The organism is Kitasatospora sp. NPDC054795 (assembly GCF_053611565.1).
Genome location: NZ_JBSHAP010000014.1, coordinates 1 through 104,150, shown reverse-complemented (window position 1 = coordinate 104,150; position 104,150 = coordinate 1). Strand labels below are relative to the sequence as shown.

Here is a 104,150-nt window from a genome sequence, read left to right as displayed (position 1 = left end):
GCCCCCGTGCCGGTGGCGCGGGGGGGCGGGCCCCCCGGCGCCCCCCCCGCCCCCCGCCCCCCCCCCGCCCCCCCGCCCGCCCCCCCCCCCCCCCACGGCCGGGATCAGGCGTCGATGCGGGAGCGGTCCAGGGTGGCCGCCGAGTCCACGATGAACTCCTTGCGCGGGGCGACATCGTTGCCCATCAGCAGGTCGAAGATCCTCTCGGCCTGCTCGAGGTCGCCCAGGTTGATCCGGCGCAGCGTGCGGTGGCGCGGGTCCATGGTGGTCTCGGCCAGCTGGTCGGCGTCCATCTCGCCCAGGCCCTTGTAGCGCTGCACCGGCTCCTTCCAGCGCTGGTTCTTGCGCTGGAACTCCAGCAGCGTGGAGCGCAGTTCGGCGTCGGAGTAGGTGTAGTGGTACTTCTCCTGGCCGCGCTTGGGGTTGGTGAGCTCGATCCGGTGCAGCGGCGGCACGGCGGCGAAGACCCGGCCCTGCTCGACCATCGGCCGCATGTAGCGGTGGAAGAGGGTGAGCAGCAGGGTGCGGATGTGCGAACCGTCGACGTCGGCGTCGGCCATGAAGATGACCCGGCCGTAGCGGGCCTGGTCGATGTCGAAGGTGCGGCCCGAGCCGGCCCCTATCACCTGGATGATCGCGGCGCACTCGGCGTTCTTGAGCATGTCGCTCACCGAGGCCTTCTGCACGTTGAGGATCTTGCCGCGGATCGGCAGCAGCGCCTGGAACTCGGAGTTGCGGGCGAGCTTGGCGGTGCCGAGCGCGGAGTCCCCCTCGACGATGAACAGTTCGCTGCGGTCGACATCGTCGCTGCGGCAGTCGGCCAGCTTGGCGGGCAGCGAGCTGGTCTCCAGCGCCGTCTTGCGGCGCTGGGCCTCCTTGTGCTGCCGGGCGGCGACCCGGGTGCGGGCGGCCGCGACGACCTTGTCGAGCACGGCCCGGGCCTGGAGCTTCTGGTCCTTCTTGGCCGAGGTCAGGAAGGCCTTGAGCTCCTTGGCGACGACGGCCGCGACGATCCGGTTGGCCGCCGAGGTGCCGAGCACCTCCTTGGTCTGGCCCTCGAACTGCGGCTCGGCGAGCCGGACGGTGACCACCGCGGTGAGGCCCTCGGTGGCGTCGTCCTTGGTGATGTCGTCCTCGGCGACGCGCAGCAGCTTGCCCGCGCGCAGCGCCTCGTTGACCGTCTTGGCCAGCGAGCGCTCGAAACCGGTGACGTGGGTGCCGCCCTTGGGGGTGGCGATGATGTTGACGAAGGAGCGCAGCGTGGTGTCGTAGCCAGTCCCCCAGCGCAGCGCGATGTCCACGCCGAGGTGGCGGGTGACCTCGGTGGGGGTCATGTGCCCGAGGTCGTCCAGGACCGGCACGGTCTCCTTGAAGGTGCCCTCGCCGTGCAGCCGCACCACGTCGCAGACCGGCTTGTCGGGGGCCAGGAACTCGCAGAACTCGGCGATGCCGCCGTCGAAGCGGAAGGTGCTCTCCTCGACCTTGTCGCTCTCGGTGAGCCGCTCGTCACGCACCACGATGGTGAGGCCGGGGACCAGGAAGGCGGTCTGCCGGGCGCGGCTGTGCAGGTGCTCCAGGGAGAGCTTGGCGTCCTTGAGGAAGATCTGCCGGTCGGCCCAGTAGCGGATCCGGGTGCCGGTGCGGGTCTTCGGCACCTTGCGGGCCCTGGTCAGGCCGTTGCCGGGCTCGAAGGGCGCGTCCGGGCTGGTCTCGGTGAAGAGGCCGGGGGTGCCGCGGCGGAAGCTGATCGCGTGGGTGTGCCCGCCGCGGTCGACCTCGACGTCGAGGCGGGCGGAGAGCGCGTTGACGACCGAGGCGCCGACGCCGTGCAGACCGCCGGAGGCCGCGTAGGAGCCGCCGCCGAACTTGCCGCCGGCGTGCAGCTTGGTCATCACGACCTCGACGCCGGACAGCCCGGTCTTGGGTTCGACGTCGACCGGGATGCCGCGCCCGTTGTCCCGGACCTCGACCGAGGAGTCGGGGTGCAGCACGACGTCGATGCGGTCGCAGTAGCCGCCGAGCGCCTCGTCGACGGAGTTGTCGATGATCTCCCAGAGGCAGTGCATCAGACCGCGGCTGTCGGTCGAGCCGATGTACATGCCGGGGCGCTTGCGGACCGCCTCCAGGCCCTCCAGGACGAGCAGGTGCCGCGCGGTGTAGTTGGAACCGTCGTCGCCGGCCAGCAGCGCGGACGGCACGGTCGTTTCGGCACTCACGCGGCACTCTCCTCGGTGAAGTTCTGTCTCATCGGTCACATCCGGACGCATCCGGACCAAACGCCAGTGCAGCACGCCGCACCGACACCCGTCGCCCTGCGTGCCCGATCCCCTGCGCCGGGTGCACAGCACGACGGGCCGGCCCCGCGCAGCTTGTACGCGCTGCGCGAACAAGCACCGCACCCGGGTACGGACCCCGGGGGCGCCATCTCCTCCCGGTACCACCGGTCCTGGCGGATCGTGGGACCCGGCACAGGCTCCGGAACTGCCGTTATGCAGGCTACCGGGGCCCGGGGCGGGGCTTATGCTCCAACCCGGCAGAGGATTATGCTACGCGGACCTCGTACCCGATCCCGATCGGGCGTTCGAGCGACGGGCGGATCCCGGGAATCGGCACGCATGAACCACCGACGCCCGGGGCACGTCCTCATCAACACAGCAGAATCCTCAGAGAAGAAAAGCCACGAGCGGGAACGTTTTCGGCCTGGTTGGATGTTGACCCTGGTACGACAGCTCGTCGAGCTAGAGAAGAGGCGACGTGACTACTGTTCTGACCCCTGCGAGCCCGCTCACCGCGGCTGACCGCTGCGACCGCTGCGGCGCCCAGGCCTACCTGCGCGTCGTACTCGCCAGCGGCGGAGAGCTGCTCTTCTGCGGCCACCACGGCCGGAAGTTCGAGCCCGAGCTCAAGAAGATCGCCGTGGAGATACAGGACGAGAGCGGCCGTCTCACCACGACCACCGCTACGGCGACCGAAGACGAGCGCTGATCCCGGGCGCCAAAACCAGCAGCCGGCGTCGAGCTGTGTCCGGTCGTGCACCGCGCGCGACCGGTGGGCCGGGCGGCTGACCCCTTCGGGGGCCGGCCGTCCGGCTCTGCTGTACCCCCGGACGCCCTCCCGGGCCCGGTGACGCCCCGGTCGCGACTGCCGACACTGCGTCAGAACCCGGCGTCAGCACGTGACCGGGCGCACACCCACCGCGACGTCCGCGGCACCGGACACACCGCGTCCACGGACGTTCACAGGACCGAGCGCACCGCGTCGGCGACCGAGGACACCCTGGTGTAGACACCCGGGTGGGCCGCCTCGGCACAGCCCGTCCCCCAGGACACCAGGCCCACCAGCCGGCCCTCGACGATCATCGGGCCGCCGCTGTCGCCCTGGCAGGCGTCCTTGCCGCCCCGCTCCTCGCCCGCGCAGACCATGCCCCGGGCGTCGAACTTTCCGTCCTGCCCGCCCGGGTACGCCTGCGCACAGGCCCCGTCCGGCACGATCGGCACGGACACCCCGCGCAACGTGGGCGAGTAGTCGCCCCGCCCGGTGGTGTCGCCCCAGCCGTACACCTGCGTCGTGGTCCCGGCCAGGTACGGCGCCGTCTCGCCCTGGCCGACCAGCTCGACCACCGGCCGGGCGCCCTGGGACTCGGCCAGGGTGATCACCGCGACGTCGTTCATGTTCGCGTCGAAGGAGTAGTCGGGGTGGACCCAGACCGACCGCACCGCCACCTCGCGGCCGGTCGTGCCGCGCATGTCGTCCCGGCCGACGATCACCTTGAGCCCCGGCCTCTCCACCCGGCCCTTGCCCTCGTCGTAGAAGCAGTGCGCGGCCGTGACCACCTTCGTCGGCGTGACCAGCGCGCCCCCGCAGAACTGGCCGGAACGGCCGCTGCCGAACTGCTGGCGGCTGGACAGCGCCACGATCCACGGGTGGTCCCCGGTGCTCGCCGCCGTGCCGCCGACCACCCGGCGCTGGGCCTCGGCCGGCGCCGCGCCACCGAGGGCGACCAGCGGGACGGGCACGGCGGCCAGCAGCGCCAGCACGGCGGCCCTGCGGCGACGGCCCGCCCGGCCGACGGCCGGATCGGCCGGATCGGCGAGGTCTGCCGGAAACGGGATGGGCGTCGGCAGGTCAGTGCGGTCCGGCTCGGTCGGCACCGTGACTCCAGGAGGCTCGGAAGCAGGCAACCGGCACAGCGTAGGTGACCGGCTACACCGTGCGACCACTTCCCGCCGCGCCGCCACCCGGACGAGCGACAACCACCACCCGGACGCTGACACACCCGGGCCCGGACAGCCGCGAAGGCCCGGAGCCGTGCGGCTCCGGGCCTTCGCGTGGAACGACTGCCGTCGATCAGTCCAGGTAGTCGCGCAGCACCTGGGAGCGCGACGGGTGGCGCAGCTTCGACATGGTCTTCGACTCGATCTGGCGGATGCGCTCACGGGTGACCCCGTACACCTTGCCGATCTCGTCCAGCGTCTTCGGCTGGCCGTCGGTCAGGCCGAAGCGCATCGAGACCACGCCCGCCTCGCGCTCGGACAGGGTGTCCAGCACGGAGTGCAGCTGCTCCTGGAGCAGGGTGAAGGAGACCGCGTCGGCCGGGACGACCGCCTCGGAGTCCTCGATCAGGTCACCGAACTCGCTGTCGCCGTCCTCGCCCAGCGGGGTGTGCAGCGAGATCGGCTCGCGGCCGTACTTCTGGACCTCGATGACCTTCTCGGGGGTCATGTCGAGTTCCTTGGCCAGCTCCTCCGGGGTGGGCTCGCGGCCCAGGTCCTGGAGCATCTGGCGCTGGACGCGGGCCAGCTTGTTGATGACCTCGACCATGTGCACCGGGATGCGGATGGTGCGGGCCTGGTCGGCCATGGCGCGGGTGATCGCCTGGCGGATCCACCAGGTGGCGTAGGTCGAGAACTTGTAGCCCTTGGTGTAGTCGAACTTCTCGACCGCACGGATCAAACCGAGGTTGCCCTCCTGGATCAGGTCCAGGAAGAGCATGCCGCGGCCGGTGTAGCGCTTGGCCAGCGAGACCACCAGACGGAGGTTGGCCTCCAGCAGGTGGTTCTTGGCCCGGCGGCCGTCCTCGGCGATGATCTCCAGCTCGCGCTTGAGCTTCGGGGCGAGCTTGTCGGCGGCCGAGAGCTTGTCCTCGGCGAACAGACCGGCCTCGATGCGCTTGGCGAGCTCGACCTCCTGCTCGGCGTTGAGCAGCGGGACCTTGCCGATCTGCTTCAGGTAGTCCTTGACCGGGTCGGCGGTGGCGCCGGCGACGGCGACCTGCTGGGCCGGCGCGTCGTCCTCGTCGTCGTCGGAGAGGACGAAGCCCTCCGACTCCTCCTCCGGACCGGTGCCCTCGGCCTCGGTCTTGTCACCGGGCAGCGCGGCGTCCTCGAGCAGCTCCTCCTCGCCGAGCAGCTCCTCGTCGCCCTTGGCGGTCTTGCCGGCGGCGGTCTTCTTGGCGGCGGTCTTCTTGGCCGGCGCGGCGGTCTTCTTGGCGGCGGCCTTCTTGGCCGGCGCGGCCTTCTTGGCCGGCGCCTTCACCCCGGCGACGACGCCGGTCGTCTCCTCGGCGGTGATCTCGGCGGAGACGGTGGGAGCCGTGGCCGCGGCGGCGACGACGGCCGGAGCCGCGACGGGAGCGCCGGGGGCGATCCGCACGGGCGGCTTGGTCGGGGCCGACGGGGTCCGGGTGGTGACAGCCTTGGTGGCGGTGCGCTTGGTGGGGCTCTTGGCAGCAACGCTCTTGCGCTTGGCGCCGGCCGGTTCGGCCGCGCTGACCATGAGGTCCACGCCCTCCTCAATCAGCACCTGATTGAGGCTGCGCATGACGTTCTTCCACTTGGTGACCGGGATCTGGTCCGCCTCGAACGCCTGGCGCACGTCGTCACCGGCGATCTGCCCCTGGGCCTTGCCCCGCTCGATGAGAGCCAGCAGAGCCGCGGACTCGGCGATCTCGGGGGGAAGCGAACGGGATGTGCTGGCCGACACGAACAACCTCTCGGACGATGAGTGGATCTCGAACCCGTACCGGCCGCCCGAGCGGGCGGGGAAGGAAATCGCGCGTCGGACGCGCGGTGTCGATTCCGACCGACTCGGGCTTGAGGACTGGGTTTGCAGGACGGCAGCAGCGCCGCGGACCAACACAGCATTCTGACATGTTGGAGTATTCCGGAGCTGCTTCCGCTCAGGACACATCGCTGCTACTCGTCAAGTGTTACGCATGGCCTTCGTGTCGCGGGTCACACCATCCGGCGCCCGCAACCCGGAGCCGCTTCCATCATCGCGCACTCGCCGGTGAATCTATTGTCATGAACAAGCCCGACTTGGGCCCGCTTTCGCCGCCCGCTTTCGCCGCCCGCATTCGCCGGGCCGCTCCCGGCGGTTCGCCCCCTGGGGGCGCCGCCCCTTCGGGCCACGCGGCCTCCGCCGGCTCTGCCCGGTGGGACGGCGGCATGCGGAAGCCCCCCGGCTGCGCCGCGTGGTGCGGCCGGAGGGCCCGGGCGGAGCGGGCCGCCGCCGTCCGGCGCCTCCGCTCGTGGAAAACAGCCCGTTCAGTGCTCCCTGGGTGCGGGAACGGACGGCTCGATCTCGGGATGAACGGTGAGCAGCGCCCGCATCGCGACCTCGCCCGCGGCGCCGTCGCCGGCGCCCAGCGCCTCCACCAGCCGGGCGTGCAGGCTGACCGAGGACTCGGTGGGGCGCTCGCAGGAGATCGCCGGACCACCCGAGACCTGCAGCGCGCAGGCGACGATCCCGGACAGGTGCTCCAGCATCCGGTTGCCCGCCATCTGGAGGACCAGGCCGTGCAACTCGGCGTCGGCCCGGGTGTAGGTCGAGAGGTCGGCCTGGGAGGCGGCGTGGCCCATGATCTCGACCAGCTCGACCAGGCGCTGCTGGACGTCCTCCCGGCCGTGGCCGGAGGCGAGCCGGGCGGCCAGCGGCTCGATCGCCCAGCGGAGCTCGAACAGCTCCCGGCGCTGCTCGTCCCGCTGCGGCCCGAAGGCGCGCCACTCGATGATGTCCGGGTCCAGCAGGTTCCAGTCGCCGACCGGCCGGACCCGGGTGCCGACGTTCGGCCGGGCGCTGACCAGGCCCTTGGCCTCCAGCACGCGCAGCGACTCGCGGACGACGGTGCGGGAGACCTCGAACCGCTGGCCGATCTCCTCGGGCACCAGCGGGCGGTCGGCACCGAGGTCGCCGGAGACGATCATCTGGCCGAGCTGCTGGACCAGCTGGCCGTGCAGACCGCGGCCCCGACTGCTGGTGGTCTTGCGGCCGACCCGGGCGATGTCCGACTCGGCACCCTCCCAGCGGGGCACCGGCGGGGTCGGCCGGTCGGCGTACGAGAAGCGGTCCAGGTCGCCGGGACCGTGGATGGGCCCTTCGGCGGAACGGGCGGGGGTCATGGTGGGGTGCGCAAGGGTACTCACGCCTCCTTTGTCGGCGATCGGCAGGCGTGGCTTGAGAATTCTCGTGAAAAGCACACGAAAGGGTGATCGACCGTGACTGGATAATTGACTTCTTATCAGGAAGAACCGCGCATTACGGTCACTGCTGGTCGATCTTGGAAGTCCCGGGCGGAACCGCACCCGTGACGCGGCCTCGGGCCCGGGCGGGCGGCCCCGCACAGGCGGCTCAGCGCGGTTCATTGGGGCGCAGCGCGACGCGGGCGGTTCCGTGCGACGCGGCGCTACAGGGCGCGGCGGCGGGCCTGGGCCAGCAGAGCGGCCAGCAGCAGGAGCGCCGCAGGGGTCGCGACCGCGGCGAGCAGCGCCGGATCGGTCAGCGCCGCGCTCCCGGCCACCGCCTCGTGCGCACCGCCGTACACCCAGCCGTAGGCCCACTCGATCCCGGACTGGAACGGCAGCAGTTCGGTCGCCCGGGTCGGCCACGGCCTGCCGGTGCGGCGCAGCAGCAGGGCTACGCCGGACTCCAGCAGCGGCGGCAGCGCGCACAGCAGCAGCACCCCGGCCGCGGCGCTGCGGGTCAGCGAGGCGGCCAGCACCCCGGTCCAGCCCGCCACCACGGTGAGCAGGACGAAGGCCAGCAGTGCGGCGGGCACTCCGTGGCCGGCCACCAGCCCCAGCGGGGCGCCCATACCCGGCAGGTCGGACAGCCCGGACACCCCCGCACCGGTCAGCGCCTCGAAGACCTGGTCCGACAGTGCGGACGGGTCCGCCCAGGCCGCCACCGTGACGCCGTCCGGCAGCGCGAGGTGCACGGCCGCCGTGTCGAACAGCAGGGTGGCCAGCGCCAGCAACGCCGCCACCGGGCAGATCACCACCAGCTTGGCCAGCAGCAGCCGCACCCGGCGCGAGTACGACACCTGCGAGGCCACCAGCCCCGGGTGGCGCACCTCGTGCCCGTACGAGAGCGCGCCCAGCACCCCGGCGCCGAGCGCCGCGAAGGGCAGCGGGATCAGCGGGACGGCGGCGGTCAGCAGCCGCACCCCCGCCGGGGCCGTCAGCGGGCCGTCCGGGGCCTGGCTCGCCAGGACGGCGGCCACGCCGGCGTCGCTGAGCAGTACGGCTGCGAGCAGCAGCCAGGTGGAACGCAGGCCGCGCAGGCGGCGCAGCTCGTAGGCCAGGACACGCACGGTTCACTCGCTCCGGTGGTCGTCGGGGATGGCGGGGGCTGAAGAGGTGCCCGGGGTGGCCGGAGTGGCCGGGGTCGCCGGGGTCGCCGGGGCTGCTCGCCTGACGGGGCTCTGGGCGGCGGCACCCCGGACGGCGGAGGCTCGGACGGCGGTCGCGCCCGAGGCGGGGCGCCGGAGGCGCACGGTGTCGTCGGTGAGCAGGTCGTCGGCGCTGGCCCGGCGGCCGAGGGGCCGGACCCGGGCGGGCTCCAGCGGCGGGGCCGGGTCGTCGCGGAAGAGCCGGTCGACGGCCACCGTGGGCGCGGGTTCGTCCATGGCGTCGGCCCCCGTCCGCATGGACGGCCCGGGGCGACGGCCCGGCGGCTCGGGTCGGCGGCCGGCCGAGCCGAGGACGGGGAGCGCGGCGGCCGGGAGGGCTGCGGCGACGGCCACGGCGGGCAGGGCGCGGGCGGGCAGGGAACCGTCCTGCCGGGGGCGGCGGGGAGCGCCGCGCTTCGGGACGGCGGCGCCTCCGGGCGCGGCGGCGGTGGCCGGTTCGGCCGGGGGCAGGGACAGGGGCGGGCGTTGGGGCTGGACCGTCGTGGGCTCGGCCGGGGACGTCACGGCCTCGCCCGGAACGGGCTCGGCGGCCGGTTCGGGGACCCGCCGGGCGGCCGGCTTCGGGCCCGCCTCCCGGGTCGGCTCCGGTTTCGGCCGCCGGCCAGGCTCCTGGCTCGGACCGGTCTCGGGTTCCGGGTGGAGGCGGAGGTCGCCGGAGCGGCCCGAGCCGACCGGAAGGACGACCCGCGGCGCCGGCTGCTCGACCACCCGGTCGGCCAGCTCGTGCAGCAGGATTCCGTGGCGGTAGGCGAGTTCGCCGATCTCGGTGCGGTCGATCCCGGCCACCGCGAGACCGACGCTGCTGTCCCGGCGGACCTCCGCGCCCTGGCTGACCAGCAGATCCGCCAGTCGCGCCATCTGCGGCCCCCGGACGGCCACTTCGGGACTGAGCCTGGTCTGCCGGAACTCCGCGACGGGCTGGTCGGCCACCAGCCGGCCGCGGTCCAGGGTGACCACCCGGTCCGCGAGCTGCGAGGCCTCCTGCGGGCTGCGAGTGGTCACCAGGACCGTTCCACCGGCGGCGCCGAAGGAGCGCAGGAAGGAGTGGAACCACTCGACGTTGCGCGGTGACAGGCCGTCGGCGGGCCCGTCCAGCAGCAGCGCACCGGGGTCGCCGAGCAGGGCGGCGGCCAGCGCCAGGCGGCGGTGCATGCCGGGCGAGAAGGTGCGCAACCGCTGCCCGGCGACCGCGGCCAGCCGGGTCTGCTCCAGCAGTTCGTCGGCCCGGCGGGCCGGGACGCCGACGGCCGCGGCGAGCATCCGCAGGTGGCTGCGCGCCTTGCGGCCCGGGTGACCGGCCACTGCGGACTCCCCCGCGCCGGGCATCATCACCCCGACCACGCGCTCGGGGTGGCGCAACCGGCGGTACGGGCGGTCGCCGAAGAACGTGACGCCCTGGCCCCGTTCGAGTTCGAGCATCAGCCGCAGCGCGGTGGACTTGCCCGACCCCTCGGCGCCGAGCAGCGCGGTCACCGTGCCGGGCCGGGCGTCGAAGGTCAGATCGAGTACCGCGGGCGGAGCGCCCTTGCGATAGACCTTGGTCAGTCCGGTGATCTGGATCATCGCTGGCTGCTCCCATGCCCTCGGCCGACCTGCTCGACGCGGAGCGCCCCTGAGGGGCGGGCATGCACCCGCGCGGCTCCGCGCCAGCACATTAGGGGGCGACGACGGCTATTCCGGGCATTGCGGGAACGGCACGGGCCCGCCGACTGCCCACCTCACCCGATCAGGGGAAAATCCGATCCTGCGATTCACGGGGGACCGGTCCGTTCCGGCCGGCCCCGGGAGCTCGGGCCGGGCGCAGCGCCGTGCCCGAGGACGGGGCGCAGCCGCTAGCGGGGAGGCCAGGGCGGGGGCGGGAGCTGCTCGCCGCCGCACACCGCGTGGAACTCGTCGACGGCGGCCTGTCCCTCCACCGTGATCTCGCCCAGTCGCTCCCGCTCGGCGGCCAGCCGTTCCTGCACGGCGGCGATCGCCTCGGGCGCCGCCTGCTCGGCCTGCAGTGCGGCCAGTTCCTTCTCCGTGGCAGTGGTGGTCTCGTCGAGGCTCCGGTAGTCCGCCGCCAGCCCCTCGATGAGGGTTCGCTGGTTGGCGCAGTCCTCGATGGCCATCGCGGGGCTCCCTGGGCCGGAAGGCCTCCGACCCGGCGGCCGGAGCGTCCACCGACACTCTGCGCCGCCGGCCCCGCGTTCGCAGCCAGGTCAGGCCATTCGGCTGCCTCGGGGCCGCGGGCCGCGACGGAGCGGGCCGGGTGGGATCAGGACGGGACGGGACGGCGCGGGGCGGGCACGGGTCCGGCGGCGCTCAGGACTCCGGGCGGAGCATGGGCGGGTTGAGAACGGTCGCCCCGCCGGCGGTGAACAGCTGGGCCGGACGGCCACCCTGACGCGTCGTCGTGCCGCCCGAGGGCAGCAGGAAGCCGGGGGTGCCGGTGACCTTGCGGTGGAAGTTCCGCGGGTCCAGCACCACGCCCCAGACCGCCTCGTAGACCCGGCGCAGCTCGCCGACGGTGAACTCGGTCGGGCAGAAGGCGGTGGCGAGGGAGGAGTACTCGATCTTGGAGCGGGCGCGTTCCACACCGTCGGCGAGGATCAGGCCGTGGTCGAAGGCGAGCGGGACGCCGTCGGCCGGGTTCTCGCCGAGGAGTTCGCCGACCGGGGCCCAGCGGGCGCTGCTGGCGTCGCCGCCGGCCCGCGGCGTGGGCAGATCGGGGGCCAGCACCAGGTAGGCGACGCTGACCACGCGCATCCGGGGGTCGCGCTGCGGGTGGCCGTAGGTGGCGAGCTGCTCCAGGTGGGCACCGGCCGCGCCGGGGCCGACCGCGTCGTGGCCGGGGGCGGTGTGCGCGCGCAGGCCGGTCTCCTCGGCCAGCTCACGGGAGGCGGCCTCGGCCAGGCCCTCGTCCGGGCGGACGAAGCCACCGGGCAGCGCCCAGTACCCCTGGAACGGCGGCTCTCCTCGTCTGACCAGCAGGGCGCAGAGCGAGTGGTCGCGCACCGTCAGCACCACGAGGTCAACCGTGACAGCGAACGGGGGAAAGGCCGACGGATCGTAGCGCGACATGGCGACGATCATAGTCGTCTCTCTGACGATAAGCACAGGCCCGTGCGGGGAACGCGCAGGGCCGAGGCCCCGCACGGGCCCCGTGCGGTTCGCATCCGTCCAGTGCGGGACCGGGAACGGGCAGGCGCGGCGTCGGTGACCCGGTGTCACCGTCGCGGGGGCGCGAGCCCCCGCGACGGCTCAGCGGGCGACGAGTTGCAGGTCCGTGGACGCCTCCTCCACCATCGCCACGCCGATCCGGCTCACCCGGACGGAGAACGGCTCGCCCGCCACCCGCAGGCCGGTCAGCTCCAGCTCGCCGAGCGGTGCGGTGCTGGCCGGGCGGACCAGCACCCGGCCGCCCGGGACGTCGGGCCGGACCCCGGCGAGGGCGAACACCGCGTGCGCGGCGGCGGCCGCGGAGACCGCTGCCGGGCGACAGGCGGCCGGGTGCGGCACCGGCGGGCAGCCCGGGGTGCGCTGCTCCCCCGCGTACATCTCCGGCAGCCGCCCCTCGAAGTGGACGCTCGCGGCGAGCAGGCCCTCCAGCAGGGTGCCGGCCTCGTTCTCGTGACCGGCCTCGGCCAGTCCGGCGATCGCCAGGGCCGTCTCGTGGACCCGCACCGCACCGCCGCGGTGGCCCAGCGGGTTGAACCGGGGGGACTTGGCGCTCAGCGTGCGCAGGCCCCAGCCGCTGTCCAGCTCCGGCGCGACCAGGCGCTGGGCGAGCAGCCGGGTCTGCTCGCGGTCCAGCAGGCTCTCGTACCGGCCGCCGTCGACGGCGAGCCCGGTGTCCAGCAGGTGCACGAGGGAGGAGGCGACGGCGGGCAGCGGCTGGCCGCCCGGGGCCAGCCCGGCCGCGGGACGGCCGCCGGACAGGTCGTCGATCCAGAACCGCTCGCGGAAGCGCCCGCGCAGCGCGGCGGCCCAGCCGCGCCAGTCCTCGGCGCCCGGCCTGCCGAAGGCCTCCAGCAGCTCGGCCCCGTGCAGGGCGGCGCGGTGGGCCTGCGCCTGGACCTCGGCGCGGGCGGCGACCGGGTGGGCGGAGCGCTCCTCCAGCGGGCGGCTCAGGTCGGTGACGAAGCCGTCGACCAGGCCCTCGCGCAGGGCGGCCAGGGCCCGCTCGGCGGCCGGGAGCAGCTCGGCGACCTCCGCCGGGGGCAGGCCCCAGCGCCAGGCCTCGGTCAGCACGGTGACGAACAGCAGGGTGGCCTCGGTGGCGGTGCAGGTGGGCGGCAGCTCGGGACCACCGTGGCGCAGGGCGCCGGGCAGCAGGCCCTCGGTGCGGCCCGGGGCGGGGGCGAGCTGCTGACGGCGGGCCAGCGCCCGGAGGGTGCCGGCCGCCAGCCGGGTGCCGAGCGGCAGGGTCAGCCGGGCGGCCCAGAGCGCGTCGGCCGGGGCGAGGCCGAAGCGCCAGGGCGCGCCGGAGGCCGGGTAGAGGTCGGTCGGGCGGTCCGGGTCGGCGAACAGCAGCCCGCCGAGGGCGTCCAGCGAGCGGGAGACCAGCGGAGCCGCCCGGCCGTCGTCGCTGCGGACCTCCGGCTCGGACCAGGGCAGCGGGGCGCCGGTGCCGCGGCCGCCCGGCGGGCGCGGGCCGCCGACGGCGCTCTCCAGCTCGGTGTGCAGCTCGACCGACCAGCGGGCGCCGGGCTGGACCTCCAGGTCCCAACGCAGCACGCCGGCGCCGGCCAGGACGGCGTGCGGGGAGGGCTGGGCGCTGACCACGGCGCTGTGCACCGGCCCCGTCCAGCGCAGCCCGGCGGACTGCACCTGGCCCGGCAGGTCGGGCTGGCGGTGCCCGGCGGCGATCTCGGCGACCGGGCCGAGGTCGGTGCCGAGGGCTATCTCCAGGGGCAGCCGGGCGGGCCGCGGACCGGTGTTGCGCACGACCACCGTCTCCACGCCGTCCGCGTGCCGCAGCCGCTCGACAGTGAGCGCCGGGTCCGGGTCCAGGTCGCCGGGGACGCGGACCGCGCCGAGGAAACGGGCCTGGGCAGTGCTGGTCAGGGTGCCCTGGAGCGGCAGCGGCTCCATGCCGCCCAGCCGCAGCTCCATCCGGGCGAGCACCCGGACGCCGTTGCGGTAGAAGCCGTGCAGGCCGTGGCCGCGCAGCTGGCCGTCGGGGCCGGAGGCGGCCATCGCCGGGGCGTTGACGCAGATCACCGCGTGGTGGACGGCGGGTGGCTGCGGGCGCGGCGGGGCCGCGGGTCGGCCCGGGCCGACCGGTGCGCCCGCGGGCCCGGCCACCGGGGCCTGGTCGGGGCGGCCCATCGGCCTGGTCGGCGCGCCGACCACGCTCTCGGCCGGCATGGCCTGTGGTGGCCTCATGGCGGTCACCGGACTCTCCTCCCCTCGGCGGTCCGGTGGCCGGGTCAGGCCGGTGGGCCGCGGGCGTGCTCGATCGCGTGCTGGTGGTGCCGGGCCGGCGGGGCCGTCCCGTCGGCGGATGTGCCGTGTCTGGCCGTACCCGGCGGTGGGTCGTGCCATGCGGTGCGCGGTACCGGGTGGGTACCGGCGCGCCGCGCCTTCGTTCCGGGGCTCGCCGCCGTGCCCGGCACGCCGTCAGGTCCGGCGCCCCGGTCTGCCGGTGACGCCCTTCCCCCGCGGCCCGCGCCCTCCGGCCGTGCGGTCCCGTGGCGGCGGCCGGTCGTGGCGCCGCACGCGGTCACCCAGCGCTGCCGGTGCCCGGGCGGCCGGGTCCGCACCGCCCGGCGATCGGCCCGATCGGCCCGCCCGAACCGGGTGCAGGCCCCCGGGGGTGAACGCCGCGCACCGCCACCAGGTCACGCCCCGCCGCTGCACCGCTGGTCAGGGCGGCCCGGCTCGGCGGTCGTACCACTTCCGTCGGATCGTCACCGGGGCCTCGCTGCGGGCACGTCACCGTCCACCCTCCGGGGCCGGCGCCCACCGTCCGGGCCGGTGCCGGGGCCGGCTCGGGCCGTCCGCCGGTCGGGCTCGGTCGTCCGATCGGGCGGGCGGGGCGGTCGAACCGGTGGTCGACCGCCGCCAGGATACGGTGCGGGGGTCGCGGCCCCCGCACCCGGTGACCCCGTGAACCGCGACGCCATCGCTGTGACCAGCAGAGACCGAGGAGTTGCATGTCCACCATCAGCCGGCTGCCCGGGATTGTCACGACCGACCACGTGTTCCAGCTGCCGCTCGACCACGCCGCCCCGCAGGGCGAGCAGATCGAGGTGTACGCCCGCGAGGTGGTGGCCACAGGCCGCGAGCGGGACGACCTGCCCTGGCTGGTCTTCCTCCAAGGCGGCCCCGGCGGCAAGGCGGCCCGCCCGCTCGGCCGGGACTCCTGGCTGGAGCGCGCCCTGGACGACTACCGGGTGCTGCTGCTCGACCAGCGCGGCACCGGGCGCTCCACCCCCGCGACCCGGCAGACCCTCGCCCGGCGCGGCGGCCCTCAGGAGCAGGCGGACTACCTGGCCCACTTCCGGGCGGACTCGATCGTCCGGGACGCCGAGCTGATCCGCGAGCGGCTGCTCGGCGCCGACCGGCGCTGGAGCGTGCTCGGCCAGAGCTTCGGCGGCTTCTGCACCCTCACCTACCTCTCCATCGCCCCCGAGGGCCTGACCGAGGCCTTCATCACCGGTGGCCTCGCCGGCCTCGGCAGCTCGGCCGACGACGTCTACCGCGCCGCCTACCCGCGGGTGGTCCGCAAGAACGAGGACCACTACGCCCGGTTCCCGCAGGACGTCCAGGCGGTGCGCCGGATCGCGGCCCACCTCGCCGACTCCCCCGCGACCCTGCCGGACGGCGGGCTGCTCACCGTCGAGGCGTTCCAGCTGCTCGGCCTGCTGCTCGGCGGTGGCAACGGCTCCGGCACGCTCCACTACCTGCTGGAGGAGGCCTGGGTGGAGGGCGCGGCCGGGCCCGAGCTCTCCGACACCTTCCTGGCAGGCGCCCAGGCCCAGCTCTCCTTCGCGGGCGGTCCGCTGTACGCGGTGCTGCACGAGTCGATCTACGGCCAGCGGTCGGTGGACCAGGGCGGCACCGCCTGGGCGGCCGAGCGGGTCCGCAAGGAGTTCCCGCAGTTCGACGCCCGGGCCGCGCTGGAGTCCGACGCGCCGGTGCTGTTCACCGGGGAGATGATCTACCCCTGGATGTTCGACACCGACCCGGCGCTGCGCCCGCTGAAGGAGACCGCGGACCTGCTCGCCGCCCGCACCGACTGGCCCGACCTGTACGACCGGGCGCGGCTGGCCGCCAACACCGTGCCGGTCGTGGCGGCGGTGTACCACGACGACATGTACGTGGACACCGCCGACTCGCTGGAGACCGCGCGCGCGGTGCGCGGCCTGCGGGCCTGGATCACCAACGAGTGGGAGCACGACGGCATTCGGCTGAGCGGCGGCAAGGTGCTGGACCGCCTGATCAGGATGGCGCGCGGCGAGGCGTAGCCGCCCGCGGGCCGGCGCCGCCGTGTCGCGGGGCTCAGTGCGCACGATGGCTCCCCCTCCCCGCCCGCCGGACGCCCCGGCAGCGGTGGAGGCCGGTCCGGACCGCGGCGGGCGCGCACGCCGCGGCCCGGCCGAGCCGCAGGCCCCGGGCGGACCGCTCGCCGGCCGCCCGGGTGTGCCCGGGCTGCTCGACCCGTCCGGGCGCCGGCAGCAGGGCGACCGCCCCGGCGGCGCCACCGCCCGGCTCCGTGCCGTCGGGGCCGTCGAGGCCGTTGGGCGCGCCCGGCCCCGGATCGGCCGGTGCCGATGCCGTGGACGAGCCCTTCCGGCGACCGCCCCGCCGATGCCGTCGACCACCGGCGGACCGCCCGGGCCGTTCACCGGGAACCGCACCCGCCCCCGGGGCGGCGGGCCCGGGAGCCGCCGCGCCACCGGACGGCACCTCCTGAGCGGGCGGTGACCCCTCGGCGCTCGGCGCTCCGCCGGCCGGGGGCCGCGGTTCGTCGACCGGGGCCGCCGCGGCCTCGGGCTCCTCGCGCCGCCGCCGCTGGGCCTCGACGGCGGCCAACAGGCCCTGGGGCGTCATGCCGTCGTTGAGCGACTCGTAGAGCAGTTCGGCCAGCAGGTAGCCCGGGGCGAGCCGCAGGACGTGGCCGAGCACGACCCGGGCCGTCGCCGTGTCCCCCGCGACCCAGGACGTCCAGGCCAGCAGGGTGAGCGGGGCCACCGCGCAGCCCTCGTAGGGCGGCACCGCCCGCCGGGCGAGGAAGCGCCAGAGCCGCTCGGCCGGGGCCAGCTCGTCGGGCCGGGCGTACTCGACGCCGCGGTCCCGTACCAGGCGGTCCCGCAGGGCGAGCAGCAGTTGGGCCGTCCGGTCCGGATCGAGTTCCCCGGCCCCGGTCCGGAACTCGGCGACGGCCTGGTCGAGCAGGGCGATGCGCTGCTCCCTGGCGAGGGCGTCCACGGCCTCCGCCCGGGCGAGCGCCTCCCGCTGGGCTACGGCCTCCGGCGGGCCGACGGGCTCCAGCCCGCCGATGATCGCCTTCCGGCTGCCGCGCGGCACCAGGCCGGCGACCGTCGCGGCGGCGGCCGCCGGACCGGGGTCGGGGCTGCGCCGCACCGGATTGCCGGCCCCGTCGCAGCAGCCGTCGCCGCGGCAGAGGAAGGACCACCAGCGGCCGTCCGAGACGCACAGCGACTCCTTGACGGCCACGCCCCGGCGCCCGAAGGCCGCCCGGAGGGCCTGCGCCAGCGGCCGCAGCCCGTCCACCACCGGAGGGGCGTGGGCCGTGCCGGGATCCTGGCAGAGGTAGAGGAGCACCTGGAGCGGCCGGGCGCCGTGCCGCTCGGAGAGGGCGACCAGCAGGGCGGCCGTCTCCTCCGCCGCGGCCGGCCACTGCGCGGGCGACCGCGGCAGGTCCGCCCGGATCACCCCGCCCTGGTGGAGGCCGGGGCCGTGGAGCCCGACCGCGACGATGCTGTCGTCCGGGTAGAAGCCCAGGAAGTACGGAAGCAGCTCGGCCATGTCGGCCGGGCCGCGCATGACGACCGACCGGTGGTCGGAGGCCGGACCGAGGGACATAATGACGTGTTCGTTGTTCATCGCGTTCATGGCCGCAAGAGTGGACGCAATCCGCGGACGACGCCGGAACCGAGTTTTTTCTGTGGATAACTCCGCCCCCGAATTTTCCTTCGCTCATTCGGAGTAGGCAAGACTCACTCCCACGGGTGGATTTTGTCTGCCGTTCAGCGGATCAGCGGATGAAATACACCCCGCCTTCCCCCGCTGCCCCTCCCCCGCATTCGTCGCTTGTCAGCGGTACGGGGTTACATGGACGCCATGCAGCAGCCCGACACCCACACCACCAGCACCGCCGACCGCGCCGAGGTCCGGGCGCGGGCCGAGGCCGTCCTGCGCGAGCTCGCCGGCCCCGGAGCCACCCTGCGCGAGGACCAGTGGACGGCCATCGAGGCCCTCGTGGTCGACCGCCGCCGCGCCCTGGTCGTCCAGCGCACCGGCTGGGGAAAGTCCGCGGTCTACTTCATCGCCACCGCCCTGCTCCGGGCCCGCGGCTCCGGGCCGACGGTGATCGTCTCGCCGCTGCTCGCCCTGATGCGCAACCAGGTCGAGTCGGCCGGCCGGGCCGGCATCCACGCCCGCACCATCAACTCGGCCAACAGCGACGAGTGGGCCGCGATCCAGGAGGAGGTCGCCGCGGGGAAGGTCGACATCCTGCTGGTCAGCCCCGAGCGGCTGAACAACCCGGACTTCCGCGACCAGGTGCTGCCCGAGCTCGCCGCCTCCACCGGCCTGCTGGTGGTCGACGAGGCCCACTGCATCTCGGACTGGGGGCACGACTTCCGCCCCGACTACCGCCGGCTGCGCACCATGCTCGCCGACCTGCCGGCCGGCGTCCCGGTGCTGGCCACCACCGCCACCGCCAACGCCCGGGTCACCGCGGACGTCGCCGAACAGCTCGGCACCGGCGCCACCGACGAGCACGCCCTGGTGCTGCGCGGGCCGCTCGACCGGGAGAGCCTCACCCTGGGCGTGCTCTCCCTGCCCGACCCGGCCCACCGCCTCGCCTGGCTGGCCGACCACCTCGAACGGCTCCCCGGCTCGGGCATCGTCTACACCCTGACGGTGGCCGCCGCCGAGGAGGTGACGGCCTTCCTGCGCGAGCGCGGCTTCCCGGTGGCCTCCTACTCCGGCCGCACCGAGGACGCCGAGCGCCGCACCGCCGAGGCCGACCTGCTGGCCAACCGGGTCAAGGCGCTGGTCGCCACCTCCGCACTCGGCATGGGCTTCGACAAGCCCGATCTCGGCTTCGTGGTGCACCTCGGCTCGCCCAGCTCGCCGATCGCCTACTACCAGCAGGTCGGCCGCGCCGGGCGCGGGGTGGACCGGGCCGAGGTGCTGCTGCTGCCCGGGCGCGAGGACGAGGCGATCTGGCGCTACTTCGCCTCGCTGGCCTTCCCGCCGGAGGAGCAGGTGCGCCGCACCATCGACGCCCTCGCCGAGGCCGGCCGCCCGCTCTCCACCGCCGCCCTGGAGCCCCGGGTGGATCTGCGCCGGGCCCGGCTGGAGACCATGCTCAAGGTGCTCGACGTGGACGGCGCCGTCCGCCGGGTCAAGGGCGGCTGGACGGCCACCGGGCAGAGCTGGGCGTACGACGGCGCCCGCTACGCCAAGGTCGCCGCCTCCCGGGAGGCGGAGCAGCGGGCGATGCGCGACTATGCGGCGGGCACCGGCTGCCGGATGGAGTTCCTGCGCCGCCAGCTGGACGACGAGCAGGCCGTGCCGTGCGGGCGGTGCGACAACTGCGCGGGGCCGCTGCACACCCCGGACGTCTCCGCGGAGACGCTGGCGGCCGCCCGGGCCGCGCTCGGCCGCCCCGGCGTGAGCTTCGAGCCGCGCCGGCTGTGGCCGACCGGGATGGACTCGCTGGGGGTGCCGCTCAAGGGCCGGATCCCCGCGGGCGAGCAGGCGGAGACCGGCCGGGCGCTGGGCCGGCTGTCCGACATCGGCTGGGGCACCCGGCTGCGCACCCTGCTCGCCGATCAGGCACCGGACGTGCCGGTGCCCGGCGAGGCGGTGGACGCGCTGGTGGCGGTGCTCGCCGACTGGGCCCGGGGCCCGGGCGGCTGGGCCGGACCCGCGACGACGGAGGGCGCCCGGCTGGAGCGGCCGGTCGGCGTGGTGACGATGGCCTCCTCGACCAGGCCGCGGCTGGTCGGCAGCCTGGGCGCCCGGATCGCCGAGGTCGGGCGGCTGCCACTGCTCGGCGGGATCGACTACGCCGGCGGGCTGCCCCCGCACGGGGCCCGCAGCAACAGCGCCCAGCGGCTGCACTCGCTGGCCGGCGCGCTGGTCCTGCCCCCGGAGGTGGAGCAGGCGGTGGCGGCCGCCGGTGGGCCGGTGCTCCTGGTGGACGACCTCGTCGACTCGGGCTGGACGGTCACCGTGGCCGCCCGGCTGCTGCGCCGGGCGGGGGCGAGCGCGGTGCTGCCGCTGGTACTGGCCGTGCAGGGGTGACGGGACGGCGGAAGGCCGTCGACGAAGCCCACCCACTCACCCGAATGGCCTAACAGAAAGGATCAGGCGAAGCGATTTCGATCACACCGGCCGAACGATCCGGGAAAGGAGTGCTCACCATGCCGATGACGGTTCGCCCTGCCCTCAGGGCGCTGTGGATCAAGGCCTGGAGGCGCCTGCTCGGCACTCGGTCCGCTGTGGAACATATCCGGCAGACCATGGGCTATCGGGTGGCGTTCATCTTTTCATCATTGCCGCTCTGCCCCCGATGCCCTGAGAATTGGGAGGTACCCGAAACCCGGTCCGCTGGCCCCGCCCTTCGGCGTACCCAGGCACCCGCCTGCCCACGGGCCAGGAAGGAGGATCGTGATCAACGGTATCGACCGAGGTCAGAATCCCTTCTCCGGGAGTCCGGAACCCAGACGGGTGCTGGACCTGGAGACCTGGACCGCCTCGGGGATCCCGTTGCTGCGCGACCCCCGCGAGTTCGTCCTGGAACTGCACCAGCATCACCTTCCGCAGCCGGGCACCGTCGTGGTCGCCGTCGTGGACGCGCTCCACCGCCTCGTCGCCTCGGCCTCGTTCACCCCCTGGCCGCACGACACCGACGGCTGGCAGCACCGCAACGCGCTGCTGACCCACCTGCGCCGGATCATTCCGCACGACCTGCGACGGTCCGAGCCGGCCCGGACGGCCGTACTGCTGCGCTGCCGCGACGGCGCACCCGGCTGGACGGAGCAGGACGGCGCCTGGATGTGGGCACTGAGAGACGCGTCCGCGCTCCACGGACTGCGCTGCGGCGCGTACATCGGGCTCACCCCGGCGGGTTGGCAGGTCCTCGGGGACGGACGGGGCGGACGCAACCCGCACGCGGGCTCGTGGGCCGACGGGCCGGTGCACACCGTGACGGAACTGCCGCCGCGCTCGGCGCTGGAAGCCCCGCGCAACCACCGCACCCGCCAACGGACCGCCGACCAGGCCGAGCGCGGCGAGGACGCGGCACGCTCCCCGAAGTCCGAGCCCCTGTGGGCAGCGACGCGGGTCGCAGCGGCCGAACCGACGCGCCGCACCGGCACGGGCTGAGTCCGCACCGGCCACCGGCCCCACCGGGCCGTCGACCGTCGACCGCCGGCCGTCGACACCTGCCGACACCGTCGGCCCCGGGCGCCGTGGAACGGACCCCGGGCCCGGCACCGTACGACGGCACCGGGCCCGGGGTGGACGACTGTGGTCAGGCCTTGACCGGACGGCTCGGCGCGGCTCCGGCCGCGCCCACGGCAGCCGGGCCGGCGTCGCCGCAGACCACCAGCAGCGCGGTCGCGTGGCCGAGCGCCTTGGTGTACGCCTCGGCGGCCCGGGCGGACGGTCCGCCGTTGACCACCAGGACGACCACCTCGCGGGTGACCGGACGGGTCAGCGCGGCGTCCGCGTAGAACACGTCCCCGCCCTCGGCGAGCTGCGCCCAGTAGCGCTCCTCACCGAAGGAGAGCTCGTGCTGCTGCCACGGGTGGGCCTCGCCGACCGTCAGCACCAGGATGTCGCCCGGATCGCGGCCGGACTCCAACAACAGGTCGACCGCCTCGTCGGCGTGCTCCACGGCCCGCGCCGGGGTGGCGGCGATCCGTTGGACCTCCACCTGCGGTGCGGCGGGAGCCGGGCGGCGCGGTGCCGGCCCGGGCTTGGGGATCAGTCGCGGCGGGCCCGGACGGGCGGCGCGCGGCGGGACCGGGCGCGGAGGCGCCGGACGGGGGCCGGGCACCGGGGCCGGGGCGGCGACGGTGGTGGGTGCGGTGGCGGGGGCTTGTGCGTCCGACTCGCGGGGGAAGGGAACGCCGGGGCCCGGGATGCTCTCGTGAATCTCCGGCTCCTCGGGGAAGACAGGCATACCCGGATATCTATCAAATGCCGGTCGGACGCGCACGGGCACCCCACCCATTGGGCACCGGTCTCCTGCCGCCCCCTCCCGGGGCAATTCCAGACGGATCGTCAGAAACCGAGCGTCAACTGTTCGTCGGCGGACCCACGGCCGTCGCCCGCACCCTCCCGGACGCGCTTGAGATGGCGCCACTTCGGCAGTGCGTCCATGTACGCCCAGGAGAGCCGGTGGTGCCCGGTGGGGCCGAACTCCTCCAGAGCGGCGCGGTGCACCGGGGACGGGTAGCCGGCGTTGTCGGCGAAGCCGTACTCCGGGCACCCCTCACCCAGTTCGGCCATCAGGCCGTCGCGGTGGACCTTGGCGAGCACCGAGGCGGCGGACACGCAGATGCAGGACTGGTCACCCTTGATCACCGTGCGCACCCGCCAGGGGCCGCCGAGGTAGTCGTGCTTGCCGTCCAGGATCACCGCGTCGGGTTCGACCGGCAGCGCCTCCAGCGCGCGGACGGCGGCCAGCCGCAGCGCCGCCGTCATGCCGAGCTCGTCGCACTCCTGCGGGGAGGCCTGCCCGAGCGCGTACGCGGTGACCCAGTCGGCGAGCACGGGGGCGAGCGCGCGGCGGCGCAGCTCGGTGAGCAGCTTGGAGTCGGTCAGCCCCTCCGGCGCCTTGCGCAGGCCGGTGACGGCCGCGCCCACGGTGACCGGCCCGGCCCAGGCGCCGCGCCCGACCTCGTCGAGACCGACGACGATCTTGGCGCCGGCCCGGCGGAGCGAGCGTTCGACGGAGTGCGTCGGGGGGACGATGGGCATGGCGTCTTCCGTTCAGCGGGGGCAGCCTCCAGCCTAAGCCCGGCCCACGACCGCCGAGTCCGCCCTCCCGGACGGGCAGGTCCGTCGACGGGCGGGCGGGGCCCGCCCGCCCGGGCCACCGGGATCCGGCGCCGCCCGGCCGCCCCTCGAACCCGCCCCGACCTCCCCACGAACCCCCGGCTCCCCTCGGGCGCCGCCCGACCGCCGGGCGGCACGCTCCATGCGCCCGGCGCCGGCCGCCTCAGGCCCGGATCATCGGCTCCAGCACCTCGTCCACCAGCCGGCCGGCGAAGCCCGGCCCCATGTTCTCCAGCCCGCGGATCTTGACCTGGTAGAGCAGCACCGCCGGGATGACGTCCGCGACCAAGGGGGTGGCCGCGCCGGGCCGGACGTCGCCGCGCTCGGCGCCGCGGCGCAGGATCTCCAGGATGGTCCGCGCGGTCGGCTCGATGACCCGGTCGGTGACGAAGGCCTTGAAGACCTCGGCCCGCTCGTGGTCGATCTCGCCCATCAGCGCATTGAGCGCGGAACCCACCCGGGAGGTCATCGCCTTCGTGAACCCCTCGACGAGCTGGTGGAGTTCGTCCCGTGCGGACCCGAGATCGGGGGTGTCGTAAGGGCGTGGGAGAGTGGCGTCCAGGGCGTCGAGAACGAGTTCGTCCTTGGACGCCCAGCGCCGGTAGAGCGCGGCCTTCCCGGTCCGCGCCGCACTGGCGACCCCTTCCATGGTCAGCCGCGCGTATCCGCCGGAGGTGAGCTGGTCGAGCGCGGCCTCGAAGATCGCCGCCTCCAGTTCCTTCCCCCGGCGCCGCGTCGGCCGCCTCAGCGCCTGGTGAGCGGCCCGCACCGGGCAGAAGACCGGGTCCGCGCCCGGCCTGCCGCCCGGCTCCGCGCCGGCTCCGGCGTCCTGCCCCGCGACCGCCGCCCCGGCGTCCGCCTCCGCAGGCCGAACAGTCGCCTCCCCCGACGCCGGGTCCGCCCGGTCGGCCGAGCCCGCCGGACCTCCCGGAGAGCCCTCCGGAGAACCCCCCGGGGAGCCTCCCGGCGACCGACCGGACCGGTCCGCCATCAGGCGCCGCACCAACCGCTCCATCGCCACCATCCTTAAGGAACGCTTGCGTTCACAATCACGGCCAGGATATCGTCCCGATTAGTGAACGATCCCGTTCCTTCCCGGCCCGCGCAAGGGCGCGCGGCCGCACCCGGCCCGGCGACTCCGCCGAACCGCACCACCGAGCACACAGCCAGCAGGGGGCACATTCGTGGCCATCTCCGACACGCTCAGCAAGAACTCGCCACCGCGGACGAGCCAGGGGCGGGGCAAGGGCATCACCCTGACCGTCATCGCGGCCACCCAGCTCATGGTGGTCCTCGACGCGACCATCGTGAACATCGCGCTTCCGCACATCAAGGACGCCCTGGGCTTCTCCACCACCGACCTGTCGTGGGTCATCAACGCCTACACCCTGACCTTCGGCGGGCTGCTCCTGCTCGGCGGTCGCGCGGGCGACATCCTCGGCCGCCGCCGGGTGTTCATCTTCGGCACCCTGCTGTTCGGCCTGGCCTCGCTGCTCGGCGGTTTCGCGCAGGACAGCACTCTGCTGCTGGCCGCCCGCGCGCTCCAGGGCATCGGTGGCGCGATCTGTTCCCCGACCGCCTTCGCCCTGATCGCGACCAACTTCGACGAGGGGCCCGAACGCAACCGCGCGTTCGGCGTGTTCTCGGCGGTCGCCGGTTCGGGCGCCGCGATCGGCCTGCTGGCCGGTGGCCTGCTCACCGAGTACCTGAACTGGCGCTGGGTGTTCTTTGTCAACGTGCCGATCGCGATCCTGATCGCGATAGCCGCGCCGCGCTACATCGCCGAGTCCGAGCGCCACCCGGGCCGCTTCGACCTGCCCGGCGCGCTCACCTCGACACTCGGCCTGGTCGGCCTGGTCTACGGATTCATCCGGGCTGCCTCGGACGGCTGGTCGGACGGCATCACGATCGGCTCCTTCGCGGCCGGCGCGATCCTGCTCGCGGCCTTCCTCGTGGTGGAGAGCCGCACCGACCAGCCGATCACCCCGATGCACCTGTTCGCCGACCGGAACCGCACCGGCGGCCTGGTGATGATGCTCTGCCTGGCCGCGGCCATGTTCGGCATCTTCTTCTACGTCGTGCTGTTCGTGCAGGGTCCGCTCGGCTACAGCCCACTGAAGGCCGGCGTCTCCTTCCTCCCGATCAGCGTCGCGATCATCATCGCCGCGCAGATCGCCTCCAACCTCCAGGCCAAGTACGGCCCGAAGCCCTTCATGGCGGGCGGCGCACTGCTGGTCACCGTCGGGCTCGGCTGGCTGACCCAGATGAGCAAGGACAGCGGCTACCTGGACGGGGTGCTCGGCCCCACGGTGGTGTTCGGCTTCGGCATGGGTCTGATCTTCGTCCCGGTGATGCTGCTCTCCGTCGCCGGTGTCCCGGGCGAGGAGACCGGCGCCGCCTCCGGCCTCCTCAACTCGATGCAGCAGATCGGCGGTTCGCTCGGCCTGTCGATCCTGACCACGGTCTTCGCGCACTACGCCACGACGGAAGCCACCGCGCAGCTGCCGAAGTTCATGGAGAGCGCGACGCCGGAGCAGCTGGCCTACCTCCAGCAGCACCACGAGTTCCCGCCGGGCACGGACGCCGCCAACACCGTGCTCACCCAGGGCATTTCGCACGGCTTCATCGTGGGCGCCGCGCTCGCGGCGGTCGCCCTGCTCGTCGCGGTCTTCGCGATCAAGGCCAAGGCCGGCGACCTGCCGAGCGGCTCCTCCGCCGTCGCGATGCACTGACACCGTCACGGCAGTCCGACGCCGTCACGATGCGGCGACACCGCGGCCCGCGGCCCGCGACCCGCGACCCCGGCCGCGACACCGCGACACCGCGACACCGCGCGACAAGCCACAGCCAGGCCAACAAGCCGCCGCAGGACACAGGGCCGGCCGGGAGCAGCACGCTCCCGACCGGCCCTGCCGCCGTCCGCGGGCCCCCACCCCGGTCGTCCTACCTGTCCTCGTACGCCAGCCTCGCCCAGTCGCAGGCCGTGCGGCCGGGCGCCGTCGAGCCCATCAGCGGCCGCTCCGCCAGGATCTCCCGGGCCCGGGCGGCCGCCAGGTTGGTCGCGTACCAGGGCTTCGACGCTCCGCCCACGCCCTGACCGATCAGCTGCAGCGCACAGCTCCGCTGCGGCTCGGGGAGCCGGTCCAGGGCGGGCACCGCGTCCGCCGCGAGCCGGCGGACGTTGCGCAGGTCGATCGCCGCGGTGTGCGGGTCGGTCCGCAGCGCCCGCTCGTACCGGGTGACGTTCTGCTCGGCGACGATCGCGTCCGGACCCATCAGGCCGTAGACCGCGACGGTGAGCATCCCGCTGAGGACGACGACGCGCGGCAGCCAGCCGGTGCGGCGGGTCAGCCCTGCCGCGATCAGCAGCAGGAAGACGGCGCCCAGCCAGACCTCGACCACCAGCACCCAGAGCCGCAGCCGGGTGAGCCCGGAGGCGTCCACGTAGAACCACATCCGGCCGAGCGCCGAGGCGACCACGGCCAGCGCCAGCAGGCAGAGCAGCCCGAGCAGGATCCGCGCCATCCGGCGGTCGGCCGCGGTGCTGCGCGGCGCCCACCGCTTGGCGACCGCCACCACGACCAGCGTGAGCACGGTGATCACGCTCAGCTGCCAGAAGCCCTGCCGGGCGTACGCGGAGCGGCTCATCCCGGTGTTGCTCAGCACGGCATCCGCACCGCCCAGCACCACCACGGCCTGGATCACGGCGAAGACGCCGAACATCAGGTTGAGCGCGACCAGCGGCAGCGCCCACTCCAGCCGGCGCCGCTCCCGGCCCGGCCGGATCACCGTACGGTCCCAGCGGCGCGGGCCGGCGGCCATGTGCGCGAAGCCCAGCGCGGTCGCCGCCCCGAGCACGAACAAGGCACCGCGCCCCGGGAGTTGGTCGAGGTCGAGGTCCGGACTGAGGCTGCCCAGCAGGTCCGCCATGGCGGCGTCGGCGCTGGCGAACAGCAAGCCGAAGACGATCAGCAGGCCGGCGGCGACCGCAATCGCCTTGAGCACCGGGACGATCCGGCCGCGGCCGGGCAGGTTCCGCCGGTCCACGCTCTCCCAGACCCAGACCACCGAGGGCACCAGCTGCCACGGGATGCCGGGCAGCGCGAGCAGCACACCCGCCCAGCGACGGCCGCCGTGCAGGGCCAGCGAGGCCAGCGCGAGCGCGCCGACGGCGGCCAGCACGCCGGGCCAGGAGGCGTCCCAGCAGGCCGGAACGGCGAGCAGGGCGAGGGCGAGCAGGCTCCACGCCGCCGTCCAGGGCCGGATCCGGCGACCGGCCGCCCGGGCGGTGACCCCTGCCCCGACGGCGACGGCGGCGCCGAGCACCAGCAGGTTGGGCCCCAGGCCGTCGAAGAGCAGCCAGGCCGTCAGCAGGCCGGTGAGCAGGGCCGCCAGGGCGACCCCGGGCGTGGCCGCCGCCCGGCGTTCGGGGTCGCTGCGGCGCAGCCACGCACCGGTCGAGGGCGCGGGCGCACCGGGAACCCGGTCCGGGCCCGGCCGCCCTTGCCGACCCTGCGGTCCCTGCGGCCCCTGCGGCCCGGGGCCCGTCGCACGGTACGGGCCGTACGGGTCGTACGCGTCATAGGAGTTGTGCGGCTCAGTCGGGCCGGCCGCCCCGGCCTCCTCGGTCGCCCCGGACAGGCCCGGCACCCCGGTCGCCCCCGGCACCCCGGTCGCCCCCGGAACCTCGGACGTCCCCTGCGGCTCGGTCGAACCGGTGGAGCCGGGCAAGCCGGGCGAGCCGGGCAAGCCAGATGAACCGGGCGAATCGGACGTGGCAGGAACGGACGGACCAGACATGAGTCCCCCTCAGTGGTCGGCGGGCATGCGGCGGCCACCCGTCGGGCGGTCCACCGGCGGGCGCTCCCGGCGCCCCGGCCGCTGCCGACTGTAGACCATTCTGAACAGGTTCAAAAGTCAGCTCTGAACGCGTTCAGAACGCCCTCACCACCAAGGACTCCCCCGCTACCCCTTCACCGACCCGGCCAGCAGCCCGCGAACGAAGTACCGCTGGAGACTGAAGAAGACGATCAGCGGCACGACGATCGACAGGAACGCCCCGGCCGTCAGCAGCTCCCAGCGCCCGCCGAGCGAACCGGACAGCTGCGCCAGCCGCACCGTCATCGGCGCCACCTCCGGCGTGCCGCCCGCGAAGGTCAGCGCCACCAGCAGGTCGTTCCAGACCCACAGGAACTGAAAGATCGCGAACGAGGCCAGCGCCGGAGTGCACAGCGGCAGCACGATGGAGCGGAAGATCTTGAAGTGCGAGGCGCCGTCCACCACCGCGGCCTCCATCAGGTCGCGCGGCAGCTGGGCGATGAAGTTGTGCAGCAGGAACACCGCCAGCGGCATCGCGAACATGGTGTGCGCCAGCCAGACCGGCGCGTAGCTGCCCTTCAGGTCCACCGCCGGAATCAGCGTCAGCGCGCCCAGGTGCGCGCCGCCGGCGAACAGCCTCAGCAGCGGGATCAGCGCCATCTGGAGCGGCACCACCTGGAGCGCGAACACCGTGAAGAAGACCGCGTCGCTCCCCCGGAACCGCACCCAGGCCAGCGCGTACGCCGCCATCGCCGCCAGTGCCAGCGGGAAGACCGTCGCCGGGATGCTGATCGCCAGCGAGTTGACCAGGAAGGGCATCAGGCCGGTGGAGACCCCGGATCCGCCCTCGAACAGCACCGAGTGGTAGTTGCCGAGGCCGAGGTCGGGGTGGAGGAAGGCGTTCCACCAGCCGCTGGCGGTCACGTCCTGCTTGGGCCGCAGCGAGGTCACCAGCAGACCCAGCGTCGGGATCGTCCAGAGCACCGTCATCGCGATCACGAACACCGAGGCCAGCGGACTGCTGAAGGCCTTCCGCACCGGCCGCACCGCACCGGCCGGTCGCACCGCCCCCTCCGACCGCACCGCCTTCGCCGTCCCCTCCCGGCCGTCCGTCCCGGTCACCGGACCTCACGCTCCTTCCGCAGCTGCAGGATGTTGTAGGCCACCAGCGGCAGCACCGCGAGGAAGAGGAGCACCGCGAGGGCGCTGCCCCGCCCGGAGTTGAACTGCACGAAGGACTGCGAGTACATCTCGTTGGCCAGCACCTGGGTGCCGAAGTTGCCGCCGGTCATGGTGCGGACGATGTCGAAGGCCTTCAGGGTGATGATCATGACGGTGGTCAGGACGACCATCACCGTGGTGCGGATCATCGGCACGGTGACGTACCAGAACAGCCGCACCCCGCTCGCGCCGTCCAGCCGGGCCGCCTCCACGACCTCGTCCGGGATCGCCTTGATCGCCGCCGACAGCACCACCATCGCGAAGCCGGTCTGCACCCAGACCATCACTGCCATCAGCAGGAAGGTGTTCAGCGGCTGCGAGAGCAGCCAGTTCGGCGGATCGTCCCAGCCCACCGCGACGGCGAGCTGGCTGAGCAGGCCGATCTGCGGCTGGCCCGGACCGCGCGACTCGTAGACGAACTTGAAGATGATCGACGCGCCGACCAGCGAGATCGCCATCGGCATGAAGATCAGCGACTTGTACACCGACTGGCCGCGCATCCGGTCCACCAGCAGCGCCAGCACCAGCCCCAGCCCGGTCGCCGCCAACGGCGCGGCCACCAGCCAGAGCAGCGTGTTGACCAGCACCTTCTGCACCGAGTCGGAGGTGAAGGCCCAGCCGAAGTTCTCACCGCCGACGAACCGGGTGCCGTCGTCGTTCTGAAGGCTGAGGTAGACCGTGCGGACCAGCGGCACGACCAGGCCGACGGCCAGCAGCAGCACCGCCGGGCCGAGGAACACCGCGACCGCCAGCGGACGGGCCAGGCGGCCCCGGGCCCGGCCGGCGACCAGGAAGACCACCAGCAGGATGCCGAGGAAGCCGGCGACGGCGCCGAAGGTGTTGCCGAACTTGACCGCCGCGTCGTTCCAGGTGCCGGCCGCCAGTCTCTCGGCGACCAGCCCGTCGGCGGCCAACCGGTCCGCGGCCAGCTCGGCGGCGGGTGACGGGAATCCGGGTACGGACATGGCTGTGCGTCCCTTCGGGCGTGGTGGGAAGGGGGCGGGCGGTGCGGGTGGGTGGCCCCGCACCGCCCTCGACAGGTAGTCCCAGTGCGCCGGCAGCGGACCGGCGCCTCGGCTACTGCGGCCAGGCGGCGTCGATGTCGGCGGCGGTCTTCTGGATCGACTGCCCCTCGGCGAACCAGGCGGTCAGCGACTTCCACTCCTGCCCGGCGCCCACGGCGGCCGGCATCAGGTCGGAGCCGTCGAAGCGGAAGGTCGCCGACGGGTCGGTCAGCGCCTCGGCCGACAGCTTGTCGATCGGGTCGGTGTAGAGGCCCTTGTCCACGCCCTGGTTGGCCGAGACCCAGCCGCTCGCGGTCTTCACCCGGCTGCTCGCCCAGGCGGAGCTGGACAGGTAGTTCTGCACCGCCTGCACCTCGGGCCGACCGGAGAAGGCCGCCAGGAACTCGCCGCCGCCCTCGACCGGATTGGCGATCGACGGGTTCACCGCGGGCAGGTGGAAGGCGAAGACGTCCCCGTCCGGGCCGACCTTGGTGCCCTTGGGCCACTGCGCCTCGTAGAAGGAGGCCTGCTGGAGCAGCATGCACTTGCCGCTCAGGATCGGGGTGCCCGCGTCCTGGAAGGTGGTGGTGGCGATCGACTTCACGTCGCCGAAGCCCGCGTTGACCCAGGCCGGGTTCTGCATCCAGTCGGCGACCGTCTTCATCGCGGTGGTGATCTTCGGGTCGGAGAACTTCACCTGGTGGCCGACCCACTGGTCGTACACCTCGCCGCCGTACGAGCCGAGCACCACCTCCTCCAGCCAGTCGGTGGCCGGCCAGCCGGTGGCCGTTCCGGAGGCGATGCCGCCGCACCACGGCTTGGCGCCGCCCGCCTTGGCGATCCGGTCGCTGAGCGCCATCAGGTCGGCCCAGGTCTTGGGCGCCTCGTAGCCGGCCGCCTTGAAGGCCTTCGGCGAGTACCAGACCAGGGACTTCATGTTGGCGCTCATCGGGGCCGCGTAGAACGTGCCGTTGACCGATCCGTAGGTCTTCCAGATCGGGCTCCACTTGTCCTGGTTGGCGACGGTCTGGGCGGGCGGCTTCACCACCTTGCCGCTCTTCACCATCTGCGCCAGCAGACCCGGCTGCGGGATGATCGCGAAGTCCGGGGCGTTGCCCCCGGAGACCCGGACCGGCAGCTGGGACTCGAAGTCGTTCGAGCCCTCGTAACTGATCTTGATCCCGGTGCACTTGCCGAACTCGGCCCAGGACTTCTCCAGGTTGTCCGACTCCGGGCTCAGGATCGAGGCGAACATCGTCACCGTGGTACCCGCGTGTCCGGCGTACGGCTGGTACGCGGCGCAGTCGCCGGACAGCGACGCGGCCGATCCGCCACCGCCACCGCCCGAACCGCCGGAGCTGTTGGAACAGGCCGCGGTCAGCGCCAGCGCCGCCACCAGGGCGGCCGCGGCGACCGGACGACGGCGGTAATCCGGGTGCTGCGCGGTCGGATTGAGGGTCAATGCGGTTCTCCTCGCCAGGGCGTGCTGCCGACGGTGGGCTGAACGACATCGCGCTGTACCGGAGATGGGCCCGCAAGGGATCACGGACAAAGGATCAGGGGCGGGGATCAGGGACGGGGATCGCGGACGGGATCACGGGCGAGCCGCGTCCGGACTGATCGAAGACGTTAACGCAGCCGCCGCCCCTCGCCAAGGTCCACGTTCGACCTTCACGAGCCGGTGTCCCGACCGTGACCCGCGACCAGGCGTTTCCCGGGCCGCCGCCACCAGAAGTCGAAGGCCCCGACCGGAAATCCGGACGGGGCCGAGGACATGACGTTGCATCAGGTCAGAACAGGCGGACCGGCAGCTCCCGCAGGCTGTTCACCACCAGCGAGGGGCTCGGCCGCAGCTCGGCGTCCGGCACCGCGAGCGACAGCCCCGGGAAGCGCTCGAACAGTGCGGGCAGCGCGACCCCCGCCTCCAGCCGGGCCAGCGGGGAGCCCGGGCAGACGTGCGGGCCGTGCCCGAAGGACAGGTGACGGGCCGGGTCCCGGGTGAGGTCGAAGACCTCGGCCGTCACCCCGTGCTGGAGCGGGTCGCGACCGATCGCGTTGTACGAGACCAGCACCGGCTCACCCGCCGGGATCACCACCTCGCCCACCGGGATGTCCTGTGCGGCGAACCGGAACAGGAAGTTGCTGGTCGGCGGCGTCCAGCGGAGCGACTCCTCCACCACCGCGTCCCAGGACACCCGGCCCGAGCGCACCAGCTCCAACTGGTCCGGGTGGGTCAGCAGCGCCCGCACCGCGTTGCCGATCAGGTTCACCGTGGTCTCGTGGCCGGCCGCGATGATCACCCGCAGGGTGGCCGCGGCCTCCGCGTCGGTCAGCGCCCCGCCCTCGGTGTCGGCCGCCAGCAGCACACTCGCCAGGTCCTCGCCGGGAGCCGAACGGCGCTGCGCCACCAGGCCGTTGACGAAGGCGTTCAGCGCGGCGACGGTCGCCTGGATGCCCTCCGGGTTCGGCTTGATGCCGAAGAACCGCTCGTACAGGTCGCGCAGCAGGCCGTGGTCCGACTCGGGAACGCCCAGCAGCGAGCAGATCACCGTCATCGGCAGCGGGAAGGCGAAGGCCGTCTTCAGGTCCACCACCGGCTCGCCCGTCGCCAGGGCGTCCAGCAGCGCGTGGGTGATCTCCTCGACGCGCGGACGCATCAGCTCCACCCGGCGCGGGGTGAAGGCCTGCGCGACCAGCGCCCGCAGCCGGCGGTGCTCGGCGCCGTCCGTGGTCACCATGCTCGGGCCGGGCACCGCCAGACCGATCAGCGGCCAGGTCTTCGGCACCTCGCCACGCTGGTACGCCGCCCAGTGCGCGGCGTCCTTCACCAGCCGGGCGTCGGTCAGCAGGTCGCGCGCGGCGGCGTGCTGCGTGACCGCCCAGGCGGCGACCCCACCGGGCAGCTCGACCGGCACCACCGGGCCGGCGGCCCGCAGCAGCGCGCCCTCGGCCGCGTTGTCACGGGCCAGCGGGTCGAGGACGATTCGGGCCGGGGCAGCGGTCATCGACAACTCTCTTTCGAACAGCGGGTGTTGAATGATCAGGCCGGGTGGCCCGGGGTGAACGAGACCGGCAGCGCCACCAGCCCCCGCACCCAGGCCGACGGCCGCCACACCAGCGCGTGCTCGGCCACCGCCAGCCGAAGGTCCGGCAGCCGGTCGAGCAGCACCTCGATCGCGGTGGTGGCGATCACCTCGGCCGCCTCCTGCGCCGGGAACGGGCAGCCGTGCTCGCCGTACGAGTAGCTCATGTGCGCCCGGTTCCCCTCCGCCGGGCGGCCGTCCGGCTGCCGGACCGCCGGATCGGCGTTGGCCCCGGCGAAGCCCAGCAGGACCATGTCCCCCTCGGCGATCCGCTGGCCGCCCAGCTGGGTGTCACGGACCGCCCAGCGGCCGGCGAAGATCTGGGTCGGGGTGTCCTCCCAGAGCGCCTCGTTCAACGCCTGGCTGATGCTGCGCCGGCCGCCGGCCAGCGAGGCGGCGAACCGCTCGTCTGTGAGCATCAGCCGCAGCGCGTTGGAGATCCAGTACGAGCTCGGCTGGTGGCCGGCGATCAGCAGCACCCGCAGGTCGCGCGTCACCTCGTCGTGGGTCAGCCCGGCCGGGTGCGCCAGCATCCGCGAGGCGATGTCGGCGCCGGGGTACTCCGCCTTCTCCTCGACCAGCGCGAGCATCAGCTCCAGGAGCCGCTGGGCGCCGGCCGGCGCGTCCGGGCCGCCGTCCAGCATCGCCAGCAGCGCCGCGATCAGCTGCGGCGCCTGCTCCTCGTCCAGGCCGAGCACCCGGCACAGCACCAGCAGCGGCATCCGGTGCGCGTACTCGGCGACCAGATCGGCCTCGCCGCGCCCGGCGAACTCGTCGATCAGCCGGTCGGCGATCTCCTCGGCGTGCTTGCGCAGCTCGTACGGGTCGATCCCGGCCAGCGCGTCGGTGACCGCGCGCGAACGCCGGACGTGCTCCTCGCCCTCGGCGTAGAGGATCGACGGCACGGGCGCCATCATCGGCTTCAGCGACCAGTCGGCGGGCAGCGTCTCCCAGGCGTGCCAGCGGCTGGAGTCACGGCCGAACAGCTGCGGCCGGCCGGTCACCTGCTGGAGCTCGCGGTAGCCGATGACCAGCCAGGCTGGCACGCCGCCGGCCAGCTCGACCGGGGCGACCGGGCCGTGCGCGGCGCGCAGCTCGCGGTAGAGCTGGGACGGGTCGGTCTGGAAGCGCGGCCCGTACAGCGGCGTGGCGCCGGCGTGCGCCGGGCAGCCCGGGGGCGGGGTGGCGGCGGGCTCGGTCACGGGGTGCTCTCCTCGTAGATCACGGTGCGGGACCCTGCCCGGGCGGGCTCCTCGGCCCCGGCGGCAACGGCCCGAGCGGCCCCGCCGGTCAGGAACCCCTCGTCGGCCCCGGCCAGGGCGGCCAGGTGGTGGACCAGGGCGATCAGCACCTGCTTGCCGGACTCGCGGTCGCGCGCGTCGCAGTCCACCAGCGGTACCCCGGCCGGCAGGTCCAGCGCCTCACGGACCTGCTCCAGAGTGTGGCCGGGCTCGCCGAAGTTGTTGCGGGCCACGATGAACGGCGTGCCGTGGTGCTCCAGCCGGTCGATCGCGTACCAGGAGTCCTCCAGCCGCCGGGTGTCCACCAGGACGACCGCGCCCAGGGCGCCGCTGAACAGCCGGTCCCAGAGGAACCAGAAGCGCTCCTGGCCGGGCGCGCCGAACAGGTACAGCACCTGGCGCTCGGAGAGGGTGATCCGGCCGAAGTCGAAGGCGACCGTGGTGGAGCGCTTGCCCCAGGCGCCGGCCGGGTCGATGCCCTCGCCCGCCCTGGTCATCACCTCTTCGGTGTTCAGCGGGCGGATCTCACTGACCGAGCCGACCAGGGTGGTCTTGCCCACCCCGAAGCCGCCGACCACGACGATCTTCAGCGCGTTGTCGGCCGTCGCCCGCAGCGGGGTGCGCGCACCAGCGGGCCGGACGCCGGCGTCAGCAGCGGCAGCGGCAGCGGCAGCGGCAGCGGCAACGGCAACGGCAACGGCAACGGCAACGGCGTCGGCGTCGGCGTCGGTGTCGGTGTCGGTGTCGGTGTCGGTGTCGGCAGCGGCGTCCCACGCATCAGAGCCGTTGGAGGCCATGCAGCACCTGCTTCAGCGTGTCGAGGTCGGGCAGCCGGGCCTTGTTCGGCGCGAACCGGGGATGGCGGGCGGTGACCGCCCCGGACTCCAGCAGGTCGCCGAGCAGGATCTTCACCACCGAGACGGGCAGCGCCAACTCCGCCGCCACCTCCACGACGGCGGTCGGGGCCTCGCACATCCGCAGGATCCGGGCGTGCTCCGACTGCATCCCGGGCGCCGGCTGCCGCTCGGCGACGATCAGGGTGACGAGGTCGAAGGCGTTCTCCGGCGCCCGGCTTCGGCCCCGGGTGATGGTGTAGAGGCGGTCCGGGTCGTCGTCACGGCCCGGCAGCACCGGCCCGGCAGTCATATGCCGGCGCTCTCTTGCGCGGCGGCCTCGCCCTCCGCCTCCCGGGCGGGCGCGCTGAGGTGGACCCCGATCTGCTCGATCAGGCCGTGCATGTTGTGGCCGATCACGCCGACGTCCGCGTCGTCGTCCGTGACCACCGCGAGGTGCGCGCCCTCACCGGCTGCCACGATGCACAGGATGCCGCCGTGGAACTCGGTCATCGACTGCCGCACACCGCCGCTGCCGTCGCCGAACTCGATGGAGGCGCCATGTGCCAGGCTCTGCAGGCCGGAGGCGATGGCGGCCAGCTGGTCGGCCTGGTCGGTGCTCAGCCCGGCGGTGTGGCAGAGCTTGAGGCCGTCGGCGGAGAGGACCAGGGCGTGCCGGGTGCCGGGGGTCGCCGCCAGCAGGTTCTCCAACAGCCAGTCGAGGTCGCGGTCGGTGGCACTGCTCATCAGGTGTCCTTCTCGGTGACGGGGGAAGCGTCGGGCATGGTGTCGGGATCCGTGGTCGGCGCCCCGGCGGAGGGCTGCTCGGCCCCCGCGGGACGGGCGGCGGCCCGGCGGAACGCGCCGAACCGGGCGGCCGCGCCGACCGCGTCGGTGCTCACGGCCTTCGCGGTCCGGGCCGTCGCGGGGGCGCTGGTCGCCAGCGTCTGTCCGCGCCGGCGCTGCGGCAGGCCGCTGTCGGTCATCCGGGCGGGCGCGGCCGGCAGGGCGGGCGCGGTGGGCGTCTGCGTCCCGGTGGCGGTCGGTGTCCCGGCCGGGGTCCGCTGCGCGGAGGGCGCCGGAGGCAGGGAGACGGGTGCGGGGCGCGCCGAGGTGAGCGCGGGGCGCGCGGTCTCCACCGGCGGCTTCTGCGCCGGGGCGGACGCCTGGACGGGCGCCGGGGCGGCGGTCGGCACCGGGTGCGTGACGAGCCGCGGCGGGATCAGCATCACCACGCCGGTGCCGCCGCGCGCCGACGGCCGGAAGGAGATCTGCAGCCCGTGCTTGCGCGCCAGCACGCCGACCACCGCGAGCCCCAGCCGGGTACCGGCGGAGAGCGTGGTGAGGTCCAGCGGCTCGGCGCAGACGGCCCGCTCGGCCCGGCGCAGCCAGCTGTCGCTCAGCCCCAGCCCGCTGTCCTCGACGGTGACCACCAGCCCGGCCGGCACCTCCTCGACGTAGACGTGCACCTCGGCCGGCGGGGCGGAGAAGTTGGTGGCGTTGTCCAGCAGTTCGGCCAGCGCGTGCATCACGCCCTCGGCCGCGTACCCGGCGACCGCGGCGGTGCTGGCGTTGTGCAGCCGCACCCGCTGGTAGGCGCCGATCCGGCCGAGCGCGCCGCGCAGCACCGACTCCACCGCGATCGGCTTGGCCCAGCGGCGGCCCGAGCGAGCGCCGGTGAGCACCGCGATGCTGTCGGCCATCCGGCCCGCCTGGGCGGTCGAGTGGTCCAGGCTCAGCAGGTCGCCGAGGACCTCCTCGTCGTGCCGGTGCTGCATCTCGCGCAGCTCGGCGTGCATGCTCGTGGCCAGCGCCTGGACCCGCCCGGCGGCGGTCGCGCAGACGGCCAGGGCGGCTGCCCGCAGCCGCTCGCCGCGGCCGATCTCCTCGCTGACGGCGCGCAGCAGCGCGTACTGGGGGTGCTTGCGGTGGACGGCCAGCGCGCTGTCCACCGCGGCGCCGGCCCGCAGCTTCGCCACCACCTCGGGCAGCACGCCCTCGACGATCCGGGCCAGCTCGGCGCGTTCCGACTCGGCCCGGTCCCGCTCCGTCTGTGCCCCGGCCCGCTCGGCGTCCAGTTCGGCCCGCAGCCGGGCCAGTTCGGTGTGCGCGGCGGTGACGTCCGTCTCGGCGCGGGCCTGCTCGGCGCGGGCGGCGTCCCGCTCGGCGAGCGCGGCGGCGGTACGGTCGGCGGCGGCCGTCTCGGCCTGCCGGGCCGTGCCCGCGGCGACCAGCGCGGCCCGGGTCTCCTCGTGCTGAGTGGCCAGTTCCTCGGTCAGCCCGCGGGCGCGCTCCGCACCGGTCGAGGCGAGGCCGACGGCGATCAGCCAGAGCACCGTGACGGCAACCACCGCGAGGGCGGTGAGCGGCTGGTGCGCGCCGAACGCCCGGACAACGCCGACCGGCGCGGCGACCAGCGCCAGCAGCACGGCGGCCGCGGTCAGAGCGACGGTGCGCGGCGCGGGCCGTCGGCGCGATCGGCCGTCGGGGCTGGTGGCTTCTCTCATCGGTGCGGTCCTCGGCAACGTCGGCGGGCGGCGGCGCGGGCGGCGGGTCGGCGACGGTCGCGGCCGCCGACGGCTGGGTCGGGCGCATACCGGACCGCCCGGCGACGTCATGAAACGTCTCCGGGCGTCTGATCGGTTCACGCTTTCGGCCGATCATATCGATTCAGACATAGGCCTCAAGTGGCCAGTTGACGGCCAATCTCCTGCTTTCACACCGTCCACACCACACTGCGACACTGCCGACGCCCACTCGCGTGCCACGGTTCACACCCCGGTGGCCGGCCCTATCGGCCGCCGAACCGTCGTTCCAGCGCCTCCTCGAAGGTCCCCCGGCCCACCGCCCGGTCCGGCGTCAGGTTGCCGCCCGCCCGAAACCCGCGGCCGGCCGCACCCGGCACGCGCAGCGTCAGCAGCAGCCGGCGCCTGCCCGCCGCCCGCAGGTAGGCCTCGGCCAGCTCCCGGTACGACCGCACCTGCGGGCCGCCCACCTCCGGCGCGAAGCCGGCCGGTTCCTCCCCCACCAGGTCCGCGACGGCCGCCGCCACCTCCCGCACGTCCACCGGCTGGCACGCCGTCCCGCTCAGCACCGGGAAGACCGGCAGCTTGACGGAGGCGTCGAAGAACCTCAGCACCAGGTCGTGGAACTGCGTCGCCCGCAGCACCGTCCAGCCCAGCCCCGACTCCCGCACCACCCGCTCACAGGCGAGCTTCGTGGTGTAGTACGCGATCGGCACCCGGTCGATCCCGACGATCGACACGTACACCAGGTGCCGCACCCCGGCCTCCCGGGCCCGCGCCACCAGCGTCCGGACCCCGGCCAGGTCCTCCTTCTTCTGGGTGGTCGCGCAGTCCACCACCACCTCGACCCCGGCCGTCGCCTCCGCGATCCCGGCGCCGCTCACCAGATCGCCGACCACCCACTCGACCCCGTCGCCCCCGTCCCGCGCCCGCCGGCTCAGCCCCCGCACCACCACCCCGCGCGCCACCAGCAGCCGCACCACCTCCCGCCCGAGCGTCCCCGTCGCCCCGGTCACCAGCATCGTTCCCATCGCCGCACCACTCCTTCTCGGCAGAACCCGTCACCCCCTACGGACCGGACACCACCCCCGAACGTGACATCGGCAGTCCCGGGAACACGAAAAAGGCGGGGCGAGGACCGTGAAGTCCTCGCCCCGCCTCAGGTTTTCACCTCATCGGGTGAAACCGGGGTCGAGCGTGATCAGCTGCAGCCGCTGGTGGAGCCGCAGCCCTCGCAGAGGTAGCAGCTGCCGGCGCGGCGCATCTTGGTGCCGCAGGAGAAGCAGAGCGGGGCGTCGGCGTTGAGGCCGAGCTGGATCTCCATCAGCTCCGTGGAGTTGTGGGCCTGCTTCGGGGCCGCCTTGGGCGCCTCGACGGCCGGGGCCGGGATCGCGGCCGCAGCCGGCCTGGCGGCGACCGGGGCGGACTGGGCGAGCGACTCGGTGTCGAGCTCCTCGGCCTCCAGCGGCTCGTACGAGCCCGTCTCCAGGTGGCGCTGGCGCTCCTCGACGGAGTGGATGCCGAGCGCCGAGCGGGTCTCGAACGGCAGGAAGTCGAGCGCCAGGCGGCGGAAGATGTAGTCGACGATCGACTGCGCCATCCGCACGTCCGGGTCGTCGGTCAGGCCGGCCGGCTCGAAGCGCATGTTGGTGAACTTCGAGACGTAGGTCTCCAGCGGCACGCCGTACTGGAGGCCGACCGAGACGGCGATGGAGAAGGCGTCCATCATGCCCGCGAGGGTCGAGCCCTGCTTGGACATCTTCAGGAAGACCTCGCCCAGACCGTCGTCCGGGTAGGAGTTGGCGGTCATGTAGCCCTCGGCGCCACCGACCGTGAAGGAGGTGGTGATGCCCGGGCGGCCCTTGGGCAGACGCTTGCGGACCGGGCGGTACTCGACCACCTTCTCGACCGCGGCGGGGGCCTCGGCCTGCGCGGCCTTCTCCTCGGCGTCCTTCTTCTTGGCCGAGAGCGGCTGGCCGACCTTCGAGTTTTCGCGGTAGATGGCGAGCGCCTTGACGCCCGTCTTCCACGCCTCGAAGTAGATCTCCTCGACGTCCTCGACGGTCGCGGCGGCCGGCATGTTCACGGTCTTGGAGATGGCGCCGGAGATCCAGGGCTGGATCGCGGCCATCATCCGCACGTGGCCCATCGGCGAGATGGAGCGTTCGCCCATGGCGCAGTCGAACACCTCGTAGTGCTCGGCCTTCAGGCCCGGCGCGTCCACCACGTTGCCGTGCTCGGTGATGTGGGCGACGACCGCCTCGATCTGCTCGTCCTGGTAGCCGAGGCGCTTGAGGGCGCGCGGGACGGTGCCGTTGACGATCTGCATCGAGCCGCCGCCGACCAGCTTCTTGAACTTGACCAGGGCCAGGTCGGGCTCGACGCCGGTGGTGTCGCAGTCCATCATCAGGCCGATGGTGCCGGTCGGGGCGAGCACCGAGGCCTGGGCGTTGCGGAAGCCGTTCTGCGCACCGACGCGCAGCACGTCCTGCCAGGTCTTGTTGGCGGCCAGCCAGACCGGGGCGTCCAGGTCGTCGTGGGAGACGGCGTCCAGCGAGGCGTCGGCGTGCTGCTTCATGACCTGCTGGTGCGGGGCCGCGTTGCGGGCGTAGCCGTCGTACGGGCCGACCACACCGGCGAGTTCGGCGCCGCGGCGGTAGGCGGTGCCGGTCATCAGCGAGGTGATGGCGCCGGCCAGGGCGCGGCCGCCCTCGCTGTCGTAGGCGTGGCCGGTGGCCATCAGCAGGGCGCCGAGGTTGGCGTAGCCGATGCCGAGCTGGCGGTAGGCGCGGGTGGTCTCGCCGATCTTCTCGGTGGGGAAGTCCGCGAAGCAGATGGAGATGTCCATCGCGGTGATGACCAGCTCGACGACCTTGGCGAAGGTCGCCGCGTCGAACGAGTCGTCGTCGCGCAGGAACTTCATCAGGTTCAGCGAGGCGAGGTTGCAGCTGGAGTTGTCCAGGTGCATGTACTCGGAGCAGGGGTTGGACGCGTTGATGCGGCCGGACTCCGGGCAGGTGTGCCAGTGGTTGATGGTGGTGTCGTACTGGATTCCGGGGTCGGCGCAGGCCCAGGCGGCCTCGGCCATCCTGCGGAACAGCTTCTTCGCGTCGACGGTCTCGATGACCTCGCCGGTCATCCGGGCGCGCAGGCCGAATTCGGTGCCGTTCTCGACGGCGGTCATGAATTCGTCGTTGACGCGGACCGAGTTGTTGGCGTTCTGGTACTGGACGGAGGCGATGTCGTCCCCGCCGAGGTCCATGTCGAAGCCCGCGTCGCGCAGGGCGCGGATCTTCTCCTCCTCCTTCACCTTGGTCTCGATGAAGGCCTCGACGTCCGGGTGGTCCACGTCGAGGACGACCATCTTGGCCGCGCGGCGGGTGGCGCCGCCGGACTTGATGGTGCCGGCCGAGGCGTCGGCGCCGCGCATGAAGGAGACCGGGCCGGAGGCGTTGCCGCCGGAGGAGAGCAGTTCCTTGGAGGAGCGGATCCGGGAGAGGTTGAGGCCGGCGCCGGAGCCGCCCTTGAAGATCATGCCCTCTTCCTTGTACCAGTCGAGGATCGACTCCATGGAGTCGTCGACGGACAGGATGAAGCAGGCGCTGACCTGCTGGGGCTGCTTGGTGCCGACGTTGAACCAGACCGGCGAGTTGAAGCTGAACACCTGGTGGAGGAGGGCGTGCGTCAGCTCGTGTTCGAAGATCTCGGCGTCGTCCTTGGTGGCGAAGTAGCCGTGCTTCTCACCGGCGGCGCGGTAGGTGAGCACCACGCGGTCGATGATCTGCTTCAGGCTCCACTCGCGCTGCGGGGTGCCGACGGCGCCGCGGAAGTACTTGGACGTGACGATGTTGACGGCGTTGACCGACCAGAAGTCGGGGAACTCGACGCCGCGCTGCTCGAAGTTGATCGAGCCGTCGCGCCAGTTGGTCATGACGACGTCACGCCGCTCCCAGCGGACCTCGTCGTACGGGTGCACGCCAGGAGTGGTGTAGATGCGCTCCATCGGGAGGCCGCCCTTCGGCGCCTTGGCGCCCTTGACCGCGGCCTTCTCGGACTTCGACCCGCGCGCGGAACCGCTCGTGGTGTCTGTCACTTCTCGCTCCTCCTCCTGGGCAAACGCCCGAAGTGCCCTGAAAAGTCCGGGCACTGCTGGTTCGTTCTTCCGGTGTGCGGGCAGGCGGAGACCTTGCCTGCTTACGCACGGTTTGTAGTGTTCTGCGCCCCGTTTTCGGGCACGCGTGGGCCCTGCGGGGCCATGGTGGTGCGACGGGGCCCGCCCGGGACCCGGTGCCGGCGCCCGCTAGGGCGCGGCGGCGGAGACGGACACGGGGGTGTCGTCCGCCTCGGGGGCGCGGGGCCGTTCGACGCGGAGTTCCGCGATGGCGGCCTCGAAGTCCTCAAGTCCGTCGTACGCCTGGTACACGGAGGCGAAGCGCAGGTAGGCGACCACGTCGAGCTCCTTGAGCGGGCCGAGTATGGCCAGCCCCACGTCGTGGGTGGTCAGCTCGGCGTTGCCGCTGGCACGCACGCACTCCTCGACCCGCTGCCCGAGCTGGGCCAGCGCGTCCTCGGTGACCGGGCGGCCCTGGCAGGCCTTGCGGACGCCGGTGATGACCTTCTGCCGGGAGAACGGCTCGGTGACGCCGCTGCGCTTGATGACCATCAGTGCGGCCGTCTCCACCGTGGTGAAGCGGCGGCCGCAGTCCGGGCACTGCCGACGGCGGCGGATGCAGCTGCCGTCCTCGGTGGTCCGGCTGTCGACAACACGGCTGTCGGAGTGCCGGCAGAAGGGGCAGTGCACCTCGGGATCCCTCCCTGGCAGAACGTTCGGACCTCTTGAGTCTATGCGATGTGCCCCCGGCCTGGGCAAGCCGATCATGCGGGGCGACCACTAGTACTGGGCACGGATGATGACTGTAGCCACTACATCTAGGAGTCCGGGGGAGGTGAGCACCATGGCGTGTCGATGCCGCGACGGCGCCGATTAGACTGCCGGAGTCGAGTTCTGCTCGAACATTTACTCGATGTACAACAAAGCCTTGATCGAGTCAGTCAACTCCCGAATAATTCACTCGAACGTGTGTTTGGCGCAACCTTTCGATAGGAGGCGCGTTGGGCTGGAAAAGGGGAGAGGACAGCCGTCGAGAGGGGCCGCCGTGAACACGATCGAAAGCAACACCATCCCGGTGCAGGAACACTCCCAGTTCAAGGTGGGGCAGCGCACCACGAATCAACAGGGTCTGGACATCAGCATGGACCGTAGCGAAGACCACCGTCTCCCCGGCGCGGCCCTGTCCGGAACGGCCCGCGTTCCGGACCAGCCGATCGAACACTCCGCCGCCCTGGACGACGGCCATCCCTCCCCCGCCCGCGCGATGCCCGGCCGCCCCCCCGGGATCCGCACCGACGAGGCCGGTCTCACCGAGCGCCAGCGCCGGGTGATCGAGGTCATCCGGGATTCCGTCCAGCGCCGCGGCTACCCGCCGTCCATGCGCGAGATCGGCCAGGCCGTCGGCCTGTCCAGCACCTCCTCGGTGGCCCACCAGCTGATGGCCCTGGAACGCAAGGGCTTCCTGCGCCGGGACCCGCACCGCCCGCGCGCCTACGAGGTCCGCGGCGTCGAGGTGGCACGCCCGAACACCGCCGAGACGGCCGGCCGCCCGTCCACCTCCTACGTCCCGCTGGTCGGCAGGATCGCCGCCGGCGGGCCGATCCTGGCCGAGCAGACGGTCGAGGACGTCTTCCCGCTGCCCCGCCAGCTGGTCGGCGAGGGCGAGCTCTTCGCGCTCACCGTGCGCGGCGACTCGATGATCGAGGCCGCCATCTGCGACGGCGACTGGGTCACCGTACGCCGCCAGCCGGTCGCCGAGAACGGCGACATCGTGGCCGCGATGATCGACGGCGAGGCCACCGTCAAGCGGCTCAAGCGCGAGGACGGCCGGATCTGGCTGATGCCGCACAACTCGGCGTACGAGCCGATCAACGGCGACAACGCGACCATCCTGGGCAAGGTCGTCGCGGTCCTGCGACGCCTCTGACTCCTGTGCCGCGACCGACGGCACCGGGAAGGGGCTCCACCGCTCGTGCGGGGAGCCCCTCCGGCATTGCGGCCCGGAAGGCCCCGGCCCCGGGACGCGCGATCCCGGCAACCCGCAACCCCGGAGCTCGTGAGCCCCGGCCCCCCTCGGCCCCCTCGGCCCCCGGGCCCGGAACGCCGGGACCGAGGGCCGGCGCCCTCAGCCCCGCTTCACCACCGGCCGCACCGGCGCTGCCGAGGCGTCGATCGCCGCCAGCGAGCGGCGCACCTGGTTGCGGTCCGTGGTGTACCAGAACTCGGGCATCGAGGACCGGAAGAAGCTCCCGTACCGCTTGGTCTCAACCCGCGGGTCCAGCACCGCGACCACGCCCCGGTCGTCGGCCGCGCGCACCAGCCGGCCCGCGCCCTGCGCCATCAGCAGCGCCGCGTGCGTCGCCGCGACGGCCATGAAGCCGTTCCCGCCGCGCTGCTCGACGTCCTTCTGGCGGGCGCTCATCAGCGGGTCGTCCGGCCGGGGGAACGGGATCCGGTCCATCACGACCAACTGGCAGGCCGAGCCGGGCACGTCCACGCCCTGCCAGAGCGAGAGCGTGCCGAACAGGCAGGTGGTGGCGTCCGAGGCGAACTCCCGGATCAGCTCGCCCAGGGTGTCCTCGCCCTGCAGCAGGACGCGCTGGTCCAACCGCTCGCGCATCGCCTCGGCGGCCGTCTGGGCGCCCCGCATCGAGGAGAACAGCCCCAGCGTCCGCCCGCCAGCCGCACCGATCAGCTCGGCCAACTCGTCCAGCATGTCCGGCCGTTCGGGGTCGCGCCCAGGGTCGGCGAGGTGCTTGGCGACGTACAGGATGCCCTGCTTGGGGTACTTGAACGGCGAGCCGACGTCGATCCCTCGCCAGTGCGGCACCGCGTCCTCGCCGAAGGCCGGGCCGGACTCCGGGTTGTCCCCGGCGGTGCGGACGTCCGGCAGCCGCGTCTCGGAGGGCAGGCCGACGGAGGCGGCGACGCCGTTGAAGTCCCCGCCGAGCTTGAGCGTGGCCGAGGTGAGGACGACCGAGCGCTCCTTGTACAGCCCCTCGCGCAGCAGCCCGGAGACGCTCAGCGGGGCGACCCGCAGCGAGGCGGTGCCCAGCCCGTAACGGTCGCTGCGCTCGATCCAGACCACGTCGTACTCGGAGTCCTCCAGCAGCCGCTCGGCCGTCTCGTGCAGCGCCTCGGCCGAGGCCATCGCCTGCTTGCGGACGGCGTCCTCGTCGCTGAGCCCCTTGTCCCTGGTCTCGCCCAGCGAGGTGATCACCTGGCGGGAGGCGTCCCGGATCGCGGTGACCGCGTACGCCAGGTACTCGGGCAGTTCCTCGACCCGGCCGGGCTGGGCGGTCTCCATCAGGCCGTGGTAGTTCTCGGCGGCGGCCTGGAGCGCGTCGACCGCCTTCTCGTTGGCCAACCGCGCGGCCCGCTTGACCGCCCGGTTGACCGCGCCGACGGTCAGCTCGGCGGTGGCCGCGCCGGTGACCCGGTTGACCAGCTCGTGCGCCTCGTCCACGATCAGCAGCCCGTGCTCGGGCAGCACCGGCGCGCCCTCGATCGCGTCGATCGCGAGCATCGCGTGGTTGGTGACCACGACGTCCGCCAGCTTGGCCCGCTCCCGCGCCTTCTCCGCGAAGCACTCCTGCCCGTACGGGCAGCGGGTGGCGCCGAGGCACTCCTTGGAGGTGACCGACAGCTGGGCCCAGGCCTTGTCGGAGACGCCGGGGCTGAGGTCGTCGCGGTCCCCGGTGTCCGTCTCGTCGGCCCAGTCGCGCAGCCGCAGCACGTCCTTGCCGAGCTTCCCGGTGGGCCCGCCGAGCGCGTCCACCGGGTCGAACAGGCCCTCGCCCTCTTCGCTCGGGGTGCCCTCGTTGGCCCGGTGCAGGCACAGGTAGTTGGAGCGGCCCTTGAGCATCGCGAACAGCGGCCGGCGGCGCAGCACGGGGTGCATCGCCTCGACGGTGCGCGGCAAGTCCCGTTCCACCAGCTGGCGTTGCAGCGCCAGGGTGGCCGTGGCGACGACCACGCGGTCGCCGTGGGCGAGTGCGGGCACCAGGTAGGCCAGGGACTTCCCGGTGCCGGTGCCGGCCTGGACGAGCAGGTGCTCACCGTGGTCGACGGCGTCGGCGACGGCCTCGGCCATCCGGACCTGACCGGGGCGCTCCGCACCGCCGACGGCCGCCACCGCGGCGTGCAGCAGTTCGGGGATCCGCGAGCGCGGGACGGCGACGGCTTCCTCGGCCTCGTCGCCGAGGGCCGTCGCGGGCTGGGGTTCGGAGTCGTTCGTCATGACCCTCCCACCCTACGGGGCGGGGGTGACAATCCGGTCCCGCTGCCCGGGCAGTCGCACGTCCACCGCGACCAGCGCGTTCGGCACGGTCCCGTGCCGGGCGGCGTGCGGGCGGTGCGGGCGGTCCTGGTAGCCGTCCAGCAGCAGCCGGTTGCGGTTGAGGCAGAGCCGGTCGATCCGGGGGCGAAACAGGTCGAACAGCTCGAATCGCTCGCCCAGCTCGGGGAAGCGGTCCTGGTAGCGCAGCACCTCGGCGCGCAGCAGCGCCCAGAACTCGGTCTCGGGCAGTCCGGTCTGCGCCTCCAGCAGCGGGGCGAGGTAGCGGAAGACGCCGATGAAGAGCCCGGAGTGGATGAACTGGCAGAGTCCCTGCGGGCTCTCCCGCAGCAGCACCTCGGCGACCTCGGCGGGCAGTGCGTGCAGTTCGGGCAGGCTCTGCGCGCTGAGGTTGACGTCGTCCACGAAGTCCTTGACCGCGAGCCGGACCGGCACATCGGACGGGCCGAAGACCACGATGGCGTTCTCGCCGTGCGGGGAGAAGACCAGCCCGTAGCGGTAGAGGAAGTGCAGCAGCGGCGGCATCGTCGCGGCGAACAGCCGGGCGGTCCAGTCGCCGGGGAGCAGGCCGGAGCGGTCGATCAGCTCGGCGGCGAGCGCCCGCCCGTCGGAGCCGGTCTGCAGCAGCGCGGCCAGGGTGCGGGCCCGCTCGCCGCCGTCCAGGAAGGGGCCGAGCGGCTGGCGCCAGATCGCGCCGAGCAGCTCCTTGTACTGGTACGGCGCCTCGGGCAGCTCGCGGTAGAGCGGGTGGTCGACGGTGACGGAGGCGATCTCGCCGAGCAGGACCACCCGGCACTCGTCGCGCAGGTACGGGTCGGCGTCGCGCAGCCCGAGCAGCCAGGCGGTGACGGCGGGCGCGGCCAGCGTGCGCTCGACCGGCAGGCCGCGCCAGACCAGGGTGTTCAGGACGGACAGCGGCAGCTTGACGGTGCAGCGCTCGGGGTGGGCGGTGTTGAAGAAGGAGCGGATGGACTGCTGGGGCAGCCGTGGGTCGCCGTCCGAGGGCAGCGGGACGATCTCGCCGGAGGCGATCCAGGGGGCGAACAGCGGCAGGATCGTCTCGTCCCACTGCCAGGGGTGGACGGGCAGCAGCAGGTAGTCCCCGGCGTCCGGGCCGAGCGCGGCGCGCAGCGCGTCGACGTCGTCCAGCTCGCGGGCGTACAGCTGCTCGGGCCGTTCCAGGCCGGGCACCCCGCGGTACTCGGCGAGCCGGCGGTGGACGGCGATCCAGGGCAGCGGGCGGGGGCTGCGGGCCTCCGGGGCCCAGCGGGCGGCGTCGGTGCCGGAGAAGCCGATCCGGCCCTTGTTGGGCACGATCCAGGGGTGGCCGGTCTGCCAGCCCTCCAGGGCGGCGTGGTCGAGGTCGGCGAGTTCGGCTGCGGTCAGCGCGGTGGCGAGCTGGCGGGCGTCGGCGGTCAGGGTGGCGCAGAGCTCGCGGATCAGGTGGCCGGTGGTCTCGCCGCGCATGCCGAGGGTCTGCCGGGCGTACGGGAGGAAGCGCAGCGGGTCCAGGCCGTCCGGGCGGGTGCAGCGGACGGACTCGGGGTCGACCTGCCAGCTGTCGTAGGCGCCGCGCCGGGCGGTGAAGCGGTACTCGGCCTCGGGCAGCTCCAGCCGGTACTCGCCGGGCGCCTCGCCGGGGACGGGCCGGAGCAGGTCCTCGTAGGCGAACTCGCCCAGCATCTTGGCCAGCAGGGCGCGGCCGGCCTGCTGCCAGTGCCCGGCGGTGAGGTGCGGGGGCAGGTGGAGCGGCGGTTCAGCGGCCGACGGTTGCGGCACGGGTCAACTCCTGGGGGCGGGGGACGACGGGGGTCCGGTGGTGGGACGCGGGGTCGGGGGCGGGTACGGGCGGTGCGAAGCCGGTCCAGGCGGTGCGGTCGGGCAGCCGGTGGACGGTGCGCCCGGTGACGGCGTTGAGGATCACGGCGGCCCGGTGGGCGCCGAGTCCGAGGTCGGGGGTGCCGACGCCGTGGGTGTGCAGTTCGGCGTTCTGGACGTACAGCCCGCCGGTGAGTTCGGGGCGGGTGGCGACCCGGTGGTCCAGGTCGACCCGGTAGCGCCCGGCCTCGTCCCAGTCGATGAGCTCGGCGAGCGGTTCGAGGGCGGCCGGGCGGGCCGCCCGGTAGCCGGTGGCGAGCACGAGGGCGTCGGTGCGCAGCAGGTGATCGGCGCCGGAGTCGGTGTGCCGGCAGTGCAGTTCGAGGCCGCCGCAGGGGCCCGGTCGGGCGGCGGTGACGGCGATGCCGGGGGTGATCTCGACCGGGGCGGTGTCGATCGGGCGGCCGATGGTGCGCTCGTAGAGGTGGTCGTGGATCTCGGCGAGGGTCTCGGTGCTGGCGGCCTTGTGCAGCTGCCACTGGGCGGCGACCAGCGCGTCCCGGACGGGGGCGGGCAGGCCGTGGAAGTAGCGGGTGTAGTCGGGGGTGAAGTGCTCCAGGCCGAGCTTGGAGTACTCCATGGGGGCGAGCGCCCTGGTGCGGGTGAGCCAGCGCAGCCGGACGCCGTCGCCCTCGTGGCGCCGGAGCAGGTCGAGGAAGACCTCGGCGCCGGACTGTCCGCTGCCGATCACGGTGATGTCCCGGGCGCCGGCCAGGTCGGCACGGCGGTCCAGGTACTCGGCGGAGTGGAAGGCGCGCGGGTGGCCGGCCAGCGCGGCGAAGGCCTCGGGGAGGACCGGCCGGGTGCCGACGCCGAGGGCGAGGTTGCGGGCCCTGACCTCGGAGCGCCGTCCGGTCGCGGTGTCGGTCAGCTCGGCGCGGTACCAGGGCGCGTCCCAGTGCAGGGCGGTGACCTCGGTGCCGAAGCGGCAGCCGGCCAGCCGTTCGGCGGCCCAGCGGCAGTAGTGGTCGTACTCGCGGCGCGGCAGCTGGAAGCGCTCGGCGAAGTAGAACGGGAAGAGCCGGTCCTGGTCGCGCAGGTAGTTGAGGAAGGACCACGGGCTGGTCGGGTCGACCAGGGAGACCAGGTCGGCGAGGAACGGCACCTGCATCCGGGCCCCGTCCACCAGCATCCCGTGGTGCCAGCGGAACTCCGGGCGCTGGTCGCAGAAGAGGGTGCGCAGGCCGGGGACGGGCTCGGCGAGCGCGGCGAGCGAGAGGTTGAACGGGCCGATGCCGACGCCGAGCAGGTCGTACGCGGGGGGTGTCGAGGTGTCCACAGGGGTTTCCTAGGCGGGGAGTTGGGCCTGCGCGGCGGGCCCGCCGGCCCGGTCGCGGACCATCAGGGCGGCGCGCTTGCCGGGCAGGTCGAGTTCGGCGGCGGCTCGGAATCCGGCCCGTTCGAAGGCCCGGACGGACCGCCGGTTGCGGACGTCCGGCTCGGCCACCACCCGTTCGCAGCGCGGATTCCCAAGAAGAATCAATTCTGCGAGGGCGGCGAGGAGGACGGCGCCCAGCCCTCGGCCGCGGCTGGCGGCGGGGCCGAGCAGCAGGTGCACGCCGGTGTCGTACGGCCGGGCGGGGTAGTGCGCGGCGAGCGGGTCGAGGTCGGCGCGGTAGACCTCCCAGTAGCTCATCGGCTCGCCGTCGAGCAGGCCGAGGCAGGGCAGGCTCCGGCCGTCGCCGTCCTGCTGGGCCCGGACGTGCCGTTCGGTGACCTCCGGCGGCCCGGCGAGCTCCCAGAAGGCGTCGACCTCCGGGTCGTTCATCCAGCCGGTGAGCAGCGCCAGGTCGGCGGGCAGCCGGACCGGGCCGAGCCGGAACTCGCCCGCCGGGGTGGGCACCGGACCGAGCCGGAACTCGCCCGCCGGGGCGGGCACCGGTGTCCGCCCCAGCAGCTCGTGCGGCATCAGGCGCCCGCCACCGGGTTGGGGATGTCCACGTACACGGACTGGCTGGCGACCGGGCCGACCAGCTCGTCCATGCCGTTGATCCGGGTGAGCAGGTTGGCCTTGCAGGGCAGTGTGGGCGCGTCCAGCAGCAGGGCGGGCAGCGCCGAGCCGGTGGCGGCGGCCCGCGGACCGGCCAGGAACCGGCGCAGCGCCGCCAGCAGCACCGTTTCGTCGGCGAGCCGCTGGGAGCCGAAGGCGCCGATCAGGCCGAGCACGTGGTTGATGCCGAGGTAGTAGGCGAAGTGGTGGTCGATCACCTCGTCCGGCAGGAAGGTGTCGCTGTCCGTGCCGAGCCCGGGCAGCCGGGCGGCGAGCGTGCCGGCGGCGCTCTCCCGGTAGTAGTAGCCCTGGTTGTCGCGGTAGCGGCCGCCGCACGGCCAGCCCTCGGCGTCCAGCAGCACGAGGCTGTTCTGCTGGTGCGCCTCCAGGGCGATACCGCCCCGGCCGTCCAGCCAGAGGATGGGCAGCACGACCGCGTCCAGGTAGCGCAGGAACCATTCGGCCGCCACCGTCCGCAGCGGGCGGGCGCAGCGCAGGGCCAGCGCCCGCAGGAGGTCGCCGAGCCGGGAGGGCACGGTGTCGCCGCCGCCGAGCGGTTGTTCGGCGACCAGCCCGGCGACGCACAGCGCGCGGTCGGTGGGTGCGAAGGGCTGGGCGCGCAGCACGGTGTCCAGGCCGTTGGGGTCGCCGAGGTCGGGGTGGTCGACGCCGATCCAGGCGGGGTCGCGGACGATGTCGAAGCCGGGGTGGGCGGCCCGCCACTCGGCGGCCAGCCCGCTCTCCAGCAGCCGGTGCATCTCCAGGCCGCGGTGCAGTTCCTTGCGCAGGTTCTCCCGGCGGGAGTTGGTGATCCGCAGGCCGAGCGAGAGCTTGAGCATCCACGGGGTGCCGGGCCGGTAGACGGTGCGCACCGAGGAGGTGGGGTACCAGGGCTCGCCGGCCGGGCCGAGGTCGTGCAGCAGCCCGTCGGCGAGCAGTGCGGCGACGGCCGGGCGGTGGGCGAGTTCGCGGGCCTGCCAGGGGTGCAGCGGGACGGCGGCGGTGCCGGGCGGCAGCGGCGGGCCGCCGTCGAGCAGGCCGGCGGTGAGCTGCTCGGCGCTCTCGGCGACGGCGGAGCCGGCCGCGAGCAGTTCGCGGTCCACCGCGTACCAGTGCAGTTGGAAGGAGCCGTGCAGTTCGGGCGAGTAGGCGGCGCTCTGGGCGGGGCCGAGGCCGTCGCGGCTCTTGGGCGTGGGGTGCAGCGGGTGGCCGAGCAGCAGGGACTGTTCGGCGGCGAGGAAGTGCGAGCGCTCCGGCCCGCCGGGTACGGCGGCGGTGCGGCGGTGGGCGAGGATCTCGGCGGTGCGCACGACCGAGTCGGCGACCCGGCCGGCCAGGTCGGCGACCTGCCCGGGGTCGGGCCGTTCGGCGGCCGCCGCGGCGAGCAGCGCGGCAGCGGTGACGGCGTCCACCGGGGCCTCGGCGCCGCCCTCGCCGGCCGCGAGGGTGGCGGGGCCGAAGCGGTGCCAGCCGCCGGGCGACCAGTAGCGGACCGGGGCGGTGAGCCGGGCGGCCCCGCCGAGGACGGCGATCCGCAGTCGGCCGTCCGGGCCGGGCCGGGCTCCGGTCTCCCGCGTCCAGCAGCGCAGCAGGGCCTCCAGTCCGGCCTGTTCGGCGGCGACGGCCGGGTCGGGGTGCAGCAGCAGGTCGTGTCCGAAGGCCCGTGCCGCGGTGGGCGGCGGTACGGGCGGGGCTCCGGTGAGGGCGGTGCTCAAGGCTGCTCCTTGGGGCGCGTGGGGGTGCGGACGCGCACTGTGGTGGAGGGGATCGGCGGGCACTCGCACCGTCGCGTCAGGTAAGGGTTACCTATCCATGACGGGTGATCACAAGGAGCGCTCACTCGTCCGGGTGAGAATCGGCGATTGTGCACATTCGGGACCGGATGCCCTGCTGGGCCGGTGCACCGGCCGGGCCCGGATCACGGATCGGTGACCTCCGGCCGGCACCGCAACCCGGGGGGCGGGCACCGCCGTCCTCCTGTGCGATGGAAGACTCCACGACGGCGGACCGCCGCACCGCGAACCGGCCGGACACCCACCGCCCCGGTGTGCGGCCGCCCGCCGCGGCACCGTCCGGCGAGCCGGGACCACCCGGTGACCCGGCACCGCCCAGCACCCACCGCCCGAGCACAGGGGGAAGCGCACAGATGCCAACGATCCACCGGTCAGCCCTGGCCGCCGCCCTGGCCGCGGGCACCCTGCTCGCCGTGAGCGCCTGCGGGCCCGACGGCCCGGCGGGCGGCGGGACCAGCCCCGCACCGCCGCCCGCCTCCGCGGCGGCCCAGGCCGCGGGCGCGGGCGGGGCGATCGGCGGAATCACCCTCCCGTCCGGGCTGCCGACCAGCCTGCTGGAGGGACTGCCCAGGAGCTGGGACGACCTGAAGAAGTGGAAGTTCGAGGACTGGGACAAGTGGGCGTCCACGCACGTCTTCAACAACCCGGTGGTGAAGGACTTCTGGGACCCGGACAAGATGGGCGACTCCAAGCCCGCCGAACCGGCCCCGCCCGCCGCCAAGCCCGCCCCCGCCACCCCCGCGCCGTCCACCGACGACGGCGTGACCGACCCCGAGCCCCCGGTGGTCAAGGCCCTGGCGGTGCCCCGCCCGTACACGAAGCAGCCCTCCGGAAAGGTGTTCTTCTCCGCCCAGGGCGGCCGCGGCAACTGCTCGGCGACGGTGATCACCGACCCGCAGCACCCGGGGAAGAGCAACCTGGTCTGGACGGCCGGCCACTGCGTGCACGAGGGCAAGGGCGGCAACTTCTTCAAGGACCTGGTCTTCGTGCCCGCCTACAACAACTCGGGCGCCTCCAGCGGCGGCAAGCGGGCCCCGCTGTCCGAGCTGGCCCCGCTGGGCACCTGGTGGGCCGACCAGGTCACCGCCTCGCCGCAGTGGATGGTCGAGGGCGGCGGCAGCGGCGACGCCGCCAACCAGTACGACTTCGCGGTGATGCGCGTGCGCAACCAGAACGACACCGGCAAGTCCCTGGAGGAGACGGTCGGTTCGGCCGTTCCGGTCTGGTTCGACGCGCCGCGCGACCAGCTCAAGGTCTCGGCCGTCGGCTACCCGCTCGTCAAGCCGTTCGACGGCCAGGAGCTGTACAAGTGCGACGGCGGCAAGCCGACCCGGCTCTCCTTCGACGCCAAGCGCCCGACGATGCTGACCATCGGCTGCACCATGACCCAGGGCGCCAGTGGCGGCGGCTGGTTCGCCACCATGCCCGACGGCAGGACCGCCCTGGTCAGCAACACCTCGATCGGCACCCAGGAGCACACCTCGCTGAGCGGCCCCTACCTGGAGGCGGTCGCCCGGCAGGCACTGGACTGGATCTCGAAGAAGAAGTAGCAGCCGTACGAGGGAAGCAGCCGCCGGCGGGGGGCGGCACGGGACCACCAGCACAGCACGGGGGACGAGCCAGCATGCCGACAACCACCAGCCGGCGGCGCCGGGCCGCGACGGCCGGCGGCGCGCTGCTCGCCGCGCTCGCGCTGGGCGCCGCCGGGTGCGGCCCGGACGGCCCGGCCCGGCCCGCCACCGCGCCCCTCGCCCTGCCCCGCTCCGCGCCCACCAGCCTGGGCGACCTGACCGGCTGGAAGGTGGAGGACTGGGACCGCTACACCGCCGACAGCGCCTTCGCCGGCGACGCGGCGCCCGGCTTCTGGACGGCCGCCCGGATGGACACCGCCAAGCCCCGGCCCACCCCGGAGTACTCCCTGACCGCCCCCGCGGCGGCCGGTGTCGAACAGGACGCCCCGCCGGCCGCCGTCCCGGCCCAGCCGCTGCCGCACCCGTACGCCCAGGCCGGCGCGGTGGTCGGCCGGCTCTTCATGACCACGCCGCAGGGCGACGCGGCCTGCTCCGCCACCGTGGTCTCCGACCCGGTCAACCCCGGCCGCAGCAACCTCGTCTACACCGCCGCGCACTGCCTGCACGACGGCAAGGGCGGCAGCTGGCTGAAGAACCTGGTGTTCGTCCCCGCCTTCAACCGGGACGGCCGGGTGCTCCACGGCAAGCCGAACCCGGACCAGCAGGCCGCCCCGTACGGCCGGTGGACGGCGGTGCGCGCGCTGGTCTCGCCGACCTGGCGCCAGGAGAGCGGCGTCGGTGCCCGCAACCAGTACGACTACGGCGTGCTGCGGGTGCGCGGCGAGGACGGCTCCGGCAGGTCCCTGGAGGAGACGGTCGGCGGCTCGGTGCCGATCTGGTTCAACGCCCCGCGCGAGCAGATCACCGCGGCCGCCGCCTACGGCTACCCGGCCGAGCGGCCGTTCGACGGCCTGGAGCTCGAACACTGCGACTCCCCGGCCGCGCCCGGGCGGCTCTCCTTCGACCGGACCCGCCCGCCGATGTACGTAATCGGCTGCTCCATGACGGCCGGCGCCTCCGGCGGCGGCTGGTTCGTCATCAGGGACGGCAAGCCCAACCTGATCAGCGTCGGCGCGGTCGGCAACCGCAACCCGGCCGGCTACCAGGCCGGGCCCTCCCTGCACGACCAGGCGAAGCAGGCCTTCGACTACTTCGCCAAGAACGTCCGGTAGCCCCTGCGGAGGCACGGGAAGGGCCCCGGGACGGCGAACCGTCCCGGGGCCCTCCGTTGGCTCCGGCCTCAGCCCTGCAGGGCCACCGCGAAGTACTCCAGCTCGGCGGCCAGCTCGGCCTGCACCTTGGCGTGCAGCAGGGTGCCCTCGCCGGTGTGCTCGGCGGAGAGCAGCTCCCCCTCGGCGTGCACCCGGGAGACCAGCGCGCCCTGGGTGTAGGGCACCAGGGCCCGTACCTCGACCGCCGGACGCGGCAGCTCGTCGTCGATGAGCTGCAGCAGCTCCTCGATCCCCGCGCCGCTGCGGGCCGACACCACGATGGCGTGCGGCTCGCGGCGCAGCAGGCGCTGGAGCACGTGCGGATCGGCGGCGTCCGCCTTGTTGATCACCACGATCTCCGGCACGTTCTGCGCGTCGACCGAGACGATGACCTCGCGGACGGCGGCCAGCTGCGTCTCCGGCTCGGGGTGCGAGCCGTCCACCACGTGCAGGATGAGGTCGGCGTCGGCGACCTCCTCCATGGTCGAGCGGAAGGCCTCGACCAGGTGGTGCGGCAGGTGCCGGACGAAGCCGACGGTGTCCGCCAGGGTGTAGAGCCGCCCGCTCGGGGTCTCGGCCCGGCGCACGGTCGGGTCCAGGGTGGCGAACAGCGAGTTCTCCACCAGGACGCCCGCACCGGTGAGCCGGTTGAGCAGCGAGGACTTGCCGGCGTTGGTGTACCCGGCGATGGCCACGGACGGCACCTGGTGGCGCTTGCGCTCCTGGCGCTTGGTGTCGCGGCCCTTCTTCATGTCGGCGATCTCCTTGCGGAGCTTCGCCATCTTCTCGCGGATCCGGCGCCGGTCGGTCTCGATCTTGGTCTCACCGGGACCACGGGTGGCCATGCCGCCGCCCGACGTGCCGGAGCCACCGCCACCCATCTGCCGGGACAGCGACTGGCCCCAGCCGCGCAGGCGCGGCAGCATGTACTGCATCTGCGCGAGCGAGACCTGCGCCTTGCCCTCCCGGGACTTGGCGTGCTGGGCGAAGATGTCCAGGATCAGGGCCGTCCGGTCGACGACCTTGACCTTGACCACGTCCTCCAGGTGGATCAGCTGGCCGGGGGTGAGCTCACCGTCGCAGACGACGGTGTCGGCGCCGCTGGCGGCGACGATGTCGCGCAGTTCCTTCGCCTTGCCGGAGCCGATGTAGGTGGCCGCGTCGGGCTTGTCGCGGCGCTGGATGACGCCGTCCAGCACCTGGGAGCCGGCCGTCTCGGCGAGCGCGGCGAGCTCGGCCATCGAGTTCTCCGCCTCCTCCAGCGTGCCGTCCGTCCAGACGCCGACGAGCACCACGCGCTCCAGGCGGAGCTGGCGGTACTCGACCTCGGTGACGTCTTCGAGTTCGGTGGAGAGGCCGGCGACACGGCGCAGGGCGGCTCGCTCGCTGCGGTCGTACTGGTCGCCGTCGTAGTGGTGGCCGAGGTCCTCGTCGATGGCCGCGAGGTCCTCGTCCATGAGGGCTTCCGCCCGCCGACCGTCGAGGCGGCGCGGAGCGTCGGCGTGGTCGCGGGTGTCGAACGTGGAGGTCATTCTGTCCTTTGGCTCGCTGGTACGGGTGGCCTTCGGGGACCGCTGCCGCGGTCCCGTACGGAGTCTGCCCAGCTGCCGCCCCGGTTACCGTCCGGGCGGGGGTGAGCTGCCCCTCGGGTCCTCGGGCGAGACCCGGGCTCCTGTGCCCGGACAACGCCGTGGACCGGCCGTGAATTCCCCATGATGGTCGCACGCCCGGCGCGGGCCGGTCATCCCCATTTCCGCGCGCCGGTCATCCCCGTTTCCCGCGGGCCGCCGGGCCGAGCGGCCGCTCCCCCGGTTCCCGGCCGCCGTCCGGGGCCTGCGGGCGGCTCACGTCGTACACCCCGGAGACCTTGAGCATCGCCCGCATCAGCCGCGGCAGGGCGGCCGGCTCGGGCAGTTCGACGGTGTAGGTGTGCCGGACCCGGGACTCCTGCGGCGGCTCGACCTCGGCCGAGACGATGCCGACGCCGGCGCCGGCTCCGGAGATCGCGGCGGTGAGGTCGGCGAGCAGCCGGGGCCGGTTCAGCGCCTCGGCCCGCAGGGTGACCCGGTGCCCGGTCGCCGGGGCGTCCTCCGGCCGCCAGCGGACCTCCAGCTCGGCCCGCCCGTCCGCGCGCATCCGCTCCCCCGCCGGGCAGCCGGTGCGGTGCACCGCGACCGCGCCGCCGCGGATCGGGTAGCCGGCCACCTCGTCCGGCGGCACCGGGGTGCAGCAGCGCGCCAGCCGGACCGGCGCCCCGGGCCGTCCGGCCACCGCGACCGGGGCGGCCCGCCGCTCGGCGGTCGGGCGCCCGGGCGGGGCGGGCTGGCCGCCGGTCGGGCCGGTGCGGACCACCGGCTGCCGGGCCGGGTGGTCGGCCAGCCAGCGCTCGATGGCCAGCCGGGCGCCCGGGGTGCGGGCGTGCGCCAGCCACTCGGGGGCGGGGCCGGAGGGCTGGCCGCCGCCGGCCGGGAGGGATTCGGTGAGCACCGCGACCTGGTCGCCGTCCTCCAGCACGGTGGACAGAGCGGTGAGCCGCCCGTTGACCCGCACCCCGATACATCGGTGGCCGGTCTCCTCGCCGAGCAGGTAGGCCGCGTCCACGCAGGTGGCGCCGGCCCTCAGCTGAAGCGTTTCGCCGCTCTCCGTCACCACGGTGATCTCGCGGTCGCCGGCCAGGTCGGCGGTGAGCGCGGACCAGAAGGCGTCCGGATCGGGCGTCTCCTGCTGCCACTCCAGCAGCCGGCTGAGCCAGCCCGGGCGGGCCGGGTCGGTGCGGTCCAGCTCGTCGGCGTCCTGCACGGCGCCGGCCGGGGACGGGTCCCCGAGCGCGACCACCCCGGTCTCGGCCACCTCGTGCATCCGCCGGGTGCGGACCAGCACCTCGACCACCGCGCCGCCGCTGAGCGCCACGGCGGTGTGCAGCGACTGGTAGAGGTTGAACTTGGGCGCGGCCACGAAGTCCTTGAACTCCCCGGGAAGCGGCGTCCAGCAGGTGTGCAGCTCGCCGAGCACGGCGTAGCAGTCGGCGTTCTCCTCGACCACCACCAGCAGCCGCCCGAAGTCGGCCGGCCGCGGCCCCTGCGGCCGGCCGTCCGGCCCGGGCACGGCGGCCCGGCGGAGCAGCACCCGGTGCAGCGAGACGCAGTGCCGGGGGCGGACGGTCACCTCGGCGGTCACCCCGGCCTCGGCCAGTTGGCGGGCCAGCTGCCGGGCGAAGGGCTCCAGCAGGGTGTCCGGCTCGGCCTCGTGACCGGTCATCAGGGCGCGGGTGCGGGCATGTTCCTCGGGGTGCAGGGTGGCGAAGACGATGTCCTCCAGCTCCGCCTTGAGCACCTGGATGCCGAGCCGCTCGGCCAGCGGGATCAGCACGTCCCGGGTGACCTTGGCGATCCGCACCTGGCTGGCCGGCTTCATGTGCCGGATGGTGCGCATGTTGTGCAGCCGGTCGGCCAGCTTGATCACCATCACCCGGACGTCGTCCCCGGTGGCGACCAGCATCTTGCGGAAGGTCTCGGCCTCGGCGGCGGCGCCGAAGTCGACCTTCTCCAGCTTCGTCACCCCGTCGACCAGGTAGGCGACTTCGGGCCCGAACCCGGCGCCCACCTGGTCCAGCGTCAACTCGGTGTCCTCGACCGTGTCGTGGAGCAGCGAGGCGACCAGGGTCGTCGTCCCGGCGCCGAGTTGGGCCAGGATCATGGTCACGGCCAGCGGGTGGGTGATGTACGGCTCGCCGCTCTTGCGCTTCTGGCCGCGGTGGCTGGCCTCCGCGAGCCGGTACGCCCGGGCGAGCAGGCCGAGGTCGGCCTGCGGGTGGTGCCGGCGGTGGACCTGGACGAGCGGCTCCAGGGCGTCCGGCACCGGCGGCCGGCCGGTGGCCAGCAACGCGGCCCGCCCGGCCCGGCCGAGAGCGGCCCGGCCGAGCTCCCCGAGGGGCCGCCTGGCCCCGGCCTGCCGTACGGTCGTCGGCTGCCCCGTCAGGGACTGCCCGGCTTCGATGGTCATCGGCACCTCCGGCAACGGTCGCCGGGCGCCGCCCCGTCCGAGGGGGTGATCTCGACACCCCTCCCCATGGGGTGATCGACCCGGTGGTCCATGCTACCGAGCAGAGCACGTTCCGCGACGCCCTGATTCCCGTCCGCGACCGGTATCACCCGATCGGGGGGATTCGTCACCACACGAATTGGGGAAACCGGGCCGCAGGCCTCAGCGCACCGACTCCCACCAGCGCCCGTCCAGCCGCCCCTGGGCCACGATCACCGCCGGCCCGGTCATCTCCACCCGGCCGTCCGGGTGCTCGGTGATGACCAGTCGCCCGCCCAGCACGTCCACGGTGTACGCGACCGATTCGCCGGTGACCGCCGGGTCGGCACCGTCCCGGCGGATGGCCGCCACCGCCACCGCGCAGGCGCCGGTGCCGCAGGAGCGGGTCTCGCCCGAGCCGCGCTCGTGCACCCGCATCGCGACGTGCCGCGGCCCGCGGTCCATCACGAACTCGACGTTGACGCCCTCCGGGTAGGCGCTCGCGGGGCTGGTGAGCGGCGCGGTGAACAGGTCTCCGGCGTGGTCCAGGCTCTCCACGAAGGCCACCGCGTGCGGGTTGCCCATGTTGACGTTCAGGGCCGGCCAGCGCCGCTCGCCGACCGCGACCTCGATGCCGTCCGGCCCGGGCAGCCGGGCCCGGCCCATGTCGATGGTGACGTCGCCGGGCGTGCCGTCCTCGGCGGCCTCGGCGACCTTCGCGGTGAGCACCCCGGAGCGGGTGGCGACGGCCAGCTCGCCCGGCTCGGCCAGGCCGGCCTCGACCAGGAAGCGGGCGAAGACCCGCAGGCCGTTGCCGCACATCTCGGCGACGCTGCCGTCCGAGTTGCGGTAGTCCATGAACCACTCGGCCCGGTCGGCCATCGCCGCTGCCGCCGGGTCGGCGGCGGCGCGCACCACGCGCAGCAGCCCGTCCCCGCCGAGGCCGGCCCGCCGGTCGCACAGCGCGGCGACGGTCTCGGGACCGATCTCCAGCGCGCCGTCCGGGTCCGGGACGATGACGAAGTCGTTCTGGGTGCCGTGCCCCTTGAAGAAGGGGATGCCGCCCTGCTGGGGAGAGGATGCGCTCACCCCTCCGATGGTACTGAGCGGCGACCCGCCCGCTCGGGGCGGGAGGCTCCCGGAGCGGGAGGTGCCCGGGGCGGAGGTGCTCCGGGCGGGCGGCGCTCAGCGCAGGTAGGCGACCCGCCAGACCGCGAGCGCGCAGGCGGCCAGCGCGATCAGGGTGTACACCACGATCGCCTTCCAGCCGGCCCGCTGCCCGGAACCCCGCCGCGGCAGCCCCGGCCACTTGTAGCCGGCGTGCCGGGCGGCCATCGCGCCCCAGCCCATCGAGGCGGCGGTGAACAGCAGCCCGAGCATCCCGACCATGGTGGCGCGCGCCCCGGCCGAGCCGAAGGCGAGCGGGAAGGCGAACATCAGCGAGCCGAGGGTGCCCAGCAGGGCGATCGGCAGCGTCTGCCACCAGCGCAGCCGGCGCAGCGGACGGATCTCCCGTTCGTGCACCGCGGCGTCGGGCGGCGTGCGGGTGTCCAGGGCGGGCACCGCGGCCGCGTAGGAGGTCGGCGCCTCCAGCCCGGTCAGCACGGGGAGGTCACCCATCGTCGACTCGTCGAACTCCTCGGCCGGCGCGGTGACACTTCCGCCCTGGCCGGATTCGGGGCCGGTACCCGTCGACACGCGGCCTCCCCTGACAGTTCGACACGAGCGGACTCGCGGCCGGGCACGGTCGCCCCGTTTCGGCCGACCCCTACGGCATCGATGATGGCATGTCCAGAGAGGCGTTCCGGGCCTGACCGGGGTCGACGGGTGATCCGTGGCCATCACGTGATCGGGCCGTGACCGCCGGTTCGTCCTGCACGGTCGCCTGCGCGCGCAGGTGCACCGCCGGATTGGCCAAAAACCCGTCCTGTACGGCCGGAACCGCCTGACGGCCGATCAGTTCGAGGGATCGTTCCAGCAGCTCGACGGGGTCGGTTCCGGCCGGCCGGGAGAGCCATTCGATGCGGTCGTCGCGGCGGAACCAGGACTCCTGACGCCGGGCGAATCGCTTGGTCGCCCGGACGGTCTCGGCCCGGGCCTCGTCCTCGGTGCATTCCCCGGCGAAGTGGTCCAGCACCTGCTGGTAGCCGAGCGCCCGGGAGGCGGTCCTGCCCTCGCGCAGCCCGGCCCTCTCCAGCTCCCGCACCTCGTCCAGCAGTCCGTCCTCCCACATCCGGTCGACCCGCAGCGCGATCCGCTCGTCCAGCTCCGGGCGCGGCACGGCGACACCGATCTGCACCGCCTCGTACACGGCGGTGTTGCTCGGCAGGTTGGCGGTGAACGGCTGCCCGGTGATCTCGATGACCTCCAGGGCGCGGACGATCCGCCGGCCGTTGCTGGTGAGGATCGCCTCGGCGGCCGCCGGGTCCAGCTCGGCCAGCCGCCCGTGCAGCGCGGACGGGCCGACCAGCTCCAGCTCGGCCTCCAGCCGGGCCCGCACCTGCGGGTCGGTGCCCGGGAACTCCATCTCGTCGATCGCCGCCCGGACGTACAGCCCGGAGCCGCCGACCAGGACGGGCGTGCGGCCGGCGGCGAGCAGCCGGTCGATCTCGGCCCGGGCCAGCCGCTGGTACTCGGCGACGCTGGCGGCCTCGGTGACGTCCCAGACGTCCAGCAGGTGGTGCGGCACTCCCCCGCGCTCGGCCGTGGTGAGCTTGGCGGTGCCGATGTCCATGCCTCGGTACAGCTGCATCGAGTCGGTGTTGATCACCTCGCCGTCGAGGCTGCGGGCGATGGCGACGGCCAGGTCGGACTTGCCGGCGGCGGTCGCGCCGACGACGCAGACCACGCGGGGAGGGGCGACATGCGGGGTACGGGAGCTGCTCACCGTTCCAGTCTCCCAAAACCGCCGGGCCACCGGGGACCTGCCTGCCGCCCGCCCGCGACCGCGCGACGATATGACTGTTTCCCGGACATTTTCCGGCCGTTTCCCCGGTTGGGCCCGGTTTGCGAACGCTTTGCCCGGCCCGCTCGTTGTGCGGGGAACAGCGGATGAAGGAGATCGTCATGGGCCTGATGGACAACCTCAAGGGCAAGGCCGAGGAGCTCAAGGGCAAGGCCGGCGAGTTCGCGGGCAAGCACAGCGACCAGATCGAGAAGGCCGTGGACAAGGCGGGCGGGGCCATCGACAAGGCGACCAAGGGCAAGTACAGCGACAAGATCGAGCACGGCGCCGAGAAGGCCAAGGACGCGGTCGGCGACTTCGCCCAGAAGCCGAAGCCGGGCGACGAGGGGCAGCCCCCGCGGTCCTGACCCCACGGTCCCGGTCCTGGCCGGTCCGGCGGTCCCGACCGGGAGCCCCGACGGCCGGGAGCCCCGGTCCGGCGGTCCCGACCGGCTAGGACCAGGACGCCACGACGTACCCGACCCCGTAAGGCGCCTCCTGGTAGCCCAGCCGCCCGGTGAGGCCGGCGCCCTCCGCGGCGCCGGCCAGCACCTGCCAGGGCGCCCGGCCGTCGGCCTTGAGCTCGGCGGCCAGCCCCGGTTCCAGCGCGGCCAGCGCGGCCAGGTCGGCCGTGCCCAGGGCGGCGGCCAGGGCGGTGTCGAAGCCCTCGGCCCGCTCGTCCAGGTAGCCGGGCGCCTTCACCGAGCGGCAGGCGCTGCCGTCGCCGAGCACCAGCAGGGCGACCCGCTCGGCGAGGCCGGCCAGGCCCTGGCCGAGGCCGAGCATCCGGTCGGCGGGGGCATCGGCGGGCACCGCGCAGGCGTGCGTCGGCAGGGTCACCCCGGCGCGCTCCAGCAGCCAGGCGCCGACGGTCAGCGAGGGGGCCAGCTCCGGCCCCTCGACCCGGTCGCCGGGCAGCTTGGCGACCAGCGGCACCCCGTAGCGGCGGAAGGAGCCGGCTCCGCCCTCGGTCCAGACCTCGGCCGTCGGCCCGATGCCGACCACCACGACCAGCTGCGGCCCGGCCGCGACCAGCGCCGCCAGCGCCTCGTCGCAGGCCGTGCGCAGGGCGTCCAGCTCGGGCGCGGCCCCGGCGGCGACCTCGGGAACGAGCAGCGGCGGACAGGGGCACACGGCGGCGGCTACCAGCATGTGGATCACTCTAGCCAAGAAGCCGGGCGGCCCGGCCGGAGCCGAAGCTCCCGCCGGGCCGCCCGGAACACCCGCCGGTCAGTCGCCGCAGCAGGCCCCGCCCGCCGGCGCGGCCAGCGGCAGCTCGGCCGGGGCGCCGATCTTCGGCAGGCCGAGCATCACTCCGGCCGGCTTGGCGGCGGGCGCGGCCTGGCGCTTCTCCCAGGCGTCGCCGGCGCGGGTGCGGCGCACCGCGAGCGCCGGGCCCTCGGCGAGCAGGTGGTGCGGGGCGGCGTAGGTGATCTCGACGGTCACCACGTCGCCGGGGCGCACCGGCTCGTCCGGCTTCGTGAAGTGCACCAGCCGGTTGTCGGGGGCGCGTCCGGAGAGCCGCCGGGTCTGATCGTCCTTCTTGCCCTCGCCCTCGGCGACCAGGATGTCCAGGGTGCGGCCGACCTGCTTCTTGTTCTCCTCCCAGGAGATCTCCTCCTGGAGGGCGATCAGCCGGTCGTAGCGGGCCTGGACGACCTCCTTCGGCACCTGGTCCGCCATGTCCGCGGCGGGGGTGCCGGGGCGCTTGGAGTACTGGAAGGTGAAGGCGTTGGTGAAGCGGGCCTCGCGGACGGTGTGCATCGTCTCCTCGAAGTCCTCCTCCGTCTCGCCGGGGAAGCCCACGATGATGTCGGTGGAGATGGCCGCGTCCGGCATCGCCTCGCGGACCTTGCGGATGATCCCGAGGAAACGGTCCTGCCGGTACGAGCGGCGCATCGCCTTGAGGACCCGGTCCGAGCCGGACTGCAGCGGCATGTGCAGCTGGTGCATCACGCTCGGGGTCTCGGCCATCGCGGCGATCACGTCGTCGGTGAAGTCGCGGGGGTGCGGCGAGGTGAAGCGGATCCGCTCCAGGCCCTCGATCTGCCCGGCGGCGCGCAGCAGCTTGGAGAAGGCCTCGCGGTCGCCCAGGTCGGAGCCGTAGGCGTTGACGTTCTGGCCGAGCAGGGTCACCTCGATGACGCCCTCGTCCACCAGCGCCTCGATCTCGGCGAGGACGTCGCCGGGGCGGCGGTCCTCCTCCTTGCCGCGCAGCGCGGGGACGATGCAGAAGGTGCAGGTGTTGTTGCAGCCGACCGAGATGGCGACCCAGGCGGCGTACGCGGACTCGCGGCGGGTCGGCAGGGTGGAGGGGAAGGTCTCCAGCGACTCCAGGATCTCGACCTGGGCCCTGCGCTCGACCGCGGCTCGCTCCAGCAGCGCCGGCAGGTGGCCGATGTTGTGGGTGCCGAAGACCACGTCGACCCAGGGGGCGCGTTTGACGATGCTCTCGCGGTCCTTCTGGGCCAGGCAGCCGCCGACGGCGATCTGCATGCCCTTGTGGCGGGTCTTGACCGGCGCGAGCTGGCCGAGGTTGCCGTACAGCTTGTTGTCGGCGTTCTCGCGCACCGCGCAGGTGTTGAACACCACCAGGTCCGGGTCGCCCTCGGGCCCGGCCTTGATGTACCCCGCGTCCTCCAGCAGGCCGGACAGCCGCTCGGAGTCGTGGACGTTCATCTGACAGCCGTGCGTGACGACCTTGTAGCTCTTCAATCCGCTCTCACCGCTCACCAGACCAGGGTACGGGCAGCGGCGAAGGGCTTTTCCCTGAGCTTCCACCACTCGTTCCACTCCCGTTCGGCCGGAGCGCCTGGCAGTATCCCTGCATGACCCCGACCACTGCGTCCCGTCTCGGCGCCGCCGTCCGCACCGCGGCCCGGAGCCCGCTGTGGCGCACGGTGCTGGTGGTGGTACTGCTGGTGGCCGGGTTCGGCGGCTGGTGGCTGTCGGCGGGCCGCTCGCCCGGGTACCCGCGCGGCGAGGTCCGCTTCGCCACCGGCGTGCAGCGCGGCGTCTACGACCGGTACGGGCAGCTGCTCCAGGCCCACGTCTCCCGGACCATGCCCGGGGTGCGGCTGGCCCTGGACAACTCCGAGGGCTCGATCGACAACCTCACCCGGGTGATCAGGGGCCGGGACGCCTTCGCGATAGCCACCGCCGACGCGGTCGCCGACTATCAGGGCCAGGGCAAGGAGAAGCTGCGGGCCATCGCCCGGCTGTACGACGACTACCTGCAGCTGATCGTCCCGGCCTCCTCCCCGGTGCGCCGCACCGCCGACCTCAAGGGCCTGAAGGTCGGCGTCGGCCTGCCGCAGTCCGGCGTGAACCTGGTGACCAAGCGGCTGCTGGGCGCGGCCGGCCTGGACCCGGACCACGACATCGTCCCGGTGCCGAAGGGAATCGGCGAGGCCGCCGACGACCTGCGCGCGGGCAGGCTGGACGCCTTCTTCTGGTCCGGCGGCCTGCCCACCAGCGCGCTCACCGACCTCTCCGACCACTTCCCGATCCGGGTCGTGCCGCTGAGCGACCTCGCCGAGGCCCTGCACAAGGCCGAGGGCGGCGGCACCGACGCCTACCGGGCGGCCACCATGCCCAAGGGGACGTACCCGAACGCCGAGCCCAAGGACGCCGTCGCCACGGTGGCCGTGCCCAACCTGCTGATCACCCTGGACGACGCGGACCCGCGCCTGGTCGAGGGCATGACCCGCGCGGTGATCGACAGCCGGGACCAGATCGGCGCCCAGGTGCACGCGGCCCAGCTGGTCGACCTGCGCACCGCCGTGTACACCGACCCGCTCCCGCTGCACACCGGCGCGGCCCGCTACTACCGCTCGGTGAAGCCGTAGGGCGCGGCCGCCGCCCGGTGAAGCCGTAGGGCGTAGGGCGTGCCCGCGGCTACTTCTCCGGCTACTTCTCCGGCCGGGGCACCGCCAGCGTCACCGCGAGCCCGGTCGGTCTGACCGGCGCGAAGCCGAGCGTGCCGCCGCCGGCCGCCAGCAGGGTGCGGGCGATGGACAGCCCGAGCCCCGAACCGTCCACGTTCTGGTGCCGCGTGCTGCGCCAGAACCGGTCCCCGGCCCGGGACAGCTCGTCCTCGGTGAGACCGGGCCCGGCGTCGGTGACGGTCACCGCGACCTCGTCCCGGCGCACCGTCACCCGCAGCCGCACCTCGCTGCCGGCCGGGCTGAACTTGAGCGCGTTGTCCACCACGGCGTCCAGGGCCGAGCCGAACCCGATCGGGTCGGCCATCCCGATCGCCAGCGCCGGGCCGTCCCAGCGCAGCCCGATCCCGCGCTGCTCGGCCACCGGCCGCCAGGCGTCCACCCGGGACAGCGTGAGCTCGGCGAGGTCGGTGCGCTCCGGTTCGGGGCGGGCGTGCTCGGCGGTGGCCAGGCCGAGCAGGTCGTCCAGCACCCGGGCCAGCCGGGCGCCTTCCTCCCGTACGCCGCTGAGCTCCTCCTCGTGGCCCTCGGGCAGTTCCAGGCCGAGCAGCTCGACCCGCAGCAGCAGGGCCGACAGCGGGTTGCGCAGCTGGTGGGAGGCGTCCGCGACGAAGGCCTTCTGCTGGTCCATGGCGAGCACCACGTGGTCCGCCATCTCGTTGAACGAGCGGGCCAGCCGCTGGAGTTCGGGCGGTCCGCCGCCCGGGGCGACCCGGGCGGCCATCCGGCCGGTGGCGATGTCGTGGGTGGCCCGGTCCAGGGTGCGCACCGGGCGCAGCACCCACTCGGTGAGCCGGACGGCGAGCAGCACGGCGACGATCATCGCGGCGGCCTCGCCCGTGCCGATCACCAGCCACTTGTGCACCACCCGGGTGCGCAGCGCCTGGGCCGGGGATTCGCTGAGCACCACCGCGACCACGTCGCCGTCGCGCACCACCGGGGCGGCGACGGTGATCGTCCGGTCCGGCGTCCACGGCCAGACCTGCGGCGGGTTGTGGCTGCGCCGCCCGTCCAGTGCCTCCTGGAAGGCCTGGGCGCCCCAGCCCCCGGAGGGCACCCGCCAGTCGTCCGGGGCGACGGCGAGCGGAACGCCGTCGCGCTGGAAGATGCCCAGGCGCACGCCGTACAGGTCGTGGTAGCGGCGGACCTCGGCCTCGATCGCGCGCTGCCGGCTGCCGTCGCCCGGGGCGGGTTCCGGGTCGCCCTTGCGGGCGGAGTCGGCGGCGCCGGAGGTGGGCAGGTCCTGGGCGAGGCGGGCGGCGTCGTCGAGCCGGTCGACGACCACCTTGGTCTGTTCGGCCGCCGCGACCGCCGCCGCGAGCGGCAGCCCCAGGGCGGCCAGGACGCAGAGCATGAGGGCGATCAGGATGCCGAGCAGGCGGGTGCGCACGTGCGGTCAGTGCTCCGCGGGGGCGCTCGGGGCCGGTTCGGCCGCGGCGGGCGCCGGGCAGTCGGGGATCAGCCGGTAGCCGACCCCGCGCACGGCCTCGACCAGGCCGGGCAGCGCCAGCTTGTTGCGCAGCGAGCCGATGTGCACCTCCAGGGTGCGCCCGTTGCCCTCCCAGCCGCTGCGCCAGACCTCGCTGAAGATCTGCTCGCGCCGGTAGACGACGCCGGGGCTCTGCGCGAGCAGTGCGAGCAGGTCGAACTCCTTGCGGGTGAGCGGCACGTCGCGGCCGTCCACGCTGACCCGGCGGCGCTCCCGGTCGATCCGGATGCCGCGGGACTCCAGCGGGCCGCGCTGCTGCGGCACGGTGTCGGGCGCGGGCACCGCCACCGCGGCGGGGGCGGCGCCGCGGCGGGCCACGGCGTGGATGCGGGCGAGCAGCTCGCCCATGTCGTACGGCTTGGTGACGTAGTCGTCGGCGCCCAGGTTGAGGCCGTGGATCCGGGAGCGGACGTCGGCTCGGGCGGTGACCATGATCACCGGCACGCCGCTGCCGGCCCTGATCCGGCTGCACACCTCGAAGCCGTCGCGGTCGGGCAGTCCGAGGTCGAGCAGCACCACGCGGTACGGCTCGTTGCCGTCCGGCACCAGGGCGTCCAGCGCCTCGTGCCCGCTGCGGGCGTGCCGGACCTGGAAGCCGTGCCGGCCCAGCACCGCGACCAGCGCGGCGGCCACGCGTTCGTCGTCCTCGACGAGCAGCAGTCGCATCCTGTCCTCCTCCTTCCCCCACGTGATCACCGATGATCACCGGGCCGATCGTTCAGGTCCCGGTCCTGCGCAGTATGGGCCAGTGAACGGCCCGGCGCCAGGTTCGACCGCGCACCGGGCCCCGGGGGAACGGGGAGCACCGGAGCGGATTCCCGCTGTGACATGCCCCGTCGGCGCCCGCGCGAACAGCGTGCGAGCGCCGTGTGGCCGTTTCGTGATCCTCAAGTTCCGCTCAGATCGGCTGACGGCGCGCGGTCATGGCTCCTAAGGTCGGCCCACCGGGGGCCGCGGCTCCGCCGGCCTCGGCCCCCGGATCCGTACCACCATTGCCTGTCAAGGGAGTTGAGACTTCTCGGACAGGCGTGATTCGACGACAGAGGGAGCAGGCGCGATGACCGAGAGCCCGGTCGAGGACTCCACCCCCGCAGCCGCCCCACTGGTCGTGCTGAGCAACGTCAACAAGCACTACGGTGCGCTGCACGTCCTGCAGGACATCGACCTCCGGATCGCCCAGGGCGAGGTGGTCGTGCTGATCGGCCCGTCCGGCTCGGGCAAGTCGACGCTCTGCCGGACGATCAACCGGCTGGAGACGATCGACTCCGGCGCGATCACGATCGACGGCCGGCCGCTGCCCGACGAGGGCAAGGAACTGGCCCGGCTGCGCGCCGAGGTCGGCATGGTGTTCCAGAGCTTCAACCTGTTCGCGCACAAGACCGTGCTGGAGAACGTGGTCATCGGCCAGGTGAAGGTGCGCAAGGTGCCCCGCCCGCAGGCCGAGAAGACCGCCCGGGAGCTGCTGGAGCGGGTCGGCGTCGGCGCGCAGGCGGACAAGTTCCCGGCCCAGCTCTCCGGCGGCCAGCAGCAGCGCGTGGCGATCGCCCGCGCGCTGGCCATGAAGCCCAAGGTGATGCTCTTCGACGAGCCCACCTCGGCGCTGGACCCGGAGATGGTCAACGAGGTGCTGGAGGTCATGCGCCAGCTCGCCGCGGACGGCATGACGATGGTCGTGGTCACCCACGAGATGGGCTTCGCCCGCTCCGCCGCCAACCGGGTCCTGTTCATGGCCGACGGGAAGATCGTCGAGCAGAACACCCCGGACGCCTTCTTCACCGCGCCGCGCTCCGAGCGCGCCAAGGACTTCCTCTCGAAGATCCTCCACCACTGACGCTTCGAGACCGGCGGGACCGCCCCCGGCCGCAGTGCCGGCCCGCCCCGCCCGTGCACGCCTTCCAGACGCCAGAGCCCGGTTGACACCGCGGCCCAGCCCCAGGAGAACCCTCATGAGGACGTCCCGCACCCTCGCCGTCGCGCTCTGTGCCGTCGCGCTCACCGCCACCGCCGCCTGCGGCAAGGACGGCACCCCCGGCGCCACCGCCGCGAGCAGCGGCGCCGGCGCCCCGAAGCTGCCGAGCTACACGGTCAAGACCGACGTCAAGGTGGACTCCGCGGTCCTCGCCGAGGCCAAGAAGCGCGGCCAGCTGATCATCGGCGCCAAGGCCGACCAGCCGAACCTCGGCTGGGAGGACGTCGCCAGCGGCGACCGCAGCGGCTTCGACATCGAGATCGCCAAGATGATCGCCGCCGACCTCGGCTTCACCCCGCAGCAGATCAAGTGGCAGACCCTGGTCTCCTCGCAGCGCGAGCCGGCCATCGCCAAGGGCCAGATCGACTTCTACGTCGGCACCTACAGCATCAACGACGAGCGCAAGAAGAGCGTCTCCTTCGCCGGCCCGTACTACATCGCCGGCCAGGACCTGCTGGTGAAGGCCGACAACACCACGATCACCGGCCCGGAGAGCACCGGCGGCAAGAACGTCTGCACCGCCACCGGCTCGACCTCGATCAAGAACATCCAGCAGTACAACCCGAAGGTCACCCAGTTCGACACCTACTCGGCCTGCGTCGAGAAGCTGATGTCCGGCGAGGTCGACGCGGTCACCACCGACGACGCGATCCTCAAGGGCTACGCCTCCAAGTACAGCCCCAAGCTCAAGGTGGTCGGCAAGCCGTTCACCAAGGAGAACTACGGCGTCGGCCTCAACAAGGACGACAAGGCGCTGCGCGACGCGATCAGCGACGCCCTCAAGGCCCACGAGGACAACGGCGACTGGAAGAAGGCCTACGACGCGACCCTGGGCGCCTCCGGCTCCCCGGCGCCGGACGTCCCGGCCCTCGAGCGCTACTGATCCGCCCGCCGTACGTCGACTCCCGACCATGAACTGAGAGGAGGGCCGCCGGATGGGGTTCCTGTTCGAGGACGACAACTTCGCGTTGTTCCGCGACGGCTTCCTACAGACGATCGAGGTGAGCGCGCTCAGCGCTCTTCTCGCCCTGCTGCTGGGCACCCTGCTGGCGGCCTTCCGGGTCTCCCCGGTGCCGGTCCTGCGCGCCTTCGGCACCGCCTGGGTGACGCTCTTCCGCAACACCCCGCTGACCCTGCTGTTCTTCGCCGTCACCTTCGGCCTGCCGCCGCTGGGCGTGCACTTCAGCCACCTGGCGTTCGCGGTGCTGGCGCTCGGCGGGTACACCGCCTCGTTCGTCTGCGAGGTCATCCGCTCCGGCATCAACACCGTGCCGCTGGGCCAGGCGGAGGCCGCCCGCAGCCTGGGCATGACCTTCGGCCAGACCCTCACCCTGGTCGTCCTGCCGCAGGCCGCCCGGACCGTCCTGGGTCCGATGAGCAGCGTGTTCATCGCCCTGCCCAGGAACTCGGCGATCGCCGGCGCGTTCAGCGTCCCCGAGCTGTACAGCGCCCAGCAGACCTTCTCCGAGCGCGGCTACTCGATCTTCGCCATCTTCTTCTGGGTGGCCTGCGCCTACCTGCTGATCAGCGCCACGGTCGCCACGTTCTTCCGCTTCCTGGAATCCCGACTGGCGGTGGCCCGATGAGTGTTCTGAACCGTCAGGCGTCGGCGAGTGTCCTCTACGACACCCCCGGCCCGAAGGCCCGCACCCGGTACCGCATGTTCGGCGTCCTCTCGGTGCTCGGCATCGCCGGTCTCCTCTGGTACGTCTTCAACGCGCTGAACGACAACGGCCAGTTCGACGCCGGCCTCTGGGACGCCTTCCAGTACACCTTCGTCCAGCAGCGGATCGTGGACGGCCTGCTGTCCACCCTGGAGGCCTTCGGCCTGGCCGCGCTGTTCTCGCTCACCCTGGGCGCGCTGCTGGCGGCCGGTCAGCTCTCCGACCACCGGCCGGTCCGCTGGTTCTGTACGGCCTTCACCCAGTTCTTCCGGGCGATGCCGCTGCTGATCCTGATCGTCGGGCTCTACTACGCCTTCTTCGCCCAGCAGCCGATGTGGGCGCTGGTGCTCGGTCTCACCCTCTACAACGGGGCGGTCCAGGCCGAGATCATCCGCAGCGGCGTCAACGCCGTCCCGCGCGGCCAGGGCGAGGCGGCGTACGGGCTCGGCATGCGCAAGACCCAGGTGATGACGTCGATCCTGGTGCCGCAGGCCGTCCGCTCGATGCTGCCCACGATGATCGGCCAGCTGGTCGTCACCCTCAAGGACACCTCGCTCGGCTTCATCATCACGTACCACGAGCTGCTGTTCGTCGGTAAGGCGATCGCCAGCCAGCCGATCAACGCCGCGGGCTTCCCCTACATCCCCGTGGTGCTCGTGATCGGCCCGATCTACATCGTGATGTGCCTTCTGTTGACCGCGCTCGCACGCTGGATCGAAGCACGTGGCCGTCGCGGCGCGAACCGGCGCACTTCAGGTTCTGCTTGACGGACACGCAGGTGAACTGTTGCATTGCTCTTCGTGACACCTCCCGGGAGCATCCACGCGGCATATGCGGCAGCGGTAACTGACGCCGGCCGATCGGCCGGTTCGCGCCCGGAGGTTCCCTCATGGACCCGGTGATCGTGGTCGGGGCCGGACCGGTCGGTCTGGCCCTGGCCCTCGCCCTGGCCCGGCACGAGGTACCCACCATCGTCCTGGACGAGGGCTCCGGGCTCTGCCCCGAAGGTCCGCGCAGCCTCGTGCTCGGCGCCGACACCGCCGCCTTCCTGACCCGGATCGGCTACCCGCGGGCCGCCTCGGACTCCGCGCTGTGGGACTCCTTCGCCGTCTGGCGCCGCCGCCAGGAGGTGCTGCGGATCGACCTCACCGATTCGCCCACCTACCACCTGCCCCAGCACCGCCTCCAGCGCGGGCTGCGCGACGCCCTCACCGGCACCCCGCTGATCAGGCTGGTCCCGCTCAACCGGGTCGTCGAACTCGAACAGGACCGGGACGGCGTCAGCATCCGCACCATGGGCACCCAGGACGGCTCCACCACCTGGTGGCGCGGCAGCCACCTGGTCGGCTGCGACGGCGCCAGATCCACCGTCCGCAAGCTCCTGAAGATCCGTTTCCCCGGCCGCCCGGCGGTCGACCGCAACGCCATCGCCACCGTCCGGGTCGACCTGCCCTTCGACGGCGCCCGACTGCACCGCGAGCCCCCGTGGCGGGGCGACCGCGAGGCCTCCGCCCGTCCGCTGCCGGACGGCGTCTGGCGGCTCGACTGGCGACTGCCCCCCGGCCGGCCCGCCGCCACCGAGACGGTCGACCCGCACGCCACCTGGCCCGGCATCGTCACCGGCGACACCCTGCTCACCCGGGTCACCTCCACCCTCACCGGCTGGTGCGGCGAGCTGCCCCGCTTCGAACTGCTGGCCGCCGCCGACCACACCGCCCAGCAGCGGCTCGCCGCCCGCTTCCGGATCGGCCGCTGCTTCCTGGCCGGCGACGCCGCCCACCTGCACGGCGCCCTCGGCATGCAGAACCTCCCGGACGGGCTGCGCGACGCCGACAACCTCGCCTGGCGGCTGGCCCTCGCCTGGCACCTCCACTCCGGCGGCCCGCAGCCCGGCGGATCGCTGCTGGACGGCTACGAGGCCGAGCGGCGCGGGGCGGTCGGCGCCCGGCTGCGCGCGGTCGACCAGTCCATGCCGCTGCTGCGCCCGCTGCGCGGCTGGCAGCAGACCCGGCGCTCGCTGCTGGTCGGCGGCTTCCGCAAGCACGCCCCGCTGCTCGCCGACGGCCAGCTCGGCACCGGCCGGTTCGGCGGCGCGCCCGCCTACCCGGCGGCGCCCTCCGGCGTCCCCGGCCGGGTCCCGGTGCAGCGCGGCGCGCGCGGCACCACCTCGCTCAGCGAGCTGCTGCCCGCCACCGCCCCCGGGGTGCTCGTCCCGGACCTGCCGGTGCTCGCCGACGACGGCACCCCCGACCACCTGCACGCCCGACTCGGCACCACCTTCCTCCTGCTGCTGGTCGCCCCCGGCACCGCCGTCTGGTCCTCCGAGCACTGGCTCGGCGCCGGCCTGATGCCCCGCCTCGCCGAGGTCGCCGCCGCCCTGCCCGTCCCCGCCGAGGTGCTGGTCACCGAGGACTACCCGGGCGCCGGCCCGCACACCGTTCTGCTGATCCGCCCGGACGGCCACCTCGTCGGCGTCACCCAGGGTGCCGTCGCCGAGGACCTCCTCGCCCTCGCCGACCGCGCCCGCGGCGGCCCGGCCACACTCACCCCGACCCCCGACCCGGCCGAGCAGCCCGCGCCCCGTGAGGTGGACTCCCCGAGCCAGGGCGTGTCCTGACGGGTCCTGGCGGGACGGCCCGGCAGGTCTGGCAGGTCTGGCAGGGGCGTCCTAGCCGGCCACCGCCGTGGCCCGGCTCTCGCGGACCACCGTCACCCGGATCCGGCCCGGGTAGGTCAGCTCGGTGGAGAACTGGCGGGCGACCTCACGGGCGATCAGCTCCGCGCCCAGGTCGTCCACCGCGTCCGGGCGGACCATCACCCGGACCTCCCGGCCGGCCTGCATCGCGTACACCTCGGCCACGCCCTGGTGCGAGCGCGCGATCTCCTCCAGCCGCGCCAGCCGCCGCACGTACAGCTCCAGCGACTCCTTGCGCGCGCCCGGCCGGCCGCCCGAGCAGCCGTCCGCGGCCTGGGTCAGCACGGCCGTCACCGTCCGGGGATCGACCTCGTTGTGGTGGGCGGCGATCGCGTGCACCACCTCGGGGGACTCGCCGTACCGCCGGGCGAGCTCCGCGCCCACCGCCGCGTGGCTGCCCTCCGACTCATGGGTGAGCGCCTTGCCGATGTCGTGCAGCAGCGCCGCGCGCCGCACCGGCTCCGGGTCCACTCCGAGCTCGGCGGCCATCATCCCGGCCAGGTGCGCGGACTCCAGCAGGTGCCCGAGCACGTTCTGCCCGTACGACGCCCGGTAGCGCAACGAACCCAGGGTGCGGACGAGTTCGGGGTGCATCGCGCCGACCCGGGCGTCCAGCAGGGCGTCCTCGCCGGCCCGGACGCAGCGCTGCCCGACCTCCTCGCGGCTGCGCTCGTGCAGGTGCTCGATCCGGGTCGGGTGGATCCGGCCGTCCTCGACCAGCTGCTCCAGGGTGAGCCGGGCGGTCTCCCGGCGGACCGGGTCGAAGCAGGACAGCTGCACCGACTCGGGGGTGTCGTCGACGATCAGGTTCACGCCGGTGACCGCCTCGAAGGCCCGGATGTTGCGGCCCTCCCGACCGATGATCCGGCCCTTGATGTCCTCGTTCGGCAGCGGCAGGACGGTGACGGCGCTCTCCATCGTCTGCTCCGTCGCCAGCCGCTGGATCGCCCCGGCGACGATGTCCCGGGCCCGGCGCTCGCCCTCCTCCTTGGCCTCGCGCTCGATCTCCCGGACGGTGACCGCGGCCTCCCGCCGGACCGACTCCTCGGCCTCCCGCAGGAGTTCGGCACGGGCCTGCTCGGCGGAGAGCCCGGCGGCCCGCTCCAGCGCCGCCACCCGGCGGGCGACCAGCGCCTCGGACTCGCTCCGGGACCGCTCCAACTCGGTCGAGCGCTCCGCCAGTTCGTCCTCGCGGCGGCGCAGCCTGCGCAGCTCCTCGGCCATGTCCTGCTCGCGCCGGGCGAGTTCGGCCCGCTGCCCGGCGCTCTGCTCCTCGGCCCGCCGACGGGCCTGCTCGGCCTCGGCCAGCGCGCTGTGCCGGGCCGCCCGGAGCCGCCTGACCACCAGCCCGGCGGCCACCGCGAACACCAGCAGCAGGAACGCGGCCGATCCGGCGACCGCCACCAGCGAGCCGCCCGGGCCGGTGCCCGCCGAGATCCCCATGTGCCGCCCACTCCCCCGTCGCCGCGCGGGCCGCCGTACGGAGGCGCCCCGGGAACTGATGGCGAGGCTAGGTGGGGGTCATGAAAGGGTCAAGGGTTGACCTGGTTCACTCCAGGACGCCTACAGAACTGCCACTACTCCCGACCCGACAGTTCACTCCGCTCCTCCTCCAGCGCTCTGCGCACCACCCGGAACGCCAGTCCCTCGGAGTAGCCGCGCCGGGCCAGCATCCCGACCAGCCGCCGGGTGCGCACCTGTGCGTCCAGCCCTCGGGTGGAACGCAGCCTGCGCTCCACCAGCGCCCGGGCCGCGTCCGTCTCGTCGTCGTGGTCGACCTGGGCGACGGCCTGCTCGACCAGGTCGGCGGCGACACCCTTGGTGCGCAGCTCCTGGGTCAGCGCCCGCCGGGACAGGCCCCGGACGGCGTGCCGGGACTCCACCCAGGCCGCGGCGAAGGCCGCGTCGTCGATCAGCCCGACCTCTTCGAGCCGGATGAGCACCTCGTCGGCGACCTCGTCCGGGATCTCCCGCTTGCGCAGGGCGTCGGCGAGCTGCTTGCGGGTCTTGGCGGCGCCGGTCAGCAGCCGCAGGCAGATGTCCCGCGCGCGGGTCTCCGGATCGACCGACTCCTCGGCCTGCTTCCGGGAGGCGCGGCCGGTGCCCTCCTCCCCGGACGGCCCGGCCGCGGAACGGCCCCGACGGGTGCCGCGACGGGAGGCCGAGGCGGCCGCACCCCCGTGACCGGCCGCCTCGCCTCCGCCCCGGCCGCTCTCCACGGCCGCCGGTGCCGAAGCGGGCCCCGCCGCTTCGAGTTCCTCGGCCTCCAGGGCCGAGCGCCGCCGTCGGCGGCCGGTGGGCAGCTCGGAGGCGGAGACCAGGCCGAGCGCCTCGACCGATGCTTCCGCCGGCTCCGGCCCGGGCGCCGCGCCGCGCACCGCCCGGTCCGGAGCCAGGTCGAACTCCGGCTCGGGGCCGGATGCCCACTGCGTGGTGGAGCGGCGGTCGCGCCTGGAGGGCCGCCGCCCGGGCCTCTCGGCCGCCGGCTCCGGTTCCTCCGCGACCGCGGCGAACCAGTCCGGCGGGCCGTAGTCGTCGTCCTCCGGGCCCGCCGGGCCGCCGCCCACCGTGTCGTACTGCGTCAACGGATCAGGCCTTGGCCGCCGCCGTCTTCTTCGCCGCGGCCGTCTTGGTGGCGGTCGCGGTGATCGGCTTGGCGGCGCCGTCGGCGGCGGGAGCGGCAGCGGCAGCGGCGTCGGCCCCACCCTCGGCCGGCTCCTCCACCTTCGGGCCGATGCCGAGCTTGCCCTTGATCTTCCGCTCGATCTCGTCGGCGAGCTGCGGGTTGTCCCGCAGGAAGTTCCGGGCGTTCTCCTTGCCCTGGCCGAGCTGGTCGCCCTCGTAGGTGTACCAGGCGCCCGACTTGCGGATGAAGCCGTGCTCCACGCCCATGTCGATCAGGCCGCCCTCGCGGCTGATGCCCACGCCGTAGAGGATGTCGAACTCGGCCTGCTTGAACGGCGCGGCGACCTTGTTCTTGACCACCTTGACACGGGTGCGGTTGCCGACCGCCTCGGTGCCGTCCTTCAGGGTCTCGATCCGGCGGATGTCGAGGCGGACCGAGGCGTAGAACTTCAGCGCCCGGCCACCCGTCGTGGTCTCCGGCGAACCGAACATCACGCCGATCTTCTCGCGCAGCTGGTTGATGAAGATCGCGGTGGTGTTCGACTGGTTCAGCGCACCGGCGATCTTGCGCAGCGCCTGGCTCATCAGTCGGGCCTGCAGACCGACGTGCGAGTCGCCCATCTCGCCCTCGATCTCGGCGCGCGGCACGAGCGCCGCGACCGAGTCGATGATCACCAGGTCGATCGCGCCGGAGCGGATCAGCATGTCGGTGATCTCCAGCGCCTGCTCACCGGTGTCCGGCTGGCTGACCAGCAGGGCGTCGGTGTCCACGCCGAGCTTCTTGGCGTACTCCGGGTCGAGCGCGTGCTCCGCGTCGACGAACGCGACCGTGCCGCCGGCCTTCTGGGCGTTGGCGGCCAGGTGCAGGGTCAGGGTGGTCTTGCCGGAGGACTCGGGGCCGTAGATCTCGACCACCCGGCCGCGCGGGATGCCGCCGACCCCGAGGGCGACGTCCAGGGCGGTGGACCCGGTGGAGATCACCTCGACCGGCTCATTGGCCTTCTCGCCGAGGCGCATCACCGAGCCCTTGCCGAACTGCCGCTCGATCTGGGCGAGAGCGGTCTCCAGGGCCTTCTCGCGGTCCGTACCTGCCATGGCTTTTTCCCTCGGGTTCTGTGCTGTGCGCTTCATCGTCCTCGACGCTAGCGCGTCCCACTGACAAACGGGCTCGATCGGGCTCGGCCTGTGGAAAACTCCTCGCCGGAGAGTACAAAGAACATCTGTTCGATTCAAGCGTCGCACGTCCGGGCCGTGGCGCCCCCCGGGGCACCCCCCGGGGCGGCGCCCCCGGGCACTCCCCCCGCCGCGTCCCCTCCCCGCCCACCAAACCGCCCACCCCCCGGGGCCCCACCCCGCGCCGCGCCCGCCGCGCCCGCCGCTGCTCGCCCCGGTCGATCCGCGGATCGGTGGCCACCTCGTACCGCCGCACGTACGTCCCCACGAAGCCCTGGAGCGTGGCCGCCGCCGGGATCGCGATCACCGCGCCGACCGCGCCGAGCAGCGCCGCGCCCGCGATCACCGAGCCGAAGGCCACCGCCGGGTGCACGTCCACCGTCCGCGCGGTGATCCGCGGCTGCAGCAGGTAGTTCTCGACCTGCTGGTAGACCACCACGAAGACCAGCACCCAGAGCGCGTCCACCGGCTCCACCGTCAGCGCCACCAGCACCGGCAGCGTCCCGGCCAGGTACGTCCCGAGGGTCGGCACGAACTGCGACATGACGCCGGCCCAGACCGCCAGCGCGGCCGCGTACGGCAGGTCCAGCAGCTCGAACATCACCCAGTGCCCGGCGGCCGACACCACCGCGAGCAGCGCCCGGGAGTACAGGTAGCCGCCGGTCTTGGCGAGCGCGATCTCCCAGGCCCGCAGCACCTCGCCCTGCTTGGCGGGCGGCAGCATCGAACAGACCGTCCGGCGCACCCGCGGGCCCTCGGCGGTGAAGTAGAAGGTGAACAGCCCGACCGTGAAGGCCTGGAAGAGCCCGCCGATCACGGTGGACGAGACGCCCCAGACATTGTCGGCGGCCTGCTGGACGTAGTTCTCGATGGTGCCGGAGTCCTTGAGCAACCGATTCTGCAACTCGCCCAGCGAGAGGTCCTGGTGGAAGGTCTGGTTGATCCAGCCGATCAGATTGTCGACCAGGTGCGGAAGGTCCCCCGCGATCTTCGCCACCTGGTCGACCAGCAGCGTGCCGAGCGCGGCGAGGAAGCCCACCACCGCGGCCCCGACCGCCACGAAGACCAGGAAGGTCCCCACCCCCCGGCGCACCCCGCGCGCCGCCATCCGGTCCACGGCCGGCTCCAGCGCCAGCGACAGGAAGAACGACACCAGCAGCATCACGAACAGGTCGATCAGCTGCCGGAACGCCCAGTCGGCGAGCTGGAACACCCCCACCAGCACCAGGAACAGCACCATCGCCCGCGGCAGCCAGCGCGGCATCCCGCCGCCCCAGAGCCCCCCGCCCACCGGAGCGCCCTCGGCACTCCGGTCCGAATTCTTCTGCTCTGCGCTATTTGTCACCCGAACAGTCTGTCCCATGCCGCCCGGAGGCCGGCACTCAGCGCAGCACGCCGGAGACGCCCTGGGTGTCGCAGACCACGCGCCAGACGTCCTTGGCCTCCCAGCCCGACTCCAGCGCCTGGCGCACCGTCCGCCCGCCCAGCTCGCTCATCACATGGTCGGTCGCGAACGACTCCGCGTACGACTCCCCGAAGTGCGCGTACATCCGTCGCCAGAAATCCGTCAGCCTCATGCCTCGAGTATCCCGGACCGCGCCCGCCAGTCCCCGGCCGTCAGCGCGTACTCGACCTCACCGTGATCACTGCCCGGGATCGTCTCCGGGCAGTCCTCGCGGAACGTACGGACGTACGAGAGCCCGCTCTTCTCCATCACCCGCCGCGCGCCCGCGTTCACCGTCATGGTGTACGCCACCACCCGCTCCACCCCCAGCTCCGCGAACCCGCGCCGGACCAGCGCCCGCGCTCCCTCCGTCGCGTACCCGCGCCCCCACGCGGCCCGCCGCAGGCGGTACCCGAGCTCGACCTCCCCGCGCTCCCCCTCCCGCGTCGGCCGGAACTCGAACCACCCCAGGAACGCCCCGCCCGCCCGCTCCTCGGCAGCCCACCAGCCGAGGTCGCCGTACCGCCGGTAGTGCTCCAGGTACTGCGGCAACAACTCCCCCTCGACCCACTCCCGCGGGCTCGGCCTCCCCCCGGTGAGGAAGCGCATCACCGCGGGGTCCCCGTCCAACTCCACGAGCCGGTCCGCGTCCGCCGCCGTGAAGCGCCGCAGCACCAGCCGCTCGGTCGTCAGGAACACCGCCGCGTCCGATTCACCCATGCCCCGATCCTCACCCCCGTCCCGCCGCCCCGTCACCTGCTTTTCCCCGCCCCACCACCCGATGGGCGCGCGGGGCGCAGCCCGCGCGCCCGCAGCGGAAACCGCGCCCCCGTCACCGGGGCAGCGCCAGCAGCCCCGCACCGAAGTACTGCCGCTCCCCGCAGCCGAACACCCCCGCAGGACACCCCGGCGCCGCCGCCCCCGCCAGCACCCCCGCCAACCCGTCCGCCCCCAGGTCCGGACGCAGGGCCGCCACCACCGCCACCGCCCCGGTCACGTGCGCGGCCGCCATCGAGGTCCCCGCCAGCGCGGCGTACCGCCCGTCCGGCCAGTCGGAGACGATCGCGCCCTGCGGCCCGCCGTCCGGGTCGCCCCCCGGCGCGGCCAGCGAGACCCGTCCGCGGCCGTAGTTGGAGTAGCCCGCCGGGTGCCCGTCCCGGTTGACCGCGGTGACGGTGACCACCCCGGGCAGCTCGCCGGGCAGCCGCACGCACTCGGTGCCCAGGTGGCGGACGGGCGCCGGCCCCGAGACCCGGTCGTTGGGGCTCCGGTCGTCGGTCCGCCCGGCGCCGAGGTCCTGCCCGTCGTTGCCCGCCGAGGCGACCACCACCGCCCCCTTCCGCCGGGCGTACCCGACGGCCCGCCCGACGGCCGCGGTCAGTGCGGCCTGGTCCCGGTCCTCGGGGCAGTTGTACTTCCACGGGTCGGCGAAGTAGCTGTTGTTGATCGCCCTGGCCCCGTGGTCGGCGGCCCAGAGCATGCCGCAGACGACGTTCTCGGCGTAGTACTGCCCGAGCGGCCCGAGCAGCCGGACGGCGGCGATCCGTACGCCCGGCGCGACCCCGGTGACGCCGTGGCCGTCCCGGGTGGCGCCCACGATCCCGGCGACGTGCGTGCCGTGGCCGCTCTCGACCACCCCGGGGTCCGGCCGCCAGGCGCCGGTCCGGGCGTCGGGCCGGCCGTCCGCGCAGGAGGCGGAGGCCTTGGGGTCGACGGCGGCGCGCAGGTCCGGGTGGGTGTCGTCGACGCCGGAGTCCAGCACGGCGACCAGCACCTTGTGCAGCACGTCGGCGCCCGGCACCGCACCCCCGGCCGGCACCACGCCCCCGCCCCGCCCCGCGCCTGCGGCCGGCGGCGCGCCACCGGACACCGCCGAGGCATCGCCCGCCCGGACGCCGGCGCTCCCGACCATGGCGAGGTTCCAGGCGCCCGCCTCCCCCGGATCGGGCACCGTCACGGTCCCCGAGTCCGCCCGGTCACCACCGCGCGGAAGGACGTCCCCGCTCCGCCGCGTCCCGGCCACCGGCCCCGCGCCAGTGCCCGCCGAGAAGTCGCCCGCCCCCGCCACCGCCCGCGGCGGCGCGACCACCGGCGCGGTCCTGGTCGCGCCGACGGCGGCGATCCCGGGCCGGGCCCGCACCCGGTCGGCGAACGGGCCGGTCGCGTACACCAGCGCGGCCCCGATCTGCGGGTACTCCTGGACCACCTGCCCGCCCGCGGCCCGGCTCTCCGCACCGGCCCGGGCCGCGCCGGCGGCGTCCTCGCCCTCGGCCAGCACCAGGTAGCTGAGGTACGCCCGCCCCGATCCGGACACGTACGGGACGGCGCCACCCACCACGAGCGCCGTGAGCAGCATCGCGAGCAGCGCCCTGACGGGCCCGCCGACCCGGCGGCGCCGGACGGTCCTGCCCGACGGGTGCACCTGCGCCATCGCACGGTCTCCGCTCGTCGGTCCGGTGGGTCACGGCTGGATCAAGCATCCGATTCCTCACCATATGAGCGGATTGTTGTTTCTGCTCCCCGGCTTGCACCCCTCCCCCCGCGCCTTCCGCCCGCCCTCCCCGCACCTCAAGCCCGTCCCCTCCCGGACCCCCGTCCCGGCCCACCCCCACTTGTCGGTCCCACCCGGCACCATGGGGGCATGGCGCCCCAGCACCCGACCCCGCCCGCCGACGACCCCCTGGCCGGTTTCGCCCCGGCCACCCGGGCCTGGTTCACCGGCGCCTTCTCCGCCCCCACCGCCGCCCAGGCCGAGGCCTGGCGGGCCATCCAGCGGGAGACGGACGTCCTGGTGGTCGCCCCCACCGGCTCCGGCAAGACGCTGGCCGCCTTCCTCTCCGCCCTCGACCGCCTCAGCACCACCCCGCCCCCCGCCGAGCCCAGGCGCCGCTGCCGGGTCCTCTACGTCTCGCCGCTCAAGGCGCTCGCGGTGGACGTCGAACGGAACCTGCGCGCCCCGCTGGCCGGCCTGCGCCAGGCCGCGGTGCGGCTCGGCCTGCCCGAACCGGAGGTCCAGGTCGCCATCCGCTCCGGCGACACCCCGGCCGCCGACCGCCGCCGCTTCGCGACCCACCCGCCGGACATCCTGATCACCACCCCCGAGTCGCTGTTCCTGCTACTCACCTCCGCCTCCCGGGAGGCCCTGCGCGGCGTGGACACGGTGATCCTGGACGAGGTGCACGCGGTCGCCGGCACCAAGCGCGGCGCGCACCTCGCACTCAGCCTGGAGCGGCTGGACGAGCTGCTGGACCGCCCGGCCCGCCGGATCGGCCTGTCCGCGACGGTCCGCCCGGTCGAGGAGGTGGCCCGCTTCCTGAGCCCCCGGCGGGGCGCCGCCGTGGTCCAGCCCGCCTCCGAAAAGGACTTCGACCTCTCGGTGGTCGTCCCCGTCCCCGACCTGGACGACCTGCCCGCCGCCCCGGCCACCGGCGGCGCTGCCGGCACCGACCCGCAGCGGCAGGCGTCGATCTGGCCGCACGTCGAGGAGCGGATCGTCGACCTGGTCGAGGCGCACCGCTCGACCATCGTCTTCGCCAACTCCCGCCGGCTGGCCGAGCGGCTGTGCAACCGGCTGAACGAGATCGCCTACGAGCGCGCCACCGGCACCGCCGTCCCCGGGGCGCACGCCCCGGCCGAGCTGATGGGCGGCTCGGGCGCGGCCAAGGGCGCGCCCCCGGTGATCGCCCGGGCCCACCACGGCTCCGTCTCCAAGGAGCAGCGGTCGCTCGTCGAGGAGGAGTTGAAGGCCGGCCGGCTGCCCGCCGTGGTCGCCACCTCCAGCCTGGAGCTGGGCATCGACATGGGCGCCGTCGAGCTGGTCGTCCAGGTCGAGTCCCCGCCCTCGGTCGCCTCCGGCCTGCAACGGGTCGGCCGGGCCGGCCACCAGGTCGGCGCCGTCTCCACCGGTGTGTTCTTCCCCAAGTACCGGGGGGACCTCGTGCAGTCCGCCGTGGTCACCGAGCGGATGCGGGCCGGCCGGATCGAGTCGCTGCGCGTCCCGCGCAACCCGCTGGACGTGCTCGCCCAGCAGCTGGTCGCGATGACGGCCCTGGACGCCTGGCCGGTGGACGAGCTGCTCGCCGTGGTCCGCCGCGCCGCCCCCTTCGCCACCCTCCCGCAGTCCGCGTTCGACGCCGTGCTCGACATGCTGGCCGGCCGCTACCCCTCGGACGCATTCGCCGAGCTGCGCCCCCGCCTGGTGTGGGACCGGGTGGCCGGCACGGTGACCGGCCGCCCCGGCGCCCAGCGGCTGGCCGTCACCTCCGGCGGCACCATCCCCGACCGCGGCCTGTTCGGCGTCTTCATCGCCGGCACCACCGCGTCCGACTCGAAGACGGGGAAGAAGGGCGGTGGCGGGCGACGGGTGGGCGAGCTCGACGAGGAGATGGTCTACGAGTCCCGCGTCGGCGACGTGTTCACCCTCGGCACCACCTCCTGGCGGATCGAGGAGATCACCCACGACAAGGTGCTGGTCACCCCGGCTCCCGGCGTCCCCGGCCGGCTCCCGTTCTGGAAGGGCGACACCCTCGGCCGTCCGCTCGAACTCGGCCGCGCCCTCGGCGCCTTCACCCGCGAACTGGGCGCCCTCCGGCCCGAGGCCGCCACCGCGCGCCTCCAGCAGGCCGGCCTGGACGACTGGGCGGCCGCCAACCTGCTGGACTACCTGGCCGAGCAGCGCGCCGCCTGCGGCCACCTCCCGGACGACCGCACCATCGTGGTCGAGCGCTTCCGGGACGAGCTCGGCGACTGGCGGATCGTCATCCACTCCCCCTTCGGCGCCCAGGTGCACGCCCCCTGGGCGCTCGCCCTCGGCGCCCGGCTGCGCGAGAAGCACGGCCTGGACCCGCAGGTCATGCACGCCGACGACGGCATCGTGCTGCGCCTGCCCGACGCCGACCTGCTGGCCGCCGACTTCGACTTCGGCGGCCCCCCGGAGCAGGCGGTCCCGGACGAGGCACCGGTCGGCGCCGACGCCGCCCTGTTCGACCCCGGCGAGATCGAACAGCTGGTCACCGACCAGGTCGGTGGCTCCGCCCTGTTCGCCTCCCGCTTCCGGGAGTGCGCCGGCCGCGCCCTGCTGCTCCCCCGTCGCAGCCCCGGCCGCCGCACCCCGCTCTGGCAGCAGCGCCAGCGCGCCGCCCAGTTGCTCGAAGTCGCCTCCGAGTACGGCTCGTTCCCGATCGTCCTGGAGGCCGTCCGGGAGTGCCTGCAGGACGTGTTCGACGTCCCCGGCCTGGTCGAGCTGATGGGCGATCTGGAGTCCCGCGCCGTCCGCCTGGTCGAGGTCACCACCCCGGAGCCCTCACCCTTCGCCCGCTCGCTGCTGTTCGGCTACGTCGCCCAGTTCCTCTACGAGGGCGACACCCCGCTCGCCGAGCGCCGTGCCGCCGCCCTCTCGCTCGACTCCCGGCTGCTGTCCGAACTCCTCGGCCAGGCCGAACTGAGCGAACTGCTCGACCCGCAGGTGCTCACCGAGCTGGAGGCCGAGCTCCAGCGCCTCACCCCCGAACGCCGGATCAAGGACGCCGAGGGTGTCGCCGACGCCCTGCGCCTGCTCGGCCCGCTCACCGAGGCCGAGTTGACGCTCCGCGGCGCCGATCCGCTCTGGGCCCTGGAGCTGGAGGCGGCCCGCCGGGTGATCCAGGTCCGGATCGCCGGCGAGCAGCGCTGGACCGCGATCGAGGACGCCGGACGGCTGCGCGACGCGCTGGGCACGCCGCTGCCGGTGGGTGTCCCGGAGGCCTTCACCGAACCGGTCAAGGATCCGCTGGGCGATCTGATCGCCCGCCACGCCCGTACCCACGGCCCGTTCGCCGCCGCGGAGGCCGCCGCTCGCTACGGCCTGGGCGGCGCCGTGGTCGCCGGCACCCTGCACCGCCTGACCGCCGCCGGCCGTCTGGTCCAGGGCCGCTTCAGGCCCTCCGAGAGCCACACCGCCCCCGAGTGGTGCGACGCCGAGGTGCTGCGCCGGCTGCGCCGCCGCTCGCTGGCGGCCCTGCGCCAGGAGGTCGAGCCGGTCCCGCCGCGCGCCCTGGCCGCCTTCCTGCCGCAATGGCAGCACCTGTCCGGCCACCGGCTGCGCGGCCCGGACGGCCTGCTGCGGGTGGTCGAGCAGCTCCAGGGCACCGCCCTGCCCGCCTCCGCGCTGGAGAAGCTGATCCTCCCGGCCCGGCTCACCGACTACTCCCCCGGTCTGCTGGACGAGCTGATGGCGGCCGGCGAGGTCGGCTGGTGCGGGGCCGGCGCGCTGCCCGGCAAGGACGGCTGGCTCAGCCTGCACCTCGCCGAGAACGCCCACCTGCTGCGCCCCGAGCCCGTTCCGCCCGCGCTCACCCCGGTGCACAGCGCCCTGATGTCCGCACTGGCCGGCGGCTACGGCCTGTTCTTCCGCCAGCTCGTCCAGCAGTTGCCGGAGGAGACCGCCGAGGCGGAGATCGTCGCGGCGCTCTGGGACCTGGTCTGGGCCGGTCACGTCACCAACGACACCCTCGCCCCGCTGCGCGCCCTGCTCGGCTCCGGACGGACGGCGGGCGCCACCGCCCACCGCGCGCCGAGGTCCACCCCGCGCGGCCGCTACGGCGGCGCCGGCCGCGCCTTCGGCCGGGTCGGCGGCGCCCTGCGCAGCGGCCCGCCGACGGTGGCCGGCCGGTGGTCACTGCTGCCCGCCTTCGCCGCCGACCCGACGGTCCGGGCCACCGCCCGGGCGCAGAGCCTGCTGGACCGGCACGGCCTGCTCACCCGGGGCACGGTGGCGGCCGAACGGGTGCCCGGCGGCTTCGCCGGCGTCTACCGGGTGCTCGCCGCGATGGAGGAGCGCGGCCGGGCCCGCCGGGGCTACTTCGTCGAGGGCCTGGGCGGCGCCCAGTTCGCCATGGAGGGCGCGGCGGACCGGCTGCGCTCGGTGAACGGCCGGCTGGAGCGGGCCCGGGCCGCCGAGTGGCCGGTCTCCCCGGTGGGCGAGCCGCCGCAGACGCTGGTGCTGGCGGCCGCGGACCCGGCCAACGCGTACGGCGCCGCCCTGCCCTGGCCCGAGCCGCCCACCGCCCCCGGCGGCAAGGAGTCCACCGCCCACCGCCCGGGGCGCAAGGCGGGCGCCCTGATGGTCCTGGTGGACGGCGAGCCGGCGCTGTACGTCGAGCGCGGCGGCAAGTCCCTGCTGGCCTGGCCGCAGGACGGAGCCACCCTGGCGCTGGCGGCCGGGGCGCTCGCGGCCGCCGTCCGGGAGGGCGCGCTCGGCAGCGTGACGGTCGAGCGGGCCAACGGCGAGCCCGCCCTCGGCTCGGATCTCGGCCGGGCCCTGGAGGAGGCCGGCTTCCACGCCACCCCGCGCGGCCTGCGTCTGCGCCCCTGACCACGCGGTTCCGGCCCCGTCGAATCACCCGGTCGGCGGCGGCTGTACCTCCACCGGCTCCACCGGTGCCACCGGCTCCGCGCGCGGACGCCGGGCCGGTCCGGTCGCGTTCCAGTCGGCGTGGACCGGAATGAGACCGAGTCCCCAGCCGCCGGCCGCGAGCAACCCCAGCACCGCACCGTCGGTCAACTGCCCCCGGACCACCAGGAGCCACCAGGCGAGCCCGGCCGCCGAGAGCGCCAGCAGCCCGCGCACCGGACGCCGTACCCGGGTGGACAGCCGCGCCCGGGCCCGTATTCGGGCCATCGGGCGCGTCTGCGCGTCTGTTCGCACGACCGCCCTCCCTTCGCTCGCCCCGGGCAGGGGCGCCCGGGAGTCGAGGCCGGGATCAGGCGGCGACCACGTCCATCGCGGCGGCCTTGGGCGACAGGGTCGCCCGGTCGGTGCCGGGGGCGGGCAGCGGAACCGGTTCGAGTACCGGCCTCAGCAGATCACCTTCGGAGAGGGTGGCCATCGCCGCAAGTTCGGCGAGCGACAGTTCGTCGCTGACCTCGCGCATGACCTCGGACATCCGGACATCGAGTGCGTCGCAGATGGCGGAGAGCAGCTCCGAGGACGCCTCCTTCTGTCCCCGCTCGACCTCGGAGAGGTATCCGAGCGAAACCCTGGCGGCCGCCGACACCTCGCGGAGTGTGCGGCCCTGGCGCTGGCGCTGCCGACGCAGTACATCGCCCAGTAGGCGACGAAGCAGGATCATCGGTGCCTCCCTCCTCGGACTGCGGATCGAGATGTCACGACCCCACCGTACCGCCTTGCCCGCTTCGCGTGCGGGGACCCTGGTCGTGTTCACTCTGGGCTGCAAGGCCGTCCCCCTCCTCGTTCCGGTGTCGTACCGGGGTTCGCGGGCCCTTCGTGGTACCCGTCGCGACCCGCCCCGCCACCGTCACGCAACTCGTTCGCCACCTGGTTTCTGCCCAACCAGGGTGTTGGATGTAACACGATCCTCCAGCTGTCCCATACCCGCGCACCGGATCGCCGGATCCCGGTTCGGTGGAGATCCCCGCCCGACGGGGCCCCTACCGCGCGAACCGACCGACCAGCAGCTCCAGCGCCGCGGTCACCGCCCCGTGACGGATTGTGGCACGACCCCCCGACAGCAGGGGAGAACTGACCAGAGTTCCCCCCGGGCCGGCGACCGCCAGGTGCACCGTGCCCACCGGCCGCCCGTCCTGCGGGTCCGGCCCGGCCACCCCGGTCGTCGCGAGCCCGTACGTGGCCCCCAGCAATCCGCGCACGCCCTCGGCCATCTGCCGGGCCACCACCGGATGGACCGGCCCGTACACGTCCAGCAGGCCCTCGTCCACCCCGAGCACCGAGGCCTTCAGTTCGGTCGCGTACGCGGTGACCGAGCCCCGGAAGGTCGCGGACGCCCCGGGGACGTCCACCAGCGCGGCGGCCAGCAGACCCCCGGTCAGCGATTCGGCGACCGCGAGCGTGCCGCCCTCGGCCCGCAGCGCGGCGTGCGCCCGCTCGGCCAGCTCGTAGTCCCGCTGCGCCACGTCCCGCTCCGCCACGTCCCGCTCCGACACCCGGTCTCCCCCGTCGCTCAGCGGCCGGCCCGGGCCGCGGCCTGTCCCTCGCGGCGCAGTCGCAGCGCCTGTCCGATGTAGTCCAGCGCGGTGCCGACGGTCAGCAGTACCGCCAGGCCCATCAGCACGGCCCGCCCGGTGGCCAGCCAGCCGGTCAGCGGCAGCACGTACATGCCGACCGCGGTGCCCTGGGTGAGCGTCTTGAGCTTGCCGCCGCGGCTGGCCGGGATGACGCCGTAGCGGATCACCCAGAAGCGCATCAGCGTGATGCCGAGCTCGCGGGCCAGGATCACCACGGTGACCCACCAGGGCAGGTCGCCGAGCACCGAGAGGCCGATCAGCGCCGACCCCATGATCGCCTTGTCGGCGATCGGGTCGGCGATCTTGCCGAAGTCGGTGACCAGGCCCTTGCGCCGGGCGAGCTCGCCGTCGAACAGGTCGGTGATCATCGCGATCGCGAACGCCGCCCAGGCGACCGCGCGCCACTTGGGGTTGTGCCCGTCGTCGGCGAACAGCAGGGCCACGAAGACCGGCACCAGCAGCACCCGGACCATCGTGAGCACGTTGGCGATGTTCCAGATCCCCGGGGCGGACGCCGCCGCGGCCACCGGTCTGCCCGGGTGGGCCGCGGCCGGGGCGACGGGCCCCTTGGTCATTCCCCGACTCCCGAGACCTTGGCCCCCGCGACCTCGGCGCCCGGGGTCCTGGGCGGTCGCACCTGCTCCAGCGCCTCGGCGATCAGGTCGACGCCCTCGCTGGCGACCACCTTGGCCCGCCAGAACTGGCCGATCCCGGGCGCCTCGACGCCGGTGAGGGTGGTCAGGCCGTCGGTCTCCGGGGCCTGGTGGGCGGAGCGGCCCTCGACCACGCCGTCCTCGACCGACTCGATCAGCACCTCGACCTCGGTGCCGATCCGCTGCTCGGCCCGCTGGGCGGTCATCTCCTCGGCCAGCCGGCTCAGCCGGTCCAGGCGGTCGGCGATCACGTCCTCGGCGAGCTTGCCGTCGTAGGTCGCGGCCTCGGTGCCGTCCTCGTCCGAATAGCCGAAGACGCCGATCGCGTCCAGCCCGGCGTGGGTGACGAAGCGCTCGAGCTCGGCGAAGTCCTCCTCGGTCTCACCGGGGAAGCCGACGATGAAGTTGGACCGGGCACCGGCCTGCGGGGCCTTGCCGCGGATGGTCCCCAGCAGTTCCAGGAACTGGTCGGTGGAGCCGAACCGGCGCATCCGGCGCAGCACGGCGGGTGCCGAGTGCTGGAAGGACAGGTCGAAGTAGGGCACCACGTCGGCGGTCCCGGTCATCGAGTCGATCAGACCCGGGCGCATCTCGGCCGGCTGGAGGTAGGAGACCCGGACCCGCTCGACGCCCTCGATCGCGGCGATCTCGCCGAGCAGCGTCTCCAGCAGCCGGATGTCGCCGAGGTCCTTGCCGTACGAGGTGTTGTTCTCGCTCACCAGGACGATCTCGCGCACGCCCTGCCCGGCCAGCCACTGGGCCTCGTTCAGCACGTCGGAGGGGCGCCGGGAGATGAAGGAGCCGCGGAAGGCCGGGATGGCGCAGAAGGAGCAGCGGCGGTCGCAGCCGGAGGCGAGCTTGACCGAGGCCACCGGGTTGTCGTCCAGCCGCTTGCGCAGGGTGCGCGGGCCGGAGGCGGGGGCGAGGCCGTCGGGCAGGTCGGTGATCGGCTCGGCGGGGGCCTCGGCGCCGTGGCCGGGCAGCGCGACGGCCTCGGCGGCGGACTGCCGCTCGGCCGGGCTGACCGGCAGCAGCTTGCGGCGGTCGCGCGGCAGGTGCGGGGCGTGGTGGCCGCCGGAGAGGATCGTCTGCAGGCGGTCGGAGATGTTGGTGTAGTCGTCGAAGCCGAGCACGCCGTCGGCCTCGGGCAGCGCGTCGGCGAGCTCCTTGCCGTACCGCTCGGCCATGCAGCCGACCGCGACGACGGCCTGGGTGCGGCCGTGCCCCTTGAGGTCGTTGGCCTCCAGCAGGGCGTCCACGGAGTCCTTCTTGGCGGCCTCGACGAAGCCGCAGGTGTTGACCACGGCGACGTCCGCTTCGGCGGCGTCGTCGACGAGCAACCAGCCGTCGGCTTCCAGTCGCCCGGCGAGTTCCTCGGAGTCCACCTCGTTGCGGGCGCATCCGAGCGTGACAAGGGCGACAGTACGGCGTTCAGGCATAGGCCCAAGATTAACGCGCGGGCTCCGGTGCCGTTGGCCCCGGAGTCCGCGCGCCTCGGATCAGCTGATCATCAGAGGGCCGTCCGGCCCCTGTGGTCAGCCAGCCTGCGGGTCTCCGGGGGTGTACGTGACGTGCACCACCTGGCCGTCCTTGCCGAGGAGGCCGAGGTCCTTCCCGTTGACGTACGCGTGCACGGCCCCGCCGTTGCCGAGCACCAGCTTGATCTGCCGGGGGTCGGTGAAGGTCTGGTCCTGGCCGTTGCTGATGTTGTTCTGGAACAGCGATTTGCCGCTGCCGTCCATCGCCGAGACCCAGCTGGTGCCCTCGGCGACCAGCTTCACGGTGACCTTGTCGGCCGGGACGGCGGCGATCGCGGCGGCGCTGGGCACGGGAGCCGGCGGCTGGACGGCGGGCGTGGCGGCGGGGGCCACCGAGCCGGTCCCCGCGCCGCTGGGCAGCGGCGCGCTGGCCGAGCCGGTGGTGCCGTGCCCGCCCGTGCCACTGACCAGGTTGAAGCCGATCAGCACGACCACGGCGACGATCGCGGCGACCATGGCGGCCGCCCAGTTCGGCCGGCCGCGGCGGGGCACCTTGATCGGCCCGCTGTCGATCAGCTGGGTCGCCGGACGCCTGGCGGCGGGCGGGCCGCCGTGCGCGGCGTCGTACCGGGCGACCAGCGCCTCGCCGTCCAGGCCGACCACCCGGGCGATCAGGCGGATGTGCCCGCGTGCGTAGAAGTCGCCGCCGCAGCGGGCGAAGTCGTCCGCCTCGATGGCATGGACGATCGGCACCCGGACCCGGGTGGCGGTACTCACCTGGTCCACCGTGAGCCCCGCGTCGATCCGGGCGGTGGACAGCACCCGGCCGATGCTCGGGGCATCGGCCGCCTCCACCACGTCGTCGGCCGGTTCGACGGACGGCATGGTGTTCTCGCGGTCGGAGGACTTGCCGATGGTCACGGGGCACGCCTTTCGAGCGGATGGCCACCTGCTGGGGAACAGTCTAGGGGCGTGGGCGGATCGATTCTCAAGCGGACCGGGCCGAATGCGCACTCCCGGTCCGACCGGGGTCCGGAGCCGCGCCGACGGGCCGTCAGCGCGGCCGCGCGGGGAACCCGGGGTCCGCTTTCCGCGGTGTGACGCGGTGTACGCACGTTCGGTTCCCCACGCGGCGCCTACCCTCCTCCGAACGAGTGACACCTCGCCCAGGACACGGGCCGGGCCCCGACGGGGCCCGGCCGTCAGCCCCGAAGGGTGATCAGCACCCCGTCCAGCTCGTCCGGCTTCACCAGCACGTCGCGGGCCTTGGAGCCCTCGCTCGGACCGACGATCCCGCGCGACTCCATCAGGTCCATCAGCCGGCCCGCCTTCGCGAAGCCGACCCGGAGCTTGCGCTGGAGCATCGAGGTCGAGCCGAACTGGGTGGAGACCACCAGCTCGGCCGCCTGGATCAGCAGGTCCAGGTCGTCGCCGATCTCCTCGTCGATCTCCTTCTTCGGCCCGCCCCCGACCGTCACGTCGTCCCGGTAGACGGCGGTCAGCTGGTCCTTGCAGTGCTGCACCACCCTGGCGATCTCCGCCTCGGTGACGAACGCGCCCTGCATGCGGATCGGCTTGCTGGCGCCCATCGGCAGGAAGAGCGCGTCGCCCTTGCCGATCAGCTTCTCGGCGCCGGGCTGGTCCAGGATGACCCGGGAGTCGGCCATCGCGGAGGTCGCGAAGGCCAGCCGGGACGGCACGTTGGCCTTGATCAGGCCGGTGACCACGTCCACCGAGGGCCGCTGGGTGGCGAGCACCAGGTGGATGCCGGCCGCGCGGGCCAGCTGGGTGATCCGGACCACCGAGTCCTCGACGTCGCGCGGCGCGACCATCATCAGGTCGGCCAGCTCGTCGACGATCACCAGCAGGTACGGGTACGGCGTCAGCTCGCGCTCGCTGCCGAGCGGCGGGGTGACCCTGCCGGCCCGCACCGCCGCGTTGAAGTCGTCCACGTGCCGGAAACCGAACGCCGCGAGGTCGTCGTAGCGCATGTCCATCTCGCGCACCACCCACTGGAGGGCCTCGGCGGCCTTCTTGGGGTTGGTGATGATCGGCGTGATCAGGTGCGGGATGCCCTCGTACGCGGTCAGCTCGACCCGCTTGGGGTCGACCAGCACCATCCGCACCTCGTCCGGGGTGGCCCGGGCGAGGATCGAGGTGATCAGGCAGTTGATGCAGGAGGACTTGCCCGCGCCGGTCGCGCCGGCCACCAGGATGTGCGGCATCTTGGCGAGGTTGGCCATCACGGTGTGGCCCTCGACGTCCTTGCCCATGCCGACGACCATCGGGTGGGTGTCCTCGGCGGCCGTGCGCGAGCGCAGCAGGTCGCCGAGGTTGACCATCTCGCGGTCCCGGTTGGGGATCTCGATCCCGACGGCGGACTTTCCGGGGATCGGGCTGATGATCCGCACGTCCGGGCTGGCCACCGCGTACGCGATGTTCTTGGCGAGCGCGGTGATCCGCTCCACCTTGACGGCCGGGCCGAGCTCGACCTCGTAGCGGGTGACCGTTGGCCCCCGGGTGAAGCCGGTGACCTTGGCGTCCACCTTGAACTCGGCGAAGGTGCCGGTGAGCTGGGCGACCACCTCGTCGTTGAGGGCGCTGCGGGCCTTGGCCGGGCCGCCGCGCTCCAGCAGGTCGAGCGGGGGCAGGGCGTAGGTGGCGCCCTCGCCGAACTGCAGCTGCTCCATCCGCACCGGTGCCGCGCCGTGCTCCTCGGGCGCGCCCGGGCCGCCGCTGCGGGCGGCGGGGACCGCGGCCTCCTCCGGCGGGGCGGTGCGGTCCTGCACCTGGTGCATCATGTCCGCCACAGCGGAGGAGGCGGGCACGCCGTAGACCAGGGCGCCGTCCAGGTCCGCGGCCGCGCCGGCGGCGAGGTCGCGGGTGGCGTAGGGGTCCAGCGGCTCCTTGTCCAGGGAGATCCGCTCGGCGTCCTCCGGCTCCTCGGCGGGCTTGCGCCGACGGCGGCGCCGGCGGGCCGCCACCTCGTCCGAGGGATCGTCACTGTCGGTGTCCACGGTGAACGGCAGCGCGTCGGGGTCGGCGTCCTCCGGCGGGTCGGTGGACAGCTCGCGCTCCGGCGCGCGCCCCCACCGCCCGTCCTCCGGCCCGGGCTCGACCACGCCCAGCCGTATGCCGATCCCCCGCACCCGCTCGCCGATCCGGTTGATCGGGGTGGCGGTGACCACCAGCAGGCCGAAGAAGGCCAGCAGCAGGAGCAGCGGCACGGCGAGCGCCGGCCCGGCGGCGGCCATCATCGGGGTGGACGCGGCCCAGCCGATGATTCCGCCGGCCGCCCTTATCCGGGAGGCGCCGCTGCCCATCATGGGCGCGCCGCAGCCGATGTGGACCAGGCCGAGGACGCCGACCAGCAGCGCGCTCAGCCCGATCATGATCCGCCCGTTGGCCTCCGGCAGCTCCGGGTGGCGCCAGAGCCTGATCGCCATCGCGGCCAGCAGGAAGGGCACCAGCACGTCGAGCCGGCCGAACAGCCCGGACACCACGGCGGTGGCCCCCTCACCCAGCCAGCCTTGCGGGCTGAACCAGGTGCCGGCCGCGGTCACCAGCGCGAGCGCGAAGAGCAGCAGGCCCACGCCGTCCTTGCGGTGGTCCGGATGCAGGTTCTTGGCGCCGTCGCCGAAGCCCCGGAAGATCGCCGCGATCGGGCTGGCGAGGGCGTTGAGCGCGCCCATCAGCACCGATCTGGACGGCTTCGGCGCGGGTGCGGCCGGCTTGGCCGCCGCCTTCTTCGCGGGGGCCGCCTTCCCGGCCGCCGCCTTCTTCGCGGGCGGCTTGCCCGGGGCCTTCGCCGCGGCCTTCCCGGACGCTCCCGGACTCGACTTACGTGCTGCGTTCCCGGGCGTGCGAGTGGCCATGGGTCAGCAGCCTACCGGGGCCGGCGACCACTGCACATGTGCCCGAGTCCGGGCGCCGGGGCGTGTCGCAGACACACCGTCACCCTGACCGGGATTCACCCGGTCGCCGCACCGGACCACCCGGACGGGTGAACCCCGGCAGGGGATCAGGAACTGCCCGGGCGCATCGCGTCCAGGGCCCGGCGCAGCCCGGCGAGCTTGCGCTCCAGGTGCGCCGCGGTGGCGGCCACCCCGGCGTCCTCGCCCCCGTCCAGCTGCTTGCCGAGCGCCTCCGCCTGCTCCTCGACCGCCGCCAGCCGCGCGGACAGCTCACCCAGCAGCGCCCCGCCGAGGGCCCGCTCGTCGCCGCCCTCCTCCAGCTGCAGGCGCAGCAGCGCGGCCTGCTCCTTCAGCTGGCAGTTCTTCGCGTACAGGTCGACGAAGACGGAGACCTTGGCGCGCAGCACCCACGGGTCGAAGGGCTTGGAGATGTAATCCACCGCGCCGGCCGCGTAGCCGCGGAAGGTGTGGTGCGGGCCGTGGTTGATCGCGGTCAGGAAGATGATCGGGATGTCCCGGGTGCGCTCGCGGCGCTTGATATGGGCGGCGGTCTCGAAGCCGTCCATCCCCGGCATCTGGACGTCCAGCAGGATCACCGCGAAGTCGTCGGTGAGCAGCGCCTTCAGCGCCTCCTCACCCGAGGCCGCACGGACCAGTGTCTGGTCCAGGGCCGAGAGGATCGCCTCCAGCGCCAGCAGGTTCTCCGGTCGGTCGTCGACCAGGAGGATCTTGGCCTTCTGCATCAGGGCTCGCCCTCCTGTCGCCTGCCTGCCGCCCGGTGCAGGCACCCGCGTACTGCCCACCGCTACCCCGGTCATGCTAGCCGCACCCCCTCGCCCGGCACATCGCCCCGTCGTGACCCGATCCGGGGCGGCGCGCAGCCAGTGCTCCGGCGCACGCTCAGCAGCGTGTCGCCATCCGGTCACTGTTCGCAACGATCGGTGACCCTACCCGGTTCCCGGGCCCGACCGCCAGCAAACCGGCCGACCGGCCGACGTGAACCCCGGGGCCCGGTCCGGGGTTCACGCCTCCCCCGCGATCACGCGCGGTCCGCGTTCAGCCACTCGCGCATGACCGACAGCAGGTGGTCGGTCTCCACCGGCTTGGTGATGTGGTCGGTGGCACCCGCCTGCAGCGACTTCTCCCGGTCGCCCTTCATCGCCTTGGCGGTCAGCGCGATGATCGGCAGGCCCGCGAACTGGGGCATCCGGCGGATCGCCTCGGTGGTCGCGTAGCCGTCCATCTCCGGCATCATGATGTCCATCAGGACCAGCGCCACGTTCTCGTGCTGCTCCAGCATCTCGATGCCCTCGCGGCCGTTCTCGGCGTACAGGACGGTCAGGCCGTGCTGCTCCAGCACGCTGGTGAGCGCGAACACGTTGCGGACGTCGTCGTCCACGATCAGCACCTGCTGGCCGTCGAAGCGCCGGTCGCCGTTGACCGGGCGGGGCTGGAGGGGCTCCACCGTCCGCGGTCCGGCGGCGCTCTCCAGAGCGGCACTGCGCCGGCGCTCCACCGCGCCGCGGCGGCGCTCCTCGGCCAGCTCGCGGACCTCCTGGGCCCAGTGGTCGGCCGGGTTCTCGCCGACCGGCACCGGCAGGCCCACCGGGGTCACCCCGACCGAGGCGCGCGGCGCCAGGGCGGCCGGCACGGTCGAGCGGGGGTCGCCGACGGCCTCCGGGGCCTCGGTGCGCAGCGGCAGGTAGAGCGTGAAGGTCGAGCCCTTGCCCAGCTCGCTCTCGGCGTGGATCTCGCCGCCGAGCAGCCGGGCGATCTCGCGGCTGATGGACAGGCCGAGGCCGGTGCCGCCGTACTTGCGGCTGGTGGTGCCGTCGGCCTGCTTGAACGCCTCGAAGATCTCGCGCAGCTTGTTCCCGGGGATGCCGATGCCGGTGTCGGAGACCGCGAAGGCGATCAGCTCGTCGTCCGGGCCCTGGATCGAGCCGGACTCCAGCAGCCGCTCGCGCACGTCCTGCGGGACCTCCCGGCCGGCCGGGCGGATCGAGAAGTCGACGGCTCCGGCGTCGGTGAACTTCACCGCGTTGGAGATCAGGTTGCGCAGCACCTGCTGGAGCCGCTGCTCGTCGGTGTGCAGGGTGACCGGCAGGGCGGGCGAGACCCGGACGGCGAAGTCCAGGTTCTTGTCCAGCGCGACCGGCTGGAAGGTGGCCTCGACGTAGTCGACCAGCTGGACCAGCGCGATCCGGGCCGGGCGGACGTCCATCTTGCCGGCCTCGACCTTGGACAGGTCGAGGATGTCGTTGATCAGCTGGAGCAGGTCGGAGCCGGCGCCGTGGATGGTGTCGGCGAACTCGACCTGCTTCGGCGAGAGGTTGCCCTCGTTGTTGTCGGAGAGCAGCTTGGCCAGGATCAGCAGCGAGTTGAGCGGGGTGCGCAGCTCGTGCGACATGTTGGCGAGGAACTCGCTCTTGTACCGGGAGGCCAGGGCGAGCTGCTCGGCACGCTCCTCCAGGACCTGCCGGGCCTCCTCGATCTCGCCGTTCTTGATCTCGATGTCGCGGTTCTGCTGGGCGAGTTGCTCGGCCTTCTCCTGCAACTCCTCGTTGGTGCGCTCCAGTTCCTCCTGGCGGGCCTCCAACTCGGCTGACCGCATCGAGAGTTCGGCGGTGAGGCGCTGGGACTCCAGCAGCAGGCCCTCGGTCTTGGTGTTGACGCTGATGGTGTTGACCGTGACGCCGATGAGGTCCGCGATCTGGTTCAGGAAGTCCAGCGCGACGGTGGTGAAGGAGCTGAAGGTGGCCAGTTCGATCACGCCCAGCAGCCGTCCCTCGAACAGCACCGGCAGCACCACGATGTGGGCCGGGGAGGCCTCGCCGAGCCCGGAGGCGATCTTCAGGTACCCGGGCGGCGCCTCCTTGAGGATGATCGCCCGCTTCTCCACCGCGGCCTGGCCGATCAGCGACTCGCCGGGACGGAAGGTGGTCGGCATCGCCCGCCGCTGGTAGCCGTAGCTGCCGATCAGGCGCAGCACGGTGTCGTTCTCGTCGTCGTCCTCGGTGATCAGCTCGGCGGTGCGGCCGGCCGGCTGGGCGAGGAAGAAGGCTCCGTGCTGGGCGGAGACCACCGGGGTCAGCTCGGTCATGATCAGCGAGGCGACCGCCTCCAGGTCCCGGCGGCCCTGGAGCAGACCGGAGATCCGGGCCAGGTTGGTCTTGAGCCAGTCCTGCTCCTGGTTGGTGCGGGTGGTCTCGCGCAGGTTGGCGATCATCTGGTTGATGTTGTCCTTGAGCTCGTCGAGCTCGCCCGCGGCGTCCACGTCGATCCGCAGGCTCAGGTCGCCCCTGGTGACCGCGGTGGCGACCTGGGCGATCGCGCGCACCTGCCGGGTCAGGTTGTTGGCCAGCTCGTTCACCGACTCGGTGAGGTCCTGCCAGGTGCCGTCCACGCCGGGCACCCGGGCCTGGCCGCCGAGCCGCCCGTCGGTGCCCACCTCGCGGGCCACCCGGGTCACCTCGTCGGCGAAGGCCGACAGCTGGTCGACCATGGTGTTGATGTTGGTCTTGAGCTGGAGGATCTCGCCGCGCGCGTCGACGTCGATCTTCTGCGAGAGGTCGCCGCGGGCCACCGCGGTGATCACCAGCGCGATGTTCCGCACCTGGCCGGTGAGGTTGTTGGCCATCTGGTTGACGTTGTCGGTCAGGTCCTTCCAGATGCCGGCCACGCCGGGCACGCTGGCCTGGCCGCCCAGGGTGCCGTCGGTGCCGACCTCGCGGGCCACCCGGGTGACCTCCACCGCGAAGGAGGACAGCTGGTCGACCATGGTGTTGAGGGTCGCGGCGAGCGCCGCCACCTCGCCCTGGGCGTCGATGGCGATCTTCTTGGAGAGGTCGCCGCGGGCCACCGCACCGGCGACCTCGGCGATGTTGCGTACCTGCCCGGTCAGGTTCGACGCCATGAAGTTGACGTTGTCGGTCAGGTCCTTCCAGATGCCCGACACCCCGCGCACCCGGGCCTGGCCGCCCAGGATGCCCTCGGTGCCCACCTCCCGGGCCACCCGGGTCACCTCGTCGGCGAACGCCGACAGCTGGTCCACCATCGTGTTGACGGTCGTCACCAGCTCCAGGATCTCGCCCCGGGCGTCGACGGTGATCTTCTTGGAGACGTCGCCGCGCGCCACCGCCGTGGTCACCTCGGCGATGTTCCGGACCTGGCTGGTCAGGTTGTTGGCCATCAGGTTGACGGAGTTGGTCAGGTCCTTCCAGATCCCGGCCACGCCGGGCACGCTGGCCTGGCCGCCGAGGATGCCCTCGGTGCCCACGTCCCGGGCGACCCGGGTGACCTCGTCCGCGAAGGCGCCCAGCTGGTCCACCATCGTGTTGATGGTGTTCTTCAGCTCGAGGATCTCCCCGCGCGCGTCCACCTGGATCTTCTGCGACAGGTCGCCCTTGGCGACCGCGGTCGTCACCTGGGCGATGTTGCGCACCTGATCGGTGAGGTTGTTCGCCATGAAGTTGACGTTGTCGGTCAGGTCCCGCCAGACCCCGGCCGCCCAGGGCACCTGCGCCTGACCACCGAGCCGTCCCTCGGTGCCCACCTGACGGGCCACCCGGGTCACCTGCTCGGCGAAGCCGGAGAGCTGGTCGACCATCGTGTTGATGGTGTTCTTCAGCTCCAGCATCTCGCCGCGCGCGTCCACCTCGATCTTCTGCGACAGGTCGCCCTTGGCGACCGCGGTCGTCACCTGGGCGATGTTGCGCACCTGGCCGGTCAGGTTGTTCGCCATGAAGTTCACCGAGTCGGTCAGGTCGCGCCAGACCCCGGCCACACCCGGCACCTGGGCCTGACCGCCGAGCCGGCCCTCCGTCCCCACGTCCCGGGCCACCGTGGTGACCTGGGCGGCGAACCCGTTCAGCTGGTCGACCATCGTGTTGACGGTGTTCTTCAGCTCCAGCATCTCGCCGGCCACCTCGACGGTGACCTTGCGGGACAGATCGCCCTTGGCCACCGCCGTGGTCACCTGGGCGATGTTGCGCACCTGGGCGGTCAGCCGGCCCGCCATGGTGTTGACCGAGTCCGCCAGGTCCTTCCAACTGCCGGACACGCTGCGGACCTTGGCCTGGCCGCCGAGCTTGCCCTCGGTACCGACCTCACGGGCCACCCGGGTCACCTCGTCGGTGAACTCGGAGAGCTGGTCCACCAGCCCGTTGACGGTCCGCCCGATCTTCAGGTACTCGCCGCGCAGCGGGTGGCTCACCCCGTTGCTGTGCAGCGAGCGCAGCTCCATCTTCTGGTCCAGGTCGCCCTCGGCGATCGAGGTGAGCACCCGGCCCACCTCGGCCATCGGGCGGGCCAGGTCGTCGATCAGCGCGTTGCAGTTGTCGACCGCCGCCATCCAGGCGCCCTCGCCCGCGCCGGTCTCCAGCCGCTCGTTCAGCCGGCCCTCGCGGCCCACCGCGCGCCGGACCCTCGCCAGTTCACCGGTCAGGTGCTGGTTGCGCTCGGCGACCTCGTTGAACACCGCGGCGATCTCGGCCAGCGGCCCGTCCCCCGGGACGGTCAGCCGGCGGCGGAAGTTGCCGTCCCTCATCGCGGTCAGCGCCGACAGCAGCTTGCGCAGCTCGGCGGGCTCCGCGCCACGGTTGTGGCCCGGCGCCCGTCGGCCGGCCGCGTTCCGCGGCACGGCCCCGGGGCGTCCACCGCGCGCAGTGGGCGGCGTCGTTCCGGTTGCGTCCTTGGTGGCCGAACTCAACGGGCCCCTCCCACATCGTGAACTGTCCGGTGACCGACCGTGCCGGTGCGGCACGCACCCGGGCACCGGCCCGGCTGGGCTGCGTACCGACGGTCCGCGACGCGCCGGCACCCACACGACCGTACTGCTCCCACCGGCCGTCGCGGACCCCCCAGTCTGGCAGCACCGGCACCGGGTGCACGGCCGGTTGTGCTCGGTTCGTACCGCACCGTCCGAAACAGGTGGGCAGAATCACCCTCAGGTGCCTGTTTCGACTCCCCGTCCCCACGGGGAACCAAGCGGAAAGTAGGGTGGAGCGCTGCACCGGGCCACGACCCGACCCAGCGCCGCCGCTCACCCCGACGGCGCGCACGGGGATTCGGCGCCGCACCCCGGACAGCCAGGGCAAGAGCAGCAGAGGAGAAGTGGCAACGTGGTCACCGCGCGCGCAGCCGCCACCTTCGATCCCGACGGCCGGTCCGCGGCCGCCGCACGGGGGTTCGTCCGGGACGCGCTGCTCGGCTGGGGCCTGCCCGAGGTCGTCGACGACGCGGTCGTGCTGGTCAGCGAGCTCGTCACCAACGCCGTCGTGCACGCCGGCACCGCCGCGGAGGTCTGCTGCCTGCGCGAGGAGGAGAGCGTCCGGATCGAGGTCACCGACCACCACCCCGAGCGCGGCCTGCCCTCGCTCGGCGACGGTCCGGTCACCGGCTCCGACCGCTACGCCGACCCGGACGGCGAGGGCGGTCGCGGCCTGCTGATGTGCTCCGCCCTCTCGGAACGGTGGGGCGTCGAGTACGCGGCCGGCCGCAAGACCGTCTGGTTCCGCCTCGCGCTGCCCGCACACGTGTCCGGGACCCGCTACGCCGTTCCCGCGACCCCCGGCAGCGATCTGCCCAGCGGCCCCGGCCCGGTGCGCGTCGCCGTCGTCCAGCTCGACGAGGACGGCCGGGTGCTGGCCTGGAACCCGGACGCCGAGGCGCTCTTCCAGTACCCCGCCGCGGCCGTCCTCGGCCACCCCTGGGCCGACCTCGCGGTCTGGCCCAAGTCCCCCGCCCGCGGCCTCGGCCTGACCGACACCCTGCGGATGGCCCGTTGGGAGGGCGGCTACGGCATCCGCCGCCAGGACGGCCAGGAGGTCGAGGTGTACGGCGTCCAGGTCCGGCTGCGCGACACCGAGGGCGTCCCCTCCACCCTCTGCCTGCTGGTCCTCGAACCCGACCGCGCGGTGCTGCGCTCCCCCGCCCGGGCCCTGCCCGGCGAGCGCCCCGACCCGGCCGGCCCCCGGCTCGACCTGCTGGCCGGCCCGGTCGCCACCGACGACCTCGACACCCTGCTCCAGCGCACCGTCGAACGCGCCCGCGACCTGCTCGACGGCGATGCCGCGTACCTGCTGCTCACCACCGACGACGAGGCCGAGTTCGAGGTCCGCGCCGCCACCGGCCTCACCTCCGGACACCGCAGGCACACCCGCTTCCCGGTCGACACCGGCAACCGCTACGACTCCGCCCGGCTGCCCTCCGTCCACGAGGACCTCTCCGCCCGGCCCACCGGCCTGCCACTGCTCTCCGACAGCGGGATGCGCTCCCTGATCACCGTCCCGCTCAAGGTCGAGGGCCGGCTGATCGGTTCGCTGGGCATCGCCGCCGCCGTGCCCGGCCGCTACGACAACGAGGACGCGCTGCGCCTGCAGTTCGCCGCCGACCGGGTCGCCCTCGCTGTCGAGAGCACCCGGCTGACCGAGCTCGAACAGCTGCGCCGCGGCTCGCTCTCCTTCCTGGTCGAGGCCTCCGACCTGCTGGCCGGGACCCTCGAACACGAGCAGACCCTCGCGCTGATGGCCCAGATGGCCGTCCCCACCCTCGCCTCCTGGTGTGCCGTCTACACCACCGCCGACCGCTCCTCACCGGCCAGGCTCGCCTTCGTCCTGCACGAGGACGAGGACCGCATCGACCCGCTGCGCGACCTGCTCGACAAGACGCCCGTGCCGGAGGCCGGCCCCGCCCACGGCGTCCGGTTCTGGACGGCCCTCGCCGAGTCCGCCGAGGCGGGCGGCCTCGCCGACAGCCCGGAACTCGCCGGCCTGCTCGGCGAGACCGTCGTCCTCGCACTGACCGCCCGCAACCGCGTCATCGGCCTGCTGGTGCTCGGGGTCCCGGCCGGCGTCGGATTCCGCCAGGAGATCCTCGAACTCGCCGAGGACCTCTCCCGCCGGGCCGCCCTCGCCCTGGACAACTCCCGCCTCTACTCCGAGCGCACCGCCACCAGCCAGGCCCTCCAGCGCAGCCTGCTCCCGCCGGACCTGCCGGAGATCCCCGGCGTCGAGGTGGACGTCTACTACCAGGCGGCCGGCGAGGGCAACGAGGTCGGCGGCGACTTCTACGACCTGTTCACCATCCGCGAGGGCACCTACGGCTTCGCCATCGGCGACGTCTGCGGCACCGGCCCCGAGGCCGCCTCGGTCACCGGCCTGGCCCGGCACTCGCTGCGGCTCCTCGCCCGCGAGGGCCTGGACGCCCCGCAGGTGCTGCGCCGGCTCAACGCGGCCATCCTGGACGAGGGTTCGCGCAGCCGCTTCCTCACCCTGCTCTACGGCGAACTGACGCCCCGCCCGGACGGCAGCACCGAGCTCTCCCTGGTCTGTGCCGGCCACCCGCTGCCGCTGCGGCTGCGCACCGACGGCCAGGTCGACCGGGCCGCCACCCCGCAGCCGCTGCTCGGCGTCATGGACGACCTCGACCTCACCGCCGAGCACCTGGTGCTCTCCCCCGGCGAGGTCCTGCTCTGTGTCACCGACGGGGTCACCGAACGCCGCGAGGGCCGGCGGATGCTGGGCGACGACGGCCTCGCCGAGGTGCTCACCGGCTGTACCGGCCTGACCGCCGGGGCGGTCGCGGCGAGGGTGCAGCGTGCGGTCGAACGCTTCGCCCCGGAGCCGCCGTCCGACGACATGGCGATCCTGACCCTCCGGGTGCCCACCCAGCGCAGGACCTGAGCGTCCGGAGGCCGGCGTATGCCGACGAGTGTCGGCGCGGCGTCGGTGCCTTGCCGGCGCCGTGCCGGCGCCGTGCTGACGCAGTCACAAATTGTTATATTCACAAGGGTACAAGCGAAACGGGGTCGGGTAGACCGATCTCACCGGAGATTCCCTCCGGCGGGGGCACGACCAGCGGCTCTCCGCTGGCCCACCACTTCCGATGGCCCCTCACTTCCGACCGCAGCCCGCGCACACTCACAACCGTGCGCCTTCGGCGCGGTCGCGCGCATCCACTCATCGAGACGACACCACAGCGTCACTGCGCCCTGCGCGCGCCCAGAGTGAAAGGAGCCTCCGGTGAGCAACGACGCTTCCGGGGCAACGAACGCCCGCTCCACCGGAGCCGACGCGGGTAACCTCGGCTACCTCGCACTCGGTCTCACACTGCTCGCCTACGGCCTGCTCTCCACCGGCATCCTGCACGGCGCCGGAGCCGGGAACGCGGCCCACCTCGCCCATATCCTCGGCGGCGTCACCCTCTTCATCGCGGGCCTCTGGCAACTCCGCGGCGGCGAGGGCTTCACCGGAACCGCCTTCACCACCCTCGGCGCCTTCTGGGCGACCTGGTCAACGGCCGCAGGGGCGGGCAAGAACGCCGCCGGACTCTTCCTGCTGCTGTGGGCCCTGCTCGCCCTCACCCTCACCGCCGCGAGCTGGGGTTCGGGCCTGCTCGGCCGCGCCGTCTACGGCCTGCTGACGGTCTCCCTGCTGCTCTCCGCCATCGCCACCTTCGGCGGCTACGGCGGCCTGGCCAAGGTCGCCGGCTGGATCGCGGCCGTCTCCGGGCTGGCCGCCTGGTACTGGGCCACCTCCGCACTGAGCAACGGCTCCTGGGGAAAGATCGCCCTGCCGGTCAAGTAACCGGCCGGGAACGACCTCGGTCAGCCCACCTGCTCCAACTGCTCCTCGGCGGTGCCGCGGGGCCGGATCTCCGTCCCGGCGGAGGCCCGGCCCCGTCGGCGTGCCGCCAACGCCAGCACGGCGTAGGCGAGGAGCAGGATCACCACCGCCACGATGCCGTCCGACCAGAAGTGGTTCGCCGTCACCACCACCACGGCCACCGTCAGCACCGGATGCAGCACCATCACCCATCGCAGTGAACTGCGCGACACCCGGATCACCGCGACCGCCGCCAGCACGCACCAGGCGACGTGCACCGAGGGCATCGCCGACAGCTGATCGGCCACCACCACACCGCCGACCGCGCCGCCGTAGACCGACTGCCCGTACTGGGCGGCCACGTCGACGAAACCGCTCTCCGGCAGCATCCGCGGCGGCGCCACCGGGATGAACTGCACCAGCAGGCAGACCGCGGTCGTGATCACCACCGTGTTGCGCACCCACGCGTAGCGCTCGCGGTGCCGCACGAACACCCAGAGCAGCACACCCAGCATCACGGCGAAGTGCATGGCCGCGTAGTAGTAGTTCGCCAGCCTCACCAACACCGGGTACGGCGTGACCGCCCGCTGCCAGGACGCCTCGTCCGGCAGCCCGAACAGCTGCTCGGTGTGGTGGATCCAGCTCGCGCGGTCCAGCGCGTGGTCCGTACTCATCACCGAGAGGTGCCCGACCAGCTGCCAGAGCGCGAACAGCGCCAGCAGCGTGCCGGCCTCCCGCAGCAGCCCGGACAGCGCAGGCTTCCGGCCCTTCACCGCGGCGTACGCGCCCGCGTGGAGGCCGATGGCGGCGGCCCCGGCGGACTGCCAGGTCAGGGTCAGGTTCTGCATTGGCAGAGGGTAACGCAAAAAGCCCCTTCCCGGTGGGGAAGGGGCTTTTTGGAATAATTGTTCGGCGGCGTCCTACTCTCCCACAGGGTCCCCCCTGCAGTACCATCGGCGCTGTAAGGCTTAGCTTCCGGGTTCGGAATGTAACC

General features: G+C 73.7%; 74 protein-coding genes, 1 rRNA gene and 1 pseudogene. 18 read left to right on the top strand and 58 right to left on the bottom strand.

The window, feature by feature from the left end:
* Positions 1-104 precede the first annotated feature (104 nt).
* Positions 105-2,216 carry a DNA gyrase/topoisomerase IV subunit B gene (locus ACWGJO_RS07670; protein WP_452182615.1) on the bottom strand — a complete coding sequence of 704 codons (2,112 nt, stop codon included), beginning with the start codon at positions 2,214-2,216 and terminating at the stop codon, positions 105-107.
* A gap of 538 nt (positions 2,217-2,754) precedes the next feature.
* Between ACWGJO_RS07670 and ACWGJO_RS07665 the strand changes: the two genes are divergently transcribed.
* A complete protein-coding gene (locus ACWGJO_RS07665; RefSeq protein WP_452182614.1) occupies positions 2,755-2,985 on the top strand; it encodes a DUF7455 domain-containing protein in 231 nt (76 codons plus the stop codon).
* Between the two features lie 251 nt (positions 2,986-3,236).
* Here ACWGJO_RS07665 and ACWGJO_RS07660 read toward each other — a convergent pair whose 3' ends face one another.
* From ACWGJO_RS07660 to ACWGJO_RS07625, 8 genes are all read right to left on the bottom strand, one after another.
* Positions 3,237-4,037, bottom strand: coding sequence for a S1 family peptidase (locus ACWGJO_RS07660; RefSeq protein WP_452182618.1), 801 nt, complete (start codon positions 4,035-4,037; stop codon positions 3,237-3,239).
* A gap of 310 nt (positions 4,038-4,347) precedes the next feature.
* Positions 4,348-5,988 (bottom strand): RNA polymerase sigma factor, encoded by a 1,641-nt coding sequence (locus tag ACWGJO_RS07655; RefSeq protein WP_452182613.1) that lies wholly within the window; start codon positions 5,986-5,988, stop codon positions 4,348-4,350.
* Positions 5,989-6,545: 557 nt separating this feature from the next.
* Positions 6,546-7,478 carry a FadR/GntR family transcriptional regulator gene (locus tag ACWGJO_RS07650; protein ID WP_387694109.1) on the bottom strand — a complete coding sequence of 311 codons (933 nt, stop codon included), beginning with the start codon at positions 7,476-7,478 and terminating at the stop codon, positions 6,546-6,548.
* 206 nt (positions 7,479-7,684) lie between these two features.
* A complete protein-coding gene (locus tag ACWGJO_RS07645) occupies positions 7,685-8,590 on the bottom strand; it encodes a hypothetical protein (protein WP_452182612.1) in 906 nt (301 codons plus the stop codon).
* A 3-nt stretch (positions 8,591-8,593) separates the two neighbouring features.
* Positions 8,594-10,252 (bottom strand): ATP-binding cassette domain-containing protein, encoded by a 1,659-nt coding sequence (locus ACWGJO_RS07640; protein WP_452182611.1) that lies wholly within the window; start codon positions 10,250-10,252, stop codon positions 8,594-8,596.
* 269 nt (positions 10,253-10,521) lie between these two features.
* Positions 10,522-10,800: a hypothetical protein gene (locus ACWGJO_RS07635; protein ID WP_387694106.1), complete on the bottom strand. Its 279-nt coding sequence runs from the start codon at positions 10,798-10,800 to the stop codon at positions 10,522-10,524.
* 193 nt (positions 10,801-10,993) lie between these two features.
* The gene (locus tag ACWGJO_RS07630) at positions 10,994-11,752 is read right to left on the bottom strand and encodes an NUDIX hydrolase (protein WP_359912725.1); all 759 of its coding nucleotides are present in this window, start codon (positions 11,750-11,752) and stop codon (positions 10,994-10,996) included.
* A gap of 180 nt (positions 11,753-11,932) precedes the next feature.
* The gene (locus ACWGJO_RS07625; RefSeq protein ID WP_452182617.1) at positions 11,933-14,059 is read right to left on the bottom strand and encodes an amylo-alpha-1,6-glucosidase; all 2,127 of its coding nucleotides are present in this window, start codon (positions 14,057-14,059) and stop codon (positions 11,933-11,935) included.
* Positions 14,060-14,829: 770 nt separating this feature from the next.
* Here ACWGJO_RS07625 and ACWGJO_RS07620 point away from each other — a divergent pair.
* Positions 14,830-16,143 carry an alpha/beta fold hydrolase gene (locus ACWGJO_RS07620; RefSeq protein ID WP_452182610.1) on the top strand — a complete coding sequence of 438 codons (1,314 nt, stop codon included), beginning with the start codon at positions 14,830-14,832 and terminating at the stop codon, positions 16,141-16,143.
* 34 nt (positions 16,144-16,177) lie between these two features.
* Here the strand turns inward: ACWGJO_RS07620 and ACWGJO_RS07615 are convergent, their stop codons facing one another.
* On the bottom strand, positions 16,178-17,755 hold the full coding sequence (locus tag ACWGJO_RS07615; RefSeq protein WP_452182609.1) for a DUF4192 domain-containing protein: 1,578 nt from the start codon (positions 17,753-17,755) through the stop codon (positions 16,178-16,180).
* Between the two features lie 228 nt (positions 17,756-17,983).
* Between ACWGJO_RS07615 and ACWGJO_RS07610 the strand changes: the two genes are divergently transcribed.
* On the top strand, positions 17,984-20,179 hold the full coding sequence (locus ACWGJO_RS07610; RefSeq protein WP_452182608.1) for a RecQ family ATP-dependent DNA helicase: 2,196 nt from the start codon (positions 17,984-17,986) through the stop codon (positions 20,177-20,179).
* A 426-nt stretch (positions 20,180-20,605) separates the two neighbouring features.
* On the top strand, positions 20,606-21,262 hold the full coding sequence (locus tag ACWGJO_RS07605; RefSeq protein WP_452182607.1) for a hypothetical protein: 657 nt from the start codon (positions 20,606-20,608) through the stop codon (positions 21,260-21,262).
* A gap of 148 nt (positions 21,263-21,410) precedes the next feature.
* Here ACWGJO_RS07605 and ACWGJO_RS07600 read toward each other — a convergent pair whose 3' ends face one another.
* The 3 genes from ACWGJO_RS07600 to ACWGJO_RS07590 all read right to left on the bottom strand — a co-directional run bounded on the left by ACWGJO_RS07600 (position 21,411) and on the right by ACWGJO_RS07590 (position 23,711).
* Positions 21,411-22,064, bottom strand: coding sequence for a hypothetical protein (locus ACWGJO_RS07600; RefSeq protein WP_452182605.1), 654 nt, complete (start codon positions 22,062-22,064; stop codon positions 21,411-21,413).
* 101 nt (positions 22,065-22,165) lie between these two features.
* A complete protein-coding gene (locus tag ACWGJO_RS07595) occupies positions 22,166-22,864 on the bottom strand; it encodes a ribonuclease HII (protein ID WP_380540118.1) in 699 nt (232 codons plus the stop codon).
* 241 nt (positions 22,865-23,105) lie between these two features.
* Positions 23,106-23,711 carry a TetR/AcrR family transcriptional regulator gene (locus ACWGJO_RS07590; protein WP_387736107.1) on the bottom strand — a complete coding sequence of 202 codons (606 nt, stop codon included), beginning with the start codon at positions 23,709-23,711 and terminating at the stop codon, positions 23,106-23,108.
* A gap of 415 nt (positions 23,712-24,126) precedes the next feature.
* Between ACWGJO_RS07590 and ACWGJO_RS07585 the strand changes: the two genes are divergently transcribed.
* Positions 24,127-25,674, top strand: coding sequence for an MFS transporter (locus ACWGJO_RS07585; protein ID WP_452182604.1), 1,548 nt, complete (start codon positions 24,127-24,129; stop codon positions 25,672-25,674).
* A gap of 211 nt (positions 25,675-25,885) precedes the next feature.
* Here ACWGJO_RS07585 and ACWGJO_RS07580 read toward each other — a convergent pair whose 3' ends face one another.
* From ACWGJO_RS07580 to nrdR, 13 genes are all read right to left on the bottom strand, one after another.
* Positions 25,886-27,673, bottom strand: a complete 1,788-nt coding sequence (locus ACWGJO_RS07580) for a DUF4153 domain-containing protein (protein ID WP_452182603.1) — start codon at positions 27,671-27,673, stop codon at positions 25,886-25,888.
* A gap of 234 nt (positions 27,674-27,907) precedes the next feature.
* The gene (locus tag ACWGJO_RS07575) at positions 27,908-28,882 is read right to left on the bottom strand and encodes a carbohydrate ABC transporter permease (RefSeq protein WP_452182602.1); all 975 of its coding nucleotides are present in this window, start codon (positions 28,880-28,882) and stop codon (positions 27,908-27,910) included.
* Positions 28,879-29,946, bottom strand: a complete 1,068-nt coding sequence (locus ACWGJO_RS07570; RefSeq protein WP_452182601.1) for a carbohydrate ABC transporter permease — start codon at positions 29,944-29,946, stop codon at positions 28,879-28,881. Before ACWGJO_RS07570 ends, ACWGJO_RS07575 begins: the two co-directional genes overlap by 4 nt.
* Before the next feature lie 112 nt (positions 29,947-30,058).
* Complete coding sequence (locus ACWGJO_RS07565) at positions 30,059-31,447, bottom strand: ABC transporter substrate-binding protein (RefSeq protein WP_452182600.1); 1,389 nt, start codon at positions 31,445-31,447, stop codon at positions 30,059-30,061.
* Between the two features lie 328 nt (positions 31,448-31,775).
* Entirely contained in the window at positions 31,776-32,990 is a 1,215-nt protein-coding gene (locus ACWGJO_RS07560) for a cytochrome P450 family protein (protein WP_452182599.1), read from the bottom strand.
* Between the two features lie 35 nt (positions 32,991-33,025).
* Positions 33,026-34,270, bottom strand: coding sequence for a cytochrome P450 (locus ACWGJO_RS07555; protein ID WP_452182598.1), 1,245 nt, complete (start codon positions 34,268-34,270; stop codon positions 33,026-33,028).
* Positions 34,267-34,923, bottom strand: a complete 657-nt coding sequence (locus ACWGJO_RS07550) for a GTP-binding protein (RefSeq protein WP_452182616.1) — start codon at positions 34,921-34,923, stop codon at positions 34,267-34,269. The genes ACWGJO_RS07555 and ACWGJO_RS07550 overlap by 4 nt, the downstream gene beginning before the upstream one ends.
* A gap of 163 nt (positions 34,924-35,086) precedes the next feature.
* On the bottom strand, positions 35,087-35,455 hold the full coding sequence (locus ACWGJO_RS07545; protein ID WP_359907038.1) for a DUF742 domain-containing protein: 369 nt from the start codon (positions 35,453-35,455) through the stop codon (positions 35,087-35,089).
* On the bottom strand, positions 35,452-35,889 hold the full coding sequence (locus ACWGJO_RS07540) for a roadblock/LC7 domain-containing protein (protein ID WP_387694086.1): 438 nt from the start codon (positions 35,887-35,889) through the stop codon (positions 35,452-35,454). The genes ACWGJO_RS07545 and ACWGJO_RS07540 overlap by 4 nt, the downstream gene beginning before the upstream one ends.
* Positions 35,889-37,649 (bottom strand): ATP-binding protein, encoded by a 1,761-nt coding sequence (locus tag ACWGJO_RS07535; protein ID WP_452182597.1) that lies wholly within the window; start codon positions 37,647-37,649, stop codon positions 35,889-35,891. Before ACWGJO_RS07535 ends, ACWGJO_RS07540 begins: the two co-directional genes overlap by 1 nt.
* Positions 37,650-37,933: 284 nt before the next feature.
* Positions 37,934-38,698, bottom strand: coding sequence for an SDR family oxidoreductase (locus ACWGJO_RS07530; protein WP_452182596.1), 765 nt, complete (start codon positions 38,696-38,698; stop codon positions 37,934-37,936).
* A gap of 170 nt (positions 38,699-38,868) precedes the next feature.
* A complete protein-coding gene (locus tag ACWGJO_RS07525) occupies positions 38,869-41,760 on the bottom strand; it encodes a vitamin B12-dependent ribonucleotide reductase (RefSeq protein ID WP_452182594.1) in 2,892 nt (963 codons plus the stop codon).
* 207 nt (positions 41,761-41,967) lie between these two features.
* The gene (gene nrdR / locus ACWGJO_RS07520) at positions 41,968-42,468 is read right to left on the bottom strand and encodes a transcriptional regulator NrdR (protein ID WP_359907050.1); all 501 of its coding nucleotides are present in this window, start codon (positions 42,466-42,468) and stop codon (positions 41,968-41,970) included.
* A gap of 574 nt (positions 42,469-43,042) precedes the next feature.
* Between nrdR and lexA the strand changes: the two genes are divergently transcribed.
* On the top strand, positions 43,043-43,705 hold the full coding sequence (gene lexA / locus ACWGJO_RS07515) for a transcriptional repressor LexA (protein ID WP_359907136.1): 663 nt from the start codon (positions 43,043-43,045) through the stop codon (positions 43,703-43,705).
* A gap of 198 nt (positions 43,706-43,903) precedes the next feature.
* On the opposite strand, the gene ACWGJO_RS07510 is transcribed toward lexA, so the two are convergent.
* The 5 genes from ACWGJO_RS07510 to ACWGJO_RS07490 are packed head-to-tail and all read right to left on the bottom strand — an operon-like array spanning position 43,904 to position 51,721.
* Positions 43,904-46,018, bottom strand: a complete 2,115-nt coding sequence (locus ACWGJO_RS07510; RefSeq protein ID WP_452182593.1) for an ATP-dependent DNA helicase — start codon at positions 46,016-46,018, stop codon at positions 43,904-43,906.
* A 12-nt stretch (positions 46,019-46,030) separates the two neighbouring features.
* A complete protein-coding gene (locus ACWGJO_RS07505) occupies positions 46,031-47,854 on the bottom strand; it encodes an IucA/IucC family protein (protein WP_452182592.1) in 1,824 nt (607 codons plus the stop codon).
* Positions 47,832-49,232 (bottom strand): lysine N(6)-hydroxylase/L-ornithine N(5)-oxygenase family protein, encoded by a 1,401-nt coding sequence (locus ACWGJO_RS07500; protein ID WP_452182591.1) that lies wholly within the window; start codon positions 49,230-49,232, stop codon positions 47,832-47,834. Before ACWGJO_RS07500 ends, ACWGJO_RS07505 begins: the two co-directional genes overlap by 23 nt.
* Positions 49,233-49,241: 9 nt before the next feature.
* Positions 49,242-49,862 (bottom strand): GNAT family N-acetyltransferase, encoded by a 621-nt coding sequence (locus tag ACWGJO_RS07495; RefSeq protein WP_452182590.1) that lies wholly within the window; start codon positions 49,860-49,862, stop codon positions 49,242-49,244.
* Complete coding sequence (locus ACWGJO_RS07490; protein ID WP_452182589.1) at positions 49,862-51,721, bottom strand: IucA/IucC family protein; 1,860 nt, start codon at positions 51,719-51,721, stop codon at positions 49,862-49,864. Before ACWGJO_RS07490 ends, ACWGJO_RS07495 begins: the two co-directional genes overlap by 1 nt.
* Positions 51,722-52,089: 368 nt before the next feature.
* On the opposite strand from ACWGJO_RS07490, the gene ACWGJO_RS07485 reads away from it, so the two are divergent.
* Both ACWGJO_RS07485 and ACWGJO_RS07480 read left to right on the top strand, forming a co-directional pair.
* The gene (locus ACWGJO_RS07485) at positions 52,090-53,286 is read left to right on the top strand and encodes a trypsin-like serine peptidase (protein ID WP_452182588.1); all 1,197 of its coding nucleotides are present in this window, start codon (positions 52,090-52,092) and stop codon (positions 53,284-53,286) included.
* Positions 53,287-53,360: 74 nt separating this feature from the next.
* A complete protein-coding gene (locus ACWGJO_RS07480) occupies positions 53,361-54,479 on the top strand; it encodes a trypsin-like serine peptidase (RefSeq protein ID WP_452182587.1) in 1,119 nt (372 codons plus the stop codon).
* 68 nt (positions 54,480-54,547) lie between these two features.
* On the opposite strand, the gene hflX is transcribed toward ACWGJO_RS07480, so the two are convergent.
* The 5 genes and pseudogenes from hflX to miaA form a co-directional block, all read right to left on the bottom strand.
* A complete protein-coding gene (gene hflX, locus ACWGJO_RS07475; protein ID WP_387694077.1) occupies positions 54,548-56,050 on the bottom strand; it encodes a GTPase HflX in 1,503 nt (500 codons plus the stop codon).
* A 232-nt stretch (positions 56,051-56,282) separates the two neighbouring features.
* On the bottom strand, positions 56,283-58,520 hold the full coding sequence (locus tag ACWGJO_RS07470) for a RelA/SpoT family protein (protein ID WP_452182586.1): 2,238 nt from the start codon (positions 58,518-58,520) through the stop codon (positions 56,283-56,285).
* A 201-nt stretch (positions 58,521-58,721) separates the two neighbouring features.
* Complete coding sequence (gene dapF / locus ACWGJO_RS07465; protein WP_452182585.1) at positions 58,722-59,627, bottom strand: diaminopimelate epimerase; 906 nt, start codon at positions 59,625-59,627, stop codon at positions 58,722-58,724.
* Positions 59,628-59,723: 96 nt separating this feature from the next.
* The gene (locus ACWGJO_RS07460) at positions 59,724-60,236 is read right to left on the bottom strand and encodes a hypothetical protein (protein ID WP_359907080.1); all 513 of its coding nucleotides are present in this window, start codon (positions 60,234-60,236) and stop codon (positions 59,724-59,726) included.
* A gap of 250 nt (positions 60,237-60,486) precedes the next feature.
* A pseudogene (miaA, locus tag ACWGJO_RS07455) lies at positions 60,487-61,425 on the bottom strand (tRNA (adenosine(37)-N6)-dimethylallyltransferase MiaA); the annotation flags it as partial.
* Positions 61,426-61,589: 164 nt separating this feature from the next.
* Here miaA and ACWGJO_RS07450 point away from each other — a divergent pair.
* A complete protein-coding gene (locus ACWGJO_RS07450) occupies positions 61,590-61,850 on the top strand; it encodes an antitoxin (RefSeq protein ID WP_359907083.1) in 261 nt (86 codons plus the stop codon).
* A gap of 85 nt (positions 61,851-61,935) precedes the next feature.
* Here the strand turns inward: ACWGJO_RS07450 and ACWGJO_RS07445 are convergent, their stop codons facing one another.
* Together ACWGJO_RS07445 and miaB are read right to left on the bottom strand one after the other, a co-directional pair.
* On the bottom strand, positions 61,936-62,634 hold the full coding sequence (locus tag ACWGJO_RS07445; RefSeq protein ID WP_452182584.1) for a class III extradiol dioxygenase subunit B-like domain-containing protein: 699 nt from the start codon (positions 62,632-62,634) through the stop codon (positions 61,936-61,938).
* 78 nt (positions 62,635-62,712) lie between these two features.
* Positions 62,713-64,215 carry a tRNA (N6-isopentenyl adenosine(37)-C2)-methylthiotransferase MiaB gene (miaB, locus tag ACWGJO_RS07440; protein WP_452182583.1) on the bottom strand — a complete coding sequence of 501 codons (1,503 nt, stop codon included), beginning with the start codon at positions 64,213-64,215 and terminating at the stop codon, positions 62,713-62,715.
* Positions 64,216-64,310: 95 nt separating this feature from the next.
* On the opposite strand from miaB, the gene ACWGJO_RS07435 reads away from it, so the two are divergent.
* A complete protein-coding gene (locus ACWGJO_RS07435; protein WP_452182582.1) occupies positions 64,311-65,330 on the top strand; it encodes a TAXI family TRAP transporter solute-binding subunit in 1,020 nt (339 codons plus the stop codon).
* A 61-nt stretch (positions 65,331-65,391) separates the two neighbouring features.
* On the opposite strand, the gene ACWGJO_RS07430 is transcribed toward ACWGJO_RS07435, so the two are convergent.
* The gene (locus ACWGJO_RS07430; RefSeq protein WP_387694071.1) at positions 65,392-66,816 is read right to left on the bottom strand and encodes a sensor histidine kinase; all 1,425 of its coding nucleotides are present in this window, start codon (positions 66,814-66,816) and stop codon (positions 65,392-65,394) included.
* A 6-nt stretch (positions 66,817-66,822) separates the two neighbouring features.
* On the bottom strand, positions 66,823-67,581 hold the full coding sequence (locus ACWGJO_RS07425; RefSeq protein WP_452182581.1) for a response regulator transcription factor: 759 nt from the start codon (positions 67,579-67,581) through the stop codon (positions 66,823-66,825).
* A 391-nt stretch (positions 67,582-67,972) separates the two neighbouring features.
* Here ACWGJO_RS07425 and ACWGJO_RS07420 point away from each other — a divergent pair, with 391 nt between their 5' ends.
* The 5 genes from ACWGJO_RS07420 (at position 67,973) to ACWGJO_RS07400 (ending at position 73,165) form a co-directional block, all read left to right on the top strand.
* A complete protein-coding gene (locus ACWGJO_RS07420) occupies positions 67,973-68,746 on the top strand; it encodes an amino acid ABC transporter ATP-binding protein (protein ID WP_359907100.1) in 774 nt (257 codons plus the stop codon).
* A 115-nt stretch (positions 68,747-68,861) separates the two neighbouring features.
* Entirely contained in the window at positions 68,862-69,767 is a 906-nt protein-coding gene (locus tag ACWGJO_RS07415) for a glutamate ABC transporter substrate-binding protein (protein ID WP_452182580.1), read from the top strand.
* A gap of 52 nt (positions 69,768-69,819) precedes the next feature.
* Complete coding sequence (locus ACWGJO_RS07410) at positions 69,820-70,470, top strand: amino acid ABC transporter permease (RefSeq protein ID WP_359907105.1); 651 nt, start codon at positions 69,820-69,822, stop codon at positions 70,468-70,470.
* Positions 70,467-71,315, top strand: a complete 849-nt coding sequence (locus ACWGJO_RS07405; protein ID WP_452182579.1) for an amino acid ABC transporter permease — start codon at positions 70,467-70,469, stop codon at positions 71,313-71,315. The genes ACWGJO_RS07410 and ACWGJO_RS07405 overlap by 4 nt, the downstream gene beginning before the upstream one ends.
* A gap of 122 nt (positions 71,316-71,437) precedes the next feature.
* Positions 71,438-73,165: an FAD-dependent monooxygenase gene (locus ACWGJO_RS07400; RefSeq protein WP_452182578.1), complete on the top strand. Its 1,728-nt coding sequence runs from the start codon at positions 71,438-71,440 to the stop codon at positions 73,163-73,165.
* Positions 73,166-73,216: 51 nt separating this feature from the next.
* Here ACWGJO_RS07400 and rny read toward each other — a convergent pair whose 3' ends face one another.
* The 7 genes from rny to ACWGJO_RS07365 all read right to left on the bottom strand — a co-directional run bounded on the left by rny (position 73,217) and on the right by ACWGJO_RS07365 (position 80,916).
* The gene (rny, locus tag ACWGJO_RS07395) at positions 73,217-74,686 is read right to left on the bottom strand and encodes a ribonuclease Y (protein WP_452182577.1); all 1,470 of its coding nucleotides are present in this window, start codon (positions 74,684-74,686) and stop codon (positions 73,217-73,219) included.
* Between the two features lie 134 nt (positions 74,687-74,820).
* The gene (locus ACWGJO_RS07390) at positions 74,821-75,828 is read right to left on the bottom strand and encodes a regulatory protein RecX (RefSeq protein ID WP_452182576.1); all 1,008 of its coding nucleotides are present in this window, start codon (positions 75,826-75,828) and stop codon (positions 74,821-74,823) included.
* 4 nt (positions 75,829-75,832) lie between these two features.
* Positions 75,833-76,963, bottom strand: a complete 1,131-nt coding sequence (recA, locus tag ACWGJO_RS07385; RefSeq protein WP_452182575.1) for a recombinase RecA — start codon at positions 76,961-76,963, stop codon at positions 75,833-75,835.
* Positions 76,860-78,386 (bottom strand): AI-2E family transporter, encoded by a 1,527-nt coding sequence (locus tag ACWGJO_RS07380; protein ID WP_452182574.1) that lies wholly within the window; start codon positions 78,384-78,386, stop codon positions 76,860-76,862. Before ACWGJO_RS07380 ends, recA begins: the two co-directional genes overlap by 104 nt.
* Positions 78,387-78,423: 37 nt before the next feature.
* The gene (locus ACWGJO_RS07375; protein ID WP_359907122.1) at positions 78,424-78,618 is read right to left on the bottom strand and encodes a DUF3046 domain-containing protein; all 195 of its coding nucleotides are present in this window, start codon (positions 78,616-78,618) and stop codon (positions 78,424-78,426) included.
* Entirely contained in the window at positions 78,615-79,205 is a 591-nt protein-coding gene (locus ACWGJO_RS07370; RefSeq protein WP_452182573.1) for a GNAT family N-acetyltransferase, read from the bottom strand. The genes ACWGJO_RS07375 and ACWGJO_RS07370 overlap by 4 nt, the downstream gene beginning before the upstream one ends.
* A 112-nt stretch (positions 79,206-79,317) precedes the next feature.
* Positions 79,318-80,916: a S8 family serine peptidase gene (locus tag ACWGJO_RS07365; protein ID WP_452182572.1), complete on the bottom strand. Its 1,599-nt coding sequence runs from the start codon at positions 80,914-80,916 to the stop codon at positions 79,318-79,320.
* A gap of 210 nt (positions 80,917-81,126) precedes the next feature.
* Between ACWGJO_RS07365 and ACWGJO_RS07360 the strand changes: the two genes are divergently transcribed.
* Entirely contained in the window at positions 81,127-85,836 is a 4,710-nt protein-coding gene (locus ACWGJO_RS07360; RefSeq protein ID WP_452182571.1) for an ATP-dependent helicase, read from the top strand.
* 24 nt (positions 85,837-85,860) lie between these two features.
* On the opposite strand, the gene ACWGJO_RS07355 is transcribed toward ACWGJO_RS07360, so the two are convergent.
* The 9 genes from ACWGJO_RS07355 to ACWGJO_RS07315 all read right to left on the bottom strand — a co-directional run bounded on the left by ACWGJO_RS07355 (position 85,861) and on the right by ACWGJO_RS07315 (position 99,192).
* Positions 85,861-86,169 (bottom strand): hypothetical protein, encoded by a 309-nt coding sequence (locus tag ACWGJO_RS07355; RefSeq protein WP_452182570.1) that lies wholly within the window; start codon positions 86,167-86,169, stop codon positions 85,861-85,863.
* 55 nt (positions 86,170-86,224) lie between these two features.
* The gene (locus ACWGJO_RS07350) at positions 86,225-86,593 is read right to left on the bottom strand and encodes a helix-turn-helix domain-containing protein (RefSeq protein WP_387694057.1); all 369 of its coding nucleotides are present in this window, start codon (positions 86,591-86,593) and stop codon (positions 86,225-86,227) included.
* A gap of 319 nt (positions 86,594-86,912) precedes the next feature.
* Complete coding sequence (locus ACWGJO_RS07345) at positions 86,913-87,374, bottom strand: CinA family protein (RefSeq protein WP_359913911.1); 462 nt, start codon at positions 87,372-87,374, stop codon at positions 86,913-86,915.
* 68 nt (positions 87,375-87,442) lie between these two features.
* Positions 87,443-88,081: a CDP-diacylglycerol--glycerol-3-phosphate 3-phosphatidyltransferase gene (gene pgsA, locus ACWGJO_RS07340; RefSeq protein ID WP_452182569.1), complete on the bottom strand. Its 639-nt coding sequence runs from the start codon at positions 88,079-88,081 to the stop codon at positions 87,443-87,445.
* Positions 88,078-89,598, bottom strand: a complete 1,521-nt coding sequence (rimO, locus tag ACWGJO_RS07335; RefSeq protein WP_401048230.1) for a 30S ribosomal protein S12 methylthiotransferase RimO — start codon at positions 89,596-89,598, stop codon at positions 88,078-88,080. Before rimO ends, pgsA begins: the two co-directional genes overlap by 4 nt.
* A gap of 96 nt (positions 89,599-89,694) precedes the next feature.
* Positions 89,695-90,558: a helix-turn-helix domain-containing protein gene (locus ACWGJO_RS07330; RefSeq protein WP_452182568.1), complete on the bottom strand. Its 864-nt coding sequence runs from the start codon at positions 90,556-90,558 to the stop codon at positions 89,695-89,697.
* 281 nt (positions 90,559-90,839) lie between these two features.
* Positions 90,840-93,512, bottom strand: a complete 2,673-nt coding sequence (locus tag ACWGJO_RS07325; RefSeq protein WP_452182567.1) for a DNA translocase FtsK — start codon at positions 93,510-93,512, stop codon at positions 90,840-90,842.
* Between the two features lie 146 nt (positions 93,513-93,658).
* Positions 93,659-94,297, bottom strand: a complete 639-nt coding sequence (locus tag ACWGJO_RS07320; RefSeq protein WP_359913916.1) for a response regulator — start codon at positions 94,295-94,297, stop codon at positions 93,659-93,661.
* A 293-nt stretch (positions 94,298-94,590) separates the two neighbouring features.
* Positions 94,591-99,192, bottom strand: coding sequence for a HAMP domain-containing protein (locus ACWGJO_RS07315; RefSeq protein WP_387736174.1), 4,602 nt, complete (start codon positions 99,190-99,192; stop codon positions 94,591-94,593).
* Positions 99,193-99,673: 481 nt separating this feature from the next.
* Here ACWGJO_RS07315 and ACWGJO_RS07310 point away from each other — a divergent pair, with 481 nt between their 5' ends.
* Positions 99,674-102,235, top strand: coding sequence for a SpoIIE family protein phosphatase (locus ACWGJO_RS07310; protein ID WP_452182566.1), 2,562 nt, complete (start codon positions 99,674-99,676; stop codon positions 102,233-102,235).
* Between the two features lie 339 nt (positions 102,236-102,574).
* Positions 102,575-103,138, top strand: a complete 564-nt coding sequence (locus tag ACWGJO_RS07305) for a GPR1/FUN34/YaaH family transporter (RefSeq protein WP_359913905.1) — start codon at positions 102,575-102,577, stop codon at positions 103,136-103,138.
* A gap of 20 nt (positions 103,139-103,158) precedes the next feature.
* Here ACWGJO_RS07305 and ACWGJO_RS07300 read toward each other — a convergent pair whose 3' ends face one another.
* Both ACWGJO_RS07300 and rrf read right to left on the bottom strand, forming a co-directional pair.
* Positions 103,159-104,004, bottom strand: coding sequence for a phosphatase PAP2 family protein (locus ACWGJO_RS07300; protein ID WP_452182565.1), 846 nt, complete (start codon positions 104,002-104,004; stop codon positions 103,159-103,161).
* A gap of 59 nt (positions 104,005-104,063) precedes the next feature.
* Positions 104,064-104,150, bottom strand: a 5S ribosomal RNA gene (gene rrf, locus ACWGJO_RS07295); the annotation flags it as partial.

Bases quoted from the DNA above. Each gene is read 5' to 3' on its own strand.
- ACWGJO_RS07615 (WP_452182609.1), bottom strand. From the start codon at position 17,755: ATGAACGCGATGAACAACGAACACGTCATTATGTCCCTCGGTCCGGCC.
- ACWGJO_RS07640 (WP_452182611.1), bottom strand. From the start codon at position 10,252: ATGATCCAGATCACCGGACTGACCAAGGTCTATCGCAAGGGCGCTCCG.
- ACWGJO_RS07595 (WP_380540118.1), bottom strand. From the start codon at position 22,864: ATGCCCATCGTCCCCCCGACGCACTCCGTCGAACGCTCGCTCCGCCGG.
- ACWGJO_RS07375 (WP_359907122.1), bottom strand. From the start codon at position 78,618: ATGAGGCTGACGGATTTCTGGCGACGGATGTACGCGCACTTCGGGGAG.
- ACWGJO_RS07400 (WP_452182578.1), top strand. From the start codon at position 71,438: ATGGACCCGGTGATCGTGGTCGGGGCCGGACCGGTCGGTCTGGCCCTG.
- ACWGJO_RS07535 (WP_452182597.1), bottom strand. From the start codon at position 37,649: ATGAGAGAAGCCACCAGCCCCGACGGCCGATCGCGCCGACGGCCCGCG.
- ACWGJO_RS07530 (WP_452182596.1), bottom strand. From the start codon at position 38,698: ATGGGAACGATGCTGGTGACCGGGGCGACGGGGACGCTCGGGCGGGAG.
- ACWGJO_RS07470 (WP_452182586.1), bottom strand. From the start codon at position 58,520: ATGACCATCGAAGCCGGGCAGTCCCTGACGGGGCAGCCGACGACCGTA.
- ACWGJO_RS07350 (WP_387694057.1), bottom strand. From the start codon at position 86,593: ATGATCCTGCTTCGTCGCCTACTGGGCGATGTACTGCGTCGGCAGCGC.
- ACWGJO_RS07635 (WP_387694106.1), bottom strand. From the start codon at position 10,800: ATGGCCATCGAGGACTGCGCCAACCAGCGAACCCTCATCGAGGGGCTG.
- hflX (WP_387694077.1), bottom strand. From the start codon at position 56,050: ATGACCTCCACGTTCGACACCCGCGACCACGCCGACGCTCCGCGCCGC.
- recA (WP_452182575.1), bottom strand. From the start codon at position 76,963: ATGGCAGGTACGGACCGCGAGAAGGCCCTGGAGACCGCTCTCGCCCAG.
- ACWGJO_RS07545 (WP_359907038.1), bottom strand. From the start codon at position 35,455: ATGACTGCCGGGCCGGTGCTGCCGGGCCGTGACGACGACCCGGACCGC.
- ACWGJO_RS07485 (WP_452182588.1), top strand. From the start codon at position 52,090: ATGCCAACGATCCACCGGTCAGCCCTGGCCGCCGCCCTGGCCGCGGGC.
- ACWGJO_RS07360 (WP_452182571.1), top strand. From the start codon at position 81,127: ATGGCGCCCCAGCACCCGACCCCGCCCGCCGACGACCCCCTGGCCGGT.
- ACWGJO_RS07610 (WP_452182608.1), top strand. From the start codon at position 17,984: ATGCAGCAGCCCGACACCCACACCACCAGCACCGCCGACCGCGCCGAG.
- rimO (WP_401048230.1), bottom strand. From the start codon at position 89,598: ATGCCTGAACGCCGTACTGTCGCCCTTGTCACGCTCGGATGCGCCCGC.
- ACWGJO_RS07370 (WP_452182573.1), bottom strand. From the start codon at position 79,205: ATGGGTGAATCGGACGCGGCGGTGTTCCTGACGACCGAGCGGCTGGTG.
- ACWGJO_RS07480 (WP_452182587.1), top strand. From the start codon at position 53,361: ATGCCGACAACCACCAGCCGGCGGCGCCGGGCCGCGACGGCCGGCGGC.
- ACWGJO_RS07630 (WP_359912725.1), bottom strand. From the start codon at position 11,752: ATGTCGCGCTACGATCCGTCGGCCTTTCCCCCGTTCGCTGTCACGGTT.
- ACWGJO_RS07410 (WP_359907105.1), top strand. From the start codon at position 69,820: ATGGGGTTCCTGTTCGAGGACGACAACTTCGCGTTGTTCCGCGACGGC.
- ACWGJO_RS07570 (WP_452182601.1), bottom strand. From the start codon at position 29,946: ATGTCCGTACCCGGATTCCCGTCACCCGCCGCCGAGCTGGCCGCGGAC.
- ACWGJO_RS07495 (WP_452182590.1), bottom strand. From the start codon at position 49,862: ATGCCGCACGAGCTGCTGGGGCGGACACCGGTGCCCGCCCCGGCGGGC.
- ACWGJO_RS07365 (WP_452182572.1), bottom strand. From the start codon at position 80,916: ATGGCGCAGGTGCACCCGTCGGGCAGGACCGTCCGGCGCCGCCGGGTC.
- ACWGJO_RS07510 (WP_452182593.1), bottom strand. From the start codon at position 46,018: ATGACGAACGACTCCGAACCCCAGCCCGCGACGGCCCTCGGCGACGAG.
- ACWGJO_RS07540 (WP_387694086.1), bottom strand. From the start codon at position 35,889: ATGAGCAGTGCCACCGACCGCGACCTCGACTGGCTGTTGGAGAACCTG.
- ACWGJO_RS07560 (WP_452182599.1), bottom strand. From the start codon at position 32,990: ATGACCGCTGCCCCGGCCCGAATCGTCCTCGACCCGCTGGCCCGTGAC.
- ACWGJO_RS07415 (WP_452182580.1), top strand. From the start codon at position 68,862: ATGAGGACGTCCCGCACCCTCGCCGTCGCGCTCTGTGCCGTCGCGCTC.
- lexA (WP_359907136.1), top strand. From the start codon at position 43,043: ATGCCCGGCCGCCCCCCCGGGATCCGCACCGACGAGGCCGGTCTCACC.
- ACWGJO_RS07625 (WP_452182617.1), bottom strand. From the start codon at position 14,059: ATGAGGCCACCACAGGCCATGCCGGCCGAGAGCGTGGTCGGCGCGCCG.
- ACWGJO_RS07620 (WP_452182610.1), top strand. From the start codon at position 14,830: ATGTCCACCATCAGCCGGCTGCCCGGGATTGTCACGACCGACCACGTG.
- rny (WP_452182577.1), bottom strand. From the start codon at position 74,686: ATGGGGATCTCGGCGGGCACCGGCCCGGGCGGCTCGCTGGTGGCGGTC.
- ACWGJO_RS07300 (WP_452182565.1), bottom strand. From the start codon at position 104,004: ATGCAGAACCTGACCCTGACCTGGCAGTCCGCCGGGGCCGCCGCCATC.
- ACWGJO_RS07435 (WP_452182582.1), top strand. From the start codon at position 64,311: ATGACCCCGACCACTGCGTCCCGTCTCGGCGCCGCCGTCCGCACCGCG.
- ACWGJO_RS07425 (WP_452182581.1), bottom strand. From the start codon at position 67,581: ATGCGACTGCTGCTCGTCGAGGACGACGAACGCGTGGCCGCCGCGCTG.
- ACWGJO_RS07405 (WP_452182579.1), top strand. From the start codon at position 70,467: ATGAGTGTTCTGAACCGTCAGGCGTCGGCGAGTGTCCTCTACGACACC.
- ACWGJO_RS07420 (WP_359907100.1), top strand. From the start codon at position 67,973: ATGACCGAGAGCCCGGTCGAGGACTCCACCCCCGCAGCCGCCCCACTG.
- ACWGJO_RS07445 (WP_452182584.1), bottom strand. From the start codon at position 62,634: ATGCTGGTAGCCGCCGCCGTGTGCCCCTGTCCGCCGCTGCTCGTTCCC.
- pgsA (WP_452182569.1), bottom strand. From the start codon at position 88,081: ATGACCAAGGGGCCCGTCGCCCCGGCCGCGGCCCACCCGGGCAGACCG.
- ACWGJO_RS07325 (WP_452182567.1), bottom strand. From the start codon at position 93,512: ATGGCCACTCGCACGCCCGGGAACGCAGCACGTAAGTCGAGTCCGGGA.
- ACWGJO_RS07600 (WP_452182605.1), bottom strand. From the start codon at position 22,064: ATGCCTGTCTTCCCCGAGGAGCCGGAGATTCACGAGAGCATCCCGGGC.
- ACWGJO_RS07450 (WP_359907083.1), top strand. From the start codon at position 61,590: ATGAAGGAGATCGTCATGGGCCTGATGGACAACCTCAAGGGCAAGGCC.